This is a genomic window from Nocardia sp. NPDC051981, assembly GCF_040680715.1.
GTDB lineage: Bacteria > Actinomycetota > Actinomycetes > Mycobacteriales > Mycobacteriaceae > Nocardia.
Genome location: NZ_JBFAXK010000015.1, coordinates 1 through 113,460 on the forward strand (window position 1 = coordinate 1; position 113,460 = coordinate 113,460).

105 protein-coding genes and 1 pseudogene (1 of these 106 only partly in view) are annotated in these 113,460 nt (G+C 69.6%); 52 read left to right on the forward strand and 54 right to left on the reverse strand.

Annotation, left to right across the window (positions count from 1 at the left end):
* Positions 1-183 precede the first annotated feature (183 nt).
* From AB0L60_RS24445 to AB0L60_RS24465, 5 genes are all read right to left on the reverse strand, one after another.
* Positions 184-594 carry a hypothetical protein gene (locus AB0L60_RS24445; protein ID WP_364617808.1) on the reverse strand — a complete coding sequence of 137 codons (411 nt, stop codon included), beginning with the start codon at positions 592-594 and terminating at the stop codon, positions 184-186.
* A gap of 88 nt (positions 595-682) precedes the next feature.
* A complete protein-coding gene (locus AB0L60_RS24450; protein ID WP_364617810.1) occupies positions 683-2,290 on the reverse strand; it encodes a substrate-binding domain-containing protein in 1,608 nt (535 codons plus the stop codon).
* 199 nt (positions 2,291-2,489) lie between these two features.
* Positions 2,490-2,756, reverse strand: coding sequence for a WhiB family transcriptional regulator (locus AB0L60_RS24455; RefSeq protein WP_354831710.1), 267 nt, complete (start codon positions 2,754-2,756; stop codon positions 2,490-2,492).
* A gap of 77 nt (positions 2,757-2,833) precedes the next feature.
* Positions 2,834-3,379: an HNH endonuclease gene (locus AB0L60_RS24460; RefSeq protein ID WP_364617813.1), complete on the reverse strand. Its 546-nt coding sequence runs from the start codon at positions 3,377-3,379 to the stop codon at positions 2,834-2,836.
* A gap of 54 nt (positions 3,380-3,433) precedes the next feature.
* The gene (locus AB0L60_RS24465; protein WP_364617815.1) at positions 3,434-3,559 is read right to left on the reverse strand and encodes a hypothetical protein; all 126 of its coding nucleotides are present in this window, start codon (positions 3,557-3,559) and stop codon (positions 3,434-3,436) included.
* Between the two features lie 276 nt (positions 3,560-3,835).
* Between AB0L60_RS24465 and AB0L60_RS24470 the strand changes: the two genes are divergently transcribed.
* The 11 genes from AB0L60_RS24470 (at position 3,836) to AB0L60_RS24520 (ending at position 22,721) form a co-directional block, all read left to right on the forward strand.
* On the forward strand, positions 3,836-4,780 hold the full coding sequence (locus AB0L60_RS24470) for a LysR substrate-binding domain-containing protein (protein ID WP_364617817.1): 945 nt from the start codon (positions 3,836-3,838) through the stop codon (positions 4,778-4,780).
* A gap of 74 nt (positions 4,781-4,854) precedes the next feature.
* Positions 4,855-6,588 (forward strand): AMP-dependent synthetase/ligase, encoded by a 1,734-nt coding sequence (locus AB0L60_RS24475; protein ID WP_364617819.1) that lies wholly within the window; start codon positions 4,855-4,857, stop codon positions 6,586-6,588.
* Positions 6,589-6,595: 7 nt separating this feature from the next.
* Positions 6,596-7,846, forward strand: a complete 1,251-nt coding sequence (locus AB0L60_RS24480) for an NAD(P)/FAD-dependent oxidoreductase (RefSeq protein ID WP_364617821.1) — start codon at positions 6,596-6,598, stop codon at positions 7,844-7,846.
* A complete protein-coding gene (locus AB0L60_RS24485) occupies positions 7,843-8,442 on the forward strand; it encodes an SGNH/GDSL hydrolase family protein (protein ID WP_364617823.1) in 600 nt (199 codons plus the stop codon). Before AB0L60_RS24480 ends, AB0L60_RS24485 begins: the two co-directional genes overlap by 4 nt.
* Positions 8,443-8,482: 40 nt before the next feature.
* On the forward strand, positions 8,483-14,641 hold the full coding sequence (locus AB0L60_RS24490) for a beta-ketoacyl synthase N-terminal-like domain-containing protein (RefSeq protein WP_364617825.1): 6,159 nt from the start codon (positions 8,483-8,485) through the stop codon (positions 14,639-14,641).
* On the forward strand, positions 14,638-16,680 hold the full coding sequence (locus AB0L60_RS24495; RefSeq protein WP_364617827.1) for a beta-ketoacyl synthase: 2,043 nt from the start codon (positions 14,638-14,640) through the stop codon (positions 16,678-16,680). The genes AB0L60_RS24490 and AB0L60_RS24495 overlap by 4 nt, the downstream gene beginning before the upstream one ends.
* The gene (locus AB0L60_RS24500) at positions 16,677-18,239 is read left to right on the forward strand and encodes a PfaD family polyunsaturated fatty acid/polyketide biosynthesis protein (RefSeq protein WP_364617829.1); all 1,563 of its coding nucleotides are present in this window, start codon (positions 16,677-16,679) and stop codon (positions 18,237-18,239) included. Before AB0L60_RS24495 ends, AB0L60_RS24500 begins: the two co-directional genes overlap by 4 nt.
* Complete coding sequence (gene accD / locus AB0L60_RS24505; protein WP_364617831.1) at positions 18,239-19,921, forward strand: acetyl-CoA carboxylase, carboxyltransferase subunit beta; 1,683 nt, start codon at positions 18,239-18,241, stop codon at positions 19,919-19,921. The genes AB0L60_RS24500 and accD overlap by 1 nt, the downstream gene beginning before the upstream one ends.
* Positions 19,918-20,487, forward strand: coding sequence for a biotin/lipoyl-containing protein (locus AB0L60_RS24510; protein WP_364617833.1), 570 nt, complete (start codon positions 19,918-19,920; stop codon positions 20,485-20,487). Before accD ends, AB0L60_RS24510 begins: the two co-directional genes overlap by 4 nt.
* Positions 20,484-21,872 carry an acetyl-CoA carboxylase biotin carboxylase subunit gene (locus AB0L60_RS24515; protein ID WP_364617835.1) on the forward strand — a complete coding sequence of 463 codons (1,389 nt, stop codon included), beginning with the start codon at positions 20,484-20,486 and terminating at the stop codon, positions 21,870-21,872. Before AB0L60_RS24510 ends, AB0L60_RS24515 begins: the two co-directional genes overlap by 4 nt.
* A 39-nt stretch (positions 21,873-21,911) precedes the next feature.
* The gene (locus tag AB0L60_RS24520; RefSeq protein WP_364617837.1) at positions 21,912-22,721 is read left to right on the forward strand and encodes an amidohydrolase family protein; all 810 of its coding nucleotides are present in this window, start codon (positions 21,912-21,914) and stop codon (positions 22,719-22,721) included.
* Between the two features lie 60 nt (positions 22,722-22,781).
* Here the strand turns inward: AB0L60_RS24520 and AB0L60_RS24525 are convergent, their stop codons facing one another.
* The 8 genes from AB0L60_RS24525 to AB0L60_RS24560 form a co-directional block, all read right to left on the reverse strand.
* Positions 22,782-23,609 (reverse strand): carbohydrate ABC transporter permease, encoded by an 828-nt coding sequence (locus AB0L60_RS24525; protein WP_364617839.1) that lies wholly within the window; start codon positions 23,607-23,609, stop codon positions 22,782-22,784.
* Complete coding sequence (locus tag AB0L60_RS24530) at positions 23,599-24,477, reverse strand: sugar ABC transporter permease (RefSeq protein WP_245550437.1); 879 nt, start codon at positions 24,475-24,477, stop codon at positions 23,599-23,601. Before AB0L60_RS24530 ends, AB0L60_RS24525 begins: the two co-directional genes overlap by 11 nt.
* A 78-nt stretch (positions 24,478-24,555) precedes the next feature.
* The gene (locus tag AB0L60_RS24535) at positions 24,556-25,413 is read right to left on the reverse strand and encodes a metallophosphoesterase (RefSeq protein WP_364617841.1); all 858 of its coding nucleotides are present in this window, start codon (positions 25,411-25,413) and stop codon (positions 24,556-24,558) included.
* Positions 25,410-26,780 carry an ABC transporter substrate-binding protein gene (locus AB0L60_RS24540; RefSeq protein WP_364617843.1) on the reverse strand — a complete coding sequence of 457 codons (1,371 nt, stop codon included), beginning with the start codon at positions 26,778-26,780 and terminating at the stop codon, positions 25,410-25,412. Before AB0L60_RS24540 ends, AB0L60_RS24535 begins: the two co-directional genes overlap by 4 nt.
* A 35-nt stretch (positions 26,781-26,815) precedes the next feature.
* On the reverse strand, positions 26,816-27,979 hold the full coding sequence (locus AB0L60_RS24545) for an ABC transporter ATP-binding protein (protein WP_364617845.1): 1,164 nt from the start codon (positions 27,977-27,979) through the stop codon (positions 26,816-26,818).
* Positions 27,980-27,988: 9 nt separating this feature from the next.
* Positions 27,989-28,894 (reverse strand): alpha/beta fold hydrolase, encoded by a 906-nt coding sequence (locus AB0L60_RS24550; RefSeq protein WP_364617847.1) that lies wholly within the window; start codon positions 28,892-28,894, stop codon positions 27,989-27,991.
* Positions 28,891-29,418: a YiiD C-terminal domain-containing protein gene (locus tag AB0L60_RS24555; protein WP_364617849.1), complete on the reverse strand. Its 528-nt coding sequence runs from the start codon at positions 29,416-29,418 to the stop codon at positions 28,891-28,893. The genes AB0L60_RS24550 and AB0L60_RS24555 overlap by 4 nt, the downstream gene beginning before the upstream one ends.
* 64 nt (positions 29,419-29,482) lie before the next feature.
* Entirely contained in the window at positions 29,483-30,643 is a 1,161-nt protein-coding gene (locus tag AB0L60_RS24560; protein WP_364617851.1) for an acyl-CoA dehydrogenase family protein, read from the reverse strand.
* Positions 30,644-30,844: 201 nt separating this feature from the next.
* Between AB0L60_RS24560 and AB0L60_RS24565 the strand changes: the two genes are divergently transcribed.
* A complete protein-coding gene (locus tag AB0L60_RS24565; protein ID WP_364617853.1) occupies positions 30,845-31,771 on the forward strand; it encodes a PDR/VanB family oxidoreductase in 927 nt (308 codons plus the stop codon).
* Between the two features lie 48 nt (positions 31,772-31,819).
* Positions 31,820-32,506, forward strand: a complete 687-nt coding sequence (locus tag AB0L60_RS24570; RefSeq protein WP_364617855.1) for a hypothetical protein — start codon at positions 31,820-31,822, stop codon at positions 32,504-32,506.
* A gap of 75 nt (positions 32,507-32,581) precedes the next feature.
* On the opposite strand, the gene AB0L60_RS24575 is transcribed toward AB0L60_RS24570, so the two are convergent.
* A complete protein-coding gene (locus AB0L60_RS24575) occupies positions 32,582-33,802 on the reverse strand; it encodes a cytochrome P450 (protein ID WP_364617857.1) in 1,221 nt (406 codons plus the stop codon).
* Positions 33,803-33,956: 154 nt separating this feature from the next.
* On the opposite strand from AB0L60_RS24575, the gene AB0L60_RS24580 reads away from it, so the two are divergent.
* Entirely contained in the window at positions 33,957-34,424 is a 468-nt protein-coding gene (locus tag AB0L60_RS24580) for a PaaI family thioesterase (RefSeq protein WP_364617859.1), read from the forward strand.
* A gap of 76 nt (positions 34,425-34,500) precedes the next feature.
* Here the strand turns inward: AB0L60_RS24580 and AB0L60_RS24585 are convergent, their stop codons facing one another.
* The 6 genes from AB0L60_RS24585 to AB0L60_RS24610 are packed head-to-tail and all read right to left on the reverse strand — an operon-like array spanning position 34,501 to position 39,546.
* On the reverse strand, positions 34,501-35,343 hold the full coding sequence (locus AB0L60_RS24585; RefSeq protein ID WP_364617861.1) for an acyl-ACP desaturase: 843 nt from the start codon (positions 35,341-35,343) through the stop codon (positions 34,501-34,503).
* Between the two features lie 15 nt (positions 35,344-35,358).
* Entirely contained in the window at positions 35,359-36,192 is an 834-nt protein-coding gene (locus tag AB0L60_RS24590) for a class I SAM-dependent methyltransferase (RefSeq protein WP_364617863.1), read from the reverse strand.
* On the reverse strand, positions 36,189-36,440 hold the full coding sequence (locus tag AB0L60_RS24595; protein ID WP_364617865.1) for an acyl carrier protein: 252 nt from the start codon (positions 36,438-36,440) through the stop codon (positions 36,189-36,191). Before AB0L60_RS24595 ends, AB0L60_RS24590 begins: the two co-directional genes overlap by 4 nt.
* A complete protein-coding gene (locus AB0L60_RS24600; protein WP_364617867.1) occupies positions 36,437-37,030 on the reverse strand; it encodes a PaaI family thioesterase in 594 nt (197 codons plus the stop codon). The genes AB0L60_RS24595 and AB0L60_RS24600 overlap by 4 nt, the downstream gene beginning before the upstream one ends.
* 10 nt (positions 37,031-37,040) lie before the next feature.
* The gene (locus AB0L60_RS24605) at positions 37,041-37,829 is read right to left on the reverse strand and encodes a ferritin-like domain-containing protein (protein WP_364617869.1); all 789 of its coding nucleotides are present in this window, start codon (positions 37,827-37,829) and stop codon (positions 37,041-37,043) included.
* A 58-nt stretch (positions 37,830-37,887) separates the two neighbouring features.
* Positions 37,888-39,546, reverse strand: coding sequence for an AMP-binding protein (locus AB0L60_RS24610; protein WP_364618156.1), 1,659 nt, complete (start codon positions 39,544-39,546; stop codon positions 37,888-37,890).
* Positions 39,547-39,754: 208 nt separating this feature from the next.
* Here AB0L60_RS24610 and AB0L60_RS24615 point away from each other — a divergent pair, with 208 nt between their 5' ends.
* From AB0L60_RS24615 to AB0L60_RS24670, 12 genes are all read left to right on the forward strand, one after another.
* The gene (locus AB0L60_RS24615; RefSeq protein ID WP_364617871.1) at positions 39,755-40,993 is read left to right on the forward strand and encodes a cytochrome P450; all 1,239 of its coding nucleotides are present in this window, start codon (positions 39,755-39,757) and stop codon (positions 40,991-40,993) included.
* Entirely contained in the window at positions 40,990-42,210 is a 1,221-nt protein-coding gene (locus tag AB0L60_RS24620; protein WP_364617873.1) for a cytochrome P450, read from the forward strand. The genes AB0L60_RS24615 and AB0L60_RS24620 overlap by 4 nt, the downstream gene beginning before the upstream one ends.
* A complete protein-coding gene (locus tag AB0L60_RS24625) occupies positions 42,207-43,619 on the forward strand; it encodes an FAD-dependent oxidoreductase (RefSeq protein WP_364617875.1) in 1,413 nt (470 codons plus the stop codon). Before AB0L60_RS24620 ends, AB0L60_RS24625 begins: the two co-directional genes overlap by 4 nt.
* Positions 43,620-43,635: 16 nt before the next feature.
* On the forward strand, positions 43,636-44,904 hold the full coding sequence (locus tag AB0L60_RS24630; RefSeq protein ID WP_364617877.1) for a cytochrome P450: 1,269 nt from the start codon (positions 43,636-43,638) through the stop codon (positions 44,902-44,904).
* Between the two features lie 570 nt (positions 44,905-45,474).
* The gene (locus AB0L60_RS24635; protein WP_364617879.1) at positions 45,475-48,201 is read left to right on the forward strand and encodes a phosphoenolpyruvate synthase; all 2,727 of its coding nucleotides are present in this window, start codon (positions 45,475-45,477) and stop codon (positions 48,199-48,201) included.
* A complete protein-coding gene (locus AB0L60_RS24640) occupies positions 48,198-51,911 on the forward strand; it encodes an AMP-binding protein (protein WP_364617881.1) in 3,714 nt (1,237 codons plus the stop codon). Before AB0L60_RS24635 ends, AB0L60_RS24640 begins: the two co-directional genes overlap by 4 nt.
* Positions 51,908-52,189 (forward strand): acyl carrier protein, encoded by a 282-nt coding sequence (locus AB0L60_RS24645; RefSeq protein WP_364617883.1) that lies wholly within the window; start codon positions 51,908-51,910, stop codon positions 52,187-52,189. Before AB0L60_RS24640 ends, AB0L60_RS24645 begins: the two co-directional genes overlap by 4 nt.
* Positions 52,186-53,295, forward strand: coding sequence for an SDR family oxidoreductase (locus tag AB0L60_RS24650; RefSeq protein WP_364617885.1), 1,110 nt, complete (start codon positions 52,186-52,188; stop codon positions 53,293-53,295). Before AB0L60_RS24645 ends, AB0L60_RS24650 begins: the two co-directional genes overlap by 4 nt.
* Positions 53,292-54,227: a nucleoside-diphosphate kinase gene (locus AB0L60_RS24655; RefSeq protein WP_364617887.1), complete on the forward strand. Its 936-nt coding sequence runs from the start codon at positions 53,292-53,294 to the stop codon at positions 54,225-54,227. The genes AB0L60_RS24650 and AB0L60_RS24655 overlap by 4 nt, the downstream gene beginning before the upstream one ends.
* Positions 54,224-55,231 carry a ScbA/BarX family gamma-butyrolactone biosynthesis protein gene (locus tag AB0L60_RS24660; RefSeq protein WP_364617889.1) on the forward strand — a complete coding sequence of 336 codons (1,008 nt, stop codon included), beginning with the start codon at positions 54,224-54,226 and terminating at the stop codon, positions 55,229-55,231. The genes AB0L60_RS24655 and AB0L60_RS24660 overlap by 4 nt, the downstream gene beginning before the upstream one ends.
* Entirely contained in the window at positions 55,231-55,863 is a 633-nt protein-coding gene (locus tag AB0L60_RS24665) for a nitroreductase family protein (protein WP_364617891.1), read from the forward strand. The genes AB0L60_RS24660 and AB0L60_RS24665 overlap by 1 nt, the downstream gene beginning before the upstream one ends.
* Positions 55,860-56,807 (forward strand): hypothetical protein, encoded by a 948-nt coding sequence (locus tag AB0L60_RS24670; RefSeq protein ID WP_364617893.1) that lies wholly within the window; start codon positions 55,860-55,862, stop codon positions 56,805-56,807. The genes AB0L60_RS24665 and AB0L60_RS24670 overlap by 4 nt, the downstream gene beginning before the upstream one ends.
* Positions 56,808-56,811: 4 nt before the next feature.
* On the opposite strand, the gene AB0L60_RS24675 is transcribed toward AB0L60_RS24670, so the two are convergent.
* Together AB0L60_RS24675 and AB0L60_RS24680 are read right to left on the reverse strand one after the other, a co-directional pair.
* Positions 56,812-57,591: an ABC transporter permease gene (locus tag AB0L60_RS24675; RefSeq protein WP_364617895.1), complete on the reverse strand. Its 780-nt coding sequence runs from the start codon at positions 57,589-57,591 to the stop codon at positions 56,812-56,814.
* Positions 57,588-58,865: a glycosyltransferase gene (locus AB0L60_RS24680; RefSeq protein WP_364617897.1), complete on the reverse strand. Its 1,278-nt coding sequence runs from the start codon at positions 58,863-58,865 to the stop codon at positions 57,588-57,590. The genes AB0L60_RS24675 and AB0L60_RS24680 overlap by 4 nt, the downstream gene beginning before the upstream one ends.
* A gap of 118 nt (positions 58,866-58,983) precedes the next feature.
* Here AB0L60_RS24680 and AB0L60_RS24685 point away from each other — a divergent pair, with 118 nt between their 5' ends.
* The gene (locus AB0L60_RS24685; RefSeq protein WP_364617899.1) at positions 58,984-61,536 is read left to right on the forward strand and encodes a cytochrome P450; all 2,553 of its coding nucleotides are present in this window, start codon (positions 58,984-58,986) and stop codon (positions 61,534-61,536) included.
* A 12-nt stretch (positions 61,537-61,548) separates the two neighbouring features.
* On the opposite strand, the gene AB0L60_RS24690 is transcribed toward AB0L60_RS24685, so the two are convergent.
* Entirely contained in the window at positions 61,549-62,766 is a 1,218-nt protein-coding gene (locus tag AB0L60_RS24690; protein WP_364617901.1) for a cytochrome P450, read from the reverse strand.
* Between the two features lie 99 nt (positions 62,767-62,865).
* On the opposite strand from AB0L60_RS24690, the gene AB0L60_RS24695 reads away from it, so the two are divergent.
* Genes AB0L60_RS24695 through AB0L60_RS24705 form a run of 3 tightly spaced genes read left to right on the forward strand, consistent with a single transcriptional unit; the run spans position 62,866 to position 64,471 of the window.
* Complete coding sequence (locus AB0L60_RS24695; RefSeq protein WP_364617903.1) at positions 62,866-63,291, forward strand: hypothetical protein; 426 nt, start codon at positions 62,866-62,868, stop codon at positions 63,289-63,291.
* Positions 63,285-63,512 carry a helix-turn-helix transcriptional regulator gene (locus AB0L60_RS24700; protein WP_040857236.1) on the forward strand — a complete coding sequence of 76 codons (228 nt, stop codon included), beginning with the start codon at positions 63,285-63,287 and terminating at the stop codon, positions 63,510-63,512. Before AB0L60_RS24695 ends, AB0L60_RS24700 begins: the two co-directional genes overlap by 7 nt.
* Positions 63,509-64,471 carry an NAD(P)-dependent alcohol dehydrogenase gene (locus tag AB0L60_RS24705; RefSeq protein ID WP_364617906.1) on the forward strand — a complete coding sequence of 321 codons (963 nt, stop codon included), beginning with the start codon at positions 63,509-63,511 and terminating at the stop codon, positions 64,469-64,471. The genes AB0L60_RS24700 and AB0L60_RS24705 overlap by 4 nt, the downstream gene beginning before the upstream one ends.
* 357 nt (positions 64,472-64,828) lie before the next feature.
* Here the strand turns inward: AB0L60_RS24705 and AB0L60_RS24710 are convergent, their stop codons facing one another.
* A complete protein-coding gene (locus tag AB0L60_RS24710; RefSeq protein ID WP_364617908.1) occupies positions 64,829-65,668 on the reverse strand; it encodes an alpha/beta hydrolase in 840 nt (279 codons plus the stop codon).
* 109 nt (positions 65,669-65,777) lie between these two features.
* On the opposite strand from AB0L60_RS24710, the gene AB0L60_RS24715 reads away from it, so the two are divergent.
* A complete protein-coding gene (locus AB0L60_RS24715; protein WP_364617910.1) occupies positions 65,778-66,749 on the forward strand; it encodes a YafY family protein in 972 nt (323 codons plus the stop codon).
* On the opposite strand, the gene AB0L60_RS24720 is transcribed toward AB0L60_RS24715, so the two are convergent.
* The 3 genes from AB0L60_RS24720 to AB0L60_RS24730 form a co-directional block, all read right to left on the reverse strand.
* Positions 66,740-67,315 (reverse strand): WHG domain-containing protein, encoded by a 576-nt coding sequence (locus tag AB0L60_RS24720; RefSeq protein WP_364617912.1) that lies wholly within the window; start codon positions 67,313-67,315, stop codon positions 66,740-66,742. The genes AB0L60_RS24715 and AB0L60_RS24720 overlap by 10 nt on opposite strands.
* Before the next feature lie 115 nt (positions 67,316-67,430).
* On the reverse strand, positions 67,431-68,078 hold the full coding sequence (locus AB0L60_RS24725; RefSeq protein WP_364617914.1) for a Uma2 family endonuclease: 648 nt from the start codon (positions 68,076-68,078) through the stop codon (positions 67,431-67,433).
* 42 nt (positions 68,079-68,120) lie between these two features.
* Positions 68,121-70,304: a malate synthase G gene (locus AB0L60_RS24730; protein WP_364617916.1), complete on the reverse strand. Its 2,184-nt coding sequence runs from the start codon at positions 70,302-70,304 to the stop codon at positions 68,121-68,123.
* Between the two features lie 183 nt (positions 70,305-70,487).
* Here AB0L60_RS24730 and AB0L60_RS24735 point away from each other — a divergent pair, with 183 nt between their 5' ends.
* From AB0L60_RS24735 to AB0L60_RS24745, 3 genes are read left to right on the forward strand one after another with little or no spacing between them, the layout of a single operon-like run.
* Positions 70,488-71,234: a glucose 1-dehydrogenase gene (locus tag AB0L60_RS24735; protein ID WP_364617918.1), complete on the forward strand. Its 747-nt coding sequence runs from the start codon at positions 70,488-70,490 to the stop codon at positions 71,232-71,234.
* Positions 71,231-71,872, forward strand: coding sequence for a TetR/AcrR family transcriptional regulator (locus tag AB0L60_RS24740; protein ID WP_364617920.1), 642 nt, complete (start codon positions 71,231-71,233; stop codon positions 71,870-71,872). The genes AB0L60_RS24735 and AB0L60_RS24740 overlap by 4 nt, the downstream gene beginning before the upstream one ends.
* Before the next feature lie 2 nt (positions 71,873-71,874).
* Entirely contained in the window at positions 71,875-73,164 is a 1,290-nt protein-coding gene (locus AB0L60_RS24745; RefSeq protein ID WP_364617922.1) for an acyl-CoA dehydrogenase family protein, read from the forward strand.
* 67 nt (positions 73,165-73,231) lie between these two features.
* Here the strand turns inward: AB0L60_RS24745 and AB0L60_RS24750 are convergent, their stop codons facing one another.
* The 5 genes from AB0L60_RS24750 to AB0L60_RS24770 all read right to left on the reverse strand — a co-directional run bounded on the left by AB0L60_RS24750 (position 73,232) and on the right by AB0L60_RS24770 (position 78,122).
* Positions 73,232-73,696 carry a DUF4231 domain-containing protein gene (locus tag AB0L60_RS24750; RefSeq protein WP_364617924.1) on the reverse strand — a complete coding sequence of 155 codons (465 nt, stop codon included), beginning with the start codon at positions 73,694-73,696 and terminating at the stop codon, positions 73,232-73,234.
* Between the two features lie 136 nt (positions 73,697-73,832).
* Positions 73,833-74,555, reverse strand: a complete 723-nt coding sequence (locus AB0L60_RS24755) for a hypothetical protein (RefSeq protein WP_364617926.1) — start codon at positions 74,553-74,555, stop codon at positions 73,833-73,835.
* Positions 74,556-74,763: 208 nt separating this feature from the next.
* Positions 74,764-75,762, reverse strand: a complete 999-nt coding sequence (locus AB0L60_RS24760; protein WP_364617928.1) for an adenylate/guanylate cyclase domain-containing protein — start codon at positions 75,760-75,762, stop codon at positions 74,764-74,766.
* 132 nt (positions 75,763-75,894) lie between these two features.
* Positions 75,895-76,470: a DUF305 domain-containing protein gene (locus AB0L60_RS24765; RefSeq protein ID WP_364618158.1), complete on the reverse strand. Its 576-nt coding sequence runs from the start codon at positions 76,468-76,470 to the stop codon at positions 75,895-75,897.
* A 74-nt stretch (positions 76,471-76,544) separates the two neighbouring features.
* Positions 76,545-78,122, reverse strand: a complete 1,578-nt coding sequence (locus tag AB0L60_RS24770) for a hypothetical protein (RefSeq protein ID WP_364617930.1) — start codon at positions 78,120-78,122, stop codon at positions 76,545-76,547.
* A gap of 269 nt (positions 78,123-78,391) precedes the next feature.
* Between AB0L60_RS24770 and AB0L60_RS24775 the strand changes: the two genes are divergently transcribed.
* Both AB0L60_RS24775 and AB0L60_RS24780 read left to right on the forward strand, forming a co-directional pair.
* A complete protein-coding gene (locus tag AB0L60_RS24775; RefSeq protein ID WP_364617932.1) occupies positions 78,392-79,015 on the forward strand; it encodes a DUF4232 domain-containing protein in 624 nt (207 codons plus the stop codon).
* Between the two features lie 158 nt (positions 79,016-79,173).
* The gene (locus AB0L60_RS24780) at positions 79,174-79,446 is read left to right on the forward strand and encodes a hypothetical protein (RefSeq protein ID WP_364617934.1); all 273 of its coding nucleotides are present in this window, start codon (positions 79,174-79,176) and stop codon (positions 79,444-79,446) included.
* Between the two features lie 35 nt (positions 79,447-79,481).
* On the opposite strand, the gene AB0L60_RS24785 is transcribed toward AB0L60_RS24780, so the two are convergent.
* The 4 genes from AB0L60_RS24785 to AB0L60_RS24800 form a co-directional block, all read right to left on the reverse strand.
* On the reverse strand, positions 79,482-80,414 hold the full coding sequence (locus AB0L60_RS24785; protein WP_364618160.1) for a 3-methyladenine DNA glycosylase: 933 nt from the start codon (positions 80,412-80,414) through the stop codon (positions 79,482-79,484).
* Positions 80,414-81,478 carry a hemolysin family protein gene (locus AB0L60_RS24790; protein WP_364617936.1) on the reverse strand — a complete coding sequence of 355 codons (1,065 nt, stop codon included), beginning with the start codon at positions 81,476-81,478 and terminating at the stop codon, positions 80,414-80,416. Before AB0L60_RS24790 ends, AB0L60_RS24785 begins: the two co-directional genes overlap by 1 nt.
* Complete coding sequence (locus tag AB0L60_RS24795) at positions 81,471-82,847, reverse strand: hemolysin family protein (RefSeq protein WP_364618162.1); 1,377 nt, start codon at positions 82,845-82,847, stop codon at positions 81,471-81,473. Before AB0L60_RS24795 ends, AB0L60_RS24790 begins: the two co-directional genes overlap by 8 nt.
* A gap of 337 nt (positions 82,848-83,184) precedes the next feature.
* Positions 83,185-84,621 carry a GuaB1 family IMP dehydrogenase-related protein gene (locus AB0L60_RS24800; RefSeq protein ID WP_364617938.1) on the reverse strand — a complete coding sequence of 479 codons (1,437 nt, stop codon included), beginning with the start codon at positions 84,619-84,621 and terminating at the stop codon, positions 83,185-83,187.
* 95 nt (positions 84,622-84,716) lie between these two features.
* Here AB0L60_RS24800 and AB0L60_RS24805 point away from each other — a divergent pair, with 95 nt between their 5' ends.
* Positions 84,717-85,157 carry a nuclear transport factor 2 family protein gene (locus AB0L60_RS24805; protein WP_364617940.1) on the forward strand — a complete coding sequence of 147 codons (441 nt, stop codon included), beginning with the start codon at positions 84,717-84,719 and terminating at the stop codon, positions 85,155-85,157.
* Between the two features lie 8 nt (positions 85,158-85,165).
* On the opposite strand, the gene AB0L60_RS24810 is transcribed toward AB0L60_RS24805, so the two are convergent.
* From AB0L60_RS24810 to AB0L60_RS24840, 7 genes are all read right to left on the reverse strand, one after another.
* Entirely contained in the window at positions 85,166-85,549 is a 384-nt protein-coding gene (locus tag AB0L60_RS24810; protein WP_364617942.1) for a hypothetical protein, read from the reverse strand.
* A gap of 214 nt (positions 85,550-85,763) precedes the next feature.
* Positions 85,764-87,179, reverse strand: coding sequence for a DEAD/DEAH box helicase (locus AB0L60_RS24815; RefSeq protein WP_364617944.1), 1,416 nt, complete (start codon positions 87,177-87,179; stop codon positions 85,764-85,766).
* 259 nt (positions 87,180-87,438) lie between these two features.
* Complete coding sequence (locus AB0L60_RS24820; protein ID WP_354831820.1) at positions 87,439-88,380, reverse strand: M48 family metalloprotease; 942 nt, start codon at positions 88,378-88,380, stop codon at positions 87,439-87,441.
* A 43-nt stretch (positions 88,381-88,423) separates the two neighbouring features.
* Positions 88,424-88,825, reverse strand: coding sequence for a BlaI/MecI/CopY family transcriptional regulator (locus AB0L60_RS24825; RefSeq protein ID WP_364617947.1), 402 nt, complete (start codon positions 88,823-88,825; stop codon positions 88,424-88,426).
* A 111-nt stretch (positions 88,826-88,936) separates the two neighbouring features.
* Complete coding sequence (locus tag AB0L60_RS24830) at positions 88,937-89,731, reverse strand: ABC transporter ATP-binding protein (RefSeq protein ID WP_364617949.1); 795 nt, start codon at positions 89,729-89,731, stop codon at positions 88,937-88,939.
* Positions 89,728-90,798, reverse strand: a complete 1,071-nt coding sequence (locus tag AB0L60_RS24835) for an iron chelate uptake ABC transporter family permease subunit (protein WP_364617951.1) — start codon at positions 90,796-90,798, stop codon at positions 89,728-89,730. Before AB0L60_RS24835 ends, AB0L60_RS24830 begins: the two co-directional genes overlap by 4 nt.
* 191 nt (positions 90,799-90,989) lie before the next feature.
* Positions 90,990-92,027, reverse strand: coding sequence for an iron ABC transporter permease (locus AB0L60_RS24840; RefSeq protein WP_364617953.1), 1,038 nt, complete (start codon positions 92,025-92,027; stop codon positions 90,990-90,992).
* Between the two features lie 116 nt (positions 92,028-92,143).
* Here AB0L60_RS24840 and AB0L60_RS24845 point away from each other — a divergent pair, with 116 nt between their 5' ends.
* A complete protein-coding gene (locus AB0L60_RS24845) occupies positions 92,144-92,848 on the forward strand; it encodes a hypothetical protein (RefSeq protein WP_364617955.1) in 705 nt (234 codons plus the stop codon).
* On the opposite strand, the gene AB0L60_RS24850 is transcribed toward AB0L60_RS24845, so the two are convergent.
* The 4 genes and pseudogenes from AB0L60_RS24850 to AB0L60_RS24865 form a co-directional block, all read right to left on the reverse strand.
* On the reverse strand, positions 92,841-93,710 hold the full coding sequence (locus AB0L60_RS24850) for a hypothetical protein (protein WP_364617957.1): 870 nt from the start codon (positions 93,708-93,710) through the stop codon (positions 92,841-92,843). The genes AB0L60_RS24845 and AB0L60_RS24850 overlap by 8 nt on opposite strands.
* An 88-nt stretch (positions 93,711-93,798) precedes the next feature.
* Positions 93,799-94,185 (reverse strand): annotated as a pseudogene (locus AB0L60_RS24855) (AfsR/SARP family transcriptional regulator); the annotation flags it as partial.
* A 48-nt stretch (positions 94,186-94,233) separates the two neighbouring features.
* Positions 94,234-94,878, reverse strand: a complete 645-nt coding sequence (locus tag AB0L60_RS24860) for a hypothetical protein (RefSeq protein WP_364617959.1) — start codon at positions 94,876-94,878, stop codon at positions 94,234-94,236.
* Positions 94,879-94,932: 54 nt separating this feature from the next.
* Positions 94,933-96,357 carry an amidase family protein gene (locus AB0L60_RS24865; RefSeq protein ID WP_364617961.1) on the reverse strand — a complete coding sequence of 475 codons (1,425 nt, stop codon included), beginning with the start codon at positions 96,355-96,357 and terminating at the stop codon, positions 94,933-94,935.
* Between the two features lie 145 nt (positions 96,358-96,502).
* On the opposite strand from AB0L60_RS24865, the gene AB0L60_RS24870 reads away from it, so the two are divergent.
* The 7 genes from AB0L60_RS24870 (at position 96,503) to AB0L60_RS24900 (ending at position 101,796) form a co-directional block, all read left to right on the forward strand.
* Positions 96,503-97,480 carry a LuxR C-terminal-related transcriptional regulator gene (locus tag AB0L60_RS24870; protein WP_364617963.1) on the forward strand — a complete coding sequence of 326 codons (978 nt, stop codon included), beginning with the start codon at positions 96,503-96,505 and terminating at the stop codon, positions 97,478-97,480.
* A 221-nt stretch (positions 97,481-97,701) separates the two neighbouring features.
* Complete coding sequence (locus tag AB0L60_RS24875) at positions 97,702-98,145, forward strand: PaaI family thioesterase (RefSeq protein ID WP_364617965.1); 444 nt, start codon at positions 97,702-97,704, stop codon at positions 98,143-98,145.
* Positions 98,146-98,274: 129 nt separating this feature from the next.
* A complete protein-coding gene (locus AB0L60_RS24880) occupies positions 98,275-98,577 on the forward strand; it encodes an urease subunit gamma (RefSeq protein WP_326310528.1) in 303 nt (100 codons plus the stop codon).
* A gap of 5 nt (positions 98,578-98,582) precedes the next feature.
* The gene (locus AB0L60_RS24885) at positions 98,583-98,894 is read left to right on the forward strand and encodes an urease subunit beta (protein ID WP_364618164.1); all 312 of its coding nucleotides are present in this window, start codon (positions 98,583-98,585) and stop codon (positions 98,892-98,894) included.
* Complete coding sequence (locus tag AB0L60_RS24890; protein WP_364617968.1) at positions 98,894-100,615, forward strand: urease subunit alpha; 1,722 nt, start codon at positions 98,894-98,896, stop codon at positions 100,613-100,615. The genes AB0L60_RS24885 and AB0L60_RS24890 overlap by 1 nt, the downstream gene beginning before the upstream one ends.
* Before the next feature lie 121 nt (positions 100,616-100,736).
* A complete protein-coding gene (locus AB0L60_RS24895; RefSeq protein WP_364617970.1) occupies positions 100,737-101,408 on the forward strand; it encodes an O-methyltransferase in 672 nt (223 codons plus the stop codon).
* A gap of 118 nt (positions 101,409-101,526) precedes the next feature.
* Complete coding sequence (locus AB0L60_RS24900; RefSeq protein WP_364617972.1) at positions 101,527-101,796, forward strand: hypothetical protein; 270 nt, start codon at positions 101,527-101,529, stop codon at positions 101,794-101,796.
* Between the two features lie 40 nt (positions 101,797-101,836).
* Here the strand turns inward: AB0L60_RS24900 and AB0L60_RS24905 are convergent, their stop codons facing one another.
* Positions 101,837-102,391: a PadR family transcriptional regulator gene (locus AB0L60_RS24905; protein WP_364617974.1), complete on the reverse strand. Its 555-nt coding sequence runs from the start codon at positions 102,389-102,391 to the stop codon at positions 101,837-101,839.
* A 76-nt stretch (positions 102,392-102,467) separates the two neighbouring features.
* On the opposite strand from AB0L60_RS24905, the gene AB0L60_RS24910 reads away from it, so the two are divergent.
* Together AB0L60_RS24910 and AB0L60_RS24915 are read left to right on the forward strand one after the other, a co-directional pair.
* A complete protein-coding gene (locus tag AB0L60_RS24910; protein WP_364617976.1) occupies positions 102,468-102,887 on the forward strand; it encodes a nuclear transport factor 2 family protein in 420 nt (139 codons plus the stop codon).
* A 4-nt stretch (positions 102,888-102,891) separates the two neighbouring features.
* A complete protein-coding gene (locus AB0L60_RS24915; RefSeq protein WP_364617978.1) occupies positions 102,892-103,302 on the forward strand; it encodes a YchJ family metal-binding protein in 411 nt (136 codons plus the stop codon).
* Between the two features lie 30 nt (positions 103,303-103,332).
* Here AB0L60_RS24915 and AB0L60_RS24920 read toward each other — a convergent pair whose 3' ends face one another.
* From AB0L60_RS24920 to AB0L60_RS24935, 4 genes are all read right to left on the reverse strand, one after another.
* Positions 103,333-104,274, reverse strand: a complete 942-nt coding sequence (locus AB0L60_RS24920; protein ID WP_364617980.1) for a formylglycine-generating enzyme family protein — start codon at positions 104,272-104,274, stop codon at positions 103,333-103,335.
* Between the two features lie 7 nt (positions 104,275-104,281).
* Positions 104,282-106,633, reverse strand: coding sequence for an arylsulfatase (locus AB0L60_RS24925; protein ID WP_364617983.1), 2,352 nt, complete (start codon positions 106,631-106,633; stop codon positions 104,282-104,284).
* 168 nt (positions 106,634-106,801) lie between these two features.
* Complete coding sequence (locus AB0L60_RS24930; protein ID WP_364617985.1) at positions 106,802-106,996, reverse strand: hypothetical protein; 195 nt, start codon at positions 106,994-106,996, stop codon at positions 106,802-106,804.
* Positions 106,997-107,125: 129 nt separating this feature from the next.
* The gene (locus AB0L60_RS24935; RefSeq protein ID WP_364617987.1) at positions 107,126-107,794 is read right to left on the reverse strand and encodes a TetR/AcrR family transcriptional regulator; all 669 of its coding nucleotides are present in this window, start codon (positions 107,792-107,794) and stop codon (positions 107,126-107,128) included.
* 112 nt (positions 107,795-107,906) lie between these two features.
* Between AB0L60_RS24935 and AB0L60_RS24940 the strand changes: the two genes are divergently transcribed.
* On the forward strand, positions 107,907-109,406 hold the full coding sequence (locus AB0L60_RS24940; RefSeq protein WP_364617989.1) for an MFS transporter: 1,500 nt from the start codon (positions 107,907-107,909) through the stop codon (positions 109,404-109,406).
* Here AB0L60_RS24940 and AB0L60_RS24945 read toward each other — a convergent pair.
* Complete coding sequence (locus tag AB0L60_RS24945) at positions 109,403-110,239, reverse strand: hypothetical protein (RefSeq protein ID WP_364617991.1); 837 nt, start codon at positions 110,237-110,239, stop codon at positions 109,403-109,405. The genes AB0L60_RS24940 and AB0L60_RS24945 overlap by 4 nt on opposite strands.
* Before the next feature lie 186 nt (positions 110,240-110,425).
* On the opposite strand from AB0L60_RS24945, the gene AB0L60_RS24950 reads away from it, so the two are divergent.
* Entirely contained in the window at positions 110,426-111,259 is an 834-nt protein-coding gene (locus tag AB0L60_RS24950) for an SDR family NAD(P)-dependent oxidoreductase (protein ID WP_364617993.1), read from the forward strand.
* Here AB0L60_RS24950 and AB0L60_RS24955 read toward each other — a convergent pair.
* Positions 111,248-112,225, reverse strand: coding sequence for a zinc-binding dehydrogenase (locus tag AB0L60_RS24955; protein WP_364617995.1), 978 nt, complete (start codon positions 112,223-112,225; stop codon positions 111,248-111,250). The genes AB0L60_RS24950 and AB0L60_RS24955 overlap by 12 nt on opposite strands.
* A 205-nt stretch (positions 112,226-112,430) precedes the next feature.
* Here AB0L60_RS24955 and AB0L60_RS24960 point away from each other — a divergent pair, with 205 nt between their 5' ends.
* From AB0L60_RS24960 to ureG, 3 genes are all read left to right on the forward strand, one after another.
* Entirely contained in the window at positions 112,431-112,658 is a 228-nt protein-coding gene (locus AB0L60_RS24960) for a hypothetical protein (protein ID WP_364617997.1), read from the forward strand.
* 61 nt (positions 112,659-112,719) lie between these two features.
* On the forward strand, positions 112,720-113,352 hold the full coding sequence (locus AB0L60_RS24965) for an urease accessory UreF family protein (RefSeq protein ID WP_364617999.1): 633 nt from the start codon (positions 112,720-112,722) through the stop codon (positions 113,350-113,352).
* A gap of 67 nt (positions 113,353-113,419) precedes the next feature.
* Positions 113,420-113,460, forward strand: partial view of an urease accessory protein UreG gene (ureG, locus tag AB0L60_RS24970; RefSeq protein WP_354831895.1) — the start only. Its footprint extends 673 nt past the window's final position; only the first 41 of its 714 coding nucleotides appear in the window; its start codon is at positions 113,420-113,422; its stop codon lies beyond the right edge, outside the window.

The window sequence follows — 113,460 nt, forward strand, 5'->3', positions numbered from 1 at the left end:
CGTCACCGGGCGCTCGCGGTTCACGGGCTGCCAAGGCCGTTCGGACGCTTCCATTTTCACGCGGCGCTCCGCGAGAACGTCTTCGGGGACCAGCACGGTTCCGGAACCGATGGGGCGCTACACCCTTGTGCCGCAGGCACTATCGGCGCGGCGGTGCCGCGGGCACGGTCACCGCGCCGGGGCTCAGATGGTAACGGGCTTGTAGGTGGAGATGGCCCAGATCACCACGACGTCGAGCGCGATGATGAGCAGCGACCAGGCCGGGTAGTAGGGAATCCAGAGGAAGTTCTCCACGATGGACAGGGCCGCCAGGACCAGGGCGGCGACCCGGCCCCAGGTGGTGCCCCGGAGCAGGCCGATCGCCACGACGATCTCGATGATGCCGAGGACGATGTGGATCCAGCCCCATCCGGTGGTGTTCATCTTGTAGACGTAGTCGTAGCCGACGACCAGCAGGTCGTCCGACGCCACCGCGGAAATGCCCTGCAGGATCGACAGCGCGCCGACAACGAGCAGCAGGATGCCCGCCGCGATCGTCGTTCCAGCGGCGAAGCCCTGTTTCAGTGTGGGTTCAGGACCAGTGCTTTGTGCCATTCGCCGAATATGCCACGGGTTTGCTGGCGAATGCGGAAAGCGCTGACACCGTGTTGCCGTGCCCTTGCCGCCCTGGAATTCGGGCCGGTCAGGGCGTGGTCAGCGCCTGCGAGACCGCGGTGCCGAACGGCAGGTCCGCGGTGGTTTTCACCTTGGTGTAGGTGCCGCCGGTGCGCTGGGTGAGCGTCTGCAGGGTCTGGGTGCCGGGGCCGCCGACCACGATGACGTCGATCCGCACCGGATGCGCCGGATCCGTCGCGGCGGCGATGTCGGCGAGCAGCTGATCGCCGGTGACCGTGGAATCGTCCTCGGGGCCGTCGGTGATCAGCAGGATCGAATTGGTGCGGGCCGCGGCGTAGTTGGCCAGCACGTTCTTGTAGGCGGCCTGCAGCGTGGGATAGGTGCGGTCCGGCTTGGAGGTGCTCGCGGTGACCGTGGTCAGGGCCTGGCTGATGGCGGTGCGCTGATCGTCCGACAAAGGCGCGGTCGGGGTCAGGACCTTGTAGGGGTTGTTCCCGTCCAGGTTCTTCGAGTACTCCCACACGCCCAGGCCGAAGCTCGGCGGCATGACGCCCATCGTGGACTCCAGTGCCGCGGCCGCATTGGCGAGACGGGTGCCGAAGCCCTCGGTGGTGGACATGGAGGAGGAGACATCGAGCAGCACGGTGGCCTGCACACCGAGCACCGGATGGGCGAGGATCTGGCCCACCTTGTCCAGGACCGCTTTCGCCGGGACCGGGGTGGTGGCCGGGGGTGCGGCGCCGAAACCATTGTCGGTGAACAGCTTCGACTGGTCGGGGGCGCGCAGGAAGTCGGCGAACAGGCCCGCGATCAGATTCTGGGTCTGGTCCACCCAGGAGCCGGTGAGCTCAGCGGCCGGGTAGTCGGCGACCGGGCCGGCGCCATCGGGGCGGAATGCGGTCAGGCCGTTGCGGGCCCGGATCTGCTGCTCGGTGGCGGCCACCGCGTGCACGGGAGCGGTGGCCGGGTCGGCGGCCCCCGAGAGGTCGGTGAGCGCGCCGGTCACGTCCTTGGCGGCGGGCGCGCCCGCGGCCAGGCCGGAGATGGCCGAGACCACCTGACCGGTGGCGACGGCCTTCTCGTCGAGGGGATCGGTGCCGGAGACACCCGAGCCGACCACAGCCGCGATGGCCAGCGAGCCGTCCCCGGCGGGCATGGCCAGGCGCAGCTTGCCCCAGGTGGGCAGCCCGAGATCGGCGAGCGAACCCTCTTGCAGCCGGGGCAGGTCCGACCAGTGCACCTTGGCGGTCTCGAGGGCGCGGCGCAGGTCGTCGGGGACGGCCAGGGAAATGGGGCTGACCGCGATGGGGGCCGGGGTGCCCGCGATCAGGCCCGGCACGCGCATCTGCTCGACCGAGCGGGAGGACTCCGGAATCCAGAGCGCGGGCTGCGGGCCCAGCGCCGGATCCCACGCCTTGCCGGAGGTGAAGGCCGCGACCATGGCGGCCGAGGGCTGTGTGGCCACGGCGACCTCGGCGCAGTGGTCGCGTACGTGCGGTTTGGTGGCGTTGAAGCGGTCGGCCGCGGCCTTGACCGGGGTGAGGATGTCGGGATCGACGGTCACGTTCAGGGTGGCGGTGCCCTCCACGCAGGAGGCGGCGGCGCGGCTGTCGCGCTCCTTGGACCGATCCGACAGCCAGGCCCAGCCGACGACGGCCAGCGCTAGCACTGTCACCGCGACGACTGCGATAACCGGTCCCTTGCTGATACCTCGTGACCCGCCCGCGGCGCGATGAGTTCCCACGAGCGACCATCCTATGTTGACGGGTTGGTAGCCACCTGTGCCAGGCGGTTACGCGAAACCCGACCGGCCTGGACCCGGCGGCGCAGCGACGACAACGGCGGTGACTCCGAGGGGAGTCACCGCCGAGGTGTCAGTCGCGAATCAGCTTGCCGCGGTCGTACTCGTGACCGCCCCAGACGCCGGACTGGCCGGTGCGGGCCGCGAAGTCACCGCATTCGCGGCGGATCGGGCAGGCCGCGCAGATGGTGCGGGCGTAGTCGAAGTCCTGCGAGGGGTACGGGAACCATGCCTCGTGGTTCGGGTCGCCCTTGCAGGCCGCGCGCTGCCAGTAGTCCTTCGAGTCGGAGATGGGCAGCAGATCCGCCAGGGTCGGCTCCCGAAGTGCAGTGTTCGTCATCGGATCTCGCTCCTCTCATGTCCGATCACGCGGTGCGGGTGTTCTTCGTTCATCGAGATCGGTCCCGGTCCTGGGATTCAGGACGCCGCCAGTTCCTTCCAGACCTGACGCTGGGCCCGCTCTCTGTCATTGGGGGCTTTGGGCTCCCACAGCAGGCGCATGCCGGCCTCCTCGGGAGTCCGGTCCGCCTTGTACGTATTGCAGGGGCCGCACGCGGCGATGAGGTTGGCCCAGGTGTTGGGCCCACCCTTCGAACGCGGGCGGATGTGGTCGACGGTGCGGGCCCAGTCGTTGCAGTACCCGCAGCGGTAGCGGTCGCGGCGCAGGACCGCGGCCAGGGTGGCGCGGCTGTCGTCGTCGTGCACGAGAATCCGGTGCTCGAGGTAGATGTAGCGGTGCAGCCGGATGGTCTCCGGCAGCGCCAGCTCCAGGTGCTTCGATCGGATCGGGAAGTGCGGCCGCCGATCGGTGACGGTCTCGGCGGCGCCGCCGAGCAGCAGCACCACCGCGCGCTCGGCGCGGATCGTGGTCAGCGCCTCGTAGGAGGCGTTGAGCAGCAGCACTCCGGCGTGTATCCAGTTGTCGGTGGTTATCTCCGGGTCGTCGGCGTGACGGAACAGCATGGGGGTCACCATGTTTCGTGAAAGGGATCGAACAGAAGGTAGGGAGTTGCCCGCTTACGCGTGGGCCTGGAGACGGCCGATGTTCCGGTCGTCGCCGCGCAGGCTGCGCTCGGCATGGCGCACGAGTAGGGCGCGCTGTTCGGGCGAACTCGGATACTGTTCGCTGAACCACGGATTCATTGCCGTCTCCTCCTCTCCTGCTGGTCACGACCTTGACGGTCGGCTGATCATCGGTGAAAAACATGGTGGCACAACGGACCTGCCGTTGTCGTCGTGATTTTCCGCGACCCCCTGCGAGGATGACAACGAGCGAGGTCGCGTGATTGTTCCAGGGAGAGCAGAATCACATCGTGGATTCACTGGCAGGTAACCGTACCGGCGGCGGTTGTGCGGGTGCGATTCATCACCGGTTACCTGCCGGGTCTACCGTGGCGAGTGCTCGGGAGGAGCCGCGTCATGGAATTCCGACATCTGGTTTCGTTCATCACGATTGCCGAGGAGTTGCACTTCGGCCGCGCAGCGCAGCGCCTTCATCTCACCCAGCCAAGTTTGAGCGCTCAGCTCCAGAAACTGGAGAAGTCGCTCGGAGTCCAATTGGTCGCCCGTAATTCGCACGAGGTCCGGCTGACCGCCGCCGGGCGCGAGTTCGAGGTGCAGGCCCGTCAGATCGTCGCCCAGATGGACCGGGCCGCGCGGGCGGCCAAGGCCACCGCCGAGGGCCGTGCGGGCACGCTCAATATCGGATACAACCTGCCGGCCAGCCGGCATGTGCTGCCGGAGACCCTGCTGCGCATGACCGAACGCCGTCCCGACATCGTGGTCTCGCTGTGGGAGAAGCGCACGGGACCGCAGCTGGCTGCGCTGTCGGATGGATCCCTCGACATCGCCCTGGTGTACGGCCACCCCAGCACGGTGGAGTTCCGCTACCGCCGACTACTACACCGGGTGCCGCTGGTCGCCGTGGTGGGCCGGCGGCACCGCTGGGCCGATCGGCCGGGAGTGCCGTTCGCGGAACTACAGGGACAGGATTGCGTGCTGTTCACCCGCGAGCAGTGTCCGGCCATGTACGACACCATCTTCCGGTGCGCCGCCCAGACCCGCATCTCGCTCAACGTGGCCCACCACGCCGACGATCCGGGTGCGACGGCGCACATGGTGTCGGTGCGGCCGCTGGTCGGGTTCGCCTCGCTGCCGCGCGCGATCTCCATGGGAATGGGTGCGCCCGGCAGCAATTCGGTGGCGGTGAAGTTATTGGATCCGGTGCCCACTCTGGACTTGTATGCGGTGTGGCGGGCCGAGGAATCCAATCCGGCGGTGGAGGCGTTTCTCGATTGCGTCGAATCCGCGGAACCGGCACCACTCGATGATCCTCGCCCGGTTTCCGTGGCGGCGATTCGATAGGCAATGACTTTCGCGCGGTAGGAAGGCCGGTCGGGCGGCGACGAGAATGATTGCCGCCCACCAGAATTCATTTCGTGAACACTGCGCCTGTCACGAAGACCACGCCTGTCACGAACCCCGGTTCCGGCATCCCCGCTACGCCGGTCGCCGCCCGATCCGATACCGGCAACGGTGTCGAACCGGCAGCCACGGCCGGCCTGTACGAGATGGTCGCCACGGCGGCGGCCCGGCATCCCGATCGGGAGACCCTCGCCGACCGTGAGGGCGCGCCGCTGACCTGCGCCGAACTGGACCGCCAGGTGCGCGCGGTGGCCTCCGCGCTGCTCGACCGGCGGGTGGCCGCCGGGGACCGGGTGGCGGTGCTGGGCCGGACCGGCCTGGCCTGGGCGCTGCTGGACTGCGCGGTGCTGGCCATTGGCGCGGTGGTGGTGCCGGTGTATCCGACCTCCTCGCCCGCCCAGATCGAGCACATCCTGACCGACAGCGGCAGTGCGTATTCCGCGGCGGAGACCGCCGCGGACGCGGAGCGGCTGCGCGCCGCGGGCGCCGGCGAGGTCTGGACCTTCGAGGACATCGCCGCCTGGGCACGGGGTCCGGTGCGGGCCGACCTGGACGAGTACATCGCGCCGGTGCGGGCCGACGACCTGGCCATGATCGTCTACACCAGCGGCACCACCGGAGTGTCCAAGGGCTGCATGATCACGCACCGCAATATGTACGTGTCGTCGGCCAACACAGTCCGCCAGACCGGTGAGCTCTTCGACGGCGTCACCGCGCTGGCGCTGCCGCTGTCGCACGTGTTCGGGCAGACCATGCTGTTCGCCTGCCTGTTCGGGGGCGCGAGAACCCATCTGCTGCCGGGCATTCCGGAGCTGGTGCCGGCGCTCGCGCGGCTGCGGCCGACCTTCCTGTCGCTGATTCCCTACGCGCTCGAGAAGATCCGCAAGCACTGCCGCTCGCTGCTGACCCCGGATGCCGAGCAGGAAGCCGTGGTCACGGGCCTGCTCCGGTTGCAGAACGGCGACGGGCCGGTGGCCTCGGAGGATCCGGTGGCCGCCGCGCTGGGCGGCAGGTTGCGCTATGTGATCTCCGGCGGTGCGTCCCTGGACGATTCGACCGCCGGGTTCTACGCGGGCTTCGGCACGGTCATCCTGAACTGTTACGGCCTGACCGAGGCGGCCACCGCGGTGACGGTCAGCGCCCCGGAGACCAACCGGCTCGGCACCGTAGGCAAGCCGATTCCCGGGACCTCCGTGGGGATCGCGAACGACGGTGAGGTGCTGGTCAGCGGCCCGCACGTGTCGCCCGGCTACTGGGGCGCCGCCCGTGACCAGCGTCCGGTGGACGACGAGGGCTGGTTGCACACCGGGGACATCGGCGTCCTCGAGGACGGCTATCTGCGCATCACCGGCCGCAAGAAGGAGATCCTGGTGACCTCCGGCGGCAAGAACGTCGCGCCCGCCCCGCTCGAGGATCGGGTGCGGCTGCATCCCCTGGTCAGCAATTGCATGGTGGTGGGGGAGGGACGGGCCTTCGTCACCGCGCTCGTCACCCTCGACGCCGAGCGCGTGCAGGCGTGGCGACTCGAGCACGCCGACCAGGACCCGGCGACCGCCGTTCAGGTCGCCGTCGACGACGCGAATTCTCTCGTGTCCCGCCCGGAATCAATTCGCGAGTTCCGGATTGTGGCAGGCGATTTCACCGTTGCCAACGGATTGTTGACCTCGTCACTGAAATTGCGCCGCGCGGCCATCGCGGAGACCTATTCGACCGATATCGATCTCCTCTACTCGACGAAGCGAAAGTGAATTGAGCATGTACGACGTCATCGTTGTCGGTACCCGGGTTTCGGGTTCCCCGCTGGCCATGTTGCTGGCACGCAAGGGTTATCGGGTGCTGGCGGTGGACCGCGCGCAATTCCCGAGCGACACCCCTTCCACGCACTACATTCACCAGGCCGGTCTGAGCCTGCTCAAGACCTGGGGTCTGCTCGACCGTGTGGTGGCCACCGGCTGCCCGCCGGTGCGGCACCTGAACTTCACCTACACCGACATCGACATCCGCGGCATGGCCGACCCGTCGACCGACGGCATCGACGCCGTGTACTGCCCGCGCCGCACCGTGCTGGACAAGATCCTTATCGACGCGGCCGGTGAGTCGGGCGCCGAGATGATCGAGGGCTTCACCGTCACCGGCCTGCTGCGCGACGGTGACCGGGTGGCCGGAATCCGCGGCCGCGTCGGCGACGGTCCCGAGCAGCAGTTCCGCGCGCGCTTCGTGGTCGGTGCGGACGGCGCCAACTCGATCGTGGCCAAGGAGGTGGGCGCGCAGGTCTACGAGGGTTCCGAGGCCGCGTGCTTCGTCTACTACTCGTACTACGAGGGCCTGGACTGGGGCATGAACCACCGCACCGGTTTCGGTGAGCAGCAGTTCGCGGCCTGGCCGACCAACGACGACCTGTACCTGGTCGCGGTCATGCGCAAGCGGGACCGGTTCCGCGAGTTCCGCGCCGACCCCGATGCCGGCGTGCAGGAGATCGTGGACCAGATCGACCCGGAACTCGGTGCGCGCCTGCGGGATACGGGCAAGCGGGCGGAGCCGTTCCGTCCCATGCTGTACCCCGACAACTACCGCCGCCAGTCCTTCGGCCCGGGTTGGGCGCTGGTCGGCGACGCCGGTTACCACAAGGACCCGTTCACCGGCTGGGGCATCACCGACTCCTTCAAGTACGCCCAGCTGCTGGCCGACCTGGCCGACGAGAGCCTGTCGGGCGGACGGCCTTTCGAGGAGACCCTGCCCGAGTACCAGCGGGAGCGCGACGCCCAGAGCGCCAGCACCTACGAGCTGACCCTGAGCATCTCCGAGCTGAGCCTGACCCCGTACTACGACTCGGTGTTCCGGGCGACCAGCATGAGCCCGGACTACATCAAGAAGTTCTTCGGTCTGATCGCCGGGCTGTACCCGTCGGAGAAGTTCTTCGGTGAGCAGGAACTGGCCGAGCTGTACGAGCTGGTCGGCTTCCCAGAGGCGGCGCGCCACGTCTCCAAGGCCGAGGCGTCGCTATGAGCACCCCGGGTCTGATCGCACTGGGCGACAGCTTCACCGAAGGTCGCGGCGACCCGGCCGCGGCCGGCGGGTACCGCGGCTGGGTGACGCGGCTGGGCGGCCAGCTCGGGATGCGCCCGGGCGCCATCCGCAATCTGGGCGTGCACGGCGCGACCACCGGTGACGTCCTGCGGCAGCAGCTGCCGCGGGCCGGTCGCACCGAGCTGTACGGCGTGGTCGCCGGGGTGAACGATCTGGTGAGCGCCTTCGATCCGGAGGCGTTCGAGGACAACCTGAATTCCCTGTTCGGCACGCTGACCGGCACGGGCGCAACGGTTTTCACCGCCGACTACCCGGATATCCCCGCGCGCCTGCCGGTTCCGGAGAACTTCCGGGGCCTGCTGCGCGAGCGATTCGCCTTCGCCAACGCGGTCATGGCCCGGGTCACGGCCGCCCACGGCGTCCTGCTGCTGGACCTGTCGGTCCGCCCCGAATGGGAGCTGGCCGGCACCTGGACCGAGGACGGGCTGCACCCGAGCCCGTCCGGTCATCGCCTGTTCGCCGCCGCCGCGGCAGAACTGATCGCGTCCACCACCGCCACCATCGTCGCCGCCTGAGCGACACGGCTCACCACACCATGGTTCGAGAGGATTTTCCGTGACGGACGACAGACGCCTGGCGCGCGACCCGATTGCCATCGTCGGGATGTCGGGCCTGCTGCCCAAGGCACGCAACCATCGAGAGTACTGGCAGAACATCGTCGACGGTGTCGACTGCACCGAAGAGGTGCCTGCCTCCCGATGGAGCCTGGACGACTACTACGACGCCGATCCGGCGGCGCCCGACAAGACCTACTCGCGACGCGGGGCGTTTCTGCCCGACGTCGACTTCGATCCGCTCGAGTTCGGGCTGCCGCCCAACCAGCTCGAGGTGACGAGCACCATGCAGACGCTCAGCCTCGGAGTGGCCCGCGATCTGCTTGCCGACGCGGGCGCGACCGGGTCGGCCTGGTACGACCCGGGGCGCACCGGCGTGGTGCTGGGCACCACCGGCCCGGTCCCGCTCATGCATCCCCTCGCTGCCCGGCTCTCGACGCCGGTGCTGAAGGAGGCCGCGCGTTCGGTGGGCCTGTCCGAGGGTGACGCCAACGCCATCGCGGACCGCTTCGTCGCGGCTTTCGCTCCGTGGGAAGAGAATTCGTTCCCGGGCCTGCTCGCCAACGTGGTCGCGGGCCGCGTCGCCAACCGGCTCGGGCTGGGCGGCATGAACTGTACCGTCGACGCGGCCTGCGCGGCCTCGCTCGCGGCCATCCGCACGGCGATCGCGGAACTGCGCGACGGCCGTGCCGATCTGATGATCACCGGTGGCGTGGACACCGAGAACACCATCTTCATCTACATGTGCTTCAGCAAGGTCGGCGCGCTCTCGCACGGCGGGCGGATCAGCCCGTTCGGTGCCGGCGCCGACGGAACGCTGCTGGGCGAGGGCATTTCGATGCTGGCGCTGCGTCGGCTCGAGGACGCCCGTCGTGACGGGAACCGCGTCTACGCGGTGATCCGCGGCCTGGGTTCGTCCAGCGACGGGCGGGCCAAGAGCATCTACGCGCCGGTAGCCGAGGGTCAGCGGGTGGCCCTCGACCGCGCCTATGCCGACGCCGACTGCTCGCCGGCCGATGTCGAGCTCATCGAGGCGCACGCCACCGGCACCGCGGTCGGTGACAAGACCGAGCTGATCGCGCTGAAAGGGCTGCTGTCCGAGGCGACTCCGGAGACCCGGTTCGCGGCGCTGGGCAGCGTGAAGTCCCAGATCGGTCATACCAAGGGCGCGGCGGGCACCGCCAGCGTCATGAAGCTGGCGCTGGCGCTGCACCAGAAGGTGCTGCCGGGCACGATCAATGTCGACGCGCCCAATGCCGAGATCGCCTCCAGCGCTGCGCCGTTCTACGTGAACTCACGCACCCGCCCGTGGATCCTGGACCCGCAGCGCCCCGTGCGCCGGGCCGCGGCCTCGGCAATGGGCTTCGGCGGCACCAACTTCCACCTGGTGCTCGAGGAAGCCGACAGCGAGCGGACCCCGCTGCTGCATCGCACGCCCCGCGCGCACCTGTGGCACGCGCCGGACGTGGCGGGCCTGATCGACGCGGTCCGCGGCACCGAGGCCACTGACGGCGGCGACATTCCCGAGCAGCACGCACGCGTCGGCTTCGTCTCCCTCGACGACGACTCGGCCGCGGACCTGCGGGCGCTGGTGGTCGAGGAGCTGGTGCGCAATCCCGAAGCGCCGCAGTGGGATCACCCCGAGGGCGTGTACTTCCGCGCGTCGGCACTGCCCGACCGCAAGGTGGGCGCGCTGTTCGCCGGACAGGGCAGCCAGTACGTCGACATGGGCGCCGATGCGGCACTGAACAATCCGCCGGTGGGCGCGGCGTTCGACGCCGCAAACGCCGCCTTCGCCGAGGCGCCGGTGCGACTGGGCGCGGTGGTCTTCCCGCCGCCGGCCTTCGACGACGAGACCCGTGCCGAGCAGGACGACGCGCTGCGCCGCACGGAATTCGCGCAGCCCGCCATCGGCGCGCTGTCGGCTGGGCAATTCCGGTTGCTCAGCGAGTACGGCTTCAAGGCCGACGGCTATCTGGGGCACAGCTTCGGTGAGCTCACCGCGCTGTGGGCTGCCGGTGCGGTGACCACCGAGGACTTCTTCGCCCTGGCGCGCGCACGCGGCGCGGCCATGACGGTCCCCGAGGGTGTCGAGGCGGGCACCATGGTGGCCGTCGGCGCCGCCCGCGAGGAGATCGAGCAGGTCATCGCGGAGGTCGAGGACGTGTGGATCTGCAACCACAACGCCCCCGATCAGGTGGTGGTCGGCGGCGGCACCGAGGCGGTCGCCGCAGCCACCGCGCTTTTCACCGAAAAGGGCTGGATCACCAGGGCGTTGCCGGTCTCCGGCGCCTTCCACACCCCGTACGTGGGGCATGCGGTGGAGGCGTTCGGCGCGGCGGTGGCCGGGGTGGAGATCGGGACGCCCGACGCCACCGTCTACGCCGACACCCGCGGCGCGTCTTACGGTGCGGACCTCGAGGCCAACCGGGCCACGCTGACCGCCCAGCTGAGCAATCCGGTCGAGTTCTACGACGCGCTCACCGCCATGCGGGCCGACGGCTGCACGGTGTTCGTCGAATTCGGTCCCAAGCAGGTGCTGACCTCATTGGCGCGGCGCACCTTCGGCGACGAGATCATCGCCATCGCCACGGATTCCGGTCCGATCGGCAACGGCGATCTGGCACTCAAGCGGGCCGCGGTGCGCCTGGCCGTGCTCGGCTTCGACCTGCGCGGCATCAACCGCTACGGTGCCGCCGAGCCCGCCGCCCCGGCCGCGAAACCCGCTATGGCGGTAAGCATCTCGGCTCCCGAGTACGTTCCCGAGGCGCGCCGCAAGGCCTACGCCGCCGCCCTGTCGGACAGCTACCAGCTCTCGGTCGCGGCCCCGGCAGCCGCCCCGGCCCCCGCTCCCGTCGCCCTGGCGGCCCCCGTGGCTCCGGCCCCGGCCGGCCCGGCCGGCAACCGTCATCACGCCAATGGCATCCATGCCCCCAGTACCCTGGAGAAACCCGTGACCGCGGAACCGCAGTACCGCATTCCCACGCCGGGCGCCCTGGACAGCGCGCTCGTGCAGCACCTGCACACCCACCGCCATTACCTCGACGGCCAGCTCGAACTGGCCCGCGATCTGGCGGGCGCGCTGCGCCACGGCCAGGTCGACGAACTGCTGGTTCGCGCCATCGAGGCGGTCAAGGACCACGGCGTCGCCATCAGCGAAAGCCATTCCCGCGCTGGTGACGTGGTGGCACAGCTGGCCGAACTGGAGGGCGGGTCCGGAGTGACCCGCGCCCCGTCGATCCCGGTCTACGTCGAATCGGCCGTGAGCAGCCCCGCGCTGACGCAGGCCGCTCCGCCCGCCCCGGCGGCCGCCGCGCCCGCCCTGGAGCCTTCGGTCGCGGTGGCCGCTCCGGTCGCCCCGGTGCAACCGGAACCGATTGCGTCCGTGAGTGTTCCGGTGCGGCAGGCCGCGGCTGCTCCCGTCGGGCAGCCGGCCGACGCGGCGCTGTCCGCCGACGCGCTGCGCCAGGTGCTGCGCGAGGTGGTCGCCGACAAAACCGGCTATCCGGTCGAGATGGTCGACACCACGATGGATCTGGAGGCGGATCTGGGGGTGGATTCGATCAAGCGGGTCCAGGTGATCGGCGCTCTGCAGGAACGGTTCCCGGAGCTTCCGGTGCTGGGACCGGAACAGCTGGGCACACTGCGCACGCTCGATCAGATCGTGGGCGAGCTGGCCGGGGGTGATGTCCGCCCAAAAGCTGAGGCCGCGGCCGAAACGCCGCGGCACGTCGTCGAACTCGTCGAGCTGCCAGCGGTGGATCCGGCCGTGGATCCCTACCGCCCGGCCGGGCACGCCGTGCTGGTGTGCCTGGACGAGTCGGCCGAAACCGACTGTGAGGCCATCGAGGAACTGCTGCGGGCCCGCGGCTGGTCGGTGCGCCGGGCGTCCGGTCCCGACGCGGTCACCGGCACCGGTCCGGTCGACGCCTGCGTCGTGGTCGCCGGTGTGGCGACCGAATGGGTTCAGGCGCAGGCCATCCTGAGCGACGCCATCCTGGTGGCCGGGCAGGTGCTGCCCCGGCTGCGGGCGGCGACCGGCCGGGCCGGGTTCGCGACCATCACCCGGCTCGATGGGCACCTCGGATTCCGTGGTGACGCGGAACCGGTGGCGGCCCTGCTGGGCGGCCTGGGTGGACTGGTGAAAACCCTGGCCGCGGAACAGCCCGCGCTGTTCTGCCGGGCTCTGGACATCGACCCGCGAATACTGCCACAGCGGCTGGCCGAGGTCGTGCTCGAGGAACTCTGTGACACCGCCGTCGATACTCCCGAGGTCGGCATCGACGCCGACGATGTCCGCCGCACTCTGGTGCCGAGTCGGCACGATGTGGCACGCACCGTGGAAGTCATCCGCGCCGGAACAGATTTCGGTCCGTCGCTGCTGACGGCCGACGACACCCTGGTGGTGACGGGCGGGGCCCGCGGCGTCACCGCTACCTGCGTGCTCGAACTGGCCCGCACCAGTGAGTGCCGCTTCGTCCTGCTGGGCCGCACCGAGTTGACCGACGATCCGGACTGGGCCAGCGGTGTGGCCGATGCCGATCTGAAGCCCGCCGCAGTGCGTGCTCTGGCCGGGGCCGGGGTCACCCCGCGCGATATCGACCGCACGTGCGGCGAGATCCGCGCGGTCCGTGAAATCCGTTCCACCCTGGCCGAACTCGGCGATCGGGCGGAATACCTCGCCGTCGACGCCACCGACACCGCGGCCCTGACCGCCGCGCTCGCGCCGTGGCGTGCCCCGGCGGCAATCGCCGATGCGGGGGAACCTGCGTCAGGCCAGGCGGCCTTCGCGCCGAACGCGGCGCGAAACGGCTCGAACGACAGCGGAATCTCACCGGCGGCCGCCGGTGTGCGGCGTGGCGCGATCACCGGTGTGGTGCACGGGGCCGGAGTGCTCGCGGATTCACTCATCCCGGATAAGACAGCCGAGTCGATCAGGCGGGTGCTCGGGCCCAAGCTGGCCGGGCTGGCCGCTGTGCTGGAGGCGGCCGGAGACGTTCGGCATCTGGTGCTGTTCACCTCGGTGGCCGGACTGTTCGGCAACACCGGACAGGCCGACTACGCGGCGGCCAACGAGGCGCTGGGCCGGTTCGCGGTCAGCTGGGGCGCCCGGGATCCGGACCGCCGGGTCACCGCCCTGGACTGGGGCGCCTGGGACGGCGGCATGGTGACTCCCGAACTGCGGGAACACTTCCGGTCCCGCGGCGTGCCGCTGCTGGCGCCGGCCGCCGGCGCCGCCGCGTTCACCGCGCAGTTCTCGGCCGCCCGCCGTTCCGAACCGGTGCTGCTCATCGGTTCCGCCACCGCCCTCTCGGCGGCGAGCGCGGAGCCCGCGCCGGTGCGGGCCCGCCGCGGGATCGCGGAACTGGTGACCGAGCCGGTGATCGAGGCGCACCGCATCGGTGAGTACATCGTGCTGCCGGCCACCTTCGGGCTGGGCGCCATGGTCAACCTCGCCGAACGCACCCGGCCGGGGCGGATCGTGGTGGGGGTGCGCGGCTTCCAGGTGCTCAAGGGCCTGGTGTTCGATCACCCGATCCCGAGCATCGAGGTGGAACTCGAGCCCGCCGACCCCGTGGACGGCCGGATCGCGGTGCGGGCCACCGTCTTCGGTGCGGGCGCCGCCCGGTTCGGGGCCACCCTGCTGCTCGGCGACGAGCCCGAAGCCGCTGCCCGGCAGCAGGTTCCGGCCGGTCCCGGTAGTGACGCGAGCTACGTCTACCGCGACGGCATCCAGTTCCACGCGCCCGCCCTGCAGGGGCTGCGCGCGGTGCGGTCGGCGAGCGACGCGGCCATCGTCCTGGAATGCGCGCTGAGCGCGGATCCGGTGGCGCACGGCAGCTTCGCGAGCCGTCTGCACGATCCGGTCCAGGCCGATCTGCTCCTGCAGTGCCCGCTGGTGCTGGGACACCGGTTGCTCGGCGCGGCCTGCCTGCCGCTGGGCGTCGGCCGGATCGACTACCACCGCCCGCTGCCGGCGGGCGAGCCCTTCCTGGTGGTCGTCGACAACCCCCGGGCGAGCCGGATGGAAGCCCTGATCGACTCGACCGCACTGGCCCTCGACGGCACGGTGCTGCAACGGTTCTCGGATGTCGCCGTGCTCACGACACCCGATCTGACGGAGAAGTTCCAGACCTCGGTGAGGGGGTGGACGGCATGACAGTTCTCGACTTCGACGGCATCGCCTTCGATCCGACGGGCACCCGGCCGCAGGCCGTGGCAGCGCCCACTCCGGCGGCGGCGCCCGCCGCGCCGGAGCAGGTGACATCGGTTGCGCAGCAGGCGAGTTCGGCGCTCGCCCCGGTGCACGCGCCGCAGTCCGGCGCCGGGCCGGTGCATCCGGTCGCGGCGGACGCGATCGCCGCCATGCGGGCCGGCGTCATCGAGGCGCACCGTGCGGCGCTGACCGCGCAGACGGCGCTGCAGCGGGAAGTGTGGCGACGGGCCCGTGCCGCGACCGTGGGTGCCGAGGCCGCCACCCACGCTCTGCCGGCGGCAGCCGCGGCGGTCACGGCCGGTGCGCAGCAGGCTCCGGTTCCGCCGAGCACTCCGGTGTTCCTCGCCCCCGAGGGCGCCTTCAAGCCCCTGGCCCGCACCGCGGTGTCGCGGCTGGATCGGGCGGCGCTCGAGCGGCTGGCCGCCGGAGAGCTGAGCGCGGTGTTCGGCCGCACGCATCAGCGCACCGGCGTCGAGGTGACGGCCCGGCTGGCGGCCACGACGCCGCTCACCCTCACCGAGATCGAGTCCATCGAGGTGTACGGCGGCACCGGCAACGGCCGCGTGCTGGCCCGCTTCGACGGTGATCCGCGGGCGGCCGCCCTGCAGGCCGCCGAGCTGTTCGCCCTGTACACCGGGATGCCGCTGTGCCTGTCGGGCAGCACACTCACCGGCGGCGTCGGGGAGACCGAGGCCGGATTCGGCAGCGGCATCGTAGATCTGGTGGTGGACCGGCTCGATCTGGTGCCGCGCCCGTTCCTGCAGGCGACCGCCACCCTCGACGGCGGCGCGGCCCTGGCCGTCACCGTGATGGTGGCCGAGCGGCTCGGCGCCGAGGTCGGCCCGGGCCAGGCGGTGCCGCGGGTGTTGCTCAACGAGTTCCACATGGCGCACCTGGCGCGCGGCGACCAGGCCATCGCCATGGGCCCGGAATTCGCCGAGTACACCGGCGTGCGGGCGACCCGCCTGCCCACCGGCGGACTGCTGCTGGTGGATCGGGTGCTGCGCTTCGACGGTGAACGCGGCAACCTCGAATCCGCCTCGTACGACACCGAATACGATTCACCGGCCGACTCCTGGTACTACGGCGACACCGCCAACGACTCCATGCCGCACTTCGTCTACATGGAGACCTCGCTGCAGGCGGCGCTGCTCATGGGCTACTATGCGGGGCCGACGCTGACCCAGCCGGGTACCACCCTGAGCCTGCGCAACCTGGGCGGCACCGCGACGGTGTTGCGGCAGATCGATCTGCGCGGCAAGACGATTCAGCAGTCCTCGCGGCTACTGTCGACCACCATCCTGCCGGGTTCCTCGTTGCAGACCTTCGACTACACTCTCAGCGTCGATGGTGAGCCGTTCTACCGCGGCGAGACCATGTTCGGCTACTTCAGCGATCAGGCATTGGGCAACCAGACCGGTCTCGACGCCGGAAAGTACGTGCCGAGCTGGCTGTCGGAGCATCCCGAGGCCGCCCCGCGCGTCATCGACGTGGCCGCGCGCCGCGCCGATCCCGCGTCGCCGGCCTGCTCGCGACGCAAGCTGGCGCTCATCGACCGGGTCGAGGTGGTCGACGAGGGCGGCAACTACGGTGCAGGCTACCTGCGTTCGCTGCGCACCATCGATCCGCAGGACTGGTTCTTCGCCCGGCACTTCCACCTGGACCCGGTGATCCCGGGTTCGCTGGGCGTCGAGTCGGTGATCCACGCCGTGCAGGAGTGGATGCTCGACGCCGGATTCGCCGACGGCATGGCCGATCCGGTGTTCCGGATTCCCCGCGACATCGCCTTCAGCTGGCGCTACCGCGGTCAGTTCCTGCCCACCGACGGCACCGTCGAGCTCGAGGCGCACATCAAGTCGGTGCACCGCGGGCCGCACGGCGCGACCGTCGTGGTGGACGGCTCGCTGTGGAAGCCGGGCCTGCGCATCTACGAGCTGATCGACCTGGCCATCGAACTCGCCGACCGAAAGGCGCTGTCGTGACCACCCTCCGGAATCCGGCCGCCGACACGGCCGAGGAGATCGCCGCGCTGCTCGGCGACCTGGACCGCCCGTGCTGGATCATCCGACACGACGGCCGGGTCGCCGCCACCGCCGACGAGGGACTTGCCGCACGCGGCCGGATTCTCGCGGCGGTGGGGCCGCTGCCCCCGGAACGACTGGGCGACAGCGCCTTCCGTGCCGCCCACGGGGTTCGGGCCGCCTACGCGGCCGGGGCCATGGCCAACGGCATCGCCTCGCCCGAACTGGTGATCGCCATGGCCGAGGCGGGTTACCTGGCCAGCTACGGCGCGGCCGGGGTGCCGCCGGCCGGGGTGGAGGCCGCCCTGGCCGAGCTGTCCGCCCGGCTGCGCGCAAAGCCCTACGCCGTCAACCTGATCCACAGCCCGTCCGAGCCCGCCCTGGAACGAGCCATCGTCGATGCCTGCCTGCGCCATGACGTGCAGTGCGTGGAGGCCTCGGCGTTCATGGACCTCACCGCCGAGGTGGTGCGCTACCGGGCGGCCGGGCTCGCGGTGAATCCGCAGGGCGGCATCGAGATCCGGCACCGGATCATCGCCAAGGTGTCGCGCGTCGAGGTGGCCGAGCTGTTCCTGCGGCCCGCGCCACAGCGACTGGTTACGCCGCTGGTCGAGAGCGGCCGCATCACCCCCGCCCAGGGTGATCTGGTCACCCGGGTGCCGATGGCCGACGACATCACCGCGGAGGCCGATTCCGGTGGCCACACCGACCGCCGCCCGCTGGTGGTGCTGCTGCCCGAGCTCATCGCCGCCCGCGACCGCGTCGCGGGCGGCGTGCCGGCCACCGCGATCGTCCGCATCGGCGCGGCCGGCGGCATCGGCACCCCCGACGCCGCCGCGACCGCCTTCGCCATGGGGGCGGCCTACATCGTGACCGGTTCGGTGAATCAGTCCGCGCGCGAGGCACAGCAGTGCGAGGCCACCAAGCGGCTGCTGGCCACCGCGCAGTTCGCGGACTGCGTGATGGCGCCGTCCTCGGACATGTTCGAACTCGGGGTGCAGGTGCAGGTGCTGCGGCGCGGCACCATGTTCGCCACCCGCGCGCAGCGCCTCTACGACCTCTACCGGGCCTACGACGGCATCGACGCCATCCCGGCCGAGGTCCGGGGCGATCTGGAGGCCACCCTGTTCCGCCGTCCGTTGCAGACGGTGTGGCAGGACTGCGTGGCCTTCTTCACCGAACGCGATCCCGCGCAGCTGGTTTCGGCCGAACGTGATCCGAAGGCGCGGATGGCGTTGGTCTTCCGCTGGTATCTCGGCCTGTCCTCGGGCTGGAGCATCCGCGGTGAGGCCGAACGGGCGGCCGACTACCAGATCTGGTGTGGCCCGGCCATGGGCGGGTTCAACACCTGGGCGGCGGGCAGCTATCTGGCCGAGCCCGCCAATCGCGCGGTCGCCGATATCGCCGATCAGCTCATGACCGGGGCGGCCTACCTGACTCGCGTCGCGCAGCTGCGCACCGCCGGGGTGCGGCTTCCGGCCGCGGTCGCCCGGTACCTGCCTCGTCCGATGGAGGAGTGATGACCATTCTCGACACCGGCACCTCGGCCGGCACCACCTGGATGGTGTGCCCCGGGTGCGCGGCCATGATCTACGTCAAACGCTACGAACGCGGCGACCGGGTGTGCCCGGAATGCGACAGCCACGGCATGCTCACCGCCCCGCAGCGGATCGAGCTGCTGCTGGACCAGGACAGCGCCACGCCCCTCGCCTACGCGGCGACCGTGCCGGACCCGTTGGTGTTCACCGATTCGCGCCCCTACCCGGACCGGCTGGCCGACGCCCGCCGCCGGACCGGACTGGACGAGGCCGTGGCATGCGTGCGCGGCACGCTCGGCGGGGTGCCGGCCGTGGTGGCCGCCATGGACTTCCGGTTCCTGGGCGGCAGTCTCGGCAGTGCGGTCGGCGAGGCAGTGACCACGGCCGCGGAAGTCGCACTGGCCGAACGCCGTCCGCTGATCCTGGTCACCGCCTCTGGCGGGGCGCGGATGCAGGAGGGCATCGTCGCCCTCATGCAGATGGCCAAGACCAGTGCCGCGCTGCGCCGTCTCGACGACGCGGGCGTGCTGACCGTCTCGGTCATCACCGATCCCACGTACGGCGGTGTCGCGGCCTCCTACGCCACCTCCACCGACGTGATCATCGCCGAACCCGGTGCGCGCCTGGGGTTCGCGGGCCCCCGCGTCATCCGCCAGACCATCGGCCAGACGCTGCCCGCCGGGTTCCAGACCGCGGAATTCCTGCTCGAGCACGGCGTCGTCGACATGATCTGTCACCGGTCGGCGCTGCGCGACCGGCTGATCCGGCTGGTGGGCATGACCGTTCGCCCGGCGCGGCCGTACGCCAACGACGCCGAGGCGGTGTTCACCGATCCGGCCGCGCTGGCGCCCGCCGATCCGTGGGAGCGGGTGCGGGCGGCCCGGCGGCTCGGCCGGCCCACCACCTTCGACCACATCGCCGGGGCCTTCGAGGAGTTCGTCGAGCTGCACGGTGACCGCCTCGCCGCCGACTGCCCGGCCATGGTGGCCGGACTCGCCCGCCTCGACGGGGTGCCCGTGGCGGTGATCGGCACCCAGAAAGGCCATACCGCAGCCGAACTTGCCGCGCACAACTTCGGCATGCCGACGCCGCCGGGCTACCGCAAGGCCGCGCGCGTGCTGCGGCTGGCGGCCAAGCTCGGCCTGCCGGTCGTCACCCTCATCGATACCGCCGGCGCCTACCCGGGCATTACCGCCGAGGAGCAGGGGCAGGCGGTGGCCATCGCCGAGAACCTGAAACTGCTTGCCGGCCTGCCGGTTCCGGTGATCGCCGTGATCACCGGTGAAGGCGGTAGCGGGGGAGCGCTGGCGCTGGCCGTCGCCGACCGGGTCCTGGTCTGCGAGAACGCCGTCTACTCGGTGATCAGCCCCGAGGGGTGCGCGTCCATCCTCTGGCAGGACGCCGCCGCCGCGCCCCGTGCCGCACAGGCGCTGCGGGTGGACGCCGCCGCCCTGCTCGAACTCGGCATCGCCGACGCGGTCATCCCCGAACCCGAGGGTGGTGCGGATCGGCAACCGGCCGCGGCCACCGCGCTGCTGCGCCGTGCGCTGCGGCAGGCGGTGCACGAACTGCGGGCCTGGTCCGCATCCGACCTGCGCGCCCACCGGCACGCACGCTTCCGAGCCTTCGGCGTCGCCCGAAACGATCTGCAGGAGTACCGATGACCGACAACGGCAGCACCCTCGTCCGTCCCGATAGCACCTCGTCCGCGTCCGGCGCCGCTGTGGTGAGCGCCGCCGAGGCCGACCACAGCCTCGCGGTCCTGGCCCGGCACACCCTGGCTGTCCGCGCGGGCATCGTGCCTGCTCCCACCACGGTGATCGTGGCCAACGGGCCCGTGGTCCTGCACGTGAGCTGGGACGGCGGCCGCACCGACGGCGCGGTGGTGGCGCAGCCCGCCGGGACCGTTCAGCCCGCAGTGGCCGTCGCGACCGCGCCGGAGGCGGGCGCGACCGCCGCGCAGCCGGAGAATGGTTCGCAGACAGCGACATTCACTCTGAACGCCGAAACCGTCGGTGTCTTCTACCAGTCGCCCGAGCCCGGCGCCGCCCCCTTCGTCGCCGAGGGCGACCCGGTGCGCGCCGGTCAGCAGGTGGCCATCATCGAGGCCATGAAGCTCATGATCCCGGTGACCGCGGATCGCGAGGGTGTGGTGGCCGAATTCCGGGTCGAGGACGGCGAATCCGTGGAGCACGGGCAGCCGCTGATCGTCTTCGAGGTGCTGCGGTGAGCCCGGTCGCCGGGGCGACGCGGCCCATCCGCAAGCTGGTGGTGGCCAATCGGGGAGAGATCGCGGTGCGGATCATCCGGACCTGCGCCGAGCTCGGAATCGCCACCGTGGCAGTACATTCGGCCGCCGACCGGGATTCGCTCGCGGTGCGGATGGCCGACGAGTCGGTGCAGATCGGTCCCGGCCCGGCCAAGCGCAGCTACCTGTACGTGCCAGCGATCATCGAGGCAGCCCGTGCCACCGGCGCCGACGCAGTCCATCCGGGCTACGGATTCCTTTCGGAGAACCCCGATTTCGCCGAGGTCTGCCAGGCCGAGGGCCTGGTGTTCGTCGGCGCCCCGCCCGCGGTGATGGCCCGGCTGGGCGACAAGTCCACCGCCCGCGCCCTGATGGCCGACGCGGGCCTGCCGCTGCTGCCCGGCAGTCGCGACCCGGTCGACACCGTCGACGAGGCCCGGGATCTGGCCGGCGACATCGGTTACCCGGTGATCCTCAAGGCGGTGGCCGGTGGCGGCGGCCGCGGCATGCGGGTGGTCCGCGATCCGGGCGACTTCGCGGCCGCCTGGCAGCAGACCCGCGCCAACGCGACCGCAGTCTTCGGCGACGGCCGACTCTACGTGGAGCGCTATCTCGAACCGGCCCGCCACGTGGAGGCCCAGATTCTGGCCGACACGCACGGCCGGGTTGTGCATTTGGGCCTGCGCGACTGCTCGCTGCAGCGCCGGCACCAGAAGCTGGTGGAGGAGGCGCCCGCCCCCGGGCTCTCCGACGAGCTGGCCGAGCGGATTGGCGCGGCGGCCGTGCGCGGTGCCGAGGCGGCCGGGTACGTCGGTGCGGGCACGGTGGAATTCCTGCTCGACGGCGACGGGCAGTTCTACTTCATGGAGGTGAACTGCCGTCTGCAGGTGGAACATCCGGTCACCGAGATGATCACCGGCATCGACCTGGTGGCCGAGCAGTTGCGGATCGCGGCGGGGGAGCGGCTGACCGCCGAGTCCGGTGGGGATCCGCGCGGCGTGGCCATGGAGTGCCGCGTCAATGCCGAGGATCCGGAGCGGGAATTCGCCCCGGCCCCGGGCACTCTCACCGAATGCGTGCTGCCGGGCGGCCAGTTCGTCCGGGTCGACAGCCACATCTCGCAGGGCTATTCCATTCCGCCGCACTATGATTCGCTACTGGCGAAAGTCGTGGTGTGGGCTCCCGACCGGGCCGCGGCCATCGACCGTATGCGGCGCGCGCTCGCGGAGACCCGCATTCGCGGCGCCGGCGTCGCCACCACGGCGGAATTCCTGCACGACGTGCTGGATCATCCCCGATTCCGGGCCGCCGCCCACGACACGGCGTTGATCGGTTCGCTCACCGGTCCGGTGGGGGCGCGGGCATGATGGAGGGCGGCCGCCCGCAACGCGAAGGAGCCCGCGCAGATGACCATCGACGCCTGGGCGCAGCATCCCACCGCCCGCTTTCTCGCCCATGACATGTTCGACTCGCTGCGGCGGTGGACCGATGCCATCCCCGCCGGTGAGATCCCGCTGAAATCGACGCTCGCCGCCATGGACGCGGCGGGCGTCGACCACGCCCTGCTGTCCGCCTGGTGCGCCCCGGAGGGCGTCCTCATCTCCAATGACGAGGTCGCCGCCTGGGTCGCCGAAGCGCCCGACCGGTTCTCCGGCATCGCCTCGGTCGACCTGCGCCGGCCGATGACGGCAGTCCGCGAGCTCCGCCACCGAGTCCAGGACCAAGGTTTCACAGCGTTGCGCGTACTGCCCTGGCTGTGGGAGGTCCCACCCACCGACGCCCGCTTCTACCCGCTGTACGCCGCCTGCGTCGACCTCGGCATCCCCTTCTGCACCCAGGTCGGCCACACCGGCCCTCTGCGGCCATCGGAGACGGGCCGCCCGATTCCCTACATCGACCGGATAGCCCTGGACTTCCCCGAACTGACCATCGTGTGCGGCCATGTCGGCTATCCGTGGACCGAGGAGATGATCGCAGTCGCCCGCAAGCACCCGGGCGTCGTCATCGACACCTCGGCCTACACCACCAAACGCCTGCCCCTAGAACTGATCTCGTACATGAAAACCCGCAGCGGCCGCCGGAAAGTGCTGTTCGGCACCAACTTCCCGATGATCTTCCCCGAGCACGCCCTCGCGGGGCTGGACGACCTGCAACTCGACGACGAAACCCGCGCCCTGTACCTGGACGGCAACGCCCGCCGCGTCTTCGGACTGTGACAGCTGCCGGCCGCACACTGCCCTGTCCACTGGTTCCGATGAGCGCGGATCGTTGGACGCCTACTTGAGACCCGAACGGACGAAGGCGTTCACGATGTGCCGCTGCAGGACCAGGTAGAGCAGAAGGACCGGGAGGCAGGCCAGGCCGGCTACTGCCATGAGCGGTCCCCATTGGTCGCCCTCGGTGCCCATGAAGCTGCGCAGGCCGAGTTGCAGGACGGAGTTGGAGCGGCGGAGGACTACTGCGGGCCAGAAGTATTCGTTCCAGGCGTTGATGAACAGGAGAATTCCCAGCGCTGCCAAGGCGGGTCGCAGGTTCGGGACCACTACCGTCCACAAGATCGACCAGGATGAGCGGCCGTCGATGCGAGCCGCGGCCACCAGCTCCTTGGGGAAGGCGGCCAAGTGCTGGCGCAGGAGCAGTACGGCCAGCGCCGAGCACAGGGTGGGCAGTACTGCGCCGACCAGGGTGTCGAGGAGGCCCAGGCGGGTCAGGAGGATGTAGTTGGGCAGCATGCTGACCTGGAACGGGACCAGCCAGGTGCCGACGAAAGCCAGGTAGAGCAGCCGCTGGAAGCGGAAGGTGTACAGGCCGAAGGCGTAGGCGGCGAGCAGGGCGATGAGCAGCTGACCCGACGCCGAGAGTGCCGCCACCACAAAGGTATTCAGGATCAGGCGGGGGATGTCGAGCTGGTGGGCGGCGTCGGTGAAGTTCGACAGCGACAGCGGCCAGGGCAGCGGTGACAGTGAGGTGACGTCCTCGGGCCGGCGCAGCGCGGTCGCGAAGAGCCAGTAGATGGGGAAGACGCACAGGACGGCCGCGCCCGCCAGCAGCACATGGCCGCCGGCGGAGCGCAGCCGGTCGGGCAGCGAGGTTTCAATCATCATGGAAGGCAACCTTTTCCGAGATCCAGACCAGGCCGGCGGCCACCACACCGAATCCGAGGAACAGCAGCACACCCGCCGCGGCGCTGAGGCCGGCGTCGAAGCTGTGGAACGCGTATTCGTAGAGCAGGTAGTAGATGTTGGTGGTGGACTGCGCCGGACCGCCCTGGGTCATGGTGTCGATGAGCGGGAAAGTCAAGGTGGGACTGAGCAATACGGTGGTCAGCACCAGGAACAGCACGGTGGGGGATAGCAGCGGCAGGGTGATCCAGCGGCGGATCTGCCTCGGGGAGGCCCCGTCGACGCTGGCGGCCTCGTCGTAATCGCCGCTGATGCCGGCCAATCCGGCCCACACCACCAGCACGGCGAATCCGAGCAGCTGCCAGCCGGTGATGCCGACGATCACCCACTGCGCGGTCTGCGCGTCGTAGACCCAATTGCGTTGCGAGCCAACGACACTGTCCACGAAACCGGTGCGCGGGTGCAGCAGCCATCGCCACACCGCGGCCACCGCCACGGGCGCCACCAGGAACGGCGCGAAGATCAGCGCGTGATAGACCGTTCGGGCACGCGGGCCCACCCGCCGGCTGGCCAGCGCGATCAGCACCGGCAGCGCGACCGTGAACGGCAGCAGCCCGGCGATCATCCAGACGGTGCGGCGCACGGAGGCCCAGAACGCCGGAAGGTCCACCAGCCGTTCGTAATTCGCCATCCCGACGGGTCGCATGGGCTGGGTCGGAAGCAGATTCCAGGAGTAGGTCGACAGTTGCAGGGCTTGCACCAGCGGCTGGTAGGTCCACACCACCAGCAGGAACAGCGCGGGCGCGAGATACAGATACGGTGTGGCGCCGCGCAGTACGCGGCGCAGCAGGGCGCGGTGCGGCCGCGCCGCCGGTGTCGCAGCGATCACCGGCGGCGCGTCCTGTTCGGGGACTGTGACGAACACCGGTCAGCCGGCCTCCGCCGCGAGGGCGGCCAGCCGCTCCTGCACCTCGGTGTCGGCCTTGTCGTAGATCCGGGTACCCGGGCCCGCCTCGACCGCGGTCGCGATGACCGCCGTGCCGACCACATCGAGCCGGGTGAAACCGGATCCGACGAAACCCTGCTGCCGGCCCGCCGGCGCCATGGCGTCGATGCGGTAGGCCAGCGCCGGGCCGACCCAGACCGGGACCCCGCCCAGCGCCGACGCCGCGGTCATGTGGTTGTGCCCGCACAGGATCATGCGCACGTCGGTGCCGGAGATCACCTCGGCCAGCTGATCCGCGTTCTGCAGCTTGAGGAACTCTGCGGCCGGGATGGCCGAGGGCAATGGCGGATGGTGCAGCACCAGCACGCTGCCGCGCGACGCGGGGTGGCGCAACTGCTCGGCCAGCCAGGACAGCTGCTCGGGTTCGAGACGGCCGTCGTGGCGTCCTGGCGTGGTGGTGTCCAGGCCGATGAGCCGCAGGCCGTCGACCTCGATGACCCGATCGTGCGGCAGCGCGGTGTCGACCGTGCCGGGTTCGAGACCGAGCAGCTCCACGCCGAAAGCATCGCGCTCGTCATGGTTTCCCATCACATACAGCACCTGGGCGCCGAGTTCGGCCGCCACCGGCTCGACGGCCTCGCGCAGCCGCCGGTACGCCTCGGGCGAGCCGTTGTCGGTGAGGTCGCCGGAGAGCAGCAAGGCGTCGATGCGCTGCCCGCCGGTGCGCAGCCGATTCAGGACGTGCAGCAGCGTTGCATGGGTGTCGATGGTGTCGAGGACCTGCTCACCGGCGGGGCGCAGGTGAGTATCGGTGAGTTGGACGAGAATCAGATCCTTCATGAGGCCGGCATCAGCTTGGCGCCCTCGGTACGGGCGGCGGTGAGAGTGGACTGGGCGTCCTTGCCCTGGAACACGATCGACTCGACGGCGTCCATCATGCCGTCGCGGATCTGCAGATAGTCGTTGCCCGGCATGGAAACCCACGGCTCCATGGTGGCCAGCTGCGCGATGTTCGGCGCCAGCAGCGGGTTCTGGGTGGCCCACGAACCCAGCACGGCCGGATCGGTCACCATCTCCGAACGCAGCGGCAGGTAGCCGATGTTCTGTGCGATCTTCATGTAGGACTGCTCGCTGGTGAGGAACTTGATCAGCTCCCAGCCGGCGCGCTGCTTGACCGGGTCGTTGGTCAGAATATGCAGTCCCGCACCGGAATTGGTGGGCACCGGCGGTTTGTCACCGAAGCGCGGCATGGCGGCCGAACGCAGGTCCCACTTGTCTTTGGCGCCCGCCACGAACGTGCCCTGGATGGCGCTGGTCTCGAGGATCATGCCGATCTCGCCGCGCGCGAACGCCTCGTAGCCCTGCTTCTGCGCCAGCTTCGGCATGGAGCCGGAGTTGACCAGATCCTGGGCCATCTTGGTGACCTCGACGCTCGGGGCGTCGGCGTAGGTGAGGATGCGGCGATCGTCGGAGATGACCCGTCCGCCGTCGGACCGCACCATCGACTGGAAGCACCAGTCCTTGGCGGCCTTGGTCAGGCAGTCCAGGTACACGCCGCCCTGACCGGTCTTCGCGGTGATCGCCTTGGCGTCATCGGCGACCTGCTGCCAGGTGACCGGCGGCTTGGCCGGATCCAGCCCGGCCTGGCTGAACAGGCTCGCGTTGTAGTAGAGCACCGGGGTGGAGAACACGAACGGGACACCGTAGGTGTGGCCGTCCCAGTCGTCGAGGGTGCGGGCGCGCGGGTGGAAGTGGAACTTCTCACCGTCGAAATTCTGCTGCACCGCCTGCTTGCCGAACAGCGTGTCGACCGGCTTGGCGCCCAGCTGGTGGATGGTGAAATCGAGGTCGCTGAAACCCAATTGGGCGACATCCGGCGGGTGCCCGGCCACCATCTGGTTCTGGATGCTCGAGATGGTGTCGGTGGCCGGGTTGGGGCTGTTGCCCTGCGGCTTCTGCGCGGTCACCGTGATGTTGGGGAACTTCTTGGAGAAGTCGGCGATCAGGGCGTTGAAGGTGTCGGTCCAGGCGCCGGCGAGCCCGTAGTTGTAGGACTCGAAGACGATCGAGACCTTCTGGTCGGGGCGTAGTTCGGGGACCTGCGCCGTGGAGGTGGCGTCGGTGGCGGTGGTACCGCTCAGCCCGCAGCTGGTCAGCGCGAGACAGGCGGCGAACACCATGCCCAGGACGGGGCCGGTGCGTTTCACGAGTCTTCTCCTCATCGAATGGTGGTGCGAAAGAATCAGGCGACCGAGGCCGCCGGGTCCGCGGGTAGGGTCGCGGCCGGCTCCTGCCAGCGCAGGCGCAGGCCGGAGTCGGGGTCGAACAGGTGGAGATCGGCGGGGTCGCAACGCAATCCGATGTCGTCGCCGACCCGGACACCGGCGGGGCGGGTCGCGCGCACACACAGCTCCAGCACGCCGGCGGTGACGTGCACGAGCTCCTCGCTGCCGAGGTTCTCGACCATGGTCACCCGGCCGCGCAGGGCCGTGGCGGTGGGGTCGATGCGCAGACGCTCGGGGCGGATGCCGGCCAGAACCTCGGTGCCGCTTCCGGTTTCGCCCGCGTCACTACCGGATTCGGCCGTGATGCTGCCGGATTCGGCGTCGATCCCGAGCGCGGCGTCGACACCGTCGGTCCGCACGCGCAGCTTGCCCTCGTGCGAAACCACCTCCGCCGGGAAGATGTTCATCGGCGGCGAGCCGAGGAATCCGGCCACGAACGCGGTGCGCGGGTGGTCGTAGAGCTCTTCCGGGGTGCCGACCTGCTCGACCCGGCCCGCGTTGAGCAGCGCGATGCGCGTGGCCATGGTCATGGCCTCCACCTGGTCGTGGGTCACGTACAGGAAGGTGGCTCCCAGCCGGCGGTGCAGGGCGATGAGTTCGGCGCGGGTGGCGCTGCGCAGCTTGGCGTCCAGATTCGACAGCGGCTCGTCCATCAGGAACGCGCCGGGATCGCGAACCATGGCCCGCGCCAAGGCGACCCGCTGCCGCTGGCCGCCCGAGAGCGCGGCGGGCCGGCGGTCCAGCAGCGCGGACAGCTCGAGCGTCCGCGCCACCCGCTCGACCCGCTCGGCGATCCGCGCCCGCGGGGTGCGGCGGGCGCGCAACGGGAACCCGATGTTCTTCGCGACCGTCAGATGCGGGTAGAGCGCGTAACTCTGGAACACCATGGCCAGATCCCGCCGTTGTGGAACCTCGTCGGTGATGTCGGTGCCGTCCAAGAGGATTCGACCCTCCGACGGCTGTTCCAGGCCCGCGATCATGCGCAGCAGCGTGGATTTGCCGCAGCCGCTGGGGCCGAGCAGCACCAGGAATTCACCGTCGGCGATGTCGAGGCTCACCTCGCGCACCGCGTAGTCGGTGTCGAATCGTTTCGACACCGCGTCGATCTGCAAGCGGGCCACTGTTCTCCTTCAGGCCGGCGCGGTGCCGGTCGTGATCCAATCCGCCACGCCGGCCGCGATGGCGGGCGCGTCCTGGACCCACCGGAAGTGGTCGCGGTTCGCGACGGCCGAGTTCTCGTCGATGTGCCAGCGGCTCACCTGGGCGGCGGGCATGCGCGAAACCAGGAAGTCCACATTGGATTTCGGTCCGAGCACGTCCTCCGACAGCGAGATGACCAGTACGGGCAGACGCATGGCGGCCAGCAGCGAGTTGTAGCGGCGGCTGGTGCCGCTGGGCCGGTAGTAGCTGGTGAGCGAATGCAGCGACCAGTCGATCATGACGCCGCCCGGCATGGGCGCGGGAATGAGCGCGCCCCCGGGCCAGTGGCCCTTCACCCGCGACACCAGGCCGATCCACTGAATCTGGCTCAGCGCCTCCCACCAGCGACGTGGGCCGAACGCCCACCAGAAGACCGTGCCGGTGCCGATGATCGTGACGCCCGCGATCCGGCCCGGCTCGGCGGCGGAGAACAGCAGGGCCAGCTGGCCGCCCAGGCTGTGGCCGAACAGGTGGATCGGCGCGCCGGGGAAGCGTTCCCCGACCGCGGTGACGATGGCGGGCAGATCGGTCTCGATCATCTCGCGGTAGCCGAAGTCGGTGTGCTCACCCAGCTTCGGGATGGCCTCGCCGTGGGCGCGCAAGTCACAGGTCGCCACCGAAAGTCCCTGGGCATGCAGGGCTTTGGCGAGCGGGTAGTAGTTCTTGGCCTTCATCGCCATGGCGGGCAGGATCAGGACCACGGGCGCGTCCGGCCGCTGCGCGGGCAGGAAGCGGACGGTGAAGCAGACACGGTCGGCGGTCTCGACCCGGGAGCTTTCCAGAGTGGTGAATTCCGAACGAGATTCGGGAATGGCGGTCGTCGTGTCGCCGGTCATTTCGACTCCGTCTCGACGATGCTCACGTCGCACACGTAGTCGAAGGTGAACTTGGCCACCATGACCTCGTTGTCGTCGAGCAGTGTTACCTTGCCGGACAATTCGAAGCGGGCCGATGTGGTGGCGGCCAGGAGGTCGGCGAGTTCGTGCTGGTCGACGGTGGCGATCGCGCGGATGCGGCCCTGTGCCGGTTTGCGGTAGGACGCGGTGCCGCCGCGCAGCACCAGCCGCTCCACCGTGTGCAGCCGCTGCGCGGCCGCGCCGACGAAGGCCGCCGCGCCCGCGATATCCGCCGCGGTGAACAGCGCGCCCGCGTGCACGGTGTCCATGTGGTTGCGGACCTCGTTCACCGCCGGGATCTCCACTACGGCGTGGTCGGGGCTGATCTCGGAGACGAGGGTGCCGACGTGGCGGCCGAAGGGCACCATCTGCTGCGAGATCGAGCGCAGGTACTCGTAATCGACGACGTCGGGGTTCAGTTCCGGATAGGCAGTGGCGAATCCGGCCAGGGTGCGGGTAGTCATCTCGGTTTCCTTTCGTGTTCTGGGTGTCGGCCGCGTTCTGAACGATCAGCGCCCTTGCGGGTAATCAGCGGGGCCCGCGCAGCGCCCGCCGGGCGATCGACCAGCGCAGCACTTCCGAGGGCCCCTCGTAGATCCGGAATGCCCTGGCCTCCACCAGGAATCGGGCCACCAGGTGGTCCTCGCAGACGCCGAGACCTCCGTGCAGCTGCACCGCGCGATCCAGCACCCGCCAGACCGCCTCGGAGACGAAGGTTTTCGCGATGGAGGTCTCGTGGCGGGCCTGCGCGGAGGCCGGTCCGTGGGCGTCGATGGTGCCGGCGACGCTGCGTACCAGGCTGCGGGCGGCCGCGATGTCGATCTCGTTGTCCGCGATGAGGCCCTGGGCGATGCCGTGTTCGGCGATGGGCACGCCGAAGGAGTGACGCTGCCGGATGTGCTCGGCGGTGAGCTGCTGCGCCCGCACGGCCAGGCCCAGCCAGTTCATGCAGAACACCAGTCGCGAGGGCGCGAGCCGGACCTGCGCCAGCTCCATGCCGCGGCCGACCTCGCCCAGCACCGCGCTGTCGGGAACCTCGCAGTCGGCGAACTCGACCTCGCAGTGGCCGCCCGGGGCGCTGGTGTGGTCCAGGGTCGGCATGCGGCGGCCCACCCGCAGGCCTGGGTTGTCCTGATCGACCAGGAACATGGTGGGGCCGTCGGGTGTCATGGCCACGCAGATGGTGAAGGCGGCGCCATTGGCGCCGGTGGTGAAGTGCTTGGCACCGTTGATGACCCAGCCGTGATCGGTCTCCTCGGCGGTGGTGCGAAGCATGCGCGGATCCGCGCCCGCGCCGGGGGCGGGCTCGGTCAGCGCGATGGCCGAGCGCACCTCACCGGTGGCCAGCGGGGCCAGATATCGTTCCCGCTGTTCGGTATTGGCGACATGGGCCAGCAGATGGATGTTGCCGTCGTCGGGGGCCCAGGCGTTCACGGCCAGCGGGCCGAGCAGGCTCGCGCCCGCCGCCTCGAGCACCTCCGCCTGGGCCCGGGTGTCCAGGCCGAGTCCGCCGTACTCCGGATCGGAGAGCGGGCCGAACACCCCCGCTTCCTTGGCCTTCTTCTGCAGGTCCAGCCGCAGTACGTCGTCGGTGACCCGGCCGCCGGCCACCACCTCGCGTTCCACCGGGATGACCTGCTCAATCACGAACTGCCTGGTCTGGTCGACCAGTTCCGCCACAGCGCTCATGGGGTCAGTGTCGGTCCGGCGCGGCGATTGCCGGGCGGGCGATCGTCAATGCCTATCGGTCGAATCGACTGCCGCGACCGAGCCGCGTTCCGTCCGGCGTCTCGGACAGGCTGAGCCCGACACCGAGTCTGCGAGTGTTCGACATGGAGTCGTCCACGGGTGTTCGACACCGGTTCCGCCAGGGGCCGACGAGGGGATGCGATGACCGAGTTGATGGTTCGGGTAACCGGCCGACGTGAGGAGGCCGAGGGCGTGTTCGCTCTCGAGCTGGCCGCGCTCGGCGGCCGTGCGCTGCCGGACTGGACGCCCGGCGCCCACATCGATGTGTTCGCCGGGAGCGCCGGAGTCCGACAGTACTCGCTGTGCGGCGATCCCGCCGATCGGGAGCGCTGGCGGATCGCCATCATGCACGAACCCGACGGCCGGGGCGGCTCCGCGCATCTGTTCCGCACCGCGCATCCGGGCACCGAATTGCGAGTGTCCGTGCCGCGCAACCACTTCGAGCTGGAATCCGGTGACGAGTACCTGTTCCTGGCGGGCGGCATCGGGATCACCCCGATCCTGCCCATGCTGGCCGCCGCCACCCGGGCGGGCGCGCGGTGGAGCCTGCACTACGGCGCGCGCACCCGGGCACACCTGGCCTTCACCGGCGAGCTGGCGCGCTACGACCGGGTACACCTGGTGCCGCAGAACGAATCCGGGCTGCTGCCCCTGGCGGCCCTGCTCGCCGACACCACCGCCACCGTGTACTGCTGCGGACCCGCGCCGCTGCTCGACGCCGTCGAGGCCGAGGGCGCGCGCCGGGGTCTCACGGTGCACACCGAGCGGTTCGTGCCACGGCGCGTCGACAACGGGGTCGATCGCGCCTTCGAGGTCCGCCTGGCACGCAGTGGTCAGGTGCTGCGTGTCGGGCCGGACCGGTCGATCGTCGACGTGCTCGAGGGCGCGGGCGTCGCCATCGTCACCTCCTGCCGGGAGGGCACGTGCGGAAGCTGCGAGACGACCTTCCTGGAAGGTGAAGTACAGCACCGTGATTCGGTGCTCTCCGCTGTCGAGCGTGCGTCCGGAACAACCCTGATGCCCTGCGTCTCGCGGGCCGTCTCAGATGTTCTCGTGCTCGACCTGTGACACGAGAAGCACAAGGAAAACAAGCGAAAGAACGCAGAGAGAACCAGGATGAGGAATACTGCTGCGGCGTCCGCGCTGCTCGCCGCCACGCTGTGCATCGGCGCCGGCGTTACCGGTACCGCCCAGGCGGACTCCGCCGATGTCACGAACTACACGGCGACCGACACCGGAACCTCCACGATCGTGCGCACCGACGCCGGTTCGATGACGGTCGAGGACGGCATCTTCAAGATCAAGGCCGCCAACGGCATCGTGCTCGGCGGCACCGAGCTCTCCTTCCGGGTCGACGACTTCGTCTTCCCGATCGCGGCCGACATCAAGGACCGCACCGCGACCCTGACCCCGCAATTCGACGAGGCGCACGCGGTGTACAAGCCGGTCGCCCTGCCCTACGAGGACCAGGCCCCCTGGAAGACCCCGTACGACCGTGAGCAGGCGGCCTGGGGTCGCATGCGTGACACCATCTCCGTCGGCGCCGCCATCGGCACCCTGGTCGGCGGCCTGGGCGGTGCCGGTCTGGGCTGCCTGGCCGGTGCCGCCCTGGGCGCGACCCTGACCGGCGCCCTGGCGCTGCTTTTCGGCGCGGGCCCACTGGCCGGTTGTGTCGCGGGTGCGGCCGCCGTCGGCTTCCTGGGCACCATCGCCGGTCAGCTCTTCGTGACCGCGCCGGTCGCCATCGCGGCTGCCATCCAGTACTTCACCACGATCAACCAGCCCTTCACGCCCGCGAAGTAGGCGTGTAGACCCGGCGAGTCTCGCCCGGGGGACACGGCCCCGTCCAGATCATCGATCCGGGCGGGGCCTTTTGGTTTACAGCAGGACCGGGAGCTCGTGCAGGCCGCGAATGAGGGTGCTCGGATGCCAGGCGAGGGTTTCCGCGGCGGGGGATGGGCGCAGGTTCGGGAATCGGGACAGCAAGGCGGTGAAGGCGACTCGTGCTTCCAGTCGGGCCAGTGGCGCGCCGACGCAGAAGTGGATGCCGTGGCCGAAGGCGAGATGGCCGGTGGCGTTGCGGGTGGGATCGAGGGTGCCGGAGGCCGGGTAGCGGTCGGCGTCACGATTGGCGGCGGCGAGCGCGACGTAGACGAATTCGCCTGCGGGGATGGGTGTTCCGGCGATGACGATCGGTTCGGTCGTGTATCGGACCGTGGCCAGGTTGACCGGGCCGTCGTAGCGGAGGAACTCCTCGACGGCGGCGGGGATCGCGTCGGGGTCGGCGCGCAGGGCTCGCAGCTGTGCCGGATTGCGGAGCAGTGCGAGGATGCCATTTGCGATGAGGTTGACCGTGGTGTCGTGCCCGGCGACCAGCAGCAGGAACGCCATACCGACGAGCTCGGCCTCGGTGAGGGCGTCGCCGTCGTCGGCGGGGACGGCGAGCGTGGAGAGCAGATCGGCGGCGGCGGGCTCCTGAGCCTTCACGCGTACCAGCCCGGTCAGGTAGGTAGCCATCGCCTTCGAGGCGCGGGCGCGATCTTCCTCCAGGCCGGCGACGGCGACCAGCGCCCGGGTCCAGTCCTGGAAGTCCGCGCGGTCGTCGAGCGGTACCCCGAGCAGTTCGCAGATCACCGTGATCGGCAGTGGTTCGGCGAAGTCGCGCAACAGATCCGCCTCGGCACGTCCCTCCAGGGCATCCAGCAGCGAGGCGGTGATCTCCTCGATGCGGGGCTGCAACTCCGCCACCCGGCGCGGGGTGAAGGCCCGGGTCACCAGCTTCCGCAGCCGGGTGTGTCCGGGCGGATCGGTATTGAGCATGTGGGTGAGCAGCGCCAGGGTGCTCGGGTCCGACCGCGGCGTACCGCGTTTGGCGCTGAGCAGGGCGTCGGTCTCGGCCGCGTCCTTGTGGAGGCGAGGGTCGGCCAGGGCGGCGCGGCCCGCCGCGTAGTCGAGGATGACCCAGCGAACAATGGTGTCGGGGAAGCGAACTCGCCGGACCGGGCCGTGCTCGCGCCAGCGGCGGTAGTGGCCGTGGGGGTCGGCGAAGAATTCCGGGCCGATGATTTCGATCCGGTCCGGGGCGTGGATATCGGCCATTACGTGAGCCTATGCACCGGGACGGACGGGGCCCGGGGGACGGTGAGATCTCGATCATCCGATCGGAGATCGGAATGGAATGGCTTGCGGCGAACCGGAATTCACCCTGGCCTGGTCGAATTCGAGGACATCGCAGTCCAGAGAGGATGGCACAATGACCAGCACCGGCATTCAGGTGAACGGCACCGTCGCGTCGCGCGTCGGCGAATTGACCGAGGTATTCCAGCGGGGCCTGGACGAGAAGCTCGGAGTCGGTGCGTCGCTGGGCATCCGGCTCGAGGCGGCCGGGGACGGCTTCACGCGGTACTACCTGGACCCCAATCCGGCCACTATCAACGCCATGTTCACCGTGCACGGCGGCGTGATCGCCACCCTGATGGACACCGCCATGGGCAGCGCCGTCTTCACGAAACTCGGTGACAACACCGCCTATACGACCCTGGAACTGAAGGTCAACTTCATCCGCTCGGTCGCCATCGACGGAAAGCGGCTGACCTGCGAGGCCACCGCGGTGCACGTGGGCCGGCGCACCGCGACCGCCGAGGGCCGCATTACCGATGCCGACGGCAAGCTCATCGCGCACGGCTCCACCACCATCCTGGTGCTCGGCCCGCAGGGCTGATCCGAACGAGAAACCGCTGACCGCGCGAGAAGGCCCGGCTCCCGCCAGGAGCCGGGCCTTCTCGGTGGTGCCCCGGTCAGGCCAGGGCGCGGCACTGGGCGATGAAGCGGGTCAGTTCGTCGATGCGGTCGGTGCGGGAGTCGACGGCGCGGTCGATCACCTTGAGCAGATGGTCGTACGCCTCGGTGTGGTCGTAGTCGGCGACCTCGGCGATGCGCAGCGCCCATCGCCAGTAGCCGCGCAGCGTATCCGCCAGCGGCATCCGGAATCCCGCGATCACGTCCCGGATGGGCTCCACCGCCGCGTCACCCTGGACCCGCAGGTAGCGGCCCACTACATCGGCCATGAAGCTGAAGTGGCGCGCCTCGTCGCGGGCCAGCCGGCTCAGCACCGCCGCCAGCACGGGATCGCCGGAGACGTCCCGCAATTGGTGGTAGTACATCTGGGTCGCCTTCTCCTGCACCAGCGCGTAGGCGAAGAACTGCACCGGATGCTCGTAGGGCAGGTCGAACGGCTTGCGGCCCTCCACCGCCAATTCGGTCCGCAGGGAGTCTCTTTCGGCGATGCCGGAGGCCACCTGGTACCGGTTGAGCGCGCGGGCGTGGGTGTCCTCCTCGAGCGCCCAGCGCACCGTGAAGTGGTAGAGCTCGCGATTGTGGACGAACGCGGGCATTTCGACACTGTCGTTCACCGGGAAACACCGGTGGTAGACATCGAAGTACCCCGGCAGGTGATCCTCGATGTAGGTGACGAACTGCACCGCCGAGCGCTGTCCTTCGGTGAGCCGCTCGGCGTCTGCGCCGGCCCAGTCGAAGGCGGTCTCCACGTCCCAGGCCCGGGTGGCGGGCGAGGCGGCCAGAAAGCCGTCCACCGCCGCCACCAGTTCACCGACCGGCAGCAGCGCGGATTCGATGCTCATCGATACTCCTGACGGCTAACGGGCCTTGCGGCAGCCCAGTGCGTAATGCTTGGTGGTGTAACCCCATCCGGCATTGGCCACCTCGAGGTAGTGCCGCAGCTTGGCGGCCAGCCCCGGCTGCCGCGCGTCGATGGCGTCGGCGGCGGCGTCCAGATTGGCGATCCAGTCCTCGATGGTGTGCCGGTAGTGGTCGGTGAGATCGTCCACCGAGGTGATGGAGAAGCCCGCGTCCTCGGCGGCGGTGATCAGCTCCGAGAGCGGCCGCAGATCGCCCCAGCCGAAGATGTCGGAGCGGACGAACTCGGTGCCCGCCCGGTCGTCGAAGGCCCGGCGGGCGGCGGCGTTGCGGAAGCAGCTCTCCGAGACGTAAAGCGTGCCGCCGCGGTGCAGCACCGCGCGGGCGCGGCGGAACACCTCGTCCAGATCGGGCATGTGCACGATCGACCCGAGCATGGTCACCGCGTCCCGGCTGCCCGCGGGCAGGTCGAGTTTCTCGAAATGTCCTACGCGCGTCCGAACCTGGCGGTCGACGCCACGGGCTCGGGCCTGGACGGCGATGTAGTCGTGCTGGCGCGGCGCGGGACTGATACCCAGGGTGTCGCATCCGTACTCCTGGGCCATGAACAGGATCAGCGAACCCCACCCGCAGCCGATGTCGAGCAACCGCTCACCGCCCTGGATACCGAGGCGGCGGGCCACGAACCGCAGCTTGTTGCGCTGGGCGAGTTCGAGGCTGTCGCCGTCGTTCTCGTAGAGCGCGGAACTGTACTTGCGCAGCGGATCCAGGAACTGGCCGAAGATCTCCGGATCCAGGTCGTAGTGCTGGTTGGTGTCGGCGGTGACGGTCATGCCGCGTCCTGCAGCGCTCTGCCGACGACCACGGCCACCTCGGCGAGGGTGGCGGTGCCGAAGACGTCCTCGTCCTCGAGCTCGATGTCGTAGGTGCGTTCGATGCGCGCGATCATGCGCAGCACTCGCACCGAGTCCACGCCGGCCATGGCGCGCAGGTCGGCGTCGGGGGTCAGTTCCGAGGCGGACAAGCCGGTCTCGGCGACGGCGATCTCGGTGACGGTACGCAGGATGTCATCGGTGGTCATGACGGAACTCCATTCGGGGACAGGGTATTTGCCGTGGTAAGGGCCTGGTCGAGTAGGGCGACCTCGTCGTCGCGCAGGGACAGCTGATGGCGTACGGACTCGAGCGCGAAGGGACGGTAGGTGGCGGCCGAGGACGCGCAACTGGTGCCGTCGGCGTCCAGGATCTCGGCGCCGGCCTGGATCAGATCGCCGGATTCGGTCGCGGACAGCGTTGCCACACACCGGTATTCGCGGTCGATCAGCAGCGGCGTCAGGAAGCGGGTGCGCTGTGACACCGTGAAGGCGGGCACCTGCCGGGCCAGCACGATCAGGTTGCCCATCACCTCGTCACAGATGACGCCGGTCAGACCGCCGTGCACGATGCCCGGATAGGACTCGAAGCAGCGGTCCAGCCGGAAGCGGGCCTGCAGGCCGTCCGGGTGCGGGGTGAAGGCCAGCCGCAGTCCGGACGCGTTGTGCGGGGAGCAGCCGAAGCAGTGATAGTCGGGGATGACCGACCACGGCACGCGGACGGTGGCCGGATCCGCGGGCGCGGTGGCCGCCGGATCCGCGGGCGCGGTGGCGGCGGTGGGGGCGGTGGGGGAGAGCACGGCCGCGCCGCTAGGCGATGGCCTCGGCCAGCGCGCGGCGGACCTTGGCATTGCTGGACAGGTCCAGGCCGGTCATGGTCGTGAAGGTGCGGCGCACCTTGTCGTGCAGCACCTCCAGTTCGCCATCGGCGGCGACCTGTTCGAGGAACAGTTCGAAGCCGGTGTCGATGGTCTCGTGATCGCCGAGCTCGGCGATCCCGGCCTTGAAGGTGCTCACCGGGTGCTTGATCTTGGCCTCGGAGCTGTACACGTACAGGGTCTCCAGGACCGAGGGCAGCTCCTCGGGCCGGCGGGCCAGGCGCTCGGTGGCGTAGTGGATGAACTCACGGGCGTGCCCGGCCTCGTCGCGACTCGCGTTGAGCAGCAGCGACTTCAGGACCGGCTCCTGCACCCAGGCCGACACCGCGCGGTAGACGTGGTTGACCGTCAGCTCGGAGATGATGTTGGTGGCCAGCGTCGCCGAGGGCGAGGTGCCCGGGGCGTAGGGCTCGCGCATGGCGTCGACCGCGCGGTCCTCGACATCCTCGCCGATGGCGCGCAACCAGGACCGGAAGGCGTAGTGGTGCTGCACCTCCTGGTAGCCCCACACCACGGCGAAGGTGGAGAAGTCGTAGTCGTCGACGAACTCGGCCAGGAAGCCGTGCACGGCGGCGATGACATTGGACTCGCCCATGGCGGCGCTCTTGGCCAGGGTCACGTACTCCGGCCGCACCAGGTCCTTGTCGACGGTGTCGAAGGCGAGATCGCCCAGCTTCCAGTGCAGGCGCTCGTAGTGGCGGAAGACTTCATAACTGTGCACGGGTGCCTCCGGTTCGTGCGGATCGAATGGCGTTGGGCGTCAAGGGCACTGGGGAATGTCAGCGGTGCTGGGCGATGAGGTCGCGGGCGGCGAGCCGCCGCAGCTTGCCGCTGCTGGTGCGGGGGATGGTGCGCGGCGGCACGAGGTACACCTCGACGGCCGCCAGCCCGAGATCGGCGGCCACCCGGTCGCGGATGGCCCGGGTCAGCGCCGCCGCGGCGTCGCCGTGGAGTTCGGATTCGGCGATCAGCGCGATCACGTCCGCCCCGTCGGGGTCGATCGCGGCGGTGCAGCGCTGCTTGTAGATGCCGTCGAGGTCGCGCACCGCGGCCTCGACGTCCTGGGCGTAGTGGTTCACGCCGCGCACGGTGATCATGTCCTTGCAGCGGCCGGTGACGAAAAGCTCACCGGCGCGCTGGTATCCGAGGTCGCCGGTGCGCAGCCAGCCGCCGGTGAAGCGGTCGGCCACCGCGGCGGGGTCGGCGCTGAGGTAGCCCTCGGTGACCGACGCGCCGCGAATGAGGATCTCCCCGACCCGTCCGTCGGGCTGGTCGAGGCCGGAATCGGTGGACACCACCCGCAATTCGAGGCCGTCCACGGCCGAGCCGACCCCGGCCACCGCCCGGGCACCCGCCTGTTCCGGCGCCACCGGGTCGGCGCGCTGGGCGTCGGCCAGCAGCGCCCGGTCCACCCACTCGAACACCGGCTCGCGGCCCAGCGGCGGGAAGGCCACGGCCAAGGTGGCCTCGGCCATCCCGTACACGCCGAACATGGTGTTCGGCGCGAATCCGGCCGGGGCGAACCGGTCCAGGAACCTGGTCACCACGTCCTGCGAAATCGGTTCCGCGCCATTGAAGGCGATGCGCCAGCGACTCAGGTCGTACTCGGCCACCTGCTCCGGGGGTACCGCGCTCAGCAGCGCCTCGTAGCCGAAGCTCGGCATGGCGGTGATGGTGGTCCCACTGGCGGCGAACTCGCGTAGCCAGCGCGCCGGGTCCTTGACGAACGACAGCGGCGACCACAGGTGCGCCGGAATGCCGCGCAGGATCGCCGAGAGCGTGCCGAAAAGGCCCATGTCGTGGAACAGCGGCAGCCAGAAGCCGCCCTGATCGTCCAGATCGAGGGCGATGCCCCGGCGGATGGCGGCCAGACCGGCCATGACCTGGCGGTGGGTCAGTCGCACGCCCTTGGGGAGGGCGGTGCTGCCGGAGGTGAACTGCACGACGGCCAGGTCGTCGGGTTCCGAGGTCGGCAGTATCACCCGCTCGTACTCGTCATCGGCGGAAAGCTCTGCGGTGTCGAGGAATTCGACCGCGACGGCATCCCCCAGCAGCGGCACCAGCTCCGCGAAACGCGGGGACACCAGCACCGTGCGCATGCCCGCCGCCGCGGTGATGGCGGCCAGCTGCGGGGGATAGCCGCCTGCGCGACGGGTGCTCGCGGGCAGGGGCAGGGGAGTGGCCGCCGCGCCGGCGGCGGCGATGCCGAAGAAGCTCACCAGGAATTCCGGTGCGTTCGGACACAGGATGCCCACCGGTTCGCCGCGCCGCACGCCGTGCCGGATCAGCGCGGCCGCCGCGGCTCGTGCGGCGCGGTGCAGTTCGGCGTAGCCCATTCGCTCGGCGGTGGACCAGAATGTCGCCTCCACACGCGGGTGCTCGGCGGCGATGAATGCGAGCCGATCGGTCAGCGTGCCTTCGGAGTTCGCGGAATTCATAACCGTCACGACAACAGCGAATTGTGTCCGGGCGCTGAACGCGCTGTTAAACGTAAGCGGTGATAACCAGCATCGATCGCCCAATTACAGTGCGCGATAAAGAGATACGGTGATCGGACGATAGGCGTCGGCAATGGCCGCACGACCCGCCTGGTCGGGCGGCGAGGATGAACTGGCGAAAATGGCATTCACAATTCAGGAGTCGCCGGTGAGTTCCGAACCCGCCGCCGTCGCGGAAATGACCCGGGTCCAGCAGGCTGTCGTCGAGAGCATCGCGCCGCACCTGCGGCACAACCCCTACGACAGTTACCGGATCCTGCGCGCCGCCGGGCCTTTCGTGCCCGGTCCCCACGACACCCATCTGGTCACCCGCCACACCGAGGCGCAGGCCATCCTCACCGATCCGCGCTGGAGTCACGCCGAGGAACCCGAGCTGTTGCACGGCGACAGCGACGTGGAGCTGCCCGGCTCGTTCCTGTGGATGGAGCCGCCGGATCACACCCGGCTGCGTGGTCTGGTCGGCAAGGCGTTCACCGCCCGCACCGTCAGCGGATTGCGCGAGCGCGCCGCCCAGCTGGTGGACGAGCTGTTGACCGCGATCCTCACCGACCGCGAGGTGGATCTGCTCGAGGCCCTCGCCTATCCGGTGCCGCTCACCCTCATCTGCGAGATGCTCGGCGTGCCCGCCGAGGCGCACGCGCAGGTGCGGGCCATGTCGGCGGGCATCGCCCGCGGTCTCGACCCCGACGCGCTGCTCAGCCCCCAGGAACTGGCCGCCCGCACCGCGGCCGTGCGCGAATTCACCGAGTTCTTCGGCGATCTCGTCGAACAGCGCCGCCGCACCCCGCGCGCCGACCTGATCACCGCACTGGTCCAGGCCGAGGAGTCCGGGGTGCGGCTGACCCACACCGAGCTCATCGGCACCTTGCTGATCCTGGTGGTGGCGGGCCACGAGACGTCGGTCAACCTGATCGGCAACGGCGTGCTCGCCCTGATCCGGGAGCCCGGTGAATTCCAGCGGCTGCGCGCCGATCCCGACCTCGCCGGCGTCGCGGTGGACGAGGTGCTGCGCTACGACGCGCCGGTGCACCTCACCACCCGCACCGCGCGGGCCGAGATCACCGTCGGCGAGCGCACTTTCGTACCCGGTGACGCGGTGATCGTGCTGCTCGGGTCGGCCAATCGCGACCCGGCCGCCTTCCCCGACGCCGGCCGGTTCGACCTGGGCCGGTATCTGCCGGGCCGCAACACCGAACGGCACCTGTCCTTCGGCCTCGGCCTGCACTACTGCCTGGGCGCGCCACTGGCCCGCATGGAGATGCAAGCGGTGATGCACGCCCTGGGTGTTCGCGTCACCGCGTTGAGCCTGCTGGCCGAGCCGCCGTACCGGCCCAATGTGGTCGTCCGCGGCATGTCCGAATTGTGTGTCCGTGTGGAGGGCCGATGAGCACCGCTGTACCCGAGATCAGCTTCGACGCCTTCGATCCCGGCCACCGCGCCGATCCCTACCCGGCCTACCGCCGCGTCCGTGACGCCGCGGCCCTGTTCCCGTACCACTTCGGGGACGTGCCCGTCACCCTGATCACCCGGTACGAGGAGTGCGCGGCCATCCTCACCGGCGCGGGCTGGGGACACGGGTACGCCGCCGGCATCAGCCCCTTCCGCGACACCACCGCCGCCATTCCGGGTTCCTTCGTGCGCATGGATCCGCCGCAGCACGGCCGCTACCGCAAGCTCGTGGCCAAGGCATTCACGCCGCGCATGGTCGGCGAACTCGCGCCGGTGGCCGGGCGGGTGGTGGACGATCTGGTCGACACCGCTTTGGAGCGAGGCGAATTCGATGTGCTGGAGGATCTGGCGGTGCCGCTGGCGGTGGCGATGATCCCGGTGCGGCTGCTGGGCGGCGATCCGGCCGACGGCGCGCGGTTCCGGGAGTGGCAGCTGGCCATCGCGCGCGGCAGCGACCCGGACTCGCTGCTCGGGCCCGCTGACATCGAGGCGCGCGGGCGGTCAGCGCTGGGCTGCATGGGGTACTTCGGCGAGCTGGTCGCGCGGCGCAAGCGGGAGCCGGGCCCGGATCTTCTCAGCGAACTGGTCGCGGCCAGCGCCGACGGTGAGACGCTGACGGAGGCGGAGGTCATCGGCATGGCCCTGCTGCTGCTGGTGGCTGGGATGGAGACCTCCATCAACCTGATCGGCAACGGACTGCTGGCGCTGCTGCGCAATCCGGTCCAGCTCGAATTGCTGCGCGAGCGACCCGAACTCATCGAACCGGCTCTGGACGAGATGCTGCGCTACGACGCGCCCACCCAGTTCACCATCAGGGTGGCCCTCGCCGACACCGTGGTCGGCGGCCGGCAGTTCCGGCGCGGCGACGGTGTCGTGGTGCTCACCGCCTCGGCCAGCCGCGACGACCGCGTGTTCCCGGACGCCGACACCTTCGACGTCACCCGGTACGCCGGGAACCGGCCCGCCCGTAAGCATCTGGGCTTCAGCCTCGGCATCCACTACTGTGTCGGAGCACCTCTCGCGCGGCTCGAAGCCGCGGCCGCGGTGCGCGCTCTACTCGATCGCGCGCCCGGGCTGCGGCTGGGCACGGAGACCGTCGGCTACCGGCCCAGCCTGATCCACCGCGGTGTGATGGCCCTGCCGGTGACGGTATGAGCCAGGCGGACCGGCACGCCGTCGTCATCGGCGCGGGCATCGCGGGACTGCTTGCGGCCCGCGTGCTCGCCGAATTCTGCACGCGGGTCACGATTCTCGAACGTGACACCGCCGACGCGGCCGCGGTGCGGCGCGGTGTCGGGCAGGGCCGGCACCTGCACGGCCTGCTCGACCGCGGCCGCACCATCCTCGAGGAGCTGTTCCCCGGCTGCACCGCCGACCTGGTCGAGGCCGGAGCGCAGACCGCCGAGGTGCTCGTCGGAACCCGGTGGTACATCGCCGGATCGAGGCTGACCGCCACCTCGACCGGGCTCACCTCGATCATCGCGACCCGGCCACTGCTCGAATCCGTGCTGCGCCGCCGCACCCTGCAACTGCCGAATGTGATGCTGCGCGATGGAATCACGGTCCGCGGTTTGATCGGGGACAGTGATCGCATCAGCGGCGTGCGGGTGGCGTCGTACCGTGATCCGCACCCTGGCAAGGACCTCGATGCCGCAGGTGTCGACGGGGCAGCGGTCGGCTCGCGCGGCTCGGCCCCGGACGGTGAGATCGCCGTCGCCGATCTCGTCGTCGACGCGAGCGGGCGGGGATCGCGGATCTGCGAGTGGCTCCGAGCGATCGGCGCGCCGACGCCGGTCGAGGAGCGGCTCGCGGTCGACCTCGGGTACGCCTCGCGTCTCTACCGGTACGGCGAGGGACAATTGGGCGGGCACGCCTCGGTGATCATCGCCACCGGTGCCAACGGGCACGGCGGCGGGGCGGTCCGCGTGGAGGGCGATCGCTGGCTGGTCACCCTCGCGGGCATGATGGGCGATCATCCGCCCACCGACGTGGCAGGCTTCCAGGCGTACGCCGCGGGCCTGGACGCGCCCGACATCCACGAGATCATCACGGCCGCGGAGCCTCTCGACGATCCGGTGCCCTACCGGTTCCGGTGCTCGGTGCGGCGGCGCTTCGACCGGCTGCCCGCCGCGCCCGCGGGACTGCTCGTGCTCGGTGACGCCCAGTGCGCGTTCAACCCGCTCTACGCCCAGGGCATGACCGTGGCGGCACTGCAGGCGGTCGCCCTGCGCGAATGCCTGGACAGCGGCCTGCCGTTCGCGGAGCTGCCCGCGCGCTTCTATACGGCCGCGACCGAGGCCACCGCCACCGCCTGGCAGCTCGCGGCGGCCTCGGATCTGCGTCATCCGCGGGTCGCGGGACGGCGCGGGCTGCGTACTCGGCTCACCAATGCGTATGTGGCGCAGGCGCATCGAGCCGCCCGCCGGGACGCGCTGGTGGCACGCACCTTCATGCGCGTCGCCCATCTCGTCGAACCGCCCGCCGCACTGACCAAACCGGTGCTGGCGGGCCGAATCATGCTGCGCGGCAATGGCGCCGCACTCGTCATGCCGGCCAATCGTTGAATCCAGGAGGACATTCATGGCCGCCCCAGAGGTGAACGCCGTTGCTGAGGCGCAGGATCCGGCCGTTTCGAACGCGCTGGTCCAGCTCTTCGGGCCGGACGGCCGCTCGGACCCGTACACCCCGGCCCGCGTGCTGCGCGATGCCGGGCCCATTCATCAGACCCCGCTCGGGCATCACGTGCTCACCCGGTACGAGGACTGCGCCGCGGTGCTGTCCACCACCGCGTGGAGCCACGCCGAAGAGGCCGGGATGATGCACCCGACCGTCAAACCCGAGGACGCCCCCGAAGAACTGCCCACCTCCTTCCTGTGGATGGAGCCGCCGGACCACACCCGGCTGCGCAACCTGGTCACCAAGGGGTTCACCCCGCGCACCGTGGCCCGGCTGCGCCCGCGCATCGAGAAACTCAGCGAGGAGCTGGTCGACAAGGCCCTGGAGGCAGGCGAATTCGACCTGGTCGAGATGATCGCCTACCCGCTGCCGCTGATCATCGCCTGCGAGCTCATCGGCGTGCCCGAGGAAGCCTACGAGCAGGTGCACCAGTGGTCGCAGGACCTGGCGCGCGGGTTCGACCACGACTACACGCTGCCCGAGGAATCGCTGAAGGCGCGCAGCGCCGCCTCGCGCGGATTCATGGGCTACTTCCGGGAACTGCTCAACGAGCGGCGCGTGAATCCACGCGATGACCTGCTCAGCGCGCTCTCGCAGGTCGAGGACCGTGGTGACGTGCTCACCGAGCAGGAACTGCTCGCCACCTGCATCACCACCTTCGTGGCCGGGCACGAGACCACCGCCAACCTCATCGGCACCGGCATGCTGCGGCTGCTGCGCGCGCCCGATCAGATCCAGGCGATGCGCGACCGGCCCGAACTCACCGCCTCCGCGCCCGACGAGCTGCTGCGCCTGGAACCGTCGGTGCAGATCACCACCCGGGCCGCCACCCGGCCGATCACCGTCGCCGGGCACGACTTCGTACCCGGCGAGGGCGTGGTCGTACTCATCAACTCCGCCAATCACGACGAGCGGGTCTTCCCTGATCCGGACCGCACCGACGTCGCCCGCTACTCCGACCCCATGCACCCCGCCAAGAAGCACCTCGGCTTCAGCCTCGGCATCCACTACTGCCTGGGCGCGCCGCTGGCCCTGCTGGAGATGGAAATCCTGCTCGATGTGCTGCTGCGCAAAGTCGGTGCGATGGAACTGCTTTCGGAGAATCCGCCGTTCAAGCCGAACGTGGTGATTCGCGGACTGGAGGCGTTGCGGGTGGGTTTCGCGCCCGCCTGATCCGATGACGCGTACCGGCGCGGCTTTCGCGGGTGGGATGTGCGCGTGAGCGCCGCGCCGGGCAACGCACGCGGGGAGCCGATCTATCCGATCGTGCTGGGGTACAACTCCGTCATCGCGGAGCGAGCGGTGCCGGAACGGCGAGCGACGCTGGACGCGTTGCGGGGGGGATCCATTCGACCGCTGTCGAATCCCGGATCACGGCCGTTGTGTTCGGCGGTCCGGGCGAGGAGACGCTCGTGGAGGCGGCGCGGAAGATCACCGTGCCGGTCGAGTATGTGGCGCAGGGGGATGACGAGCCGCGCAACAGGGTTCGCAGTGTTATTGGCGGGGGAGCGGTGTGTGCATCCGTGCCCGCTGGAGATTCTCGGGCTTTCTGGCGCTGTCCGGCCGTGTCACACTCGCTGTGCGAATTGCACGGCGTGGCTTCGGCCGTGATGGTGGCTCGAGGAACCGGGGTGAGGCAGACCCAAGAACTTTGGGCTGGTGCGCGTTTGAAACGTGGACTACTCAAAGTAGAACCCCTGATCTTGCTCCGGCATTCGCTGTGATGTGACTGGCCTCGGGGGGATGGGAGAGGTTGTGCGGTTGCTCGGCCCTTGGTCGGATTCGGTGGATGTCGCCGCCTATGGGGGTGGGAAGGCACGGGGGTTGTACGCGCTGGGGGAGGTGGGCGTGCGGGTGCCCGAGTGGGTGGCGCTCAGCACGGAGGTGTTCGATGGGTTCGCGAGCGCGGCGGGCCTGACCGGGGAATTGGAGGGGTTCGCGGCGCTCGGGGAGGTCGAGGCCGCGGTGGCTCGGGCCGCCGAGCTGCGCGGCGCGCTGGCGGCCGCGGAGGTGTCCGAGGCGGCGGTGGCGGTGATCGGCGAGGCCTGGGAGCGGCTCGGGCCGGAGCCCATCGCGGTGCGGTCGTCCATGTCGGCCGAGGACGGGGCGGAGGCTTCGTTCGCCGGGCAGTTCGACAGCCACCTGAACGTGCACGGTCTCGAAGCGGTGATCGCCCGGGTGCGGGATTGCTGGGCGTCGGCGTTCTCCGAGCGTGCGGTGCGATATGCGTTCGCGCACGGCCTGTCTCGTGCCTACGCGCCCGCGGTGGTGTTACAGCGATTGATCTCGGCGCGATCCAGTGGCGTGGTGTTCACGCGGAATCCGATGACCGGCGCGGACGATGAGCTGGTGATCAGCGCCGTCTACGGGCTGGGGGAGGGTCTGGTGTCCGGCGCGGTCGACGCCGACTCGATGATCCTGGACCGGGACACCGGTATTCTGCTCGATATCGCTCTGGGGGACAAAGATATTCGTTTCGATCCCGGCGACGGTCAGGGCTGCGCGACGGTCGAGGTCGAGGCCGGCCGACGCGGCGCGCGGGTGCTGACCGATGCCGAGACCGCTGAGCTCGCCGAGATCGCCCGGAAGGTCGAAATGTCCTGTGGCGCACCGCAGGACATCGAATGGGCCATCGACGACACCGGTGTGTGGCTGCTGCAGGCCCGGCCGATCACCGCGACCGCGTCGACGCTGTCCGCGCGCGAGGTCGAGCTGCGTGGCGCGGGCGAGCGGGTGGGTCCCGGTGAGACGCGAATCTGGGACAACTCCAACATCATCGAGAGCTTCAGCGGCGTCACCTCACCGCTGACCTACACCACCGCCGCCGATATCTATGGCCGCGTGTACCGCGGCTACGCGGCCTCCCTGGGGGTGCCGCCCGAGCAGCTGCGGCAGACCGATGCGTGGACTCCCGTGCTGCTGGGCAGCTTTCACGGCCGCGTCTACTACAACCTGCTGCACTGGTACCGCATGGTCGGCATCGCGCCCGGCTACCCGCTCAACCGCCGGGTGCTCGAGGCCGCCCTCGGCGTGGCCGAACCGCTGCCGGCGGATATCGCGAAGACGCTGCGCCCCTTCGAGTTCGACAGCGCCGCGGCCCGGCTGCGCTCGCGGGCGCGCACCACGGTGATCTACGCGCGGCGCTTGTTCGGCATCGACGACCTGGTCGAGCGGTTCATGACCGACTTCTACCGCGTCTACGACGAGTACGACGCCGTGGACTACACCGCGCTGACCGGCGAGCAGGCCTACCGCTCCTATCGCACGGTGGAGGGCGACCTGGTGCGGCGGTGGGGCCCGCTCATGGTGCTCGACGCCATCCTGCTCACCCTTTCGGGCCTGATGTTCGTGCTGACCAAGCTCTTCCTGCCCAAGGCGCCGGAATGGTTCCTCTACGCCGTGGTCGGCCCGGGCGCGGATGTCGAATCCGCCGAGCCGGCCCGCGCCATGACCGAGCTCGCCCGGGTCGTGCGCGCTGATCCGGAACTGAACGACATCATCAATTCGACTGCGCCGGAGTCGATTCACGACGCGCTGCGGGCCGCCGACCGCACCGAGTTCCTCGCCGCCCTCGACGACTATCTGGACCGCTACGGCTACCGCAGCCTCGATGAACTCAAGCTGGAAACACCGGATCTGCGCGAGAATCCGGCCAATCTGTTCGTCATGCTGCGCAGTGCGGTCGGCCGGGTCGGCGACACCGTGACCGCGCACCGTGCCGGCGAGGCCGACGCCTACCTGGACGAGCACCTCGGCCACGGCGTCCGGCGGCGCGTCTACGAACGCCTGCGCGCCAAGGTCTCCCGCTGCGCCGCCCACCGTGAGCGGCTGCGCTTCTGCCGCACTCGCGCCTTCGGCATGGTCAAGCGCATGATCCGGGTGATGGGCCGGGATCTGGCGGCCCGCGGCGTGATCGACGGGTTCGAGGACGTGTTCCAGCTGACCGTCGAGGAACTGCGCGGCTGCTACGAGGGCGCGGACACGGACCGTTTGCGCGAGGTGGTGACGGTGCGGAAGTCGCTGCGCGCCAAGGATTCCACGCTGGTGGCCCCGGCCCGCTTCCGCACCGTCGGACCGCGGCTGGGCAATGCCGAACTGGCCGAGCAGGGCTGGGTGCCGGTCACCGCGACGGCCGCGGCTACTCCCGGCACGGTGCTCACCGGAACCCCGTCGGCGGCGGGCATTGTCGAGGGCGCCGCGGTGATCGTGGACGAACCCCGCGACGTGGCCGGCGGCATTCTCATCGCCTACCGCACCGATCCGGGCTGGGTGGCGGCCCTGCCCTCGGCGTCGGCGCTGGTCATCGAACGCGGCAGCCCGCTCACCCACGTGGCCATCGTGGCACGCGAGCTGGGTGTGCCGACCGTGGTGCAGCTGCCCGGCATCACCCGCCAACTGCGCAGCGGCATGCGTATTCGAGTCGATGGGGCCGCCGGCACCGTCACCGTGCTTCCCGAAGGAGACCAGTGATCGACCACGTGAACGACGAAGCGACCGTGCGCAGGTGGCTGATCGAGCCCTCGGCCGGCACCGGGCTGTACCTGGCCGACGAGGCCGACGGCTGGGAGTACCGCAGCTATCGGGAGCTGGCCGACCAGGTGTGGTCGATCACGGACCTGCTGCGGGCCGCGGGACTCGGCAGCGGTGACGGCGCGTGCGTGATCATGCCGACCGGATTCCCGTGTGTGGCGGCCTTCTACGCGGTGTGGGCGTGCGGCGGGGTGTTCACCCCGGTCGCGCCGCCCATGTTCGGCGACCTGGAGCAGATCGTCGCGCACATCGCGGGCATCGTCGAGCAGGCCGCGCCCCGCCTGGTGGTCACCTCCCCGGAGTTCGAGACCTTCGTCCGCAGCGCCTGCCTCGCGGCCGGTCGCACCGACGAGCCGGTGGTCGTCCATGCCGCGGCGCTGCCCGCCGCCCCCGCGACGCGCGAACTCGCCGATGTGTCGGAAGTGGCATTGCTGCAGTTCACCTCGGGTTCCTCGGGCGCACCGCGCGGCGTACGGGTGAGCTGGCACAATCTGGCCAACAACATCGCCATGATCACTCGCCTCATCGACTGGCGACCGGGCGAGACCATGGTGTCGTGGCTGCCGCTCTACCACGACATGGGGCTGGTCGGCGCGTTCCTGCAGGGCGTCACCAACCAGGCCGACCTGTACCTCATGCGCCCCGACCAGTTCGTGCGCGACCCGCTGCGCTGGCTGCGCGCCATGACCCACGCCCAGCACGCGCCGTCGCCGTCGTTCGCGCTCGGCTATGTGGCGCACCGGGTCCGGCCCGAGGAGATCGCCGGCCTGGATCTGTCGGGCTGGCGGACGCTTGCCATCGGCTCCGAACCGGTCGAGGTCGCCGATCTGCAGGCCTTCGCGAATCTGACCGGTCCGCAAGGCTTCTCGATGGGCGCGTTCACCCTCGCCTACGGGCTGGCCGAGGCGACGCTCATGGTGACCTCGTCGCCCACCCGGCGGCCCATCACCGCGCTGCGGCTGGACAATCCGAATCTGCGCTTCGGCGAACGGGTTCCGGTGCTCGAGGAGGCGATGCTCGACGACACCCACCGGGTTTCGGGCGCGGGCTGGATCACCGGGCTCGGCTTCTCCACCCCCGAATCCACCGTGACCGTGGTCGACGACGAGGGCCGGGAACTGCCCGACGGCGTCCTGGGCGAGATGGTGGTGACCGGAGACTCGGTGGCGCTGGGCTACTCAGGCGAGCCGAGCGCGACCTCGTCCACCCGCCTGGAGAACGGCCGCCTGTACTCGGGGGATGCCGGATTCCTCTACCGCGGTGAGGTTTTCGTCCTCGGCCGCATGGGCACCAGCATCAAGGTGCGCGGCCGCTCGGTGTTCATGGAGGACATCGAATCCCGGGTCGCCCAGGAAACCGGGCTCACCAAGGGCAAGCTCGCCGCCGTCGGCCTCGTCGAGGCCGGACTCCAGGGTGTCGCCCTCTTCGCCGAGACCGCGCCCGGCGACTGGATTCCGCAGGCCCGCGACCTCATTCGCGGCCACCTCGGACCCGCCCAGACCGTGCACATCGTCACCGGGCCGCGCGGCCTCATCCGCCGCACCTCCAGCGGCAAGCCCCGCCGCCGCCACATGTGGCAGCTGCTGCGGGACGGCGCCCTCGAGGGCGCGGTGTTGCACGAGGCGGATGCCGCCGCGGAGCAACCCACTTCCCTCGAGCCGGAAGGAGCGGCGGTCGACAAGCCACAGTCGAGTGGGCTCACGCAGGCCGGCGACGCCTCGGATGGCGGATCCGAGGCTGGACCGCGCCCGGCGCAAGCCGTGCCGCGACCCGGGATGCCCATGGACAGGCTGCGACAGCTCCTGGACGGCGCGCTGCGGTCGGTCGCCGTTCCCGAGGACGCCGCCGTCCTGTTCGAGGGCTCGCTGGCCGAGGGTTTCGGCAATGCGGGCTCCGACATCGATTTCCTGGTGGTGGCCCCCGGCGCGGACGAGCTGCCGACCCTGCCGACCGTCTTGTTCCTCGACGGCCGCCGGGTCGAGGTCCGCACCCGCTCGGTGGCCCAGCTGCGCCGGCAACTCGAGCGGGCGGCCACCGACCCGGACGAGGACGGCCTCAACCGTTGCCAGCGCTTCCTGCGCGCCACGGTCATCCGACCCGGCACGGTGGATCTGGACCTGCTGCGCGGGATCCTCACCCACGACGCCTTCACCACCCTTGTCGCCGACTGGTGGGTCACCCGTGCCCGCCACGCCCTGGGCTACGCCATCGCCCTGCGCGCCTTCGGAGCTCATACCGAGGCCGAGACCTGGGCCGAGGACGGCCTCCGCCAAGCCATGAAGGCCTGGCTCGCCCGCCGAGGCGAAACGTACCTCGAAACCAAATGGCTGCCGCAGCAACTCGATCGCACCGCTCCCGATACACTCATCGACCGCTACCGGCGGCTCATCGACGCGGCCGACCAGGAGTCCATGGGCAGCGCCGGCGATTCCAGTCGGTTCAGGCCCGGAGTGTCCGGATCGTCGAATTCCGACAGTGCGTACGCGACACAGGTCGAAGGCTCCTCGGGCGATGCAGTGGGCATTGCTGCGTTCGGATCCGAGTTCAACGCGGCAGCAGCTTTCGCCGGCCGGGTGGACGGGGGGATCCGCGCCGCGGCGGGTTTGGAGTCGGCCGCGGGGACGCGCGAGCCGGCCGGCTCGCGGTGGGCTGCGAGGCTGGTGCTGGCCGCGGATCTCGGGGTCGACGGCGTCGCGGACGATCCGCACGAGCTGATCTTCACGCGGCGTCCCGCCGTGACCACCTGGCCGCTGGCCGGACGTCTGCACGTGCTGCGTTCCGCCAGTGAGGTTTTCGTGCTGTCCGACGCGGGCGCCCAGGCGTGGCGGTCGGTGGTGTTCCGGCAGTCGATCCGGGATGTCATGGCGCGCGCTTCGCGCGATATCGGGGCGGAGCTGGCGGAGTTCGTCCGGCTGGGGTTCGTCGGGCTGCAGTGGCGGGGCGGCGAGGTGCTCGAACCGGCCCTGGCCATGTGCAAACCGGTGGAGGCGTACACGCCGGTGGCCGTCGTGGCGACGCCCGCGCTGGGACTCACCGGTGCGGCGCGCGGGGAGGGAATCGCGACACTGTCGGCGTTGCCCGCCCGGCGGTTCATCGGGGCCGGTCTGAATCTGGTGTGGTCCAACGTGGTGCTCGAGAACGCCCGCGAGGATCTGGTGGGCGCGGTCAAGGACGCACAGGGCGAGGTCGCCGATATCGCAGCGCACCGGCTCATCGCCATGACTGTGCGAGTGCTGTTGAGCGCTTTCGGCATTCATCCGCTGCCCGCCGATGTGGATCCGGTCGGCACGGTCGCGGCGCTGCTGCCCGCGCACACCCCCGAGCGGGACACGCTGATCGCGGCACTGGAATCGGCCGCGCGCGTGCGGTTCTCGCGCACCCTGCGAAACGGCGGCGACGCGCTGAACGATCTTGCCCGTGTCGACGACGTCGTCGCTACGGTGCGGCGCCTGGCCGCGGATACCGGTGCGGGCCGGGACTTCCCGGCCTCCTTCGATTCCCGCGAGCAGTGGCAGCGCACCCTCACCCTCGGCTACGACTGGCTGCGGCTGGCCGGGTATCTCGACGCAGATCTGCCCCTGGACGAGGCCCGCGACCTGCTGGCCAGCGGCGGCCAGCAGCCCCACCTGCGAGAGAGCGAGCAGTCATGACCATCGAAGCCACTGTCGCCGAACGCGTCCGGCACATCATCGCCACCATGGCCCCGCGGCCCGCCGAATTCGACGGTGCCGCCGATGCGCGGGAACGGACCGACGAGCTGCGCCTGATCGAGGACCTCGGCTTCGACTCGCTGCGGCTCATGGAATTGACCGTGGTGCTCGAACAGAGCTTCGCGCTGCCGCGCTACCGGCCCGAACAGCTGATGGGGGTGCTGCGGGTCGGCCAGGTCGTCGATCTGGTCACCCGCACCCTGGAGGTGAGCGCATGAGCGAACGGAACACCATCCTGCTCACCGGCGCGAGCGGACTGGTCGGGTCGGAAGTCGCCGCCCGGCTCAGCGCCTCCGGCCGCCCGGTAGCGACCGTGCTGCACAACAATTCGGATATCCGCCGCAATGACGGCAGCGGGTACGAACCGGACCTGCGGATCACCGGCGACATCCGGCGGCCGGCCTTCGGGCTGGACCCCGCGACGGCCGCCGATCTCGCCGGGCGGGTGGGCATCATCGTGCATAGCGCCGCCACCACCGCCTTCGACGCCACCGCCGAGACCTACGACGAGCTCAACGTGCGCGGCGCGGAGCACGCCGTCGCGCTGGCCCTCGCCTGGGACGTGCCGCTGCTGCACGTCAGCACCGCCTACGTGTGCGGTCTGCGGCACGGCATCATCCGCGAGGACGAACTGGATGCGGGCCAATCCTTCGGAAACGGTTACGAGCAGAGCAAATTGCGGGCCGAACAGGTGATCCGGGAGGCCGGGGACCGCGGTCTGCGGTGGGCGGTGGTGCGTCCGGGCATCGTCACCGGCGCGCTGGGCGACGGCGTGATCCGCGAGTACAAGAACCTCTACACCGTGGTGAAACTCATGGTCGAGGGCAAGCTGCGCACCCTGCCGGGCCGCTACGACGCCACGCTCGCCCTGGCCCCGGTCGACCACGTCGCCGACGTGATCGCCGCCGCGGTCACCGATTTCGACAGCGTCGCCGGATCCACCCTGCACGCGGTGGGCCGGGACACGCTGTCACTGCGCGAGGTCTCCGACGTGCTGGCCGAGTACCCGTCCTTCGAAGTCGCGACGTTCGTGCCGGAATCCTCCTTCCGCGCCGAGGATCTCGACCTCATCGAGCGCGAGTACTACCTGCGCATCGGCGCGCTCTACACCAGCTACTTCCAGCGCCGGCTGTCCTTCGACACCAGCAATGCGGACCGCCTGCTGGACCGGCTCCCACCGCCGACCGGCAAGGACTACCTGCGGGCGCTGCTGGACCACTGCCTGGAGTCCGGCTACCTGGGCGCGCCGCTGCCGTCCATCGCGGAAACCTTGGCGCGCACCGGAATCGGCGCATCGACACCGGGAGCGGGGGTCCGGTCGTGACCGGCGACGCCCTGCGCACCCTCCTCGCCGACGCGACTCCGTCCAAGGAGAAGGTCGACGCCTATCTCACCGACACCTATGTGCTCGAGACCGTCGAGCAGGCACAGCGGCTCGGCATCGACGCCGCCGCCTTCGCCCGCGAGCACTCGCTGCTGCTGCTGAAACCGGACGCCATCGTGGCCCGGGCCGTCGAACCGACCCTGACGTGGCTGGCGGACAACGACTTCCAGGTGGTGGACGCCCGCCGCGTGGTGGTGGACCGGCATGTGGCCCGCGCCCTGTGGTACTTCGCCTGGAACATCGCCTCCCCCGAACGTCGGCGGCTGGCCGACCTGCTGGTGGGGATCTCCGATGTCCTGGTGCTCGTGGTCCGCGGCCCGGTCGCCGACCTGCCGACACCGGTGCGCCTCACCGCCGCCAAGGGCGCGACCGACCCCCGCAAACGGCAGCCCGGCGAACTGCGCTACCTGCTCGGCCGCCACAACTACCTGCTCAATCTCGTCCATTCCCCCGACGATCCCGCCGACGTGCTGCGCGAACTCGCCATCTACTTCGACGAGACCACCCGGGCCCAGGTGTTCGCCCACGCGCTCGAGCGGCGCGACCGGACCGACGCGGCCGCCGCGCTGGCCCGCGACCTCTACGACCGGGCCCCCGCCCGCAGCTTCGAGCGCTCCGACGCCATCGCCCGGCTGTGCACCGAACTGGGTTCCGCCGCAATGAAATCCCTCGACGACCGGATCTCCGCGGCCGAACCCGGCTCCCCGGCCGCCCAGGCCGCGCTGCTGGAGGTGGCGTGGTCCAGTGGCCGCGAGCTCGACCCCTGGTCGCTCATCGTGCTGGGTTCCTACGTCCTACCCATGCGCGCCGGGACGGGGTCGCAGACCCTGCGCCCGGTCAGCGCGACCGATTGGCTGGAGGCCAGACCATGACGACGACACAGCCACCCAGAACCGCTCACCCGCTCACCCAGGCCGCCGCCGTGCGCGCCACCCACCTGCGCACCATCCCGCGCGCGCTCGCGCACCGGCACGCGGTCGCCGAGGTCTTCGTGACCTCGCTGGAGGCCGAAACCTCCGGCGCCTTCGTGGCCGGGGCCCAATTGCCGCGCATGCACGGCCATTACGGCGATCACGCCGGCGCGCTGGGCCTGCACCACGACCTGATCGCGGTCATGGAGGCCGCCCGGCAGGCCTCCATCGCGGTGACCCACGAGTTCTTCGACGTGCCCACCGACCGGGCTTTCCTGGTGCGCACCTTCAACGGCACCGGCATCGACGGCGCGATCTGGGAGATCGGTTCCGCGCCCGCCGATCTCGAACTGCGGGTGCGGGCGCTGCGCGAACACCATCGGGGTGAGCGGCTGGAGGGCCTGGACCTGGTCCTCGACATCAGCTGCCGGGGAGTTCCGATGGGTACCGTGGACGGCTCCTTCTCCTGGGTGGATCCGCGGCGGTGGGCCGCCATCCGCGCGGGTTACCGGAAGCACCTGGGCCTGGGGCCCTTCGAGATTCCCGCGTCGCCGGGCACGCGGGCCGCCGCGGCACTGGTCGGCCGGGAGAATCCCCGCAATGTGGTGATCGGGCCGCCGGAGTCCACCCCGGGCCGGTCCCGCGCCGCGCTGGTCGCCGACACCACCCATCCGATCCTGTTCGACCATCAGCTCGACCATGTGCCCGGCAATCTGCTCATCGAGGCCTGCCGGCAGGTCGCGCTGACCACCATGGGCCCGCAGCCTCGCCGATTGATCAGCGTGACAAGCGCTTTCGACCAGTTCGTGGAACTCGACCTGCCCGCCGTGTGCGTGGCCGAGCGCACCGACTCCGGGGTGGACGCCACCGTCGTGCACTGCGAGATCCGCCAGGCCGGTGCCGTGGCGGCCCGGATCGACCTCGAATTCGCGGGGGATCTGGCACTGGCGGAGGACGGCGACTGATGGACACCGATCTGCTGACCGGCACCCGCGCGGTCCGCAAACGCCTCGACCTGCGGCGACCCGTCGACGACCGGGACCTGCGGGAGTGCCTGGAGATCGCGGTGCACGCGCCCAGCGGCTCGAACCGGCAGCCGTGGCGGTTTGTGGTGGTGCGCGACCCCGGACTCAAATCCCGGATCGGCGAGTACTACCGGAAGGGGTTCGCCGCCAACCTCTCCGGCCGCACACCCCGGCCGGATCAGCTGGCCGATCTGGCCTCGGGGCAGCACCTGGCCGACCACCTGGGCGAGGTGCCCGCACTGATCGTGGTGTGCACGCTGGGCCGACCGCCCGCCGAACCCTCGGCGCTACGGCTGGCCAGCTTCTACGGGTCGATCTATCCGGTGGTCTGGAATCTCCAGCTGGCCTTGCGCACACGCGGACTCGGATCGACGCTGACCACAGCGCATCTGGCCTACGAGCGCGAAGTCGCCGAGCTGCTGGGCATTCCGTTCGAAGAGGTCACCCAGGTGGCCATGCTGCCGGTCGCGCACCTGCTGCCGGGCGGCGGCAAACCCGTGCGCCGCACGCCCGCCGCGGAACTGACCGGCTGGGACGGCTGGCCGACGCCGGGGGAGGTGGCGGCGCAGTGACCGATCTCGCCGAAAGCCCGTCCCGCACCGGCCTTCTCACCTCCGTGGGCCGGGTCGCACGGTTCACCAAGGTGATGTACAAGCCGCACTATCTGCTGTACGGCATCCTCTGGGTGCTGGCCCTGGAAGGGACGGCGGCACTGCTGACGCAGCCGGGCGTCGCCTGGTATCCGACCGGCGCGACCGCCGCCCGTATCGGCATCGTCGCGATCGTGCTGCTGTACCTCCGCATGGTCGACGAGCAGAAGGACCTCGAGTACGACCGGGTGCACAATCCGGACCGGCCGCTGGTCACCGGAGCGGTGAGTGCGCTCGAATTGCGCAGTGCCATGGGGGTGATCGCGGTGGTATCCATCGCGGGCAGCCTCGCGTTGTCGGTGCGCTCGGCGGTGGCCATCGCGGCGGTGCTCGCCTACGGCCTGATTCTCTGGGCGCTGGAACAGCTTTCGGGGACGGTGCGCACCGATATCATGCTCAACCTCGTGGTCACCTACCCGGTGCAGCTGCTGGTGACCGCGTATGTCGTGCTGTCGGCCGTCGACACCGGTGAAGCGGCGGCCCACGGCCGGGTCGCGGTGGTGGCGGTCGTGTTCGCTGGAGCCTTCCTGCAATTCGAGTTCGCCCGCAAAACCTCGCGCAGCGTGCGGCCGGGGGAGATGTACTACTCGAACGCGCTCGGCGCGCTCGGTAGCGCCGGGGCGTCGGTACTGTGCGCACTGGCGGCGGCGGTGGGTGAGATCGCCGTCGCGAAACCGTGGGAGTGGCACCGCGCGGCCGCCGCCCTCGGCTGGATTCCCCTGGCGCTCACGCTGATCCCGGCCATCGGAGCATGGCGGTTCGTGCGGTCGCGGGACGACGAGTACCCGGTGCTGCCCGCGGTCCTGTTCATCCTCACCCTGTACCTGACGCTGATCGCGCAGGCGGCGGTGGCCACCCGCGGCTGAGCGATCAGCGGTAGGACAAACGCCGGAAGGACACGGCGGCGCAACCGAATCCGACCGCTGCGATGACCAGGCACCACAACACCGCCGCCGGCGCCCGGTCGGCGGCGGTGCCGTCCAGCAGCGCGCGCACGGTGTCGACCACCGGGGTCGCGGGCTGCCGGTCGGCGATACCGCGCAGCCAGCCCGGCATGGTGCGGGTCGGCACGAACGCGCTGCTGACATACGGTATGAACGTGATCGCGTAGGTGAGCCCGCCCGCCGCCTCCGGATTGCTCGCCGCCATACCCAGCGCCACCGCGACGGCCGTGATCGCGACCACGAACAAGGTGATCAGCGCGGCCGCGCCCAGCCAGCCCAGCGGCCCCGAACCCGGCCGGTAGCCCAGTGCCACCGCGACGCCCACCGCGATGGCGATGGCCGCCATGGTGCGCACGAGGCCCTCGCTCAGATGCCCCGCCGACAGTGCCTGCCGGAACATGGGCAGCGTCCGGAAGCGGTCCATACTGCCCCGCGTCATATCGGTGCACACGCTGGTCGCGGTGATCGACGCGCCGAAACCCGTGCACAGCAGCATGATTCCCGGCACCACATAGTTCAGGTACGAGCCGCCGACCTCGATCGCGCCGCCGAACACGTAGGTGAACAGCAGCATCATCAGAATCGGCATGGTCAGCGAGATGACCAGCGTGTCCGTGCTGCGCAGGGTCCGGCGGGCGCAGCGCCGGAACATGACCAGGGTGTCGGGGACGAAATGGCGTACCGCCGTGAGCATGGGAGCGGTCACCGGGCGGCGGCCTCGATGAGATCCGCGGTGTGCTCGGCCACCCCGGTGGTCCGCAGGGTCGCCGCGAAGCCCTCGACCCGCTGCCGGGTCCGCCCGTTCAGCAGCGGCGCCAGCGCGCCCGCCAGCCGGTCGGCGGTCATGGCGGTGAACGGAAGATGCGCGCCCACACCGAGTTTCTCCACCTGCCCGCCCCACATGGGCTGCTCGAACGACACCGAGCACACCACCGTGGGCAGTCCGGCGCGCAGGCTTTCGAACAGGGTGCCGATGCCGCCGTGGTGCACGGCGGCCGCGCAGTGCGGGAAGATCAGATCGTAGGCGAAATTGCCGACCAGCTTGATCCGGTCACCCGTCACGGTGTTCGCGAAATCCAGATCGCTCCACCCCGCGTGCACCAGGGCGCGCACCCCGAGCCGGGTGGACACCTGCTCCACCATGGCGAACACGGCCGCGGCATCGCGAATCGGCATGCTGCCGAAGCCGAAGAACACCGGCGGCTCGCCCGCCGCGACCCAGGACAGAATATCGTCGTGGCTGCCCGACAGCTCACCGACCGCCGCGCGGGTGGCCTGATCCAGGGTCAGGAAGCCGGTGAAGGGGCGGCGGGCGTCCCACTGCTCCGGCAGGTTCGGCACCAGGGCAGGATCGTAGATCTGGATCTCGGGCACCCGCGCCCGCGCCAGCGCCGCGGCCGGGCTGGCGTACGACTTCGGCAGCCCCAGCACGCCGCGCAGCTCGTTGAGGTAGCGCAGGAACACCACGCGGCGCAGGTTCTCGGCCAGCCGCCAGGTTGCCCGATTGACCGGGGCGGGCGGATTCCAGTGTGCGGGAAGCAGACCGGGGAACGGGTAGGCGCTGTTCATCCGTGCCGGGTAGTAGTGCAGGCTGACCAGCGGCACGCCCATGGCCTCCGCGATCGAGGACGCCCGGTCCTCGGTGACGGTGCTGGCCACGATCAGATCGGCCTTCGCGCACACGTCGATGACCTCGCGGTTCATCCGCTCGCCGTACTCGGCCATCTGCTCGCCGACCAGCTGCATCAGCCGCAGCGTATTGCCCGCGGCCAGCGCCCGCTGGCCCGCGTCGGAGCTGTAGAGCCGCTGCACGTCCGGTCCGCAGGACTGCGCGGGAAGGCCTGCGGCGGTGACGAATTCGACCAGATTCGGCGGCGCGCCGAACAGCACCTCATGGCCGCGGCGCTGCAATTCGACGCCCAGGCCCACGATCGGGTGCACATCGCCCCGGGTTCCGGTCAGCGGTATCGCAATGCGCATGCGGCCTCTCTCGGCAGGGGATGGGATCCCTTGACACTGGGGTGCTCTGCAGGCCGGCGTCCAGACGTAGGAAATGTGGGCATTTCACTGCGGGGCGCCGCTGCGTAGGGTTGCGCTGATGCACATCGCCATGTTCGTGGACTACCATCCGGCCTCGCTCGGCGGGGTGCAGACCGCCGTCACCGGGCTGCGCCGCGGACTCGAACGCGCCGGGCACCGGGTCACCGTGTTCACCGTGCCCGATCCGGCGGCCACGCCGGACCCGGATGTCGTTGCGCTGCAACCGCTGCCGGTTCCAGCTGTGAACGGATTCGCGGTCGTCGCACCGACCCGGCGCAATGCCGCGCTCATCGACGCCGAATTCGCCGCTCGGGGGTCGATCGATATCGTGCACACCCAGAGCACTTACGGCGTCGCCATCGCGGGCCTGAAAGCGGCACGGCGGCACCGGATTCCGCTCGTGCATACCGCGCAGAGCCGCGACGACGCCTTCATCGAGCACACCTCGCCCGCGCCCTACGCCACCGCGCTGGCGCTGCGCGGGTTGCACGGCCGCTATGTGCCGCACGACCATCACATGCCGCACCGGGCCGGGGAATCGGCCGCGGCCCGCCACGCCTGGTGGACGATCAGCGGGCAGGCCCAGGCCGCCGACCAGGTGATCGCGCCGACCCGGCACTTCGCCGACCTGCTGCTCGCGCACGGGCTCACCCGCCCGATCACCGTGGTGTCCAACGGTGTCGACGACGCGCTGCTCGACGCGCGCACCGCCGTGACGCGCCCCGTGGACGGGCCGCTGCGGCTGGTGTGGTGCGGGCGGCTATCGGGGGAGAAGCGGCTGCTGGAAGCCATCGAGGCGGTGCGGCGCACCGACAATTGCGTGCTCGACGTCTACGGCGAGGGCGACCTGCGCGGCGCGGCTGTCGGCCGCATCGTGGAACGGCGGCTCGGGGAGCGAATCCGGTTGCACGGCAGGGTGAGCCAGGCCGCCTGCCTCGACGCCATGGCCGCGGCGGACGCACTGCTGTTCCCCTCCAATGGATTCGACACCCAGGGCATGGTGCTGCTCGAGGCCACCGCCGTCGGGCTGCCGGTGGTGTACTGCGATCCCGATCTCGCCGAATCGGTGCCCGCGGGCATCCGGTCGGCGGATCCGTCGGTCGAGGCGCTGAGCGAAACCCTCGCCAAGCTGGCGGCGGACCGCTCGGTGCTCGCCGGCCTGCGCGCACAGCTGGCGGGTCAGATCGACACCGTGCGCCAATCGCACCAGATCGCACGGGTATTGGAGGTCTACCGGGACGCCGGCGCTGGATTGGCCGCCGCGCCACAACCCGTCATGCCGCGGAGTCTGGCGGACATCCCCACGGCGCCGGGTAGCGTGCCGGTGCTCGGGCACAGCCTGCGCGCGCTCACCGACGCACCCGGCTTCGTGACCTCGCTACCCGCGCTCGGGCCGATCGTGCGCGTGCACTTCGGCCGCCAGACCGGCTATGTGCTCACCACCCCGGACCTGCTGCGCGAGGTCAATCTCAGCGACGCCGAGTTCGAGCGGGAGGATTTGCGCGAGGCCATCGACGATATCGCGGGCGGGGCGGTCAATGTGCTGCGCGGGCCCGAACACCGGTTGCGCCGCCGCATGATCTCGCCCGCGCTGCGGCAGAGCCGACTGGCCGAATATGCCGAAGCCGCAGCCGATATCGCCAATGCCTGGGCCGCCGCGCTGCCGGTCGGTCAGCGGGTGAATCTCATGGACGAGGCGCACGGACTGGTGCTCGACACCGTGTCGGCGACCCTGTTCACGGCCGACTTCGGCGACAGTGCGCGCCGCGAGATCCGCGACAGTGTGCCGTGGCTGCTCAGTCAGGTCATCGTGCGCACCGCACTGCCGCCGCAGCTGCGCAGGCTGCGGGTCATCGCGAACTACCGGTGGCGCAGCAAGTCCCGGCACCTGCGCGCCGCGGTGGGGGCGGTGGTGAGCGAATACCGCAGGCGCGACGAGGATTTCAACGATGTGGTGTCGGCGCTCATCCGGCACACCGACAGCGAGACCGGGGCGCGGCTGTCCGACGACCACATCATCGACGAGGCCATTCTCATGCTGGCCGGCGGCGTCGGATCCATGGCGTCGCTGACCGGGTGGCTGTGGCACGAGGTCAGCCTGCGACCGGCCATCGCCGAACGCCTGTACGCGGAACTGGATGTCGTGGTCGGCACCGGTGACGTGCGGCCCGAACACCTCGCCGCCATGCCGTACCTGAAGCAGGTCGTCTCCGAGACCATTCGATTCTGGGGACCCTGGATCAGCGCCGCCAACGCCAGCGCCGACCTGACCATCGGGGACGTCACCATTCCCGCGGGGGCCGCGATCATGTTCAGCCCCTACATGGTTCAGCACGACCCGCGCTGGTTCGCCCACCCCGAATCCTTCGATCCGGAACGCTGGTCCGCCGAGAACGCCGCCGACACCGCCAAGAAGGCGATGATCTCCTTCGGCGTCGGCCGCCGCCGCTGCCTCGGCGACCACTTCGCCATGCTCGAAATCGCGCTGGCCTCCGCGGCACTGCTGTCCCGCTGGCGGATCACCCCGGTGCCGGGACACCGGGTGCGGGCCTCCAACCGGGATTTCGTGCTCTCGCCGTCGGCGCTGCCGGTCACCCTGCGGGCCCGCTGACCCCGGCGGGTACTACAGCAGCACCGGCAGCTCGTGCAGCCCGTGCATGAGGGTGCTCGGATGCCAGGCGAGCGCTTCCGCGGCCGGTGAGAGGCGCAGGTCCGGGAACCGGGACAGCAATGCGGCGAAGGCGATCCGCGCTTCCAGGCGGGCCAGCGGGGCGCCGACACAGAAGTGGATACCGTGGCCGAAGGCCAGATGGCCGGTGGTGTCGCGGGCGGGATCCAGGGCGTCGGGGGCCGGATAGCGGTCGGCGTCGCGGTTGGCGGCGGCCAAGGCGACGAAGACGAATTCGCCCTCGGGGATGTCCGTGCCCGCGATGGTGACCGGTTCGGCCGTGTGTCGGATGGTGCTCATGTTCACCGGTCCGTCGAAGCGCAGGAATTCCTCCACCGCGGCGGGAATCGCCTCGGGGTCGGCGCGCAGGGCCTGCAGCTGCGCCGGATTGCGGAGCAGGGCGAGGGTGCCGTTGGCGATCAGATTGACGGTGGTGTCGTGCCCGGCGACCAGCAGCAGGAAGGCCATGCCGACCTGCTCGGACTCGGTGAGGGCATCGCCGTCGTCGGCGGGGACGGCCAGCGCGGACAGCAGATCGGCGGCGGGTTCCACTGCCTTCGCCCGCACCAGCTGGGTCAGGTAGACCGCCATGGCCTCGGAGGCGCGGGCCCGGTCCTCGTCCAGGCCCGCGACCGCGACCAGCGCCCGGGTCCACTCCTGGAAGTCCGCGCGATCGCCGAGCGGCACACCGAGCAGCTCGCAGATCACCGTGATCGGCAGCGGCTCGGCGAATTCGCGCAGCAGGTCCACCTCGGACCGGCCCTCCAGGGCATCCAGCAGCGAACCGGTGATCTCCTCGATCCGCGGGCCCAGCGCGGCCACCCGGCGCGGGGTGAAAGCCCGGGTCACCAGCTTCCGCAGCCGGGTGTGGCCGGGCGGATCGGTATTGAGCATGTGGGACAGCAGCGCCAGCATGTTCGGATCCGACTGCGGCACACCGCGTTTGCGGCTGAGCAGTGCGTCGGAGACCGCGGCCGCCTTCTGCAGGCGCGGATCGGACAGTGCGGCCCGGCCCGCGGCGTAATCGAGGATGACCCAGCGGATCACGCCGTCGGGGAACCGAACTCGCCGCACCGGCCCGTGCTCGCGCCAGCGCCGGTAGTGGGCGTGCGGATCGGCGAAGAACTCCGGGCCGATGGATTCGATCCGGTCCGGGGCTTCGATGTCGGCCATACCTCGACCCTAGCCGATGGAATCGATTGCGGTGAACGGCAATTCGTAACTATGTCAAATATTCTGTACATCGAGTCGTGTTTTCTTTACACTGGGTGCATGTCCTACGAGGAGAAGCGAACCTGGATCCTGGGAGTCGCGGCCTTGGTCTCGTACGTGATCTATCTGATCGTCGTGCTGGCGCGCGCGCAGCACACCGCGGTGGTGGACGTGGCCTATGTCGCGCCACTGCTGTGGATGGTCGGCGGGTCCATCGTGGTCTCGATCGTGGCCAGCATCGCCGTGGCCATCGGGTCCCGGGATCGGGACCGCCGGGATCAGCGCGACCGTGAAATCGATATGCGTGGAACGCAGGCCGGCAATGCCTTCGTCGTGCTCGGTGCGGTCACCGCGCTGGTACTGGCCATGGCGAACGGCGACCGGTTCTGGATCGCCAATGCGATCTATCTGGGCTTCACGCTCTCCGCGGTGGTGGGCGCGATCGCCAAGCTCGTCGCCTACCGGCGGGGGACCTGGCCATGGTGAAGCCGACCAGGGTCACCAACAACATTCGCGCGCTGCGCTTCTCGCACGGCGAGATGACACAGGCCGAGCTGGCGGACCGGCTCGGGGTGACCAGGCAGACAGTCAATGCCATCGAACAGGGCAAGTACTCGCCATCGCTGGAGATGGCGTTCCAGATCGCCCGGGTGTTCCGTGCACCACTGGACGAGATCTTCGAGTATCCGGAAGAAGACCAGCCATGAAGGCTATTGCGCAGGACGCGTACGGCACCGTCGACATGTTGTCCTACACCGACATTCCCACGCCCGACACCGGACAGGACGGCGTGCTCGTCCGCGTGCGCGCCGCAGGCGTGGATCCCAGCGTCTGGCATTTCATGACCGGCGAGCCGCGGATCGCCCGGCTGGCGCTCGGGCTGCGCGCGCCCCGGGAACGGGTCCGCGGCTGGGATGTCGCGGGGGTCGTCGAGGCGGTCGGGCCGCAGGTGACCGAATTCCGGCCCGGCGATGAGGTTTTCGGCACCGTCCCCGGCTCCTATGCCGAATTCGCCTGCGCCCCAGCTATCAAACTCCAGCGCAAACCCGTCAACGTGAGCTTCGAACAAGCCGCGGCCCTGCCGATCTCCGGCATGACCGCTCTCACCGGCCTGCGCGACGCGGGCCGCATCGAGGCCGGACAGCGCGTGCTGATCATCGGCGCGGCCGGCGGCGTCGGCCACCTCGCGGTCCAGCTCGCCAAGCACTACGGCACCGAGGTCACCGGCGTCTGCTCGGGCGCGTCCACCGCCTTCGTCACCGAGCTCGGCGCCGACCACGTCATCGACTACACCACCGAAACCCTCACCGGCCATTACGATCTCATCCTCGACATGGCCGGGAACCGTCCGCTCCCACTGCTGCGCTCCCTGCTCACCGCCTCCGGCACCCTGGTTCTCGGCGGCGGCGAGGGCGGCGGCCGCTGGTTCGGCGGCCTCGGCCGTTCCCTCCGCGCCCAACTCCTCTCACCCTTCACCCGCCACCGCCTGCGCTCCCTCCTGGCCCTCCCCAAACCCGAAACCCTGTGCACCCTGGCCGAACTCGCCACCGCGGGCGCGCTGATTCCTCGCATCGACCGAACCTTCGCCCTCCCCGAAGCCACGGCCGCCATCACCTACCTGGCCACCGGACACTCCACGGGCAAGTCCGTGATCGTGGTCAGCTGACGCGGAGACGCGCGAACCCCTCCGCCGAGTGCGGCGAGGGGGTTCACGAAATCGAATGGTCCGCTGGTGCAGCGGCATCGGGCCGGACGAACCCGACGAGATGGGTTGGCGCAAAGGTGAATTAGCGCCGCAGCTGGGTGCCGAAGATGTCGTTGCCTAGTCGGTGGGCGGCAGGCAGATCGAGGATGGCGCCGTCGAGGTGGGGTCTGCACGTTCACGCCCGCCTGGGCGGCCACCTCGCTGCTGCGCATACCGCCATTCTCAACCCTGCACCCGGGTACAGAGTCAAGGGTGGGTCGTGGGCCCCGGCTGCCGGATCGGTGCGCAGTGGCCGGCAGCCGGGCTGGACCGAATTCGCTACGCCGAGGCGGGAACCGGAGACTTCGCGAAGGCGAGGAGGTCGCGGGTCAGGCGTTCCGGGTGGGTCAGGTAGAGGCCGTGAGGGGCGTTTTCGTAGATGACGAGCTCGCTGCCCGGGACGAGGGCGGCTTGGCGGCGGCCGCCGAAATCGAGTGAGATCGAGGCGTCGGAGTCACCGTGGATGATCAATGTCGGGATGGTGATGGTGCCCATCTCGGCGCGGAAGTCCGTTTCGACCACCGCGCGGTTGCACTCGATGGTCGCCCACATCGATGTTCCCGCAATGGATTGCAGAACGCGGTCGCGGGCGATCGCGGAGACTTCGCAGCCGGGCAGGCCGGCGCCGATGTAGGGGTCGGCATTGTCGGTGAGCCAGCGGTCCTGATGGTGGTGCCAGGAATCGCGGAGGGCATCGGCGGCCGCGCGCGGGGCGCCGTCCGGGTTGTCGTCGGTGGCCAGCAGGAACGGCAGTGCGGCCGCCACCAGCGCGATGCGATCCACCCGGGCGCTGCCGTGGCGGGTCAGATAGCGGACGATCTCGCCGCCGCCCATCGAATGGCCGACCAGCAAGAGATCACGCAGGTCCAGGTGGTCGATCAGGTCGGCGACATCATCGGCGAGAGTGTCGTAATCGTAGCCGTGGCCCGGATCATCGGAGCGGCCGTGGCCGCGACGGTCCAGGGCGATGGCGCGGTAGCCGCGCCCGGCCAGATCGGCCATCACGCCGCGCGGTTCGGTGCTGTCCATCCCGGCCGCCGCCAGGAACAGCACCGGGCGGCCGGTGCCCCAATCGCGGTAGAACAGCGAGGTGCCGGTGCGGGTTTCGACGAAAGGCATTGTGGTGTCTCCTCATTCGATGGTCGGACGGGGTCCGTTCGGAACGAGGAGGACAGTATGTCGGCTTCACTGACATCTAGTGTCAGTGGATTCGGGCAGAATTTTCGATATGCGCGCCAGCCGTCTCATGTCGATCCTGTTGCTGTTGCAGACCCGCGACCGGGTCACCGCCCAGGAGATCGCCGGCCAGCTGGAGGTCTCGATCCGCACCGTCTACCGCGACATGGAATCCCTCTCCGCCGCCGGCATCCCCGTCTACGGCGATCCGGGCCACGACGGCGGCTACCGCCTCCTCGACGGCTTCCGCGCGAGACTCGAGCTGCTGACCACCGACGAGGCCGGATCCCTGTTCTTCGCCGGACTCCCCAGCGCCGCAGCAGATCTCGGACTCGGCGCGATCGTCACCGCCGCCAACCTCAAGGTCATGTCCGCCCTGCCCCCAGAACTCCGCGACCGGGCGGGCCGCGTCGCCGAACGCTTCCACCTCGACGCCCCCGGCTGGTACAGCGAAGCCGAGCCGACGCCCCACCTCACCACCGTCGCCGACGCCGTCTGGAACGAACGCACCCTGCGCTTCACCTACATCCGCTGGGCCACACCACATCTGGTCACCCGCACCACCGAGCCGCTCGGGCTCGTCCTCAAATCCGGCAACTGGTACCTCGTCGGCCTTACCGCCGCCGACCTACGCACCTACCGCATCTCCCGGATCATGGAACTCGAGGTTCTCCCCGACCCCGTATCCCGCCCACCCGACTTCGACCTCGCCGCCTACTGGGTCACCTACCTGGAATCCTTCGACCAACGCCGCCACCATCATTCGGCCCTGATCCGCGTCACCGCCGAAACCTTCGACCGGCTACCGGAGCTCCTGGACCCCGCCACCGCGCAGGCCGCGCGCGACTCGGCCACCGACCCCAGCTCCACCGGCCACCGCGACATCCGTCTCCCCATCGAATCCATCGACCGCGCCATCCCCGACCTGCTCCGCCTCGGCGCGGGCGCGGAAGTCCTCGCCCCCGAAGACCTCCGCCACCGCATCGCCATCGAAACCGCCGCCATGGCCCGCCGCTACGTATAGGAGGGCCAGTTGGACAACGTCTGGTGCAGCGCTTCGACAATGTGCGGCCAGGAGTCATCGGGGGAGCGTGAGTGGGCGAAGCCGCCGGCCGACTCGAGCGTGGCGAATCCGTGAAAAGTACTGCGCAGCAGGCGAGCCGCGTCCAGTCCCTCGGATTCCCCCAATCCGTATCCGCGCAACAGCGCCGCCGTCAGCTCGACACTGCGCAGCAGCGCCGGCTCACCCGCCACCGAGGCCGGATCCATCCGAATCTGCGTGGCCGCATAGCGTTCCGGATACTCGAGCACATAGGCCCGATACGCGTCGGCGAACGCCACCAACGCCTCCCTCCCGGAACGACCGAGAACAGCCGCCCCGATCCGCTCATTCAGCTCCGCGCTGGCCAGCAGCGCCACCCGCACCCGCAGATCCTGCAACCCCCGCACATGCACATACAAACTCGGATCCTTCACCCCCACCCGCTTGGCCAGCGCCGACAGCGTGAGCTTCTCGAACCCGATCTCGTCGACCAGTTCAGCCGCCGCCCCGACCACCCGCTCCGTCGTCAACCCAACCCGCGGAGACATCCGCCCTCCTTCCTACGCCCACCAAGCCAAAACCTAGCATCCATAGGAACAGTCCAATCAGCCCAGCGCCTCCTGTTCAACTCTCCAGGTGTTCGGCTGACTCGCTGAGGAGCTGTCAGGAGAAGTCGCCCAAGCGGGAGAGAGGGAAGGAGATCGGGAACGGGTCGGAGACCTCGAGCACGTCCGTTTCCTCGAGAATGATCGGGTCACCGTAAACGGCGCCGTTGAGGCGTCGGATCTGGATCCGTGGATGTGGGTCGAAATCGACCAGCCAGTACTGATCGATTCCGGTGCGGGCGTATTCGATCACCTTGCGGCCGCGGTCTTCTCGCTCGCTGCCCGACCCGCGCGACACGATCTCGATCGCAAGTTGGACGTCATCGCCGGGGTACAAGGAAAGCCCAAGGTCGCGAGCGTTCCTGGCATCGGCTGTGCTCATGACGGCCACATCGGGTTTCCGTGCACCCGACGGTGTCGAGATATCCATCGGGGCTTGGATGTAGGAGTTGGTCCCGGAGTCTTCGGCTGCGCGTTCCACGATGCGCGCCAGGACCTTCGCGAGGTAGTCGTGGCGAGTGCTCGGGGACAATTCGATCAGCCAGCCATCGACGAGTTCGTGCGCCTTGCCCTCATCGGGAAGGCCATGCAGATCTTCCACGGTGTACGGCCCGTAGCCATATCCGTCGTCGCAGGCGACACTCACCGGCTCCTGTCCTTTCATCAGGGAACTTCGCCAGTCTAAGGCGAATCCCCGGTCGACCATTGTCGACCGGGGATTCGTTTCATGAGGTGGAGCGGATGTGTCCTAGACGGACTTGTTGAAGGCCTTGGCCTCGCGGCGGCGGCGATGCAGGATCGGCTCGGTGTAGCCGTTGGGCTGCTCGGTGCCCTCGAGGACCAGTTCCTTCGCGGCCTGGAAGGCGATGGAGGCGTTGAAGTCCGGGGCCATGGGGAAGTACGACGAGTCGCCGGCGTTCTGGCGGTCGACGACGGGGGCCATGCGCTCGAGGGAGGCGATGACATCCGCCTCGGTCACGATGCCGTGGCGCAGCCAGTTGGCCATCAGCTGGCTGGAGATGCGCAGGGTGGCGCGGTCCTCCATGAGGCCGATGTCCTTGATGTCGGGCACCTTCGAGCAGCCGACGCCCTGGTCGATCCAGCGCACCACGTAGCCGAGGATGCCCTGCGAGTTGTTGTCCAGCTCCTGCTGGATCTCCTCGGCAGACCAGTCGGTGTTCGGGGCGAGCGGGATCTCGAGGATCTCGTCGACGGTGGCGCGCGGGCCGCCCTTGGCGATCTCCGCCTGCCGCTTGAACACGTCCACCAGGTGGTAGTGGGTGGCGTGCAGGGTGGCGGCGGTGGGCGAGGGCACCCAGGCGGTGTTGGCGCCGGACTTCGGGTGGCCGATCTTCTGGACCAGCATCTCGGCCATCAGATCGGGCATGGCCCACATGCCCTTACCGATCTGCGCCTTGCCGGGCAGGCCGGTGGCCAGGCCGGTGTCGACGTTCCAGTCCTCGTAGGACTTGATCCACTGCTGGGCCTTCATCTCGGCCTTGCGGACCATCGGCCCGGCCTCCATGGAGGTGTGGATCTCGTCGCCGGTGCGGTCCAGGAAGCCGGTGTTGATGAAGACCACGCGGTCCTTGGCGGCGAAGATCGATGCCTTCAGGTTCACCGTGGTGCGGCGCTCCTCGTCCATGATGCCGACCTTGAGGGTGTTGACCGGCAGGCCCACGACCTCTTCGATACGGCCGAACAGCTCGTTGGTGAAGGCCACCTCGTCCGGGCCGTGCATCTTCGGCTTCACGATGTAGATCGAGCCGGTGCGGGTGTTCTTCAGCTGGGTCTCGCCATTGAGGGCGTGCTTGGCGATCAGGACGGTGATCAGGCCGTCCATGATGCCCTCGGGCACCTCGTTGCCGGCCGCGTCGATGATCGCGTCGGAGGTCATCAGGTGACCCACGTTGCGCACGAACAGCAGCGAACGGCCGTGCAGCACAAGCTCACTGCCGTCGAGGGCGGTGTACACGCGGTCCGGGTTCATGGTGCGGGTGAAGGTCTTGCCGACCTTCGATACCTGCTCGGCCAGATCGCCCTTCATCAGGCCCAGCCAGTTGTGGTAGCAGAGGACCTTGTCCTCGGCGTCCACGGCCGCGACCGAGTCCTCGAAGTCCATGATCGTGGTGACCGCGGACTCCAGCACCACGTCCTTCACGCCCGCGGTGTCGGTGGAACCGATCGGGGAGGCCGGGTCGATCTGGATCTCGATGTGCAGGCCGTTGTGCTTCAGCAGCACCGAGGTCGGGTTGGCCGGGTCGCCCAGGTAACCCACCAGCGCGTCGTTGTCGGCCAGGCCGATCTCGGTGCCGTCCTCGAGGCCGACCACGAGCTCGCCGTCCTCGATCGAGTACTTGGTGGAGCCGACGTGCGAACCCGTGATCAGCGGCACGGCGTCGTCGAGGAAGTTGCGGGCCCACTCGATGACCTTGTCACCGCGGACCTTGTTGTAGCCCGAACCCTTCTCCGCGCCATTGGCCTCGGAGATGGCGTCGGTGCCGTACAGGGCGTCGTACAGCGAGCCCCAGCGCGCGTTCGCGGCATTGATGGCGAAGCGGGCGTTCATCACCGGCACGACCAGCTGCGGTCCCGCCTGGGTGGCGATTTCGGCGTCCACGTTCTCGGTGCCGATCTGGAAGTCGGCCGGTTCGGGACGGAGATAGCCGATCTCGGTGAGGAACTGCTTGTAGGCAGCCTTGTCGTAGCCTGCGCCCGGGTTCGCGCGGTGCCACTCGTCGATCTTGGCTTGGATGTCGTCGCGTTCCGCCAGCAGTGCGCGGTTGCGGGGAGCGAGGTCATTGATGACGGCCTCGGCACCCGACCAGAACGCGGCGGAATCAACACCGGTGCCGGGAAGGGCCTCGTTCTCCACGAAATCGTGGAGCACCTTGGCAACCTGCAGCCCGCCGACCTGAATCCGCTCTGTCATCTACTGCCTCATTTCGAGAAGCCGGGTGGAAAAAGTACGGGCGTCATATTACTCGCGGTTACCGGGCGGTATTTCACGGCCTCGGGGTTGAGGCCTCGAACGATGGGGGTTGATTGTATCGATCGGTATATTTAATGTACTGGTTGGAACATTTTCCGGCCGCTCGGAGCGAAGGTGCGATTCATGGGAAAACCCTTGTCCGGCAAGGTCTCTGTGGTGACCGGCGGCAGTCGCGGGCTCGGGCGCGAGATGGTGCTGGCGCTCGCGGCGGCCGGATCCGATGTCGTCATCGCCAGCCGCAAGCTCGGGGCATGTGAGGAACTAGCCTCCGAGGTGCGCGCGCAGACCGGGCAGCGGGCGCTGGCGGTGGCCTGCAATGTGGGCGACTGGGAGCAGTGCGAGACGCTCGCCGAGGCCGCCTACGGCGAGTTCGGGACGGTCGACGTACTGGTCAACAATGCCGGGATGTCCCTGCTCTATCCCAGCTTGGACCAGGTTTCCGAGGCCATGTTCGACAAGGTGATCGCCACCAATCTGAAGGGGCCCTTCCGGCTCTCGGCGCTCATCGGCGCGCGCATGGCCGCGGCGGGCGGCGGATCGATCGTGAATATATCTTCGATCGAGGCCGCGCATCCCGAACCGCTGGCGGTGCCCTACGCCGCCGCGAAGGCCGGTCTCGAGGCCCTGACCGTGGGGCTGGCGCACACCTACGGGCCATCGGTGCGGGTGAACACGATCCGCTGCGGCCCCTTCGACACCGATATCGCCAAGGCGTGGCCGCCGCAGATGCGTGCCGAACTGGCCCGGCACACCGCCCTCGGCCGGATCGGGGTGCCCGCCGACATCGCCGGGACGGTGCTGTTCCTTGCCTCCGACGCCTCCGCCTACTGCACCGGCGCGACCCTGGCCCTGGACGGTGGATTCCGATGACCGCCGCCGTCCCGGCCCGCCGCCGCGGCCGCCCGCCCGCGTCGGCGAGCGGACCGGGGGAGACCCGGGAGCGGATCGTGCGCGCGGCGCTGGAACTGTTCGCGGAGCAGGGTTTCCACGGCACCGGCGTCGCCGAGATCGGGGAACGGGCCGATGTGCAGCGCGGGGCGCTGTACTACCACATCGGATCCAAGGAGGAGCTGCTGTGGCAGATCCTCGCCGACTACACCCGGCTCATGCTGGCCGAGGCCGAGCAGATCGCGGACGCCCCCGACTATCCGATCACCAAGCTGCGCAAGCTGATCCACAGCCACGTCCGGCTGATCATCGGCAACCGCCGGGCCGTGGCCATCCAGCTGCGCGACGTCACCGCGCTGACCGGCGAACGGGCGCGGGAGCTACAGGAGTTGCGCGACCGCCTGCAAGCGCTGTGGCAGCAGGTCATCGACGCCGGCCGGGCCGCGGGCGTGCTGCGCACCGACGACCACGTGGTCACCAACGGCGTGCTGGGCATGCTCAATTCGGTGACCTTCTGGTACCGGCCCGACGGGCAGCACACCCCCGACGAGATCGCCGACATTCTCTGCACCACCGTCCTGGACGGACTCATTCAACCGCGCACGAGCACGAAAGGCTGATCATGGCTTGGGATTTCGAGACGGACCCGGAATACCAGAAGAAACTGGACTGGGTCGCGGAGTTCGTCAGGACCGAGGTGGAACCTCTGGACCTGCTCTATCCCAACCCCTACGACCGTCGGAACCCCGAGATTCGGGCGCTCATGAAACCGTTGCAGGAGAAGGTGAAACAGCAGCAGCTGTGGGCCTGCCACCTGGGACCCGAGCTGGGCGGCCCGGGCTACGGGCAGCTGAAGCTGGCCCTGCTCAACGAGATGCTGGGCACGTCGCTGTGGGCCCCGCTCGTCTTCGGCTGTCAGGCACCGGATTCCGGCAACGCCGAGATCCTGGCCCACTTCGGCACGCCCGAGCAGAAGACGAAATACCTGCAGCCCCTGCTCGATGGCGAGATCGGCTCGTGCTACGTCATGACGGAGCCCACCGGCGGTTCGGACCCGACGGCCTTCCGGACCCGCGCGGTGCGCAAGGGCGAGGAGTGGGTCATCAACGGCGAGAAGTGGTTCAACTCCGCCGCCGAGTTCGCCGCCTTCCACATCGTCATGGCGGTGACGGATCCGGACGCGCCGCCGCATCAGCGGCTGTCGATGTTCATCGTGCCCGCTGACGCCCCCGGTCTCGAGATCGTGCGGAACTTCACCGTCCCCGGTTTCAGCGAGCACGAGGCCCACCTGCGTTTCACCGACGTGCGCATTCCGGCGGACGCGCTGCTGGGTGCGGAGGGCCTCGGCTTCGTCGTCGCCCAGACCCGCCTGGGCGGCGGCCGCGTCCACCACGCCATGCGCACGGTCGCGCTGGTGCGCAAGGCCTTCGACATGATGTGCGAACGGGCGGTGTCGCGGCCGATGGGCAAGGGCGTGCTCGGCGGCAAGCAGCTGACCCAGGAGAAGATCGCCGAATCCTGGATCGAGATGGAGCAGTTCCGGCTGCTGGTATTGCGCACCGCGTGGCGCATCGACAAGGAACAGGACTACCGCAAGGTCCGCCACGACATCGCCGCGATCAAGGTGGCCATGCCCAAGGTCATGCACGACATCGCCCAGCGCGCCATGCATCTGCACGGCGCCATCGGCGTCAGCACCGATCTGCCGTTCCTCGACATGATGAACTACGCCCAGGTGATGGCCATCGCCGACGGGCCGACGGAGGTGCACAAGATCACCCTGGCGAAGGAGGTCCTGAAGACCTACGCGCCCGCGGATCCGGTCTACCCCAGCGGTTTCCGGCCCGCCCTGCGCGAACAGGCGCGTCAGCTGGTGGCCGACCGGCTCGAGCACACCGTCGGAAACCTCTAGGCCGCCTGATCGAAAGGCCCACGGACGAGGGCGATCCGGTGCCTCTCGTCCGCGGGCTGTTCGGCGATCAGGGCGCCGGCGTGGGTTCGTCGATGGTCTTGATGTAGTCGTCCACGTAGGTGGAGAGGATCTGCTCGACACTGAGCAGGAACCTGGTGGTGTTCGCGGCGGTGGGGCCGCCCGGGTAATCGCCGGCGCCGGCGACGAAGCGCCAGCCTTCGGAGAGCAGCAACTGCTGGGTGCGCCGGTTGGTCGCCACCCGCTGGTCGGCGTGGAAGATGGCGGCGCTGCCGGTGGCCACCACGGCCACCCCGCCGGCGCAGGCGGTGGCGGCGCGGATGAGGGAGCCCTCGAATCCGGCCAGGCCCGTCACCACGGCGCTGGCGACCATCGCGATGAACCGGAGAATCTGCCCCCAGCTGCGGAATCGGCCGGTGAGGCGGCCGGTGTCGGCGACCTCGCGGGCGTAGGTGCTGGTCCAGAAATCGCGGAACGCGGGGCCGACGACCTTCCAGTCGATGACCGCTGCCATGGCGTCGGTTTGGGCCTGGGGCGACGAAGATCCTGCCGGTCCGGTCAGTGTGGCACGCGTACCGTTGCCGCGCTCGCGGTTGCGGCGCGCCTCGCGGCCAACGGCATCGGCGGCGCGGCGCGCCCGGCGAGTCGGCTCAGCCCTGGCGCGGTTCGATCCAGAGCCCTTCGGACAGGGCGCACAGTTCGCCGTCGGCGGTCGAGAGCGCCACGCCGACCGTGTGTTTGCGGCCGTCACGCGTGACCACCCAGGCGTGCGAAATGTAGTCGGCCCCGGCGTACATCGGGCGCAGCTGTTGTGAGGTCATGGCGGCGGTGAACGCGCCGCTGCCCATTCGCGAGAAGACGAACGCGGCGCGGCCGCCCGGGCAGTCGAGCGCCGACCAGACCACCTCGGGCGGGAGCTCCCCGGACTCGTCGGCGAGTCCGGGGTCGGGGGTCCAGGCGGCGGCCATCATCTGCTCGCCGGGCAGCTCCGACGGGAACAGCAGCAGCCCGCGGCCCGGCTCGCAGGCCAGCCCGCAGCCGTAGCAGTCGGTGACCGTCCGGTCGCCCGACAACCCCAGTTCGACAGCGGATTTCGCCGCTTCCCAGGAGGGTGCGGGCCGCGGGTCGAGGGTGAGCGCCGCGGGCGCTGCCTCGACCAGCAGGGTGTCGTCGGTGGCGGTGAAGGCGACGCGGCCGTCGCCGGGGCGGGAGAGCTGGATCGGGGTGTCGACCGTGACGGCGCGCCGGAAGTCGACGCGCACGGTGTCCGCGCTGGAATGGGCGGCCAGCAGGCCCGCGAGGTAGCCGCCGAACGCGATCTCCGGATAACCGTGGATGTGCGTCGGAATGGTGAGCGCCTCGGCCCGAGTCATGCTGACAGTCAACCTCTCCCGGCCGGTCGGCCGATCATCCCTTCGACCATACCCACGGCAGGCCGGGGCGCAGCCGGTGAAATTTCCCACTCGCGGCGAGAGCGATGACGAGGCCGGGCATCGGCAAGAACAGCCGAGGTTCGGACGGGGACCACCGGGGCCGGCCCACGGTTGCCCGGGCCGGCCGGCTGCGACGGAGCGGTCCGGGCTAGCGGCGCTTGCGCTCGCGGACCAGGTGGGAACGCAAGCGGGAGAAGCCCTTGACCCGCACGCTGCGCAGACGGCGGATCGTCAGCTCATCGTCGCCGTCGAGTTCGGCCGCCGCGCCGTCGTCGACCAGGACCGTGCCGGGGCGGGCCACACCGGTGAGCCGGGCGGCCACGTTGACGACCGTGCCGTAGAGGTCGCCGAAGCGGGTCAGGACGGGCCCGTAGGCCAGGCCCACCCGGATCTGGGGCATCTCCGGAATCGTCTGGGCCGCACGGGTGATCGCAGTATTGAGGTCCAGGCCGATGCGGGCGCCGGCGTGGGCGTCCTCGGCGGCGAACATCACCTCGTCGCCGACATTCTTGATCACCCAGCCGCCGTGCGCGGTGATCACCTCGGTGGTCGCGGACTCGAAGGTCTCCAGCAGTTCGGTCAGCTCGTCGGGGTCGAGGTGGCGGGACAGGCGGGTGTAGCCGACCATGTCGGCGAAGCCGACCAGCAGGTGGCGGGTGGCTCCGCCGGACGCGAGCGAGCGGGTGAGCGCCGCGGCCATGTGCCGTTGCCAGGCGTAGTCCTGCAATTCGGCGAGAACCGCGATGGCCTGTTCGGTGGCCTCCCGGCCCGCCTCGGGCCGCCCGGCGCCGGCCGCGATCCGGCCGCCGATCTCGCGGGTGATCAGATCCGCCTGCCACTCGGCGAGCCGTGCCATCGCCTGACCCAGCGTGCGGGCGGCGCCGATCTGGTTCTGCTCGTTCGCGATCGAAGCCTGGTCCAGGCTGGTGAAGGCGCGAATCGCGGCGACATCGTTGTCGGTGAACGCCACCTCGTCGTCGCTGGCCGCGGCCGGAAAGCCCAGCGCCACCCAGAGCTTGCGGGCCCGGTCGGCGGGCACACCGGACAGCTCGGCCACCTGCGCGCGGGTGTACCGGCGTGGGCCGCCGAGCAACGACCGTTCGACCACCGCGTCGACCGCCTCGGTCAGGCCACCAGATTCGATCATGCCGCCAGTACAGCACATCGAGTGACGGAGACACGGGCGTCCCGCGACAGCGTCCGATTCCGCCAGTCGAGCGATGAAGACGCCAAAACCGTTGCGGCCGTGGGTGACAAGCAAAACCTCAGCTTCCGCACCTCAGGACAGGGGCTGGGCGTCGCGCTGCGCGAGCATGATCGTCATCAGCCCCGATTCCTGCGACTGGGCCGTGATCATGCCCCGCGCGGCCTCCTTCACCGGGCCCGACGCGAGCAGTCGATCGGCCGCCTGCGCCATGGCCACACCGCCGCGGTGGTGGCGCAGCATGAGCTGCAGGAACAGGACCTCGGCGGCCTTGCCGCGGGCGGCGGCCAGCGAGTCGAGTTCGGCCTGGGTGACCATGCCGGGCATAGACGTGCCGGTCATGGCCGGCATCGAATGGTCATGCGCGGCAGCCGCATCCGCCGTCATCCACGCCATCGGATGGGTGGAGTCCGGCGAGGCGTTAGCCAGGCGCAGCCAGCCGAGCATGGTGCCGATCTCCATGCGCTGGGCATCGGCGATCTGCTGGGCCAGCCGGCGCACGGTGGGATCCACCCCGGAATCCAAGCGCTGCACCATGATCAGCGCCTGCTCGTGATGGGCGGTCATGTCCTGGCTGAAGCCGATCTCGACCCGGCTGAGCACCGGTGGCGCGGAACGGCTCTCGGGAATCAGCAGTGGGCGCAGCAGCATCCCGGCCGCCAGCAGGGCGAGGGCGAGCACCGCCAGCGCCGCCGGCCGCCGGACCCGAGCGCCCGGGCGAGCCGTCACGATCCCACCACGGACTGCTGGTCGGCGGGCGGGGTGTACACGTCGTCGGCGAGCTGCAACACCATGAAGCCGTTGTCATTGCAGGTGGTCCACAACTGGTTGCCGTGCCACTCCGGCGGGGAGAAGCACCAGTCGGTGGACAGGTCACCGAAGGCGACCATGCCGGACCGTGACGAGAGCGCCTTGTTCGGATCGAACTTGCCCTCCAGCACCGCCCGCGCGGCCGACGGGAACTCCATCACCGGGACGCCGATGAGTGAGGCCAGGGCGTGCGGGGAGTTCCACAGCTCCAGGTTCCGGCCCTTGCGCGCGGGCGGATTGAAGTACGCGATCTCCTTGGCGTGGAACGGATCCCGCACGTCGAACACCCGGATGCCGGATTCCTCCCAGCCGCAGGCCAGCGCGGTCGGATTCTCGGGCCGATCGGCGGCGCAGTAGTGGGCGTCGTAGGAGAACACCGAGCCGCCCATGGCCGAGGCCAGCATCGAATCCTGATGCTCGGGCAGGTTGATCTCCAGCTTGATCTTGGCCGCGACCGTCGGGTTGGTCTCGTCGGAGATATCGATGAGCTTCACCCCGCCCGCGCCGCCCTCGTCCACGGTGAACAGGTACGGCTTGCCGTCATAGGTGACCGGAATGCTGTGCTGCGTCGCCCAGCCGTCGGTCCAGAACACCCGTCCCAGATGGTTGACGTGCGGATTCGGGTCCCGGCGCTGTACGGGACTGATGTCCAGCACGGTGAAACCGGCCAGTGCGGACAGGTACATGCGGTTGCCGTCCGGGCTGATCCCGAAGCCGTGTGCCTCGATGCCGGTGAGGCCCTGCCAGATCACGTGCGGATTCGCCGGGTCGGTCAGGTCGACCGCGCTGACGAAACCGGGCGCGATGCCCGAGGCCCAGTAGGTCCGGCCGTCCGGGGAGAACCCGCCCTCGTGGGTCGTGATCGGCAGCGGCATCAGCAGATTCGTGCCCGCACCGGGATTGAGCAGCCGCGGGTGGGCGCAGTCGGAGATGTCGTAGACCGACAGGAACCCGGCGCCCTCGCCGACCGGAACGCCGGTGCCCACCAGCAGCTTTCGCTCGGCATTGACCTTGAGCGATTCCCACGTGCCGGCGAGCATGGCGGGCTCGGTGAGGCTTCCGGTCACCACCGGGTTCGCCGGATCCGACACATCCAGCACCTGCACACCCTGCGCGGGTCCGAGAATATTGCCCGGGAACATCGACCCGGTGTAGGAGCAGTGGTCGTAGGTCGCCGAGGTGATCCCCGCGCCCCTGCCCACATAGCCGCCGACGAACGACAGATTGCAGCGATACCCCAGCGTGCTGCGCCCGCTGTTGCGATCCTCGGCCGGAACATCGCCCTGCAGACCGGTTTCCGGCAGCGCGTCGTCCCCGCAGTCGGCCCGCGGCACCGAGGTGCGCCCGACATCCAGGAACTGCTGCACCTGATTCGCGATGTCGGACTGCAGATCCGCCGTCGCACCCTGCATCGGCAGCAGGGCCGCCCCCAGCAGCGTCACCGCCAGCACCGCCGCTGGCTTGGACCGGCGTACACCCGTGAACCGCAACATTGCGGTTACCCCCGTCTTCTTCTAAAAAGTCCGTATCGTGACCGGTGGCACAGACAGCTATGCAATGTGGTCACCATTACGTCTCGAAACGCTAACGCATACATTGACTGTCCGGTAGGGCCAGTCACAAATAAGTGTCTGTGACACTCTCGGTCAGTTCGGGCCTATCGTGCCGGGAGTCAGGCCAAATCCCTTGCTGCAGTGCGTAACAGACCCGTCCGGCCCGTCGATTTCGGAAACATCCGATGATCGAAGGGGATAGGTGACTCATGCGCACAACAGGATTCACGGCACTACTGGCGTGTGCCGTCCTGGCAGCCGCCACCGGCTGCTCGAGCTCCCCGTCTTCGACTCCATCCGCCGCGCCGACCACCTCCGCACTCACCACGGGCGGCACCCAGTCCGGTGGCAACCAGGGCGGCGGCCCGTCCACCGGCACTCCCGCCTCCACGGCCGCGCAACCCACCGACACCCCCATCCCCGCCTGCGCCTCCGGCCAGGTCGACGTCACCGCGAAGAGCATGGGCGCCGCCATGAGCCACAACGGCATAACCCTCACCTTCGCCGTCGCCAACCCGTCCCAGGCCTGCACCCTCACCGGCTACCCCGGCCTGGACGAAATCACCGACACCGGCACCGTCATTCACGCCGAACGCACCCCCAACGGCTACATCGGCGGCCTCCCCACCGGCACCGACACCCCACCGACCGTGGTGGTCAAATCCGGCCACCCCGCCCATGCCATCGCCGAGGGCACCTCCTGCGGCCCCTACAACAAACCCGACCCCAAGGTCGTCAAAACCGAAGTAACCGCCCCCAACTCAACCGACACCCGCGTAATCGACACCGCCGTCTACACCTGCACCATCAAGATTCACCCCGTCACCGAGTGACGCGCTGGCGGCCGCTGCCTTCGCTCGGTGTTCACGATGATCGCGAACTGGGCGGTCGAGGTGCGGATTGTCGTGGTGCTCTGCGAGTCAGTCTGTGCGGGAATGGGTTTCGGCCCAAGTGATGGCCCAGGCGTCGAGTTGGCCGAGGGCGCCGCGCAGTGCGGCGCCCAGCGGAACAGCAGACCTCGCTCACCCACGGCGAGCCCGACGATCCTTGCTGGACAGTGGAATCCGAACGCCTACTGATCCGCGCGGTCGACTCCTTGCACGACGAGGGCGATATCGATGACCGCCGGTGGGGCGCGGCGAAGGAGTTCGACGAGCGGTTACTGGATCTGGTGCTGCTGTGCGGTTGGTGCCACACGATCAGCTTCGTCGCGCGCGTGACCAGATTGCCGAACGAGCCCGGTACGCGAACTTCGCCGATCTGACGGCGACCGCGGAATAGACCCACCGCCCCTCCGCTTTACGGCGCGGGCGCGGTCACCCCGGTCAGCAGCGCTCGGCAGGCGTCGAGCAGGCGGGTGCGGAGGACTTCCGCGCGGGTTGCGATGTCGGCTTGGGCGCGGACGTATGCGGCTCGGCCGGTGGGGGTTTCGATGCGGATGGGGGTGTAGCCGTAGGGGAGAAGGTCGTAGGGGCTGGCCTTCATGTCGAGTTCGCGGGCGGCGCAGGCCAATTCGAAGGCGTCGAAGAGGAGGTCGGAGGAGATCAGGGGGGTGAGTTTGAAGCCCCACTTGTAGATGTCCATGTTGGCGTGGAGGCAGCCGGGTTGCTCGCGGTCTATTTGCAGGTCGCGGGTGAGGGGTTCGGCGTTGCGGGGGGCCGCTTCGGGGGTGAAGAAGCGGAAGGCGTCGAAATGGGTGCAGCGCAGCTGCATGGAGTCGACTACGGCGTCGGTGCCGTCGGGGCCCAGGCGGAGGGGGACCTGCTGGTGGCGGACGTCGTCGGTGCGGTAGACCATGGCCCACTCGTGGAGGCCGAAGCAGGACAGCTGGGCGGGGCGGGTGGCGGTGGCCGAGAGGAGGCGGGCGACGAATTCGAGGGTGTCGCGGCGCTTTTCGAGGAAGGCCGGGTCGGCGGTCCAGCCGGAGGAGGGGACACCGTCGGCGGGAGGGGCCGAGATCTCGTGGTAGCCGCGGGAACCCGCGTAGTCGCCGGCATCGGCGAGGACCACCCCGAAGCCGGGGTGCCAGCGTCTGAGCTGGGCGGGCTTGTGGCCGTAGTAGGTGAACAGGAAATCGATCACCGGGTGTTTCGACCCGGCCGCCCGGCGTTCGAGATACGGGCCGATCAGGGCGTCGACGCGGTCGCGGTGGACGGCCGCCCGGCCCCGCCAAGCGGGGCCGGACAGCCATTCGGGTCCGGGTGACACGGTGGAATCGGTGTGCGCGTTCATCATTCGGCTAGGCGGTGGGTGGCGTCGCGAACCGTGCCGACGAACTCCTCCACCAGATCTTCCAGGGCCACGATGCCGACCGTATTGCCGCGACTGTCGACCACGCGGCCCAGGTGCGAGTTGGTGCGGCGCAGGCGGGCCAGCGCCTCGAACAGGGTGGTGCCCATGCTGACGGTGGGCAGCGGGCGGATATCGGTGCGGGGGATGGGGGTGCCGGGGCCCGCACTGTCATCGGCGGTCAGATCGAGCACGTCCTTGACGTGCAGGTAGCCGACCAGGGAACCGTCGTCCGCGCGCACCGGGTATCGGGAGAATCCCGTTTCGGCGACGGCGGATTCGATATCGCCCAGCGTGGTCCCGTCCCCGCGCAGCGGCACCGAGCGGGTCTCGGCCAGCGTCACCATCACATCGGCCACGATCCGGTCGCTCGAGCCCAGCGCCTGGGTGAGGCGGCGATGCTCCTCCTCGTCCAGCAGACCCTCCGAACGGGACTCGCCGAACATCTCGGCCAGCTCCACCGACGACACCGTGGAATCCAGCTCGTCCTTCCGCTCGATCCGCAGGGCGCGCAGGGTGATATTGGCCGCGAAGTTGTAGATCGCGATCAACGGCTTCGCCAGCCGCAGCCACATCAGATGCAGCGGAACCAGCAGCAGCGCCGACCGTTCCGGCCCCGCTAGCGCGATATTCTTCGGAATCATCTCGCCCAGCAGAATGTGCAGGATCACCACGATGGTCAGCGCCAGCGCGAACGAGATCGGATGCAGCAGCGAATCCGGCACGCCCACCAGATCGAACGGCTTCTCCAGCAGATGCGCCACCGCCGGCTCACCCACGCGACCCAGCAGGATCGAGCAGATGGTGATGCCCAGCTGCGCGGCCGCCAGCATCATCGACAGGTTCTGACCCGCTTCGATGACCGTGTTGGCGCTCCGCTTGCCCTGTGCGGCAAGCGCTTCCAGCCGGTCGCGGCGCGCGGAGATGAGCGCGAACTCCGCACCCACGAAGAACGCGTTGCCCAGCAGCAGCACCAGCGTGAGCAGGACGGCGTACAGGTCACCCATGGCTGTGCTCCCAGGTCGCGAGGGCCTCGGCGTCGACGGGCCGGATCAGGATCCGGTCGATGCGCCGGCCGTCCATCCGCTCCACCCGGGCGATCCAGCCGCCCTTGGTGTGCGGCTGCTCCAGCTGATGGTTGCCGGGGTGCGGCAGCAGTACCTCGTCGCCGGTCTCGGGGATCCGGCCCAGCCGGGTCAGCACCAGGCCGCCGATGGTCTCGTACTCACCCTCGGGCGCGTCGTAACCGGTGGTGCGGGAGACCTCGTCGATGCGCAGCAGGCCTGAGCAGTTCCAGCCGTTCGGGGTGCGGCGCACATCGAGTTCCTCCTCGTCGTGCTCGTCGCGCACGTCGCCGAGGATCTCCTCGATCAGATCCTCCATGGTGACGATGCCGGCGGTGCCGCCGTACTCGTCGACCACCAGCGCCACCTGCATGCCGTCCCGGCGCACCCGCTCGAGCACCTCGTCACCATCGAGGCTGGCGGGCACGATCGGCACCGGCTGGGCGATCGTCTTCAGCTTGATGCTGCGACGATCCTTGGCCGGATGCACGAAGGTCTGCTTCACGTGCACGAAGCCCAGGGTGTTGTCCAGGTCGCCGTCGATGACCGGGAACCGGGAGTAACCGGTCTCGCGGGCGGCGTCGATCAGATCGGCGAGAGTGCAATCCCGATCGAGGGATTCGATCGTCATCCGCGGCGTCATCAGCTCCTCCGCGGTGCGCTCACCGAACTGCAGCGAGCGATCCACCACCTGCGCGGTGCGCTGATCCAGCACCCCGTGCAGCGCGGAAGTCCGCACCAGCGAACCCAATTCCTGCGGCGAGCGCGCCGAACGGAGTTCCTCCGCGGGCTCCACGCCCAGCCGGCGCACCGCCCAGTTGGCGGCCCCGTTCAGGAAATTGATCATCCACTTGAACACGGTGGAGAACGCGATCATCGGCCCGGCGGTCAGCCGTGCCATGGACAGCGGGTTGGCGATGGCGATGTTCTTGGGCACCAGCTCGCCGTAGATCATGGACAGCGAGGTCGCGATGAGCAGTGCCAGCGCCAGCGAAATGCCCTGTGCGGTACCCGCGGTCACCCCGAACGAGCGGAACATCGGCTCCAGCAGCCGTGCCAGCACGGGCTCGGCGATATAACCGGTGATCAGCGTGGTGATGGTGATGCCCAGCTGGGCGCCCGACAACTGGAACGAGAGTGTGCGATGCGCCTGCCGCACCTGCCGGGCCCGGCGGTCGCCGTCGCGGGCGTGCGCCTCCACGGTGGAGCGTTCCAGGGCGGTGAGCGAGAACTCGGCGGCGACGAACAGTGCCGTCCCGGCGGTCAGAGCGATGAATCCGAGCAGACTGAGAACGGTGAGCAGGACCGACACGGTCAGCACCACCTGGCCGTTTCCGAAGCCGGTATTGCGGGGAAGCCGGGTTCGTCACCCGGCTCGGTAGAGGAGCCCTCCTGTGAAGCGCCCTTGGACGCGGGTGACAACTTGTTCCTTTCGCAGGGGTTGCTGGCGGAGATACGCCACGGATCCCATTTCTTGGGTCCGGTCAGGCCATGCTACCGGGCGGCTTCCATGGTTTCCGCACAGCGGTGCCGTATCACATCCGGCGGCGGCCCCGCATCGCCGCAGGGCCGAGCCCCGCACACGCGAAACCCGGCGGATCCGAGAGGGACCCGCCGGGTTCGGGATGTGCAGTACTGACCGGTGGTGATCACCAACCGGAGGGCAGCGGCCGGCCCTCGGCGAAACCGGCGGCCGACTGCACGCCCAGCATGGCGCGCTCGTGGAACTCGCCGATGGTGCGGGCGCCGGCGTAGGTGCAGGAGCTGCGCACGCCGGAGGTGATGTGGTCGATGAGGTCCTCCACGCCCGGGCGCTCGGGATCCAGGCGCATGCGCGAGGAGGAGATGCCCTCCTCGAACAGCGCCTTGCGGGCCCGGTCGAACGCCGAGTCGGTGGCGGTGCGGGCGGCCACGGCCCGCTTGGAGGCCATGCCGAAGGACTCCTTGTACCGGTTGCCGTCGCGGTCGACGCGCAGGTCGCCGGGCGACTCGTAGGTGCCCGCGAACCAGGAGCCGATCATCACGTTGGCCGCGCCCGCCGCGAGGGCCAGGGCCACGTCGCGCGGGTGGCGCACACCGCCGTCGGCCCACACGTGCTTGCCGAATTCCTGGGCGGCCGCGGCACATTCGGCCACCGCCGAGAACTGCGGGCGGCCCACGCCGGTCATCATGCGGGTGGTGCACATGGCGCCGGGGCCCACACCGACCTTGATGATGTCCGCGCCGGCCGCGATCAGATCGCGGGTGCCGTCGGCGGAGACCACATTGCCCGCGACCAGCGGCACGCCCAGATCCAGCACGGCCACCGAGGCCAGCGCCTCCAGCATCTTCTGCTGGTGGCCGTGCGCGGTGTCCATGACCAGGACGTCGGCGCCCGCGTCGACCAGGGCCTTGGCCTTGGCCGGGATGTCGCCGTTGATGCCGACGGCGGCCGCGATGCGCAGCCGGCCATTGGCATCGGTGGCCGGGGTGTAGATGCCGGTGCGGATGGCGCCGGTCCGGGTCATCACGCCCGCGAGGGTGCCGTCGGCATGGACCAGCACGGCCAGGTGGGCGTGCTTGGCCTCGAGCAGATCGAAGATGTCGCGCGGCGAGGAGTCGGCCGGGGCGCTGACGAAATTGGCGTCGGCGACCACTCTCAGGCGGGCGAAGCGGTCCACGTCGGCGCAGGCGGCCTCGGTGACCACACCGACCGGCTTGCCGTTCTCGACCACCACGACCGCGCCGTGGGCGCGCTTGTGGATGAGGGCCAGCGCGTCGGACACCGAATGGTCGGGATCGAGCACCACGGGGGTGTCGGCGGTGAGCGAGCGGCTCTTGACGAAGGCGATGGTGGCGGCGGCGGCGGGGATCGGAAGATCCTGCGGCAGTACCACGATGCCGCCCCGGCGGGCGACGGTCTCGGCCATGCGGCGGCCGGCGACGGCTGTCATATTGGCGACCACGAGCGGAATGGTCGTGCCGCTCCCATCGGTGGTGGAGAGATCGACATCGAACCGGGACGCCACATCCGTTCGGCAGGGGACGAGGAAGACGTCGTCGTAGGTCAGGTCGTAGGGCGGAGTCTGCCCGGGAAGAAACTGCACGTTGGACCATGGTAGCTGAATGCTGGGAGTTCGCGGTGCGATCGGACGGGGAAAATGCCGGGCGGGTGCCGGCGGGGTCTCCTATGTTGGCGTCCGTGACCGATCTTGCGGCGCTCGCCGATCGACTGGATGTCAGCGACACCATCACCAAACTCTTCGTCTACTGCGACCAGGCCCGCTGGGCCGACCTGCGCGAGTCGGTGCTCGCGGAGGAGGTGTTCTTCGACAACGGCTTCGGCGGACCCGTCGGCCCGCAGCCCGGCGCCGATATCGCCGATGCCTGGGCCACCGGCCTGGGCACCCTCGACGCCGTCCACCACCAGGCCGGCAATCACCTCGTCGAGATCACCGGCGACACCGCGCTGGCCCACGCCGACGCCATCGCCGTGCACGTGAAGAACCACGCCACCGGCGGCACCACCCGCTGGTTCGTCGGCAGCTATGTCCTCGGCCTGCAGCGGACCGAAAAGGGCTGGCGCATCGACCGTTTCGAATACAAGCTGAAGACTATCGACGGCAATGCCGACCTGCTCTGAGCGATAGCTCAGGACGCGGTGGGGATGAACAGCGCCTCGAAGGGCGGTTCGCCCACCGCGACGGTCGTGTGACCGCGTCCCTCGGTGTCGGCGGCCAGCACCAGATCACCCGGTGCGAATCGCCGGCGCTCACCGTCGGAGGTGGTCACCTCGATCACGCCGCGCAGCATGACCACCCACTGCCGGGCCGGGGCCGGATGCGGCTCACTGTCGAAGCCCGCGCTGCGCAGATAGGACACACCCGCGGTCGAGGGCATGCCGCCGACGGCCATGGCGGGCACTCCGATCGCCAGAGTTCGCTCGGCCAAAGGGATTTCGGCGTCGGTGAACGTCGAACCGCCCTCGTTCGTGGCTTCGATGACGGTGTAGCGCAGGTTCTTTCGTTCGTTCATGGCCCACATGTTCACCGTCCGGCTGCGAGTTCGCGATTCCCTGCAGGGAATGACACGGAGGCTGTCCGCTCCTGTGCCGAGTCACCGAAGTGCCGTTTGCTAAAAGATTGCTACGATCACTTTTGGGCTCGGAGTTATTTCAATCTCGTCCGATTTGCCGGAAAACCCGCTCGATTTCGCGCGCGTGTCGTAGGAACGTCCAAACGTGTTCGCGTCAGCGGGACGAACGTCGGGCCGCGCCCGGCTTGCGCTTCTTGTTGTGCGGCCGGCTCTCGCCCTTCGGCCGCTGCCGGAACCGCGGCTGTTCGCGCGGAGCCTCCGCCGCGGGCGCCGTCGGCGCCGAGGGATCCGGCACCGGACGGCCGCTCGGCCGGCGTGCGCCCGTGATCTCGAGCAGCCGCCGATCACCCGGCCGCACCTCCACGTCGGTGAGCGTCACCGAGGCTCGCTCCGCCAGTCGCGCGGCCTCCTCCCGATCGTCCGGGGTGACGATGGTGACGACCGTGCCCGACGCGCCCGCCCGCGCGGTCCGCCCCGTGCGGTGCAGATAGTCCTTGGGATCCGCGGGCGGATCCACGTGCACGACCAGCGAGACATTGTCGATGTGCAGCCCGCGGGCGGCCACATCGGTGGCAACCAGTACGGGTGCGGTTCCGTCCGCGAACGCCGCGAGCATGCGATTGCGCTGGTTCTGTGCCTTCCCGCCGTGCAGCGCTACCGCGCCGATCCCGATCTCGCGCAGCTTGCGCGCCAGCTTGTCGGCACCGTGCTGGGTGCGCACGAACAGCAGCGTCCTGCCCTGCCGGGCGGCGATCTCGCTGACCACCGCCCGCTTGTCGGATCGCCGGACATGCAGGGCGTAGTGCGCGATATCGGGTCCGGCCGCGACGCTTCCGAGCTCGCTGCCCGAATCCGTGTCTGCCGCACCGGTTTCCACCGGCCCCGCCGACGTCGCGGCCGGAAGGGTGCCGATCGCATGGGTCGCCGGTTCCCGCAGGTACCTCCGCACGAGTTCGTCGACCGTCTCGTCGAGGGTCGCCGAGAACAGCAGCTGCTGTGCCTCGCCCGGCACCTTGTTGAGCAGCGCCGTCAGCTGCGGCAGGAAGCCCAGCTCGGCCATGTGGTCGGCCTCGTCGACCGTGACGACCTGAATGTCGCCCAGCTGCACCGCTTTCCGCCCGAGCAGATCGGTCAACCGCCCCGGCGTCGCGATGACGACGTCCACCCCGCGCGCCAGCCGCTCCTCCTGCTTCTTGATCGGCAACCCGCCGACCGCCGTGGCCAGCCGCAACCCCAGTGACAGCGCGGGCTCGTCCAACGCGCTCTCGATCTGAATCGCCAGCTCCCGCGTCGGGGCCAGAATCAGCCCGCGCGGCCGCCGCGGCGCACTCGGCGCACCGAACAGCCGCACCAGCATCGGCAGCCCGAACGCGAGGGTCTTACCCGACCCCGTCGCCGCGCGGCCCAGCACGTCCCGTCCATCCAGAATGTCCGGAATCACCGCTGCCTGAATGGGAAACGGCTTATCGATTCCGCCCCGCCGCAGCGCCTGCACCAGCACCGGCGGCAGTCCCAGATCCGCGAACCGCGCCTCGCCACCCTTGGAACCGGCCCCCACGCGCTCGTCCATCGGGCTCGTGGTCCCAGCAGGGTCGCGCTGGTCCCGCCCGCTCTCGCGGGCGCCGGTCCGGCGGCGGGCTTCGGCCGCTCGGTCGGTCGGCGAAGCCTCGGCTGCGGATGACGAGTCGGTGGTGATGGTTTCCTCCCGGGCTGAAGTGGGTGTCGAAGTCGGAGTGGGTGAAGGGTTGCTCTCGCCCGGGCCGGAATCGGCGGCGGGCACGGCGGATTGCGCCGCGCCCGAGTCGGATTCGGGGGCAGGCAGGCGGGGATCAGGCACGGCTGACCAGGCGGCTGAGCTCGACCAGCCAGGGGATCGCGACCGCGAGGGTCGGGACGACCAGGATCGCGGCGGCGGCGAGGTAGGCCGCGACGGCGATGCGGAGATCGCCGATCGGACCGGCCAGCCGCTGGATGCGGATCAGGGTGGTGGGGCCGCCGACGGCCATGGCGCCCTGCGGGGCCGGGGAATTGGAGCAGGCCACCAGGGCGCGCGCCAGGGGAGTGGGACCGGTGACCTTGACCGCGGAGTCGTCGGCGAGCAGTTCGATCAGCAGCTTCACCGAGTCCAGCGCGGATTTGGAACGAACCACCCGGGGGAACGCCTCGTGCGCGGCGGTGAAGGCCTCGAGTACCAGATCGTGGCGGGCGCGCAGGTGGGAGCGCTCGTGGCTGACGATGGCGGTGAGTTCCTCGTCGGACAGGTTGGTGACGGTGCCCTGGCTGAGGACCACGCGCCGGCGCAGGCCGGGCAGGCAATAGGCGATCGGCTCGGTGGCGGCCAGTACCCGGATGTCGGCCGATTTCCGGTGCACACCGGACTGATCCAGCAGGTCGACCAGCATGCGGTGGCGGGCGCGGCGGCGGCGGGTGTGGATGCCGACCCGGATCACCGACCAGATCAGCCGCGCTCCGACGAGCAGGGTGAGCGCGAACACCAGGACCAGCGCCAGCCACAGCGGCAGACCGAGGGCGTCGATCTCCTTGCTGGGCGTGGTGGTCGGACGGCCGTCGCCGCCCGGGACGAGGAGCCGGGAGGCGATGGCGAGTCCGGAACCGAAGGCGCTCAGCACCGCGGCCAGCGCGATCGCCTGCCACAGCACCAGCGCGGCACGGGGGCTGCGATAGGGCCAGGTGGCCCGGCTGAGCAGCGTTGGCACCGGTCCCGCCAATAACAGGGCGAGACCGGCGAAAACCGGCGCTGTCCAGTCCATGTCCTCAGCTCACTGCGTTGTGGGGCTCGGGCCGAGGCTACGGCTATTTGGACTCGGGTTTGTCCTTGCGCGCCACCTCGGTGGCTTCGAGCTTAGCGAGTGCGTCGCGCAATGCGGCAGCCTCGTCCGCGCCGACCTGTTCGACGAAGTGCACGAGCGCGGCGCGGCGACTGCCGACTTCGTCCGCCTGCTGCAGTGCGTCGACCATCAGGCTGGCGACGAGTTCGTCGCGCGTGTGCACCGGTGCGTAGCGGTGCGCACGGTCGTCGCGCTGCTGGACCACCAGATTCTTCTTCGCCAAGCGCTGCAGAACGGTCATCACCGTGGTGTACGCGAGTTCACGACGCGCAGCGAGGGCTTCATGGACCTGCCGGACCGTTTGCGGTTCGTCGGCCGACCACAACTGGTCCATGACCGCTTTCTCGAGTTCACCAAGACCTGCCATCCCACAAGTTTACGGAGACAACGACAGGAATGCGTACTACAGCCCGTCGTAACCGGCGAGTTGCTGGTGTGGTATTGCTCATACCCCGGCATCCGCCGGCATGTCTCCGGATCAGGAGTCACGCACGTGCCGGGCGCCGATGGGCACGATCATCGGCCGCCCCGACACCGGGTCCTCGAGCACCTCGGCGCGCAGGCCGAAAACCGCGCGCAGCAGCTCGGCGTCGATGATGTCGGCGGGGACGCCCTGGGCGACGATGCGGCCGGCGTGCATGACGATGAGGCGGTCGCTGTAGCGGATGGCCAGATTCAGATCGTGCAGGACCATGACCACGGTGCGGCCGAGATCGTCGTGCAGGCGGTCGACCAGGTCGAGGACCTCGAGGGAATGGGCGAGGTCGAGGTAGGTGGTCGGCTCGTCGAGCAGCAAGATGTCGGTGCCCTGGGCCAGGGCCATGGAGATCCAGGCGCGCTGGCGCTGGCCGCCGGAGAGCTCGTCGAGGGTGCGGCCCGCCAGGTCCGCGATACCGGTCTGTTCCAGGGCGGCGGTCACCTCGGCCTCGTCGTCGGCCGACCATTGCCGCAGCCAGGACTGATGCGGATGCCGGCCGCGGGCAACCAGATCCGCGACGGTCAGGCCCTCGGGCGCGACCGGCGTCTGGGGCAGCATGCCGACGATGCGCGCGATGTCCTTGGTCTTCATGGTGGAGATGGCCTTGCCGTCCAGCAGGACTCGGCCCGACCGGGGCCGCAGCAACCGGCCCAGGGAGCGCAGCAGCGTCGACTTGCCACAGCCGTTGGGGCCGATGACCGTGGTGATCAGCCCGGGCTCGATCTGCACCGAGAGCCCGTCGACGATGACCCGCTCGCCGTAGCCGAGGGTGATGTTTTCCGCCGCGAGGGTCACAGGGTCGCCTTCCGGTTGGTGCGAACGAGCAGGTAGAGCAGGAACGGTCCGCCGACGGCCGCGGTGACCACGCCGACCGGCAGCGAGACGGGAAAGACGGTGCGCGCGAGCAGGTCCGCCCCGACCACCGCGATGGCTCCGATCAGCGCCGAGGCGATGACCGGTTCCCCAGGCGTGCGCAGCAGCCGCCGCGCGATCTGCGGTGCGGCCAGCCCGACGAACCCGAGCGGGCCCACCGCCGCGGTCGCCAGCGCGGCGCAACCGACCGCGGCGGCAATGAGAATCGCCTGCTGGGTCTGGATGCGGACGCCGAGGACGCGTGTGGTGTCGGTGCCGAACCGCAGCGCGGCCAGCGTCCGCGCCGATCCGGCCGTGACGAGCAGCGCGACGCCCAGGCCGATCGCGGCGGGCACGAGGGTCGACCAGTCCGCCGCGTTCAGCGATCCGGTGAGCCACTGCTGGGCATGCGCGGCATCGGTGAGCGTGGCCCGCGCCAGCAGCCAGCTCACCACCGACAGCAGCGCCGCGTTCACGCCGATCCCGATGAGCACCAACCGGAATCCCATGACCCCGCTGTCGCCGGTCGCCGTCCGGCCCCAGGCCAGCAGGTAGATCAGCACGGCCGTGAGCAGCCCGCCGGCCAGTGCCGCCGCCGAAACACCCAGCGCCGCTTCCGTACCCGTCCCAACGCCACCCATCCCGACCAGCACCGCGACCGCACCGCAGCTCGCGCCGGAGGTGATGCCCAGCAGATCCGGGCTGGCCAGCGGATTGTGCAGAATCGATTGCGTCACCGCGCCCGCCAATCCCAGCGCCGCCCCGACCACGATCGCGGTCAGCGCCCTGGGCAGCCGCGAATCCATGATCACGAACCGCTGCGCGCGAGTCCCTCCGCCGCCCAGCACATCCAGCACCCGCCCGAGCGGAATCCGGAACTCGCCCACCGCGATATCCAGCGCGAACAACCCGAACAACAAGGCCACGAGCACAATCACGGTGAGCAGCGGGCCGAGCCGCAGCACCGCCGAGAACCCGCCCACGCGTATCGCGGGCCGGATCGCGCGCAATTCGTGCGAGTGAGCCTGGCCGCTGCTCCTGGCTGGTTCCGCACGTCCGGGAGTGCCGGGGTGAGAGGAGGCGATCGGCGGTGTTGCCGGTGCGGGCCGGGTGGAGGGTGATCCGGTGCTTCCGAAAGCGTTTGCCGTGGGGTGGCTGGGGCCCACTGCGCTGCGAGTGGCGTTGGGAGGTGTCGGAAGAGTCACAGGCTCACCAGCTTTCGGCGGCGGACCAGAAGGATGAAGAACGGCGCGCCCAGGGCGGCGAGGGTGACGCCGGCCTGGAGTTCGCCCGGTCGGGCGATGAGGCGGCCGGCGGTGTCGGCCAGGAGCAGGACCAGAGCGCCGAGCAGGCCTGAAAAGGGGAGCAGCCAGCGGTAATCGGGGCCGGCGAGGGCGCGCGCCAGGTGGGGGACGATCAAGCCGAGGAAGGCGATCGGTCCGACGGCGGCGGTGGCCGCGCCTGCCAGCAGGACGATCGCGGCCAGGCCGAGCGCCCGGCAGCGAGTGACATTCACACCGAGACCGCGGGCGACATCATCGCCGAGGCCGAGCAGGTTGAGGGCGGGGGCGGAGGCCAGGGCCAGCATCGCGCCCAGCGCGAGGAACGGCAGCACCTGCCGGAAGGTGGAGGCGTCGTGCCCGGCCACGTCGCCCACCACCCAGTAGCGGTAGGTATTGAGGGCCGTGCCGTCCAGCAGGACAACGATATTGGTCATGGCCTGCAGGAACGCGGTGACGGCCGCGCCGGCGAGGATCAGGCTGAGCGGGCTCGCCCGGCCGCCCCCGAGCGAGGAGACGCCGAACACCACCAGGCCCGCGAGCAGTGCGCCCGCGAAGGCGAACCAGATGTACTGCGCGGGCGCGGTGAGAGCGATCAGGTGGACGCTCAGTGCGGCCAGGAAGGCCGCGCCCGCGTTGATGCCCAGTAATCCCGCGTCCGCCAGCGGGTTTCGGGTATAGCCCTGGATCAAGGCTCCGGCCATGCCGAGCGCGAGTCCGGCGATCAGGGCGAGTCCTGTTCGCGGAAGGCGTAATTCGCGCACGATCTGGGCGGCCGAGCCGTTCGCGGGACACGAGAGTGGCTGTCCACCAGGGCAAATGAGCGCGTCGTACACGGTTCCGAGACTCAGATTCCGGGAGCCGAGGGCAATGCTGGCCGCGATGGCACACAGCAGCAGGGCGGCGAGAACGAGAAGTCCGGACAGACGTCGCCGTCTGGTGGTGACTACGGCGGGCACGGTGACGAACTACTCCTGACGCGTTCATTGCTTCGATTAGTCTGGTAAGCCTAACCTATCTTCCCGTTGCTCATTGTCCACGCATTGGCCGAATAGTCGATGAATGAGGAGGTTCGATGCTCGAACCCGTAACCGTGTGTCCGCCGCGCGATTCCCGGCTCGCCTTCGGGACGGCCTGTTCCCGCCTGCGCGCCCTGCAACCCGAACACCCGCGCGTCTACGCCGTCGCCGCCATGGCCGACCAGGGCAAACGCCGCTGGTGGCGGCTCGCCGACGGCATCCGCGAGGGGCGGATCGAGGTGATGTACCGGCGGCACGCGGCCGAGATGAGCAATGCCGACATCGCGGCCGAAGTGGTGGCCACGGCGCTCATCCACGCGGTGATCGGACGGGTGATGGCCATGGTGGTGTCCGAGAGCCGGGCCTGGGACCCGGGCCTGGAGAACCTGTGGATCCACACCGACAACGACGGCGGCATCGACTGGGCGGGCCTGTCCGACACCACGATCCGCGTGATCGACGGCGACCGCCTCACCGGCGAGGACGGCGTCGTGGCCCTGCCCTGTGAGCCGGCGCTCTACGTCTGGCTCGCCCATCGCTGCCTGCCGGCTCTGTCCCTGGTCCAGGAGGCGATGGCGCGCTGCGCGGGTCTGGGCGTCCGCCGCTTCTGGGGCCTGGTCGCGGAATCCATTGTGGGCGCGGCGACCTACGTGCCCGCGCTGTCGCGCACCTGCTCCTCGGAGGGCGCGCGTCGCGGCCAGGCCATGCTGGCCGCGTTCGAGGACCGCGGTCTACCGGTCCGCCGGGCCTGCATCAGGTAGGCCCGACCCGCACCTGGCGTCGGCCGGTCGAGACCGATCCGGTCTCGACCGGGGTCAGGAGACGGACACCGGCCCGGCGGCGTTGCCGGGCTTCGCTCCTCAGGCCGTGATGGTGATCTGCTGGTCGATGGTCTCTGAGTTCCGCGTGCACCGCCGCGGCGGCGCCCGCGGTGCCTTCGGTGACGCCCAGCACGCCGTAGACCTCCACGAAGGTCAGCCGCGCGGCCAGGATATGGAAGACGTCGCCGCGAGTCCGGGGCAGCTCCAACGACATTCGGCAGCATTCTTCGGCGGCGGCACGGTCGCCGCGCCGCGCCTCCATCAGACCCATCCAGCAGTACACCCGGGGATGGAAGAAGTGTGTGGGGTCGCTGACCGTCTGCGGCGGCGGGAAGGTCTCGAGCATGCGGCGGGCGCGGGCCAGCATGTCGTCCCGGTCGCCCCGCAGTGCGGTGGTCATGATGTCCACGAACTGGCTCGCCACGCCGGCGGCGGGATCGTTCGAGGCCTCGTATCGGGCCCGGAGGCCGTTGGCGATGACCTCCTCGTAGGGCGAGGTCGGCAGCGCGGCAGCGCGACCCGACGCGATGGCCGAGTGCGTGGCGGTCCGCTCCGCCACCGGAATCCGGGCCAGCACCGCGTCGCGCAGCAGGCCGTGACTGAAGCAGAACACGCCGGGCCGTTCGCGGTGCTCGTCGAGCAGGCCCGTCTCGTAGGCCGGTCGCAGCAGGGCCCGGACCGATGGGACCGGCGAGTCGAGAATGCCCGCGAGCGCCGCGACATCGAACTCCGGGCCGATCACCGCGGCCGCGGCGAGCGCGCGCCGGCTGGGCTTGCCGAGCACCGCCAGCCGGCGACCCACCGCGGCGGCGATCGGTGGAGTTGTCGCTGATCTTGCGATACAGGGTGCGCAGATCGTGGCCCGGCAGTGCCCCCACCTCACGGTCGAGTGTGTTGCGGGCGCGCTCGAAGGCGCCCAGCGCGTCGGGTCCGCGTCCGGTGCGGAAGAGTGCGAGCATCGGGTGGCCCCACAGTTTTTCGTGCACCGGATCGTTCGCGAGGGCTGCCTCGAGTTCGGGGATCAGTTCACTGCCACCGACCAGCCGCAGCGCGGCATCGAATCGGGACTCGACCGCGAGCCTGCGCAGCACCGAATACCGCAGCACTTCCGCGTGGGCGAACTCGTGATCGGCGAATTCGCCGAAAGGCCTGCCGCGCCACAGTCGCAACGCGGTGGACAGCGTGTCGAACCCGAGTTTCGCGTCGTCGCGGCCGAGCGCCGCACGGCCTTCATCGACGAGGTGTTCGAACGTGGCGAGGTCGAGCCGCCCGCCCACCGGTCACAGGAATTCAGCGCATGAGCGCGGCAATCTCGTCAGCGCTGCTCACCGACCGCCCTCGGTGATCCAGCCGGCGTCGATCGACTCGTCGGTGTCGAGGACGACGAATTCACGTTCGGCGGAGAGTACTTCGTAGTTGTTCGCTTGCAGCGCGGTCACCAGGGCGGTGTGGCGGACGGTGGCGGTGGCGTCGCCGACCAGGCGGCAGCGTTGGGTGACGAACCGCTCGGTGCGGCCGTCGGGCCGGGTGCGGCGGGCATTGGCGGAGAGGTGCGCGGTGTGGACGGTGGCGAGGCGGGCGAGTGCGCGCACCTCGGCGCCGGGTGTGAGCAGCAGTTTGATGTGGTGCTCGAAGTAGTAGCCGGCACCCAGCGCGACGGCTGCGTCATCGGTGGCGGGCACTCCTGCCGCCCATGGTGTCGCCTCGATCTTGGTGCGGACCACCTCGAATCCCGCAGCGTCGAGCCGCGCGGTGAGCGCCGCTACCGAATCCGCGACCGCGGGAAGCGATCCCGCGGCGCGGACGGTGAGCATCGGCTGGTCGATGACGCGGCCGCGCTCCAGCACGATGTGCACGAACTTCAATCCGTGTGCGGCGGCGTACCGTTCGAGGCGTCCGGCATCGGTCGCGCGCACGGTGAGGTGGGCTTCGAAGTCGCCGTGGAAGATCGGGGGAGCGGTCGCGGTCACCGCGCCATCCTCGCAAACCCACCGCCGTGCCGTCGCAGGGTTTTCGGCGGCGGATCAGTGCGCGTAGATCCCGGGGCGCTGCCGGTGCCAGGGGAGCCGGCGCTCCAGGTCGGCGGCGATCGCGAGCAGGGTGGCCTCGCGGCCGTAGCCGGCGACGAACTGCACGCCGACCGGAAGGTTCGAGGCCGATCGGCTCAGCGGCAGCGAGATGGCCGGGTTGCCTGTCGCGTTGAACAGTGCGGTGTACGAGCCGAATTCGAAGATCTTGCGATACCACTCGGGTGCGGTCAGCGATGCATCGTCGGCGTCGAGGTGGCCCAGCGGCAGCGCCGGGCGCGCGGTGGTGGGGGTGAGGTACAGGTCGTAGTCGGTGAGCAGCCGGGCCACCGCGCGGCGAGCCGAATTGAAGGTCGACTCGACCGCGTACAGATCGGCCGCGGTGCGGGTGGCGCCGTAGGCGACACAGGCGCGGGTGGTGGCCTCGAGGTGATCGGCGCCCGGCGTGACGCCCAGTGCGGCCGCGGCGGTGGTGACGGCGTCGGCGAGGAAACTGCACCAGGCGTCGAGGTTGGCGCGGTGGAACGCCTCGTAATCGATAGCGGGGTCGGCCAGTTCGACCTGATGCCCCATGTCGGCCAGTTCGCGGGCGACGTCCGCGACCGCTCGCGCGCAGTCCGGATCGGCCTGCGACAGGTCAGCGGTCACGGCGATGCGCAGCACGGGCGCGGGCCGGGTGATGAGCGTGCGGAAGTCGGCCGGTTCGGTGGGGAACAGGTACTTGTCCCCGGGTTCGCTGCCGTGCACGGCGTCGAGCAGGCCCGCGCAGTCCCGCACCGTCCGGGTGACCGCGAACTCCACACCCATGCCCAGCAGCGGATCGGCGTAATCGGGTGCGGCGGAAACCCGTCCGCGGCTGGGCTTCAGTCCGACCAGTCCGCACACCGCCGCCGGGATCCGGATGGATCCGCCGCCGTCATTGGCGTGCGCGACCGGCAGCGCCCCGGCAGCCACCAATGCGGCTGCGCCACCGCTGGATCCGCCCGCGCTGCGCGCCGGATCCCACGGATTGCGGGTGGGCGCGCCGTAGGCGCGGGCCTCGGTGGTGGCGTTGAAACCGAGCTCGGGGGAGGTGGTCACCGCCATGGTGGCCAGGCCCGCGCGCCGGAAGCGGGTCATCAGCGCGGTGTCGTGCGGGTGCGCCACACCGTCGCCGAACAACCGGCTGCCATTGCGCTGCGGCACGCCCGCCGCGTGGATGATCAGATCCTTGATCGCGAACGGCACGCCGGCGAACGGACCGGACGGGTCGTAGTCCAGCGGCCGCTCGAACACCTCGCCCACGACCGCCCCGAGCTGGGGATCGACCTGGGCGATCGCGGCCGCCGCCGCGGCCTGGACCTCGGCGGCCCCGGCCTGTCCCTGCCGCATGAGGGTCGCGAGACCCGTCGCGTCGTGTGCCGCGTAGTCGGCGATATCCATCGGAAACCTCCCGGTGCTGTGTGCTGGTGCGCCAGAAGGTAGGTCGCCGCGCCGGGTGCGGCGTCCGTCGATCGACGGACGCGGTTCGGCGGTCCGTACCCCGTCCCGTGTCCGCGCGATTCGTGACCGGCGTCATACTGGCCGGATGGTTGCCGCATCTGATGAGGGTCTGGACCCGGCCGTCGCCCTGCGGGTCCGGGCGTCGATCGCGGCGGCGACACCGGACCGGCCGGGTCTGGGCCGGGTGCTGTTCGAGCTGTCGCGGGTCGTCGCCTTCGAGCACGCGGCGCTGACACGGTTCGATCCGGTCGCCGGAGTGCATCGCACCGCGGCCAGCGTCGGGTATCCGCCGGGCGCGCTCGAGGTCATCGACACCTGCCTGCACTCGCATCCGATGTTCACCCGGCTCCGCGACGATCGGGTACCGATGGAACTCGCTGAGGTTCCGGCCACGGCCCGCTCCGGACCGGTGTTCGAACGGGTCATCGTGCCGCTCGGTTACCGGCAGGGCCTCACCCAGCCGTTGTACGGCGTGGACGGCCGCTACCTGGGCATGCTGAACATGAGCGGCACTGCGGGCGTGCCGTTCTCGCGGTCGTCGATCACCGCGCTCGCCCTGCTCGCCGACGTGGTCGGCGCCGCGCTCGATCCGTGCCGCAGCCCCGAGACCGCGGTCGATCCCGGGGAATCGGTCGTGCTCGTCGGCCCCGGGAGTGGCGTGCACGCGGTGACGGAGTTCGCCACACCGAGGTTGTTCGCGGCCGGTACCGCCGGATTCCGGCTCGCGCGGTCGGTGGCCGAATCCGGTTGTCCGCGTGACCATCTCCTGCTCGCCGGCGGGGAGGTCTACCGGACCCGGATGCGCCCGGCCCGATCCGGCGGCACCCGGGTCGCCTACCGCCGGATCGACCCGCCGCACGCGCTCACCCTGCGCGAACTCGAGGTCCTCGCGCTGCTCCCGGCGGGCGGATCCAATGCCCGGATCGCCGCCGAGCTCGGCGTCGAACCCTCCACCATCGCCACCCATATCGAACGCATCCTGCGGAAACTGAACGCGCCCAACCGAACCGTCGCCGCCACCACCGCGGTGCGCTGGGGCCTCGAGGTCGATGCCGCGCGCTGATCCGCGATGGATCCCCTGCTGTGGGGCATGGCCGGACAAGACGAAGGTGGTGGGTTCCGTCGAACGACGAAACCCACCACCGGCAGGGGATCGGGGCCACCGCAGCCCTCGGGGCCTCGCTCGATCCTGACGCCGACGACAGTATAGGTCAGGCTTACCTAACTGGGCAAGGGTGTCGACCCGGCGGCCCGGACCAAGATCCCTCGTGCGAACGTGGAGCCATGAGCGACGACTTCTCCTCGATCAAGTCCCTGGCCGATATCACCCCGGAGCTGATGAACAAGCTCAGCGAGGGCACCTTCACCGACCTGCTGGGGCTGAAGTTCACCGCGCTGAGCGGTGACGGGGTGGCCGCGGAGTGGGTGGTGACGCCGCAGCAGTATCAGCCGGCGGGGATCGTCAACGGCGGTGTGTACTGCACGGTCATCGAGACCCTCGCCAGCGTGGCCGCCGGCGCCTGGCTGGGAGATCGCGGGACCGTGGTGGGCGTCAACAACAACACCGACTTCCTGCGCGCGGTGCGGGAGGGCAAGCTGACCGGTGTCGCGAGCCCGATCCATCGCGGGCGTTCGCAGCAGCTGTGGCAGGTGGTGATCACCGACGAACAGGACCGGACGGTGGCGCGCGGTCAGGTCCGGCTGCAGAACCTCAACCCCCAGAACTGAAGGCGCGAAACCGGAATCGCCGCGCCGGAACTCGTCGTCAGCGGATCGTATATCACCGAAACATGCTGGTAACGCAGGTCGTGCCAGAATGACCGACGATCCGTCCCCGCAATTCGACGAGGAGTCCGAATGCGACTGTCGCCGCACGAGCAGGAGCGCCTGCTGCTGAGTTACGCGGCCGAGCTGGCCCGGCGGCGACAGGCCCGTGGACTCAAACTGAACCACCCGGAAGCGATCGCGATCATCACCGATCACGTGCTCGAGGGCGCGCGCGACGGCCGTACCGTCGCCGAGCTGATGGCCTCGGGCCGCACCGTGCTCACCCGCGATGACGTCATGGACGGCATCCCGGAGATGATCCACGATGTCCAGGTCGAGGCCACCTTCCCGGACGGCACCAAGCTCGTCACCGTCCACCACCCGATCGGATGACGGCCATGATTCCCGGCGAATACCTCTGTGCCGACGGCACGATCGAGCTCAACGCAGGTGCGGAACGCATCGAACTGGACGTGGTCAATACCGGTGACCGGCCCGTTCAGGTCGGCTCGCACGTGCACTTCCCGCAGGCCAATACCGCCCTGGAGTTCGACCGCGCGGCCGCCCACGGCCACCGGCTCGACATTCCCGCCGGCACCGCGGTGCGCTTCGAACCCGGTCTGGGGCAGCGGGTTTCGCTGGTCCCGCTGGGCGGCGCCCGCGAGGTGCACGGAATCAGCCTCACCCCACCCGGAAAGCTGGATGCCTGATGGCCGAACTGTCCCGCGCCCGCTACGCCGAACTGTTCGGGCCCACCGTCGGCGACCGAATCCGCCTGGCGGACACCGATCTGCTCATCGAGATCACCGAGGACCGCAGCGGCGGACCGGGTCTCGCCGGTGACGAGGCCGTCTTCGGTGGCGGCAAGGTGCTGCGCGAATCCATGGGCCAGGCCCGCGCCACCCGCGCCGAGGGCACCCCGGACACCGTCATCACCGGCGTGGTCATCGTCGACTACTGGGGAATCATCAAGGCCGACATCGGTATCCGTGACGGCCGCATCGTCGGCATCGGCAAGGCGGGCAACCCCGACACCATGAGCGGGGTGCACCCGGACCTGGTGGTCGGGCCCTCGACGGAGATCATCGCCGGCAACGGCCGCATCGTCACCGCGGGCGCCATCGACTGCCACGTGCACTTCATCTGCCCGCAAATCCTCGACGAGGCCATGGCCGGCGGCATCACCACCCTCGTCGGCGGCGGCACCGGACCGGCCGAGGGCTCCAAGGCCACCACCGTCACCCCGGGCGCCTGGCATCTGGCCCGCATGCTGGAGTCCACCGACTCCTGGCCGGTGAACATCCTGCTGCTGGGCAAGGGCAATACCGTGCGCGAGGACGCGCTGTGGGAGCAATTGCGCGGCGGTGCGGGCGGTTTCAAACTGCACGAGGACTGGGGCACCACCCCGGCCGCCATCGACCACTGCCTCACCGTGGCCGACGCCTCCGGCGTGCAGGTGGCGCTGCACTCGGACACCTTGAACGAGGCCGGATTCGTGGAGGACACCCTCGCCGCCATCCGGGGCCGGGCCATCCACTCGTATCACACCGAGGGTGCGGGCGGCGGGCACGCACCCGACATCATCACCGTCGCTTCGCATCTCAATGTGCTGCCCAGCTCCACCAACCCGACGCGGCCGCACACCATCAACACCCTCGACGAGCATCTGGACATGCTCATGGTGTGCCATCACCTGAGCCCGTCCATTCCGGAGGATCTGGCCTTCGCGGAGAGCCGGATCCGGCCCTCCACCATCGCGGCCGAGGACCTGCTGCACGATCTGGGCGCGATCTCCATGATCGGCAGTGACGCACAGGCCATGGGCCGGATCGGCGAGGTGGTCATGCGCACCTGGCAGACCGCGCACGTCATGAAGCGCCGTCGCGGCGCGCTGCCCGGCGACGGCGCGGCCGACAACAACCGCGTGCGGCGCTACGTCGCGAAATACACCATCTGCCCGGCGGTTACACACGGCCTCGATGCCGAGATCGGCTCCATCGAGGTCGGCAAACTGGCCGACCTGGTGCTGTGGGAGCCCGCCTTCTTCGGGGTCCGCCCGCACGCGGTCATCAAGGGCGGCACGATCGCCTGGGCCGCCATGGGCGACGCCAACGCGTCCATTCCCACTCCGCAGCCGGTACTGCCGCGCCCGATGTTCGGGGCCGCGCCGAGCGTGGCGGCGGGAACCTCGCTGCACTTCGTGTCCGAGCAGGCCATCGAGGACGGCCTCGCGAACCGGCTGCGGGTGAACCGGAAACTGGTGCCGGTGGCCAATGTTCGCAGCCGTACCAAGGCCGACCTCCCCAACAACGACGCCATGCCCCGCATCGAGGTGGAGCCGGACACCTTCACCGTCCGGATCGACGGGGAGGTGTGGGCCGAACAGCCCGCGACCGAACTGCCCATGGCACAGCGGTACTTCCTGTTCTGAACCGAGCCGGTGCCGGGCGCGGCGAGCGCGCGCCCGGCACCGAGCCCGGCTCCCGAGTGGGAAATCTCTCGGCGTGAGCGCAATGCTGGGAGTGCGCCGGAGGCGGTGGCAGACTTCGGATATGACGACCGCCGAGTGGGCCGAAGTTGATCGCTATCTCGTCGAAACCCTGGTGGGAGATGAGGATTCGGAAACCTTGCGGGCGAACGCGGAGGCGGGACTGCCCGCCATCGACGTCTCGCCACCGCAGGGCAAGTTCCTGTATCTGATCGCGAAATCCGTGCAGGTGCGGCGCGTACTCGAGGTCGGCACGCTGGGTGGATACAGCACCACCTGGCTGGCGCGGGCCGTCGGGAAGGCCGGCCGGGTGGTCACCCTCGAATACGAGCCGAAGCACGCCGAGGTGGCGCGCCACAACCTGGATCGCGCGGGGGTGGGGGAGCGGGTCGACATCCGGGTCGGTGCGGCGCTGGACTCGCTGCCGGTGCTGGCCGAGGAGCAGCCGGAACCGTTCGATCTGGTCTTCATCGATGCCGACAAGGTCAACAACGCCAACTATGTGCGGTGGGCGCTGCGGCTGACCCGGCCCGGGTCGGTGATCATCGTCGACAATGTGGTCCGCAATGGCGGCATCGCCGACGCGGCGTCGGCGGATGCGGCGGTGCGGGCAAGCCGGGAGGTCATCGAATTGATCGCCGCGGAGCCGCGATTGGACGGGACCGTACTGCAGACCGTCGGCGGAAAGGGCTGGGACGGTTTCGCTTACGCGGTCGTGCTGGGCGAGGACGACTGAGTTTTACGTCACTGAACGGACGGCGAACTGGGCATACTCTGCCCGGTCCGCCCCGTCCCGGAAAATTTGCTGCGCGTTTGCTTGTCGTCCGATGGGTGTCGGCAATACGGTCGTACGCATGACGGACCCGTACGGCTCGACCTTTCCGCCGCCCGCCTTCGCGGCCCCGCCGGAATCCGGCCATCGACCCGGCGTGCTCGAGCGGATGCGCTCGGCCGTGTTCGTGGCCGCGCCGGTCGTCGCGCTGGTCGGGATGGTGGGTGTCCTCGCCGTCGTCATCTATCGCGGCGAGCATCCGGCCACCGCCGACCCCGGCCGGAACCGGCGAGCCGGCGTCTCCACCACCGTGTCGGCCAGTCCGGTGCTCCCGGTCGTGCACGCGTCGTAATGCCCTGTGGGGCAATCACTGTCACCTGCTCTGCGGGCGATCACTCTCGCGAACCGGGCGTTTCGTCCGGGTTCGCGGCCAACTCCTCCCAGTAGTCCACGTACGCCTGCTCGTGCATGATGCCGAGCCGCAGCACGCGGGCGCGTGAGGTCGCGCGCTCGCTGTCGTCCGGATCGATCTCGCTGTACAGCGTCCGGTACAGCTCCAGCCAGCCGCGATGCTCGGCGGCCTGGTTGCGGGCCAGTGCCACCACGTCGCCGGGTTCGCCGAGGTCGGCGAAGAACAGTTTCAGCTGCGCGGGATCGCGGGTCTCCGGCGGCGGCGAGGTCGGGTCGCCCAGCCAGCGGGTGAGTTCGGCGCGGCCGGCGGCGGTGAGATGGAAGACGCGGCGGCGGCGTCCGCTCTCCTCGGCCTCCTCGTGCAGCAGGCCCTGCTCGGCCAGGCGCGGCGGGACGCGATAGAGCTGGGCGTGCGGGATGGGCCAGAACTTGTCGACGCTCTCCTCGAGGCGGGCCTTCAGGTCGTAGGGCGTCAGCGGGCCGTGCCGGGCGATGAGGCCCAGCACGATGTGGTCCTGCGGGCCGAGGTCGGTCATTCGGCAACTCCTCTCGGGTTGACACGGTATCGCTGAGACTATACCTTCATTCCCGTCATACCGTATCAATGAGACTATGGGAGTTGGGATGCGCGACTACGCCATCGACCTGTACAACCGCTGGGCCGCCCTCTGGAACGGCGACCTCGCCATCGCCGGCGAGATCATGGCCCCCGAATTCACCCTCCGGTACGCTCAGCCCGGCGCGACCGTCTTCGACGACGTCCACGACCCCGCGGCCCTCGCCGCCGTCGTCGACGCGTTCCGCGCCGAGCGGCCGGGCCTGGAGTACGACCCGCAGGGCGTGCCCGTCGTCGACATGACCGACGGCCGAACCGGATTGATCGCCCAGCCCTACGGTGCCCGGGTCGTCGATCCGGACGGCACCATCGTGCGCGACATCAGCGGTACCGACATCCTGCGATTCGAGAACGGGCGGATCGTCGAGGTCTGGTCGGTGTCCGGTGGACCCACCGGACGCAGCTTCTACGCTTGAGCCCATGTCGAAGCGCCGCATTCCCCGTCTCGCACCCGAGGACTGCCCGTGCGGGCTGCCCGCCGCCTACGCCGACTGCTGCGGGCGCTTGCATCGCGGCGAGGGCGCTGCGAGCACCGCCGAACAGCTCATGCGGTCGCGCTTCAGCGCCTTCGCGGTGCGGGACGAGGCGTATCTGCTGCGCAGCTGGGCTCCCGAAACCCGGCCCGCCGACGTGGATTTCGACCCGGGACTGCGCTGGGACCGGCTCGAGATCCTCGGCACGACCGGCGGGGGACCCTTCCACACCGAGGGCACGGTGGAATTCCGTGCCCACTACCGGACCCACGGCAGGTCGGGGCAGCTGCACGAGAACAGTCGCTTCCGCCGCGACCACGGGGCGTGGGTCTACCTCGACGGCGATATCGAGAACTGATCAGCGGATTCGGTTCTGCCGCACCACTCGTCACGGACCTTCGTCGCGCACGACACAACGGAATCCGAGATGGCAGGTGGCGGTGTCCTCGGTCTGCCCCTGCCGGGCGGCCGGGCGGTAGCGCAGACAGTAGTCGGCCGCGCACAGATACGAGCCACCCTTGACCACGCGGCGTGGAAAGCGTTGCGCCGCTTCGAGTTCGGGTGTGTCCACCCGTGGGTTGCGTGGCGCGCAACAGCACGACGCCGAGTGCCCGGGGCGAAAGAAGTCGACTGTCCACTCCCACACGTTGCCGGTCACGTCGTACAGACCGTAACCGTTGGGCGAATAGGTGCCGATCGCCGTGGTGCCGGGTGTGGACGTCTGCCCTCGGCCGGGCTGGAACTTCCAGGGGAAGGCGCCGACCCAGACATTGGCCAGGCGCCGGCCGGTGGGTTCGAATTCGTCACCCCAGGCGTAGGTCGCCGAATCGAGTCCGCCACGGGCCGCGTACTCCCATTCCGCCTCCGTGGGTAGCTGTTTGCCGGCCCAGGCCGCGTAGGCCGAAGCGTCCTCGTAGGCGACCTGCGTGACAGGGTGACGGTCGAGCCCGTCGAGCGTACTGCCGGGCCCGTGTGGATGGCGCCAGCTGGCTCCCGGCACGTACCGCCACCAGCGGCGCCAGTTGTCCAACGACACCGGACCCGAGGTGGGCCGGAACACCAGCGCGCCCGGTGTCAGGTCCCCCGGCTCCGCATCCGGGTAGTCCTCGGCCGCCGGAATGCGTTCGGCGACAGTGAGGTATCCGGTTTGCTTCACGAATCGCCGGAAGGCCGCATTGGTCACCGGGTGCGGGTCGATCCAGAACGAATCGACTCGCACCCGATGCACCGGCCGCTCCTCGGGGAAGAAATCCTCCGAACCCATGCTGAAATCGCCGCCGGCTATCCGGACCATGCCGCGGTGGACGTCTGCGCGGATCGCGGTGGCCATGGGTGCCTCAATCGCGCGAAAAGGCCGCGGCCGCCGCCATTTCCAGATCCTGGTACGGCTTTCCGCTCACGTCCTCGATGACCTGGTGCATGGTCCCCCCGGTGAACGGGAACGGTGACCGGTACCGCGCCGACACGGACTGGCCGGTGTCCCGGCCGACCCGGACGCCCTCCCCGACACCGGAGAACACGGTCGGCTGGATCCGCATGTCGTCGAGTGAACCCACGGGGTTCTCATCGATGTAGAGGACGGCCTCACCCGTGGGCGTGAAGTGGTCGGGCCGGGTGCCGTGCCGTTCGTACCGCACCCCGAGGATGTGATCGCCGAGCGGTACCCGGCGGTCGGAGACGATGGCCTGTTCCTCCTCGCCGAGGAAGTTGTAGATGTAGCACAGGCGACCGTCCTGGACGAACAGGGCGTGCCCGCCGAGCCGCCCACCGTGGGCGAACAGCACTCCCTCCGCGTCCGGGCTGGTAATCGTCGTCTCGGCGAGCAGCGCGAACGAGCGTCCCAGAATCTCGAGCGCCGCGCCCGGTCCGACCTCCGCGCTGTCCGGGTAGTAGACGGCCCGGTCCAGGCCTTTGGCGTAGGTCGGGCGATAGCGCACCATCGCGGAGACGATGTCGAGATCGTTGAGCGGCATCCCGTTGTATTTCTCGGCCTCCGAGAACCACAGTGCCTTCAATTCCTCCAGCTTCTCGGGATGGACCTCGGCCAGGTCGTGCATCTGGCTGCGGTCCTGTTCGAGATGGAACAGTTCCCAGCGGTCCTTGTCGAAATGTCCCCAGCCGGACGGGCATGCCGCGTGAATGGTGTCGGTGAACCACCCACGATGCCAGATCCCGCGCGTGCCCAGCATCGAATAGAACTGGGTGTGCTTGCCGATATCGGCGTCGGCGTCTTCGAACAAGGCCCGGAAGCTGACCCCCTCCAGGGGGCGCTGCTCCACGTTCTTCACCGTGTCCGGCGGTGTGATGCCGAGCAGTTCGTAGACGGTGGGGGTGATGTCGCAGACGTTGAGGTACTGGTGGCGGACCTCGCCGCGGGCCGGGATGCCGGCCGGCCACGACATCACGCATGGATCGGCGATGCCGCCTTCGTGCGAGGCATACCGCTTGTACAGCTTGTACGGGGTGTTGAAGGCCATCGCCCACCCGATGCTGTAGTGGTTGTAGGTGGTCGGCAAACCCAGCTCGTCGAGCTTGGCCAGACTGTCCTCGATCGTGTCGATGTAGCCGTTGAAGAACTTCATCTCGTTGACCGAACCGTTCGGACCGCCCTCGCCGCTGGCGCCGTTGTCCGAGAAGGCCACGATGATGGTGTTGTCGAGCTGGCCGCTCTCCTCGAGATAGTCCAGCAATCGGCCGATCTGCGCGTCCGTGTACGACAGGAATCCGGCGAACACCTCCGCCTGCCGGGCGAACAGCCGTTTCTCGTTGTCGGACAGCGAATCCCATGCCCGCACCGTGTCCTGCGCCGGCCACGGTTTGCCATCGGCGCTGGTGACGTTCATGTACGGGTTCATGGGCGACAGCTCGGTGTTCTCCGGCACCAGGCCCATGCGCTTCTGGTTCTCCAGCACTATCTCGCGATACTTCTCGTAGCCCATGTCGAACCGGCCGCGGTATTTGTCGGCCCACTCGTGCGCGACATGGTGCGGCGCGTGCCCGCATCCCGGGCACAGGTACATGAACCACGGTTTGTCGGGGGCGATCACCTTTGCGTCGCGAATGAACTCGATCGACTTGTCGGCCAGATCCTTCGACAGGTGATACCCGTCCTCCGGCGGATACGGCTGCGAGATCGGGTGATTGTCGTACACCAGATTCGGATACCACTGGTCGGCCTCGCCGCCGAGGAAGCCGTAGAACCGCTCGAACCCGCGCCCCAGCGGCCAATGCCGCTTCGATGCCGCGAGATTCTCCTCCTCGAGCGGCGTCATGTGCCATTTCCCGACGGCGTAGGTGTTCCATCCCCGCTCGGCGAGCACCTCCGAACACAACGCGGTGTCGGCGGGGATGCGCCCCGACAGGCTCGGGAATCCATCGCTGAATTCTTCGATCGTCGCCATACCGACCGATGACGCATTTCGCCCGGTCAGCAGCGAGGCGCGCGTGGGCGAACACAGTGCGGTGGTGTGGAACTGCGTGAACTGCACGCCACTATCGGCGATCCGCTTCATATTCGGCATGTCGACCAGACCGCCGTAGCAGTCCCAGGTAGCGATTCCGATGTCGTCCCACACGAGATACAGCACGTTGGGGGCACCCTGCTTCGCGGTCGGCTCCGCGTACGGCCCCCAGTCGGCGACCGAGTCACGGATATCTAGGGCGACATGTCCTTCGAACTTCCTGGCCATCATTCACCTCTGGAAAAGGAGAATCGTTGGTAGTGATACCCAGCTCCGGCGATACCGCTGGGAGTTCATCGACGCGTCGGTGACCATGCCATTCCTGGACTCGGTATCCGGAACTCTCGCTGCTCACCGGCCTCTCGTTCCGATAGAAGAGTACCGACCGGAATGGACTCATAGCAGCAGTTGGCCGAACACGAGGCCCGAACGGTCGATGATGTAGAGCCCGAGCACGATCAGCACGACCGGCATCATCCAACGGCTGAAGCGCCGCAGGATTCGGCCGGCCGGCGATGGGCCGGCGCCGAGGTCCCGCTGGATAGCACGGTCTGCGACCGGATGGCCTTGCGGGTGATCGAACAGGGGCACAAGACGCTGTCGCCATCTGCGCGCAGAAGCTGCGCAACGGCATCGCCTGCGACATTGCAGTCAATGTAAGGATGCGGGCGATGCCGAACGACGACATGCGGTGGTGCCCGTGATGGTGATTCCGGCGGATCAGTGAGCGGCGCGGGCCTCGAAGCCGTCGCACAGTGCGGTGAGACCGGTGTCGAGCAGATGCTCCGGATTCAGCAGGGCGGTGTCGCCAGTGCCGACGAGATCGGCGAGCGGCGGCGGGGTGGGCCAGCGCGGGTCGCCGTCGAGCAGGGCGGTGAGCCCGGAGCGTTCGTCGGCGCTGCTGTCGCGTCCCTGCAGCAGCCGGGCGCTGACCTCCTGTAGCGCGACCCCGGCGATGTAGCTCCAGACCGACAGTGACATGCGGGTCGCCTCGCGGGTGTCGACGCCGAGCTCGGCGAAGCCCTCGACCAGCCAGCTCAGCACCACCAGGCTGTGCTCGCCGAAGTTGTAGCGCGGCACCGCGAAGGTGAACAGCACCCACGGATGTTCCTGGTAGAGACGCCAATCTACCTCGGCCGCGATCCGCACCCGGTCCCGCCAGGTCCAGCCCTGGCCCTCGGCCGGCGGGTAGGGGTTGCGCCGCGAGACCTCGTCGGTCATGGCCGCCAGCAGGGTGTCCTTGTTGGGGATGTGCCGGTACAGCGACATGGCGCCGGAGTTCATCCGATCGGCGATGCGGCGCATGGACAGGGAATCCAGTCCGGACTCGTCGGCCAGGGTGATGGCGGTGTCGACGATGGCGGCCCGGGTGAGCTTGGCCTCGGTCATCGGACGAATTGTTCCCTTCCGCGCAGGGGTTGCGTACCCTGTACTCGCGCTCGTGCGTACAACGTACGCGCGCCTTTTCTTGCAAGCCCGAAATCAGCCCGAAGGATAGGTCATGACGAGTACCCTCGCGCGTCCCGACGCGAAGACGCCGCGCCGCGCCTGGGCGGGCCTCGCGGTTCTGCTACTGCCGGTGCTGCTGGTGTCGATGGACATGTCGGTGCTCTACCTGGCCATGCCGACCCTCACCCAGAGCCTGGATCCGTCCGCGACACAGCAGCTCTGGATCCTCGACATCTACGGCTTCATGATCGCCGGACTGCTCATCACCATGGGCAATCTGGGCGACCGCATCGGGCGCCGCAACATTCTGCTCGCCGGTGCCACGGTCTTCGGAATCGCCTCGGCGCTGGCCGCTTTCGCACCCAGCGCGGGCGTGCTCATCGCGGCGCGGGCGCTCATGGGCATCGGTGGCGCGACGCTGCTGCCGTCGAGCCTGGCCCTGATCTCGACGCTGTTCCCGAACGATCGGGCGCGGGCCACCGCCATCGGCGTCTGGACCGCGTTCTTCGCGGGCGGGTCGGCGGTCGGGCCCATCATCGGCGGCGTCCTGCTGCACCACTTCTGGTGGGGCTCGGTGTTCCTCATCAATACGCCGGTGCTGCTGGTGCTGCTGGCCTTCGGTCCGCTGCTGCTGCCCGAGCACCGCGACGCCGGGCGCGGCCGCCTGGACTGGGTGAGCGTGCTGCTGTCCATCGGTGGCATCCTGCCGCTCGTGTACGCCGTCAAGCATTGCGCGGCCGAGGGATTCGACCTGCCGGCCGTCGGCATCGGGATCCTCGGTGTGCTGCTGCTGACCGCGTTCATCCGGCGGCAGCGCACGCTGGCCGAACCGCTGCTGGATCTGAGCCTGTTCCGGCGCGGGCTGTTCTCGGTGGCCATCGGGTCCAGCACGGTCGGCATGCTGGCGCTGGCCGGCATGAGCTACCTGACCAGCATGTACCTGCAGTCGGTGACCGGACGCGACGCGCTGCAGTCGGCGCTGCTCGGGATTCCGGGGGCCGTGGTGGTGTTCGTGTTCTCGATGAGCGGCGCGCGGATCGGGCGCAGGCTCGGCACCAAGACCACCTTCGTGCTGGCGCTGAGCATGGCGTCCCTGGGCAATCTCATGCTGCTCGGGGTCGGTGTGGACGGCGGGATCGGCTGGTACATCGCCGGTTCCGTGGTCGCGGGCGCGGGCTTCGGCATCGCGTTCACACTGGTGTCGGAGGTGGCGGTGTCCTCGGTCCCGGCCGAGCGGGCCGGGTCGGCGGTCGGTATCTCCGAGACCAGCTTCGAACTCGGCAACGGGCTGGGCCTGGCGCTGCTGGGATCCCTGGCGGCCCTGGTCTTCCGCTCCGGCGGGAATTTCGGGCCGACGCTGGGCGAGACCGTCGACCAGGCCGGTGACAATGCCGCCCTGGTCGAATCGGCGCGGGAATCCTTCGTGACCGGCATGCACGTGGCGACCACCACCGGTGCGGTGCTGCTGGCCGCGATGGCGGTGGTGGCGTTCTTCGCCAAGTCCGGCGCCCCTGCGACCAGCGCCGCGGTGCCGGCCGGTTCCGCGCACTAGCCGAACAGGGTGGTCCACGCCTCGGTGATGCGGGCGCGCCAGGGCATGACCATCCGCTGATACGCCCAGCGCACCGGGCCCGCGAGGGCACGCCAGGCGCGGGCGACGGCGGCGAAGAGTGGTTGCAGGACAGTGCGGTTGAACCAGCGGCAGGGGGCCACCACCGTGATGTGGACGACGGTGGTGGCCACCCGCCAGCCGAACCGGACCGTCACGATCACCGCGTAGACCAGCGGACGCAGCACCCATCGCCACAGGTGCTCCGCGGGCCACACGATCAACCAGGTGGCGAGCGGCTCGAGCACGGTGACCAGCAGCCAGTGGCCGCCGGGCCGCAGGATTCGCCGCCACAGGGCCGAGATCGGGACGGCGACCAGCCACTCCCACGCCATGGCCAGCGTCCACCCGATCGCCTCGGCGATCGGTCTCACCACGGCGCGGAAGATCCACGGGATGCCCGGCTTCAGGACCCGCCGCCACAGCCACTCCTCGATGGTTCGCTGGATCGGGCGCAGGACATAGGCGAGCAGGAATGCCCCGATCGGGGTGAGGACCATGCCGAACAGCAGCTGCTGGATCAGCAGGTGCCAGAGATAATTGCGCACGAAATTGCGCAGCGGGCGGAAGACCCAGTCCCGGAACAAGATCGCCAGCGGTCGCGCCAGATGCTCGTCGAACAGCCTGAATGCCGCCACGATCAGTCGCGGTATCCGGGTGAGCGCCTCCCACACCAGCCGCGGTGGCACGAACAGCACCAGCACGATGCCGCGTGCGATCCAACCCGGGATCGAGACGTGTTCCGGCGTCGGCTCTTCCGGCGCTCGATACGACATGACGGATTCCTTCCCCCGTAGACCGCCTCCCATCCTGGTGCCGGAAAGTGGGCTGCGCCCAGGGTATTTCCACTCACTTCCCGATCACATACCGGTCCGCCGGTTAGGCTCGGAAACGTGGCTGAGCAAGACGCTCCGAACAGTGCGCGACCGGCCGGGTCGAACGGACGTCCATTGGCGGAACGCGTGGCGACCAGACTCTTCTATCCGACCTCCCGACCGCGTGAGAAGGCGCTGCGCGAGGCTGTGTCCGGCGAGGTCATCCTGGTGACCGGCGCCTCGCACGGCATCGGCAAGGCGGCCGCGCGGAAACTGGCGGCCGCGGGCGCGACGGTGCTGTTGGTGGCGCGGTCGCTCGAGGATCTCGAACAGGTGGCCGCCGAGATCCGGGAAGCGGGCGGGACGGCGCACGTCTACCAGTCGGACATCACCGAATTCGATGCCGTCGAGGCCCTGGGACAGCGGGTGCTGGCCGAGCACGGCCGGGTCGATGTGATGATCAACAACGCGGGCCGGTCGATTCGCCGCCCGATCGACGAATCCTATGACCGATTCCACGATTTCACCCGCACCATCGACGTCAACTACCTCGGACCCGTGCGGCTGCTGCTCACCCTGCTGCCGAGCATGCGCGAGCACCGCCGCGGGCACATCGTGAACATCTCCACCTGGGGGCTGCGCATGCCGCCCGCGCCGCGGTGGTCGGCCTACGGTGCGTCCAAGGGCGCCTTCGACATCTGGTTGCGCACCGTGGCGACGGAGATCGCCGCCGACGGCGTCACCACCACCTCGGTGTACATGCCGCTGGTGCACACCCGCATGAGCGCGCCCACCGATTTCTCCAGCGTGCCCGGTCTCACCGCCGACGAGGCTGCCGATCTCATCTGCCACGCCGTGGTGGCGCGGCCGCTGGAGATCTCGCCCTGGTGGACCGGTGCGGTGCAGGCGTTCTCGGATCTGCGGCGCGGGGCCGCGCAACGGTTCATGGAGCGCGGCATGGGTCGCCGGTCAGGGAAGTAACACCACTTTTCCGGTCGTCTCGCGGGATTCCAGGGCCCGGTGCGCGGCGGCGGCCTGCGCGAGTGGGAAGGACTGGACGGCCGGGCGCAGACGACCGGTCGCGGCCTCGGCCAGCGCGCGAGTCTCCAAGGCGCGCAAGCCGCCCGCGCGTTCGAGCATGGGCGGGCCGAGCACGACCTGCGAGGTGATGCCGCGTGTGGCGAGGGCCTGCTCGTCGAGGTCGATCTGTCCGCCGGACCAGCCGAACACCAGTCGCACGCCGCCCACGCCGAGCAGATCGACTGCGGTGCGGGCGATCTCGCCGCCGACACCGTCGAACAGCAGGGTGGCCGGGCGGTCGCCGTAGCGGGCGCGCACCGCGTCCGGCCATGCCGGATCCAGGTAGTCCAGCGCCAGATCAGCGCCGTTCTCGTAGACCTGATCGGCCTTCGCCTTGCCGCCGGCGAGTCCGATGGCGGTCGCGCCCGCTGCGGCCAGGTACTGGACCAGCAGGGTGCCGATGCCACCGGCCGCGGACGGCACGATGGCCACGGTCTCGGCGCTGACCTCGGCGAAGCCGAGAATCCCGAGCGTGGTGCGTCCGGTGCCGATCATGGCGACCGCGGCCCCGGGATCGACACCGTCCGGAATCGCGTGCAGCCGTTCGGCTTCGGTCACCGTGAGCTCCGCGTATCCGCCCGGCACCTGCCCGATGTGGGCGACGACCGCGCGGCCGAGCCAGCTGTCGTCCACTCCGGAACCGACCCGGTCCACCGTCCCCGCCACCTCCCGGCCGGGGATGGTCGGCAGTTCCGGTATCGGCATCGGCGATCCCGAGAAGCCCTGCCGCAGTGCGGTATCCAGCAGATGCACCCCCGCCGCACGGACCTCGATCCGCACCTGGCCGGGACCGGGCTCAGGGTCCGGGACCGTCTCGTACCGCAGATTCTCGGCAGGTCCGAACTCGTGAAGACGGATGGCGTGCACAGCAACTCCTGGTCTCGGCAATGAACGTGTCCCCAAAGCCTGCAACCTGAACATTGGTTCAGGTCAAGTTCCTTTGCGCGGGGTCCGCCGACTGCGGCGCCGAGTTCACCCGCAATTTGAAACGAATCGCCTTCACACTCGCGGCTTTCGGGTTAGTCTCGCTGCGTTTTACTTCCTGTGAGCTTGCTGTGAGAGAGGACAATTCATGAAAACCGTTGTGCTGAAAGCCTGTGCGATCGCGGCCATCGGCTCCGGACTCGGCGCGGCCCCGGCCCTGGCCGCTCCGCTGTCGCTGCAACCCGCCACCCCCGAACCGGCCGCGGTGAACCCAGTCGCCGGGCTGATCCCCGAGACCGGTTCCGCGGGCGCGCTCAATTCCTTCACCTGCGCCCTGAAGAGCATCTCGGCCTCGGCGCCCTGCCTGCTCACCTAACCGAGAGGCCGCGGCCGGGCACGGCCTAGGATCGGGCCATGCGATATCCGGACGTGCGGCGATGAGCCTGACCACCCTCCTCACCCTCGCCGATTCCCGGCTGCCGATCGGCGGGCACGTGCATTCGGGCGGGGTCGAGGAGGCGGTCGCCTCCGGTCTGCTGCGCGATGTCGCGAGCGTCGAGCTCTACCTGCGGCGACGCATCGGCACCTCCGGTCTGGTGGTGGCCTCACTGGCCGCCGCCGTCTGCGCAGGGACCCTCGAACCGGGGCGCGCCGAACTCGAGGCCGACGCGCGGACGCCGTCGCCGGCGGCTCGGGCGGCGTCGCGGGCGCAGGGGCGCGGGCTGCTGCGGCTGGCCAAACAGGTCTGGCCGCAGGCCGATTGGCGGGCGCTCGGCGCTCGTCCGCATCTGTCCACGGTGTTCGGAGTGGTCGGCACGGTGTGCGACGCCGCACCGGAGGACATCGCCGCCGTCACTGTCTACACCACCATGACCGGGGCCGCGACGGCCGCGCAGCGACTGCTGGCCCTCGATCCTGCCGCGGTCGCCGCCTGCACCGTCCGGCTCGCCGCGTTGTGCGACGCCACCGCGCGGCAGGCGGCGAAATCGCTTGCCGCGGTCTCCGACCCGCTGCAGGACGTGCTCGCCGAGCGGCACCTGCGGCGGGACATGCCGCTGTTCGCGTCCTAGCCGGTCACCTGGTTGGTAACAAGCGGTTTACGTGGCTGGGCAAGGATGGGGGTGAAAGGAGCCGCACATGCCACCTCACCTCATCGATGGGGAACCGCACGACCACAG

Excerpts from the sequence above, each read along its gene's own strand:
- AB0L60_RS24445 (WP_364617808.1), bottom strand. The coding sequence starts at position 594 with ATGGCACAAAGCACTGGTCCTGAACCCACACTGAAACAGGGCTTCGCC.
- AB0L60_RS24455 (WP_354831710.1), bottom strand. The coding sequence starts at position 2,756 with ATGACGAACACTGCACTTCGGGAGCCGACCCTGGCGGATCTGCTGCCC.
- AB0L60_RS24460 (WP_364617813.1), bottom strand. The coding sequence starts at position 3,379 with ATGCTGTTCCGTCACGCCGACGACCCGGAGATAACCACCGACAACTGG.
- AB0L60_RS24465 (WP_364617815.1), bottom strand. The coding sequence starts at position 3,559 with ATGAATCCGTGGTTCAGCGAACAGTATCCGAGTTCGCCCGAACAGCGC.
- AB0L60_RS24470 (WP_364617817.1), top strand. The coding sequence starts at position 3,836 with ATGGAATTCCGACATCTGGTTTCGTTCATCACGATTGCCGAGGAGTTG.
- AB0L60_RS24480 (WP_364617821.1), top strand. The coding sequence starts at position 6,596 with ATGTACGACGTCATCGTTGTCGGTACCCGGGTTTCGGGTTCCCCGCTG.
- AB0L60_RS24485 (WP_364617823.1), top strand. The coding sequence starts at position 7,843 with ATGAGCACCCCGGGTCTGATCGCACTGGGCGACAGCTTCACCGAAGGT.
- AB0L60_RS24495 (WP_364617827.1), top strand. The coding sequence starts at position 14,638 with ATGACAGTTCTCGACTTCGACGGCATCGCCTTCGATCCGACGGGCACC.
- accD (WP_364617831.1), top strand. The coding sequence starts at position 18,239 with ATGACCATTCTCGACACCGGCACCTCGGCCGGCACCACCTGGATGGTG.
- AB0L60_RS24510 (WP_364617833.1), top strand. The coding sequence starts at position 19,918 with ATGACCGACAACGGCAGCACCCTCGTCCGTCCCGATAGCACCTCGTCC.
- AB0L60_RS24520 (WP_364617837.1), top strand. The coding sequence starts at position 21,912 with ATGACCATCGACGCCTGGGCGCAGCATCCCACCGCCCGCTTTCTCGCC.
- AB0L60_RS24525 (WP_364617839.1), bottom strand. The coding sequence starts at position 23,609 with ATGATGATTGAAACCTCGCTGCCCGACCGGCTGCGCTCCGCCGGCGGC.
- AB0L60_RS24535 (WP_364617841.1), bottom strand. The coding sequence starts at position 25,413 with ATGAAGGATCTGATTCTCGTCCAACTCACCGATACTCACCTGCGCCCC.
- AB0L60_RS24550 (WP_364617847.1), bottom strand. The coding sequence starts at position 28,894 with ATGACCGGCGACACGACGACCGCCATTCCCGAATCTCGTTCGGAATTC.
- AB0L60_RS24555 (WP_364617849.1), bottom strand. The coding sequence starts at position 29,418 with ATGACTACCCGCACCCTGGCCGGATTCGCCACTGCCTATCCGGAACTG.
- AB0L60_RS24560 (WP_364617851.1), bottom strand. The coding sequence starts at position 30,643 with ATGAGCGCTGTGGCGGAACTGGTCGACCAGACCAGGCAGTTCGTGATT.
- AB0L60_RS24565 (WP_364617853.1), top strand. The coding sequence starts at position 30,845 with ATGACCGAGTTGATGGTTCGGGTAACCGGCCGACGTGAGGAGGCCGAG.
- AB0L60_RS24570 (WP_364617855.1), top strand. The coding sequence starts at position 31,820 with ATGAGGAATACTGCTGCGGCGTCCGCGCTGCTCGCCGCCACGCTGTGC.
- AB0L60_RS24575 (WP_364617857.1), bottom strand. The coding sequence starts at position 33,802 with ATGGCCGATATCCACGCCCCGGACCGGATCGAAATCATCGGCCCGGAA.
- AB0L60_RS24580 (WP_364617859.1), top strand. The coding sequence starts at position 33,957 with ATGACCAGCACCGGCATTCAGGTGAACGGCACCGTCGCGTCGCGCGTC.
- AB0L60_RS24585 (WP_364617861.1), bottom strand. The coding sequence starts at position 35,343 with ATGAGCATCGAATCCGCGCTGCTGCCGGTCGGTGAACTGGTGGCGGCG.
- AB0L60_RS24590 (WP_364617863.1), bottom strand. The coding sequence starts at position 36,192 with ATGACCGTCACCGCCGACACCAACCAGCACTACGACCTGGATCCGGAG.
- AB0L60_RS24595 (WP_364617865.1), bottom strand. The coding sequence starts at position 36,440 with ATGACCACCGATGACATCCTGCGTACCGTCACCGAGATCGCCGTCGCC.
- AB0L60_RS24610 (WP_364618156.1), bottom strand. The coding sequence starts at position 39,546 with ATGAATTCCGCGAACTCCGAAGGCACGCTGACCGATCGGCTCGCATTC.
- AB0L60_RS24620 (WP_364617873.1), top strand. The coding sequence starts at position 40,990 with ATGAGCACCGCTGTACCCGAGATCAGCTTCGACGCCTTCGATCCCGGC.
- AB0L60_RS24625 (WP_364617875.1), top strand. The coding sequence starts at position 42,207 with ATGAGCCAGGCGGACCGGCACGCCGTCGTCATCGGCGCGGGCATCGCG.
- AB0L60_RS24630 (WP_364617877.1), top strand. The coding sequence starts at position 43,636 with ATGGCCGCCCCAGAGGTGAACGCCGTTGCTGAGGCGCAGGATCCGGCC.
- AB0L60_RS24635 (WP_364617879.1), top strand. The coding sequence starts at position 45,475 with ATGGGAGAGGTTGTGCGGTTGCTCGGCCCTTGGTCGGATTCGGTGGAT.
- AB0L60_RS24645 (WP_364617883.1), top strand. The coding sequence starts at position 51,908 with ATGACCATCGAAGCCACTGTCGCCGAACGCGTCCGGCACATCATCGCC.
- AB0L60_RS24650 (WP_364617885.1), top strand. The coding sequence starts at position 52,186 with ATGAGCGAACGGAACACCATCCTGCTCACCGGCGCGAGCGGACTGGTC.
- AB0L60_RS24660 (WP_364617889.1), top strand. The coding sequence starts at position 54,224 with ATGACGACGACACAGCCACCCAGAACCGCTCACCCGCTCACCCAGGCC.
- AB0L60_RS24665 (WP_364617891.1), top strand. The coding sequence starts at position 55,231 with ATGGACACCGATCTGCTGACCGGCACCCGCGCGGTCCGCAAACGCCTC.
- AB0L60_RS24680 (WP_364617897.1), bottom strand. The coding sequence starts at position 58,865 with ATGCGCATTGCGATACCGCTGACCGGAACCCGGGGCGATGTGCACCCG.
- AB0L60_RS24685 (WP_364617899.1), top strand. The coding sequence starts at position 58,984 with ATGCACATCGCCATGTTCGTGGACTACCATCCGGCCTCGCTCGGCGGG.
- AB0L60_RS24690 (WP_364617901.1), bottom strand. The coding sequence starts at position 62,766 with ATGGCCGACATCGAAGCCCCGGACCGGATCGAATCCATCGGCCCGGAG.
- AB0L60_RS24695 (WP_364617903.1), top strand. The coding sequence starts at position 62,866 with ATGTCCTACGAGGAGAAGCGAACCTGGATCCTGGGAGTCGCGGCCTTG.
- AB0L60_RS24700 (WP_040857236.1), top strand. The coding sequence starts at position 63,285 with ATGGTGAAGCCGACCAGGGTCACCAACAACATTCGCGCGCTGCGCTTC.
- AB0L60_RS24705 (WP_364617906.1), top strand. The coding sequence starts at position 63,509 with ATGAAGGCTATTGCGCAGGACGCGTACGGCACCGTCGACATGTTGTCC.
- AB0L60_RS24710 (WP_364617908.1), bottom strand. The coding sequence starts at position 65,668 with ATGCCTTTCGTCGAAACCCGCACCGGCACCTCGCTGTTCTACCGCGAT.
- AB0L60_RS24715 (WP_364617910.1), top strand. The coding sequence starts at position 65,778 with ATGCGCGCCAGCCGTCTCATGTCGATCCTGTTGCTGTTGCAGACCCGC.
- AB0L60_RS24720 (WP_364617912.1), bottom strand. The coding sequence starts at position 67,315 with ATGTCTCCGCGGGTTGGGTTGACGACGGAGCGGGTGGTCGGGGCGGCG.
- AB0L60_RS24725 (WP_364617914.1), bottom strand. The coding sequence starts at position 68,078 with ATGGTCGACCGGGGATTCGCCTTAGACTGGCGAAGTTCCCTGATGAAA.
- AB0L60_RS24730 (WP_364617916.1), bottom strand. The coding sequence starts at position 70,304 with ATGACAGAGCGGATTCAGGTCGGCGGGCTGCAGGTTGCCAAGGTGCTC.
- AB0L60_RS24735 (WP_364617918.1), top strand. The coding sequence starts at position 70,488 with ATGGGAAAACCCTTGTCCGGCAAGGTCTCTGTGGTGACCGGCGGCAGT.
- AB0L60_RS24740 (WP_364617920.1), top strand. The coding sequence starts at position 71,231 with ATGACCGCCGCCGTCCCGGCCCGCCGCCGCGGCCGCCCGCCCGCGTCG.
- AB0L60_RS24745 (WP_364617922.1), top strand. The coding sequence starts at position 71,875 with ATGGCTTGGGATTTCGAGACGGACCCGGAATACCAGAAGAAACTGGAC.
- AB0L60_RS24750 (WP_364617924.1), bottom strand. The coding sequence starts at position 73,696 with ATGGCAGCGGTCATCGACTGGAAGGTCGTCGGCCCCGCGTTCCGCGAT.
- AB0L60_RS24755 (WP_364617926.1), bottom strand. The coding sequence starts at position 74,555 with ATGACTCGGGCCGAGGCGCTCACCATTCCGACGCACATCCACGGTTAT.
- AB0L60_RS24760 (WP_364617928.1), bottom strand. The coding sequence starts at position 75,762 with ATGATCGAATCTGGTGGCCTGACCGAGGCGGTCGACGCGGTGGTCGAA.
- AB0L60_RS24765 (WP_364618158.1), bottom strand. The coding sequence starts at position 76,470 with ATGCTGCTGCGCCCACTGCTGATTCCCGAGAGCCGTTCCGCGCCACCG.
- AB0L60_RS24770 (WP_364617930.1), bottom strand. The coding sequence starts at position 78,122 with ATGTTGCGGTTCACGGGTGTACGCCGGTCCAAGCCAGCGGCGGTGCTG.
- AB0L60_RS24775 (WP_364617932.1), top strand. The coding sequence starts at position 78,392 with ATGCGCACAACAGGATTCACGGCACTACTGGCGTGTGCCGTCCTGGCA.
- AB0L60_RS24785 (WP_364618160.1), bottom strand. The coding sequence starts at position 80,414 with ATGAACGCGCACACCGATTCCACCGTGTCACCCGGACCCGAATGGCTG.
- AB0L60_RS24790 (WP_364617936.1), bottom strand. The coding sequence starts at position 81,478 with ATGGGTGACCTGTACGCCGTCCTGCTCACGCTGGTGCTGCTGCTGGGC.
- AB0L60_RS24810 (WP_364617942.1), bottom strand. The coding sequence starts at position 85,549 with ATGAACGAACGAAAGAACCTGCGCTACACCGTCATCGAAGCCACGAAC.
- AB0L60_RS24815 (WP_364617944.1), bottom strand. The coding sequence starts at position 87,179 with ATGGACGAGCGCGTGGGGGCCGGTTCCAAGGGTGGCGAGGCGCGGTTC.
- AB0L60_RS24820 (WP_354831820.1), bottom strand. The coding sequence starts at position 88,380 with ATGGACTGGACAGCGCCGGTTTTCGCCGGTCTCGCCCTGTTATTGGCG.
- AB0L60_RS24825 (WP_364617947.1), bottom strand. The coding sequence starts at position 88,825 with ATGGCAGGTCTTGGTGAACTCGAGAAAGCGGTCATGGACCAGTTGTGG.
- AB0L60_RS24845 (WP_364617955.1), top strand. The coding sequence starts at position 92,144 with ATGCTCGAACCCGTAACCGTGTGTCCGCCGCGCGATTCCCGGCTCGCC.
- AB0L60_RS24865 (WP_364617961.1), bottom strand. The coding sequence starts at position 96,357 with ATGGATATCGCCGACTACGCGGCACACGACGCGACGGGTCTCGCGACC.
- AB0L60_RS24870 (WP_364617963.1), top strand. The coding sequence starts at position 96,503 with ATGGTTGCCGCATCTGATGAGGGTCTGGACCCGGCCGTCGCCCTGCGG.
- AB0L60_RS24875 (WP_364617965.1), top strand. The coding sequence starts at position 97,702 with ATGAGCGACGACTTCTCCTCGATCAAGTCCCTGGCCGATATCACCCCG.
- AB0L60_RS24880 (WP_326310528.1), top strand. The coding sequence starts at position 98,275 with ATGCGACTGTCGCCGCACGAGCAGGAGCGCCTGCTGCTGAGTTACGCG.
- AB0L60_RS24885 (WP_364618164.1), top strand. The coding sequence starts at position 98,583 with ATGATTCCCGGCGAATACCTCTGTGCCGACGGCACGATCGAGCTCAAC.
- AB0L60_RS24890 (WP_364617968.1), top strand. The coding sequence starts at position 98,894 with ATGGCCGAACTGTCCCGCGCCCGCTACGCCGAACTGTTCGGGCCCACC.
- AB0L60_RS24895 (WP_364617970.1), top strand. The coding sequence starts at position 100,737 with ATGACGACCGCCGAGTGGGCCGAAGTTGATCGCTATCTCGTCGAAACC.
- AB0L60_RS24900 (WP_364617972.1), top strand. The coding sequence starts at position 101,527 with ATGACGGACCCGTACGGCTCGACCTTTCCGCCGCCCGCCTTCGCGGCC.
- AB0L60_RS24905 (WP_364617974.1), bottom strand. The coding sequence starts at position 102,391 with ATGACCGACCTCGGCCCGCAGGACCACATCGTGCTGGGCCTCATCGCC.
- AB0L60_RS24910 (WP_364617976.1), top strand. The coding sequence starts at position 102,468 with ATGGGAGTTGGGATGCGCGACTACGCCATCGACCTGTACAACCGCTGG.
- AB0L60_RS24915 (WP_364617978.1), top strand. The coding sequence starts at position 102,892 with ATGTCGAAGCGCCGCATTCCCCGTCTCGCACCCGAGGACTGCCCGTGC.
- AB0L60_RS24920 (WP_364617980.1), bottom strand. The coding sequence starts at position 104,274 with ATGGCCACCGCGATCCGCGCAGACGTCCACCGCGGCATGGTCCGGATA.
- AB0L60_RS24925 (WP_364617983.1), bottom strand. The coding sequence starts at position 106,633 with ATGGCCAGGAAGTTCGAAGGACATGTCGCCCTAGATATCCGTGACTCG.
- AB0L60_RS24935 (WP_364617987.1), bottom strand. The coding sequence starts at position 107,794 with ATGACCGAGGCCAAGCTCACCCGGGCCGCCATCGTCGACACCGCCATC.
- AB0L60_RS24940 (WP_364617989.1), top strand. The coding sequence starts at position 107,907 with ATGACGAGTACCCTCGCGCGTCCCGACGCGAAGACGCCGCGCCGCGCC.
- AB0L60_RS24945 (WP_364617991.1), bottom strand. The coding sequence starts at position 110,239 with ATGTCGTATCGAGCGCCGGAAGAGCCGACGCCGGAACACGTCTCGATC.
- AB0L60_RS24960 (WP_364617997.1), top strand. The coding sequence starts at position 112,431 with ATGAAAACCGTTGTGCTGAAAGCCTGTGCGATCGCGGCCATCGGCTCC.
- AB0L60_RS24965 (WP_364617999.1), top strand. The coding sequence starts at position 112,720 with ATGAGCCTGACCACCCTCCTCACCCTCGCCGATTCCCGGCTGCCGATC.